At 41.5% G+C, this 115,343-nt stretch carries 109 protein-coding genes, 11 tRNA genes and 1 pseudogene (2 of these 121 only partly in view); 75 read left to right on the forward strand and 46 right to left on the reverse strand.

Annotation, left to right across the window (positions count from 1 at the left end):
- From ACZ48S_RS04730 to ACZ48S_RS04740, 3 genes are all read left to right on the forward strand, one after another.
- Positions 1-689: the 3' portion of a hypothetical protein gene (locus ACZ48S_RS04730; protein ID WP_464211444.1), read on the forward strand. The gene continues 31 nt to the left of window position 1, outside the view; 689 of the gene's 720 nt are visible here — the last part of the coding sequence; its start codon lies beyond the left edge, outside the window; it ends in the stop codon at positions 687-689.
- Positions 690-720: 31 nt separating this feature from the next.
- A complete protein-coding gene (locus tag ACZ48S_RS04735) occupies positions 721-1,368 on the forward strand; it encodes a thymidylate synthase (RefSeq protein WP_464211445.1) in 648 nt (215 codons plus the stop codon).
- Between the two features lie 51 nt (positions 1,369-1,419).
- Positions 1,420-1,495: transfer RNA gene (locus ACZ48S_RS04740), tRNA-Lys, on the forward strand.
- Between the two features lie 81 nt (positions 1,496-1,576).
- Here the strand turns inward: ACZ48S_RS04740 and ACZ48S_RS04745 are convergent.
- Complete coding sequence (locus ACZ48S_RS04745; protein ID WP_464211447.1) at positions 1,577-3,310, reverse strand: YgiQ family radical SAM protein; 1,734 nt, start codon at positions 3,308-3,310, stop codon at positions 1,577-1,579.
- Between the two features lie 138 nt (positions 3,311-3,448).
- Here ACZ48S_RS04745 and ACZ48S_RS04750 point away from each other — a divergent pair, with 138 nt between their 5' ends.
- A complete protein-coding gene (locus ACZ48S_RS04750; RefSeq protein WP_464211448.1) occupies positions 3,449-3,637 on the forward strand; it encodes an FmdB family zinc ribbon protein in 189 nt (62 codons plus the stop codon).
- 96 nt (positions 3,638-3,733) lie between these two features.
- Here ACZ48S_RS04750 and ACZ48S_RS04755 read toward each other — a convergent pair whose 3' ends face one another.
- Positions 3,734-4,969 carry a SufB/SufD family protein gene (locus tag ACZ48S_RS04755; protein WP_464214560.1) on the reverse strand — a complete coding sequence of 412 codons (1,236 nt, stop codon included), beginning with the start codon at positions 4,967-4,969 and terminating at the stop codon, positions 3,734-3,736.
- A complete protein-coding gene (locus tag ACZ48S_RS04760) occupies positions 4,957-5,715 on the reverse strand; it encodes an ATP-binding cassette domain-containing protein (protein WP_464211450.1) in 759 nt (252 codons plus the stop codon). The genes ACZ48S_RS04755 and ACZ48S_RS04760 overlap by 13 nt, the downstream gene beginning before the upstream one ends.
- Positions 5,716-5,872: 157 nt before the next feature.
- On the opposite strand from ACZ48S_RS04760, the gene aspS reads away from it, so the two are divergent.
- Genes aspS through ACZ48S_RS04775 form a run of 3 tightly spaced genes read left to right on the forward strand, consistent with a single transcriptional unit; the run spans position 5,873 to position 9,711 of the window.
- Positions 5,873-7,666, forward strand: a complete 1,794-nt coding sequence (aspS, locus tag ACZ48S_RS04765) for an aspartate--tRNA ligase (protein WP_464211452.1) — start codon at positions 5,873-5,875, stop codon at positions 7,664-7,666.
- A 37-nt stretch (positions 7,667-7,703) separates the two neighbouring features.
- Complete coding sequence (gene tig / locus ACZ48S_RS04770) at positions 7,704-9,101, forward strand: trigger factor (protein ID WP_464211454.1); 1,398 nt, start codon at positions 7,704-7,706, stop codon at positions 9,099-9,101.
- Complete coding sequence (locus ACZ48S_RS04775; RefSeq protein ID WP_464211455.1) at positions 9,094-9,711, forward strand: ATP-dependent Clp protease proteolytic subunit; 618 nt, start codon at positions 9,094-9,096, stop codon at positions 9,709-9,711. Before tig ends, ACZ48S_RS04775 begins: the two co-directional genes overlap by 8 nt.
- Here the strand turns inward: ACZ48S_RS04775 and ACZ48S_RS04780 are convergent.
- Genes ACZ48S_RS04780 through dprA form a run of 7 tightly spaced genes read right to left on the reverse strand, consistent with a single transcriptional unit; the run spans position 9,701 to position 17,476 of the window.
- Positions 9,701-10,693, reverse strand: coding sequence for a carbohydrate kinase family protein (locus ACZ48S_RS04780; RefSeq protein WP_464211456.1), 993 nt, complete (start codon positions 10,691-10,693; stop codon positions 9,701-9,703). The genes ACZ48S_RS04775 and ACZ48S_RS04780 overlap by 11 nt on opposite strands.
- A gap of 5 nt (positions 10,694-10,698) precedes the next feature.
- On the reverse strand, positions 10,699-11,514 hold the full coding sequence (gene purN, locus ACZ48S_RS04785; protein WP_464211458.1) for a phosphoribosylglycinamide formyltransferase: 816 nt from the start codon (positions 11,512-11,514) through the stop codon (positions 10,699-10,701).
- A complete protein-coding gene (locus ACZ48S_RS04790) occupies positions 11,515-12,177 on the reverse strand; it encodes a PHP-associated domain-containing protein (protein WP_464211460.1) in 663 nt (220 codons plus the stop codon).
- Positions 12,178-12,188: 11 nt separating this feature from the next.
- Entirely contained in the window at positions 12,189-13,271 is a 1,083-nt protein-coding gene (locus ACZ48S_RS04795; RefSeq protein ID WP_464211462.1) for a M24 family metallopeptidase, read from the reverse strand.
- Positions 13,272-13,274: 3 nt separating this feature from the next.
- Positions 13,275-14,246 (reverse strand): tyrosine recombinase XerC, encoded by a 972-nt coding sequence (locus ACZ48S_RS04800; protein WP_464211463.1) that lies wholly within the window; start codon positions 14,244-14,246, stop codon positions 13,275-13,277.
- Positions 14,224-16,356: a type I DNA topoisomerase gene (gene topA / locus ACZ48S_RS04805; RefSeq protein ID WP_464211465.1), complete on the reverse strand. Its 2,133-nt coding sequence runs from the start codon at positions 16,354-16,356 to the stop codon at positions 14,224-14,226. The genes ACZ48S_RS04800 and topA overlap by 23 nt, the downstream gene beginning before the upstream one ends.
- A 1-nt stretch (position 16,357) precedes the next feature.
- The gene (gene dprA / locus ACZ48S_RS04810) at positions 16,358-17,476 is read right to left on the reverse strand and encodes a DNA-processing protein DprA (protein WP_464211467.1); all 1,119 of its coding nucleotides are present in this window, start codon (positions 17,474-17,476) and stop codon (positions 16,358-16,360) included.
- A gap of 109 nt (positions 17,477-17,585) precedes the next feature.
- On the opposite strand from dprA, the gene lysA reads away from it, so the two are divergent.
- From lysA to ACZ48S_RS04825, 3 genes are read left to right on the forward strand one after another with little or no spacing between them, the layout of a single operon-like run.
- Complete coding sequence (gene lysA, locus ACZ48S_RS04815) at positions 17,586-18,893, forward strand: diaminopimelate decarboxylase (RefSeq protein WP_464211469.1); 1,308 nt, start codon at positions 17,586-17,588, stop codon at positions 18,891-18,893.
- Positions 18,893-19,936: a DNA polymerase III subunit gene (locus ACZ48S_RS04820; RefSeq protein WP_464211471.1), complete on the forward strand. Its 1,044-nt coding sequence runs from the start codon at positions 18,893-18,895 to the stop codon at positions 19,934-19,936. The genes lysA and ACZ48S_RS04820 overlap by 1 nt, the downstream gene beginning before the upstream one ends.
- A complete protein-coding gene (locus tag ACZ48S_RS04825; RefSeq protein ID WP_464211473.1) occupies positions 19,929-20,783 on the forward strand; it encodes a PSP1 domain-containing protein in 855 nt (284 codons plus the stop codon). The genes ACZ48S_RS04820 and ACZ48S_RS04825 overlap by 8 nt, the downstream gene beginning before the upstream one ends.
- A gap of 66 nt (positions 20,784-20,849) precedes the next feature.
- On the opposite strand, the gene ACZ48S_RS04830 is transcribed toward ACZ48S_RS04825, so the two are convergent.
- The 10 genes from ACZ48S_RS04830 to ACZ48S_RS04875 form a co-directional block, all read right to left on the reverse strand.
- A complete protein-coding gene (locus ACZ48S_RS04830; RefSeq protein ID WP_464214532.1) occupies positions 20,850-21,803 on the reverse strand; it encodes an IS110 family RNA-guided transposase in 954 nt (317 codons plus the stop codon).
- Positions 21,804-21,971: 168 nt separating this feature from the next.
- A complete protein-coding gene (locus tag ACZ48S_RS04835) occupies positions 21,972-22,469 on the reverse strand; it encodes an HNH endonuclease (protein WP_464211475.1) in 498 nt (165 codons plus the stop codon).
- Between the two features lie 80 nt (positions 22,470-22,549).
- Positions 22,550-23,956, reverse strand: coding sequence for an ATP-binding protein (locus tag ACZ48S_RS04840; RefSeq protein WP_464211477.1), 1,407 nt, complete (start codon positions 23,954-23,956; stop codon positions 22,550-22,552).
- Entirely contained in the window at positions 23,874-24,536 is a 663-nt protein-coding gene (locus ACZ48S_RS04845; RefSeq protein ID WP_464211478.1) for a DnaD domain-containing protein, read from the reverse strand. The genes ACZ48S_RS04840 and ACZ48S_RS04845 overlap by 83 nt, the downstream gene beginning before the upstream one ends.
- 5 nt (positions 24,537-24,541) lie before the next feature.
- Entirely contained in the window at positions 24,542-25,906 is a 1,365-nt protein-coding gene (gene dnaB / locus ACZ48S_RS04850) for a replicative DNA helicase (protein WP_464211480.1), read from the reverse strand.
- A 6-nt stretch (positions 25,907-25,912) separates the two neighbouring features.
- The gene (gene rplI, locus ACZ48S_RS04855; RefSeq protein ID WP_464211482.1) at positions 25,913-26,443 is read right to left on the reverse strand and encodes a 50S ribosomal protein L9; all 531 of its coding nucleotides are present in this window, start codon (positions 26,441-26,443) and stop codon (positions 25,913-25,915) included.
- The gene (gene trxB / locus ACZ48S_RS04860; RefSeq protein WP_464211483.1) at positions 26,379-27,320 is read right to left on the reverse strand and encodes a thioredoxin-disulfide reductase; all 942 of its coding nucleotides are present in this window, start codon (positions 27,318-27,320) and stop codon (positions 26,379-26,381) included. The genes rplI and trxB overlap by 65 nt, the downstream gene beginning before the upstream one ends.
- On the reverse strand, positions 27,298-28,323 hold the full coding sequence (gene plsX, locus ACZ48S_RS04865) for a phosphate acyltransferase PlsX (RefSeq protein WP_464211485.1): 1,026 nt from the start codon (positions 28,321-28,323) through the stop codon (positions 27,298-27,300). The genes trxB and plsX overlap by 23 nt, the downstream gene beginning before the upstream one ends.
- A gap of 51 nt (positions 28,324-28,374) precedes the next feature.
- Positions 28,375-29,172, reverse strand: a complete 798-nt coding sequence (locus ACZ48S_RS04870) for an acyl-CoA dehydratase activase (protein ID WP_464211487.1) — start codon at positions 29,170-29,172, stop codon at positions 28,375-28,377.
- A 17-nt stretch (positions 29,173-29,189) separates the two neighbouring features.
- On the reverse strand, positions 29,190-30,368 hold the full coding sequence (locus tag ACZ48S_RS04875) for a M20 family metallopeptidase (RefSeq protein WP_464211489.1): 1,179 nt from the start codon (positions 30,366-30,368) through the stop codon (positions 29,190-29,192).
- A 143-nt stretch (positions 30,369-30,511) separates the two neighbouring features.
- On the opposite strand from ACZ48S_RS04875, the gene ACZ48S_RS04880 reads away from it, so the two are divergent.
- The 7 genes from ACZ48S_RS04880 to ACZ48S_RS04910 all read left to right on the forward strand — a co-directional run bounded on the left by ACZ48S_RS04880 (position 30,512) and on the right by ACZ48S_RS04910 (position 36,146).
- A complete protein-coding gene (locus tag ACZ48S_RS04880; protein ID WP_464214562.1) occupies positions 30,512-31,723 on the forward strand; it encodes a homocysteine biosynthesis protein in 1,212 nt (403 codons plus the stop codon).
- 6 nt (positions 31,724-31,729) lie between these two features.
- Complete coding sequence (locus tag ACZ48S_RS04885; protein ID WP_464211491.1) at positions 31,730-32,140, forward strand: NIL domain-containing protein; 411 nt, start codon at positions 31,730-31,732, stop codon at positions 32,138-32,140.
- A gap of 9 nt (positions 32,141-32,149) precedes the next feature.
- Complete coding sequence (locus tag ACZ48S_RS04890) at positions 32,150-32,875, forward strand: UPF0280 family protein (protein ID WP_464211493.1); 726 nt, start codon at positions 32,150-32,152, stop codon at positions 32,873-32,875.
- A 144-nt stretch (positions 32,876-33,019) separates the two neighbouring features.
- Positions 33,020-33,235 carry a MerR family transcriptional regulator gene (locus ACZ48S_RS04895; protein WP_464211495.1) on the forward strand — a complete coding sequence of 72 codons (216 nt, stop codon included), beginning with the start codon at positions 33,020-33,022 and terminating at the stop codon, positions 33,233-33,235.
- A gap of 30 nt (positions 33,236-33,265) precedes the next feature.
- The gene (locus tag ACZ48S_RS04900; RefSeq protein WP_464211497.1) at positions 33,266-34,348 is read left to right on the forward strand and encodes a type IV pilus twitching motility protein PilT; all 1,083 of its coding nucleotides are present in this window, start codon (positions 33,266-33,268) and stop codon (positions 34,346-34,348) included.
- 92 nt (positions 34,349-34,440) lie between these two features.
- A complete protein-coding gene (locus ACZ48S_RS04905; protein WP_464211499.1) occupies positions 34,441-34,938 on the forward strand; it encodes a MogA/MoaB family molybdenum cofactor biosynthesis protein in 498 nt (165 codons plus the stop codon).
- Positions 34,938-36,146, forward strand: coding sequence for a molybdopterin molybdotransferase MoeA (locus tag ACZ48S_RS04910; RefSeq protein ID WP_464211501.1), 1,209 nt, complete (start codon positions 34,938-34,940; stop codon positions 36,144-36,146). The genes ACZ48S_RS04905 and ACZ48S_RS04910 overlap by 1 nt, the downstream gene beginning before the upstream one ends.
- 36 nt (positions 36,147-36,182) lie before the next feature.
- Here the strand turns inward: ACZ48S_RS04910 and ACZ48S_RS04915 are convergent, their stop codons facing one another.
- The 3 genes from ACZ48S_RS04915 to moaA are packed head-to-tail and all read right to left on the reverse strand — an operon-like array spanning position 36,183 to position 38,077.
- Positions 36,183-36,617, reverse strand: coding sequence for an MOSC domain-containing protein (locus tag ACZ48S_RS04915; protein ID WP_464211503.1), 435 nt, complete (start codon positions 36,615-36,617; stop codon positions 36,183-36,185).
- Positions 36,610-37,089 carry a cyclic pyranopterin monophosphate synthase MoaC gene (gene moaC / locus ACZ48S_RS04920; protein WP_464211504.1) on the reverse strand — a complete coding sequence of 160 codons (480 nt, stop codon included), beginning with the start codon at positions 37,087-37,089 and terminating at the stop codon, positions 36,610-36,612. Before moaC ends, ACZ48S_RS04915 begins: the two co-directional genes overlap by 8 nt.
- Positions 37,090-37,093: 4 nt before the next feature.
- A complete protein-coding gene (gene moaA, locus ACZ48S_RS04925; RefSeq protein ID WP_464211506.1) occupies positions 37,094-38,077 on the reverse strand; it encodes a GTP 3',8-cyclase MoaA in 984 nt (327 codons plus the stop codon).
- 305 nt (positions 38,078-38,382) lie between these two features.
- Here moaA and ACZ48S_RS04930 point away from each other — a divergent pair, with 305 nt between their 5' ends.
- The gene (locus ACZ48S_RS04930) at positions 38,383-39,522 is read left to right on the forward strand and encodes a type II glyceraldehyde-3-phosphate dehydrogenase (RefSeq protein WP_464211508.1); all 1,140 of its coding nucleotides are present in this window, start codon (positions 38,383-38,385) and stop codon (positions 39,520-39,522) included.
- A 45-nt stretch (positions 39,523-39,567) separates the two neighbouring features.
- Here the strand turns inward: ACZ48S_RS04930 and ACZ48S_RS04935 are convergent.
- Positions 39,568-39,644 (reverse strand) — tRNA-Pro (locus tag ACZ48S_RS04935).
- Between the two features lie 108 nt (positions 39,645-39,752).
- On the opposite strand from ACZ48S_RS04935, the gene def reads away from it, so the two are divergent.
- Both def and ACZ48S_RS04945 read left to right on the forward strand, forming a co-directional pair.
- On the forward strand, positions 39,753-40,241 hold the full coding sequence (def, locus tag ACZ48S_RS04940; RefSeq protein WP_464211510.1) for a peptide deformylase: 489 nt from the start codon (positions 39,753-39,755) through the stop codon (positions 40,239-40,241).
- Between the two features lie 38 nt (positions 40,242-40,279).
- Positions 40,280-40,924 carry an HAD-IB family phosphatase gene (locus tag ACZ48S_RS04945; RefSeq protein ID WP_464211512.1) on the forward strand — a complete coding sequence of 215 codons (645 nt, stop codon included), beginning with the start codon at positions 40,280-40,282 and terminating at the stop codon, positions 40,922-40,924.
- Here the strand turns inward: ACZ48S_RS04945 and ACZ48S_RS04950 are convergent.
- Positions 40,917-41,579: a YggS family pyridoxal phosphate-dependent enzyme gene (locus ACZ48S_RS04950; RefSeq protein ID WP_464211514.1), complete on the reverse strand. Its 663-nt coding sequence runs from the start codon at positions 41,577-41,579 to the stop codon at positions 40,917-40,919. The two genes, ACZ48S_RS04945 and ACZ48S_RS04950, sit on opposite strands and share 8 nt — an antisense overlap.
- Positions 41,580-41,592: 13 nt before the next feature.
- Positions 41,593-41,964: a zinc-ribbon domain-containing protein gene (locus tag ACZ48S_RS04955; protein ID WP_464211516.1), complete on the reverse strand. Its 372-nt coding sequence runs from the start codon at positions 41,962-41,964 to the stop codon at positions 41,593-41,595.
- 79 nt (positions 41,965-42,043) lie between these two features.
- Here ACZ48S_RS04955 and ACZ48S_RS04960 point away from each other — a divergent pair.
- From ACZ48S_RS04960 to rplT, 9 genes are all read left to right on the forward strand, one after another.
- Positions 42,044-42,128 (forward strand) — tRNA-Leu (locus ACZ48S_RS04960).
- 106 nt (positions 42,129-42,234) lie between these two features.
- Complete coding sequence (locus ACZ48S_RS04965; protein ID WP_464211518.1) at positions 42,235-43,179, forward strand: 4Fe-4S double cluster binding domain-containing protein; 945 nt, start codon at positions 42,235-42,237, stop codon at positions 43,177-43,179.
- Positions 43,157-43,837: a Crp/Fnr family transcriptional regulator gene (locus ACZ48S_RS04970; RefSeq protein WP_464211520.1), complete on the forward strand. Its 681-nt coding sequence runs from the start codon at positions 43,157-43,159 to the stop codon at positions 43,835-43,837. The genes ACZ48S_RS04965 and ACZ48S_RS04970 overlap by 23 nt, the downstream gene beginning before the upstream one ends.
- Positions 43,838-44,167: 330 nt before the next feature.
- Positions 44,168-44,872, forward strand: coding sequence for an ATP-binding protein (locus tag ACZ48S_RS04975; RefSeq protein WP_464211521.1), 705 nt, complete (start codon positions 44,168-44,170; stop codon positions 44,870-44,872).
- 240 nt (positions 44,873-45,112) lie between these two features.
- Complete coding sequence (locus ACZ48S_RS04980; RefSeq protein ID WP_464211523.1) at positions 45,113-46,354, forward strand: hypothetical protein; 1,242 nt, start codon at positions 45,113-45,115, stop codon at positions 46,352-46,354.
- Positions 46,355-46,458: 104 nt separating this feature from the next.
- Positions 46,459-48,225, forward strand: a complete 1,767-nt coding sequence (thrS, locus tag ACZ48S_RS04985; protein WP_464211525.1) for a threonine--tRNA ligase — start codon at positions 46,459-46,461, stop codon at positions 48,223-48,225.
- A gap of 97 nt (positions 48,226-48,322) precedes the next feature.
- A complete protein-coding gene (gene infC / locus ACZ48S_RS04990) occupies positions 48,323-48,871 on the forward strand; it encodes a translation initiation factor IF-3 (protein ID WP_464214564.1) in 549 nt (182 codons plus the stop codon).
- Positions 48,849-49,052, forward strand: coding sequence for a 50S ribosomal protein L35 (rpmI, locus tag ACZ48S_RS04995; protein WP_464211527.1), 204 nt, complete (start codon positions 48,849-48,851; stop codon positions 49,050-49,052). Before infC ends, rpmI begins: the two co-directional genes overlap by 23 nt.
- A 17-nt stretch (positions 49,053-49,069) precedes the next feature.
- Positions 49,070-49,417, forward strand: coding sequence for a 50S ribosomal protein L20 (gene rplT / locus ACZ48S_RS05000; protein ID WP_464211529.1), 348 nt, complete (start codon positions 49,070-49,072; stop codon positions 49,415-49,417).
- 180 nt (positions 49,418-49,597) lie between these two features.
- Here rplT and ACZ48S_RS05005 read toward each other — a convergent pair.
- The 3 genes from ACZ48S_RS05005 to ACZ48S_RS05015 all read right to left on the reverse strand — a co-directional run bounded on the left by ACZ48S_RS05005 (position 49,598) and on the right by ACZ48S_RS05015 (position 51,651).
- A tRNA-Arg gene (locus ACZ48S_RS05005) sits at positions 49,598-49,670 on the reverse strand.
- A 34-nt stretch (positions 49,671-49,704) separates the two neighbouring features.
- On the reverse strand, positions 49,705-50,871 hold the full coding sequence (locus ACZ48S_RS05010; RefSeq protein WP_464211531.1) for a tyrosine-type recombinase/integrase: 1,167 nt from the start codon (positions 50,869-50,871) through the stop codon (positions 49,705-49,707).
- Between the two features lie 33 nt (positions 50,872-50,904).
- Positions 50,905-51,651 carry a hypothetical protein gene (locus ACZ48S_RS05015; protein ID WP_464211533.1) on the reverse strand — a complete coding sequence of 249 codons (747 nt, stop codon included), beginning with the start codon at positions 51,649-51,651 and terminating at the stop codon, positions 50,905-50,907.
- A 401-nt stretch (positions 51,652-52,052) separates the two neighbouring features.
- On the opposite strand from ACZ48S_RS05015, the gene ACZ48S_RS05020 reads away from it, so the two are divergent.
- From ACZ48S_RS05020 to ACZ48S_RS05050, 7 genes and pseudogenes are all read left to right on the forward strand, one after another.
- Entirely contained in the window at positions 52,053-52,235 is a 183-nt protein-coding gene (locus tag ACZ48S_RS05020; protein WP_464211535.1) for a helix-turn-helix domain-containing protein, read from the forward strand.
- Positions 52,232-53,500 carry an AAA family ATPase gene (locus tag ACZ48S_RS05025; RefSeq protein WP_464211537.1) on the forward strand — a complete coding sequence of 423 codons (1,269 nt, stop codon included), beginning with the start codon at positions 52,232-52,234 and terminating at the stop codon, positions 53,498-53,500. Before ACZ48S_RS05020 ends, ACZ48S_RS05025 begins: the two co-directional genes overlap by 4 nt.
- Before the next feature lie 164 nt (positions 53,501-53,664).
- Positions 53,665-54,075, forward strand: a complete 411-nt coding sequence (locus ACZ48S_RS05030) for a hypothetical protein (RefSeq protein WP_464211539.1) — start codon at positions 53,665-53,667, stop codon at positions 54,073-54,075.
- A 54-nt stretch (positions 54,076-54,129) separates the two neighbouring features.
- Positions 54,130-54,402 carry a hypothetical protein gene (locus ACZ48S_RS05035; protein ID WP_464211540.1) on the forward strand — a complete coding sequence of 91 codons (273 nt, stop codon included), beginning with the start codon at positions 54,130-54,132 and terminating at the stop codon, positions 54,400-54,402.
- 178 nt (positions 54,403-54,580) lie between these two features.
- A pseudogene (locus ACZ48S_RS05040) lies at positions 54,581-55,705 on the forward strand (phage major capsid protein); the annotation flags it as partial.
- A gap of 56 nt (positions 55,706-55,761) precedes the next feature.
- Entirely contained in the window at positions 55,762-57,132 is a 1,371-nt protein-coding gene (locus ACZ48S_RS05045) for a phage tail tape measure protein (protein WP_464211542.1), read from the forward strand.
- A 16-nt stretch (positions 57,133-57,148) separates the two neighbouring features.
- The gene (locus ACZ48S_RS05050) at positions 57,149-57,394 is read left to right on the forward strand and encodes a hypothetical protein (RefSeq protein ID WP_464211544.1); all 246 of its coding nucleotides are present in this window, start codon (positions 57,149-57,151) and stop codon (positions 57,392-57,394) included.
- 68 nt (positions 57,395-57,462) lie between these two features.
- Here ACZ48S_RS05050 and ACZ48S_RS05055 read toward each other — a convergent pair whose 3' ends face one another.
- Both ACZ48S_RS05055 and ACZ48S_RS05060 read right to left on the reverse strand, forming a co-directional pair.
- Complete coding sequence (locus ACZ48S_RS05055) at positions 57,463-57,678, reverse strand: hypothetical protein (protein WP_464211546.1); 216 nt, start codon at positions 57,676-57,678, stop codon at positions 57,463-57,465.
- Between the two features lie 245 nt (positions 57,679-57,923).
- The gene (locus ACZ48S_RS05060; protein ID WP_464211547.1) at positions 57,924-58,463 is read right to left on the reverse strand and encodes a COG2426 family protein; all 540 of its coding nucleotides are present in this window, start codon (positions 58,461-58,463) and stop codon (positions 57,924-57,926) included.
- A gap of 121 nt (positions 58,464-58,584) precedes the next feature.
- On the opposite strand from ACZ48S_RS05060, the gene dxs reads away from it, so the two are divergent.
- The 7 genes from dxs to ACZ48S_RS05095 are packed head-to-tail and all read left to right on the forward strand — an operon-like array spanning position 58,585 to position 66,761.
- On the forward strand, positions 58,585-60,504 hold the full coding sequence (dxs, locus tag ACZ48S_RS05065) for a 1-deoxy-D-xylulose-5-phosphate synthase (RefSeq protein ID WP_464211548.1): 1,920 nt from the start codon (positions 58,585-58,587) through the stop codon (positions 60,502-60,504).
- Positions 60,505-60,537: 33 nt separating this feature from the next.
- Entirely contained in the window at positions 60,538-61,749 is a 1,212-nt protein-coding gene (locus ACZ48S_RS05070) for a phosphoglycerate kinase (RefSeq protein WP_464211549.1), read from the forward strand.
- Entirely contained in the window at positions 61,749-62,954 is a 1,206-nt protein-coding gene (locus ACZ48S_RS05075; RefSeq protein WP_464214566.1) for a 2,3-bisphosphoglycerate-independent phosphoglycerate mutase, read from the forward strand. Before ACZ48S_RS05070 ends, ACZ48S_RS05075 begins: the two co-directional genes overlap by 1 nt.
- Before the next feature lie 5 nt (positions 62,955-62,959).
- Entirely contained in the window at positions 62,960-63,718 is a 759-nt protein-coding gene (gene tpiA / locus ACZ48S_RS05080) for a triose-phosphate isomerase (protein WP_464211550.1), read from the forward strand.
- A gap of 31 nt (positions 63,719-63,749) precedes the next feature.
- On the forward strand, positions 63,750-64,691 hold the full coding sequence (miaA, locus tag ACZ48S_RS05085) for a tRNA (adenosine(37)-N6)-dimethylallyltransferase MiaA (protein ID WP_464211551.1): 942 nt from the start codon (positions 63,750-63,752) through the stop codon (positions 64,689-64,691).
- Positions 64,678-65,529, forward strand: a complete 852-nt coding sequence (gene dapF, locus ACZ48S_RS05090) for a diaminopimelate epimerase (protein ID WP_464211552.1) — start codon at positions 64,678-64,680, stop codon at positions 65,527-65,529. The genes miaA and dapF overlap by 14 nt, the downstream gene beginning before the upstream one ends.
- A gap of 47 nt (positions 65,530-65,576) precedes the next feature.
- Positions 65,577-66,761, forward strand: coding sequence for an LL-diaminopimelate aminotransferase (locus ACZ48S_RS05095; RefSeq protein ID WP_464211553.1), 1,185 nt, complete (start codon positions 65,577-65,579; stop codon positions 66,759-66,761).
- A gap of 110 nt (positions 66,762-66,871) precedes the next feature.
- Here ACZ48S_RS05095 and hflX read toward each other — a convergent pair whose 3' ends face one another.
- Entirely contained in the window at positions 66,872-67,975 is a 1,104-nt protein-coding gene (gene hflX, locus ACZ48S_RS05100; RefSeq protein ID WP_464211554.1) for a GTPase HflX, read from the reverse strand.
- A gap of 191 nt (positions 67,976-68,166) precedes the next feature.
- On the opposite strand from hflX, the gene mfd reads away from it, so the two are divergent.
- Positions 68,167-71,628 carry a transcription-repair coupling factor gene (mfd, locus tag ACZ48S_RS05105; RefSeq protein ID WP_464211555.1) on the forward strand — a complete coding sequence of 1,154 codons (3,462 nt, stop codon included), beginning with the start codon at positions 68,167-68,169 and terminating at the stop codon, positions 71,626-71,628.
- 47 nt (positions 71,629-71,675) lie between these two features.
- Here the strand turns inward: mfd and ACZ48S_RS05110 are convergent.
- Both ACZ48S_RS05110 and ACZ48S_RS05115 read right to left on the reverse strand, forming a co-directional pair.
- A tRNA-Ile gene (locus tag ACZ48S_RS05110) sits at positions 71,676-71,750 on the reverse strand.
- Positions 71,751-71,760: 10 nt separating this feature from the next.
- On the reverse strand, positions 71,761-72,429 hold the full coding sequence (locus ACZ48S_RS05115) for an FmdB family zinc ribbon protein (RefSeq protein WP_464211556.1): 669 nt from the start codon (positions 72,427-72,429) through the stop codon (positions 71,761-71,763).
- A gap of 155 nt (positions 72,430-72,584) precedes the next feature.
- Here ACZ48S_RS05115 and lysS point away from each other — a divergent pair, with 155 nt between their 5' ends.
- A complete protein-coding gene (lysS, locus tag ACZ48S_RS05120) occupies positions 72,585-74,069 on the forward strand; it encodes a lysine--tRNA ligase (RefSeq protein ID WP_464211557.1) in 1,485 nt (494 codons plus the stop codon).
- 6 nt (positions 74,070-74,075) lie between these two features.
- Entirely contained in the window at positions 74,076-75,314 is a 1,239-nt protein-coding gene (gene serS, locus ACZ48S_RS05125; RefSeq protein WP_464211558.1) for a serine--tRNA ligase, read from the forward strand.
- A 26-nt stretch (positions 75,315-75,340) separates the two neighbouring features.
- Here serS and ACZ48S_RS05130 read toward each other — a convergent pair.
- Positions 75,341-75,416 (reverse strand) — tRNA-Gly (locus tag ACZ48S_RS05130).
- 43 nt (positions 75,417-75,459) lie between these two features.
- Positions 75,460-75,717 (reverse strand): Sec-independent protein translocase subunit TatA/TatB, encoded by a 258-nt coding sequence (locus tag ACZ48S_RS05135; RefSeq protein WP_464211559.1) that lies wholly within the window; start codon positions 75,715-75,717, stop codon positions 75,460-75,462.
- 268 nt (positions 75,718-75,985) lie between these two features.
- Here ACZ48S_RS05135 and ACZ48S_RS05140 point away from each other — a divergent pair, with 268 nt between their 5' ends.
- Positions 75,986-76,912, forward strand: coding sequence for a DMT family transporter (locus ACZ48S_RS05140; RefSeq protein WP_464211560.1), 927 nt, complete (start codon positions 75,986-75,988; stop codon positions 76,910-76,912).
- A 39-nt stretch (positions 76,913-76,951) separates the two neighbouring features.
- Here ACZ48S_RS05140 and ACZ48S_RS05145 read toward each other — a convergent pair whose 3' ends face one another.
- The gene (locus ACZ48S_RS05145) at positions 76,952-77,611 is read right to left on the reverse strand and encodes a cyclase family protein (protein WP_464211561.1); all 660 of its coding nucleotides are present in this window, start codon (positions 77,609-77,611) and stop codon (positions 76,952-76,954) included.
- Positions 77,612-77,744: 133 nt separating this feature from the next.
- Here ACZ48S_RS05145 and ACZ48S_RS05150 point away from each other — a divergent pair, with 133 nt between their 5' ends.
- Genes ACZ48S_RS05150 through ACZ48S_RS05165 form a run of 4 tightly spaced genes read left to right on the forward strand, consistent with a single transcriptional unit; the run spans position 77,745 to position 80,398 of the window.
- The gene (locus ACZ48S_RS05150; protein ID WP_464211562.1) at positions 77,745-78,815 is read left to right on the forward strand and encodes a sensor histidine kinase; all 1,071 of its coding nucleotides are present in this window, start codon (positions 77,745-77,747) and stop codon (positions 78,813-78,815) included.
- A complete protein-coding gene (locus tag ACZ48S_RS05155; protein ID WP_464211563.1) occupies positions 78,812-79,501 on the forward strand; it encodes a response regulator transcription factor in 690 nt (229 codons plus the stop codon). The genes ACZ48S_RS05150 and ACZ48S_RS05155 overlap by 4 nt, the downstream gene beginning before the upstream one ends.
- A gap of 47 nt (positions 79,502-79,548) precedes the next feature.
- A complete protein-coding gene (locus ACZ48S_RS05160; RefSeq protein ID WP_464211564.1) occupies positions 79,549-79,794 on the forward strand; it encodes a hypothetical protein in 246 nt (81 codons plus the stop codon).
- Positions 79,795-79,825: 31 nt separating this feature from the next.
- Positions 79,826-80,398, forward strand: a complete 573-nt coding sequence (locus ACZ48S_RS05165) for a DUF6812 domain-containing protein (RefSeq protein ID WP_464211565.1) — start codon at positions 79,826-79,828, stop codon at positions 80,396-80,398.
- Positions 80,399-80,450: 52 nt separating this feature from the next.
- Here ACZ48S_RS05165 and ACZ48S_RS05170 read toward each other — a convergent pair whose 3' ends face one another.
- The 3 genes from ACZ48S_RS05170 to thiC are packed head-to-tail and all read right to left on the reverse strand — an operon-like array spanning position 80,451 to position 83,714.
- Positions 80,451-81,254, reverse strand: a complete 804-nt coding sequence (locus ACZ48S_RS05170; protein WP_464211566.1) for a GreA/GreB family elongation factor — start codon at positions 81,252-81,254, stop codon at positions 80,451-80,453.
- 49 nt (positions 81,255-81,303) lie between these two features.
- A complete protein-coding gene (locus tag ACZ48S_RS05175; protein ID WP_464211567.1) occupies positions 81,304-82,389 on the reverse strand; it encodes a site-2 protease family protein in 1,086 nt (361 codons plus the stop codon).
- 26 nt (positions 82,390-82,415) lie between these two features.
- Positions 82,416-83,714 carry a phosphomethylpyrimidine synthase ThiC gene (gene thiC / locus ACZ48S_RS05180; protein ID WP_464211568.1) on the reverse strand — a complete coding sequence of 433 codons (1,299 nt, stop codon included), beginning with the start codon at positions 83,712-83,714 and terminating at the stop codon, positions 82,416-82,418.
- 183 nt (positions 83,715-83,897) lie between these two features.
- Between thiC and rsmG the strand changes: the two genes are divergently transcribed.
- From rsmG to ACZ48S_RS05230, 10 genes are all read left to right on the forward strand, one after another.
- Entirely contained in the window at positions 83,898-84,620 is a 723-nt protein-coding gene (gene rsmG, locus ACZ48S_RS05185; protein ID WP_464211569.1) for a 16S rRNA (guanine(527)-N(7))-methyltransferase RsmG, read from the forward strand.
- Between the two features lie 65 nt (positions 84,621-84,685).
- Positions 84,686-86,215 carry a R3H domain-containing nucleic acid-binding protein gene (locus tag ACZ48S_RS05190; protein ID WP_464211570.1) on the forward strand — a complete coding sequence of 510 codons (1,530 nt, stop codon included), beginning with the start codon at positions 84,686-84,688 and terminating at the stop codon, positions 86,213-86,215.
- A gap of 1 nt (position 86,216) precedes the next feature.
- Complete coding sequence (gene tmk / locus ACZ48S_RS05195; protein ID WP_464211571.1) at positions 86,217-86,840, forward strand: dTMP kinase; 624 nt, start codon at positions 86,217-86,219, stop codon at positions 86,838-86,840.
- A gap of 22 nt (positions 86,841-86,862) precedes the next feature.
- Entirely contained in the window at positions 86,863-91,248 is a 4,386-nt protein-coding gene (locus ACZ48S_RS05200; RefSeq protein WP_464211572.1) for an FG-GAP-like repeat-containing protein, read from the forward strand.
- Positions 91,249-91,300: 52 nt separating this feature from the next.
- Positions 91,301-91,373 (forward strand) — tRNA-Lys (locus ACZ48S_RS05205).
- A 34-nt stretch (positions 91,374-91,407) separates the two neighbouring features.
- Complete coding sequence (locus ACZ48S_RS05210) at positions 91,408-92,196, forward strand: DUF7839 domain-containing protein (protein ID WP_464211573.1); 789 nt, start codon at positions 91,408-91,410, stop codon at positions 92,194-92,196.
- A gap of 83 nt (positions 92,197-92,279) precedes the next feature.
- Positions 92,280-92,355, forward strand: a tRNA-Phe gene (locus ACZ48S_RS05215).
- A 32-nt stretch (positions 92,356-92,387) separates the two neighbouring features.
- Positions 92,388-92,475, forward strand: a tRNA-Leu gene (locus ACZ48S_RS05220).
- A gap of 23 nt (positions 92,476-92,498) precedes the next feature.
- Positions 92,499-92,572: transfer RNA gene (locus ACZ48S_RS05225), tRNA-Gln, on the forward strand.
- A gap of 29 nt (positions 92,573-92,601) precedes the next feature.
- Positions 92,602-92,676, forward strand: a tRNA-Asn gene (locus ACZ48S_RS05230).
- Between the two features lie 320 nt (positions 92,677-92,996).
- On the opposite strand, the gene ACZ48S_RS05235 is transcribed toward ACZ48S_RS05230, so the two are convergent.
- Positions 92,997-93,584, reverse strand: coding sequence for a phosphatase PAP2 family protein (locus ACZ48S_RS05235; protein ID WP_464211574.1), 588 nt, complete (start codon positions 93,582-93,584; stop codon positions 92,997-92,999).
- A gap of 278 nt (positions 93,585-93,862) precedes the next feature.
- On the opposite strand from ACZ48S_RS05235, the gene ACZ48S_RS05240 reads away from it, so the two are divergent.
- From ACZ48S_RS05240 to trxA, 14 genes are all read left to right on the forward strand, one after another.
- Complete coding sequence (locus tag ACZ48S_RS05240) at positions 93,863-95,620, forward strand: formate--tetrahydrofolate ligase (protein WP_464211575.1); 1,758 nt, start codon at positions 93,863-93,865, stop codon at positions 95,618-95,620.
- Positions 95,621-95,631: 11 nt separating this feature from the next.
- The gene (locus tag ACZ48S_RS05245; RefSeq protein WP_464211576.1) at positions 95,632-97,536 is read left to right on the forward strand and encodes an ASKHA domain-containing protein; all 1,905 of its coding nucleotides are present in this window, start codon (positions 95,632-95,634) and stop codon (positions 97,534-97,536) included.
- The gene (locus ACZ48S_RS05250; protein WP_464211577.1) at positions 97,533-98,318 is read left to right on the forward strand and encodes an ATP-binding protein; all 786 of its coding nucleotides are present in this window, start codon (positions 97,533-97,535) and stop codon (positions 98,316-98,318) included. The genes ACZ48S_RS05245 and ACZ48S_RS05250 overlap by 4 nt, the downstream gene beginning before the upstream one ends.
- Complete coding sequence (locus ACZ48S_RS05255) at positions 98,308-99,216, forward strand: bifunctional 5,10-methylenetetrahydrofolate dehydrogenase/5,10-methenyltetrahydrofolate cyclohydrolase (protein WP_464211578.1); 909 nt, start codon at positions 98,308-98,310, stop codon at positions 99,214-99,216. The genes ACZ48S_RS05250 and ACZ48S_RS05255 overlap by 11 nt, the downstream gene beginning before the upstream one ends.
- Before the next feature lie 25 nt (positions 99,217-99,241).
- Complete coding sequence (locus ACZ48S_RS05260) at positions 99,242-100,183, forward strand: acetyl-CoA decarbonylase/synthase complex subunit delta (RefSeq protein ID WP_464211579.1); 942 nt, start codon at positions 99,242-99,244, stop codon at positions 100,181-100,183.
- 41 nt (positions 100,184-100,224) lie between these two features.
- Entirely contained in the window at positions 100,225-102,426 is a 2,202-nt protein-coding gene (gene acsB / locus ACZ48S_RS05265) for an acetyl-CoA decarbonylase/synthase complex subunit alpha/beta (protein WP_464211580.1), read from the forward strand.
- 16 nt (positions 102,427-102,442) lie between these two features.
- Positions 102,443-103,801, forward strand: a complete 1,359-nt coding sequence (acsC, locus tag ACZ48S_RS05270) for an acetyl-CoA decarbonylase/synthase complex subunit gamma (RefSeq protein WP_464211581.1) — start codon at positions 102,443-102,445, stop codon at positions 103,799-103,801.
- Positions 103,801-104,685: a dihydropteroate synthase gene (locus ACZ48S_RS05275; RefSeq protein ID WP_464211582.1), complete on the forward strand. Its 885-nt coding sequence runs from the start codon at positions 103,801-103,803 to the stop codon at positions 104,683-104,685. Before acsC ends, ACZ48S_RS05275 begins: the two co-directional genes overlap by 1 nt.
- Positions 104,670-105,314, forward strand: a complete 645-nt coding sequence (locus tag ACZ48S_RS05280) for a DUF3786 domain-containing protein (RefSeq protein ID WP_464211583.1) — start codon at positions 104,670-104,672, stop codon at positions 105,312-105,314. The genes ACZ48S_RS05275 and ACZ48S_RS05280 overlap by 16 nt, the downstream gene beginning before the upstream one ends.
- Positions 105,281-105,829 carry a LuxR C-terminal-related transcriptional regulator gene (locus ACZ48S_RS05285; RefSeq protein WP_464211584.1) on the forward strand — a complete coding sequence of 183 codons (549 nt, stop codon included), beginning with the start codon at positions 105,281-105,283 and terminating at the stop codon, positions 105,827-105,829. Before ACZ48S_RS05280 ends, ACZ48S_RS05285 begins: the two co-directional genes overlap by 34 nt.
- Positions 105,802-106,989: a sensor histidine kinase gene (locus ACZ48S_RS05290; RefSeq protein WP_464211585.1), complete on the forward strand. Its 1,188-nt coding sequence runs from the start codon at positions 105,802-105,804 to the stop codon at positions 106,987-106,989. Before ACZ48S_RS05285 ends, ACZ48S_RS05290 begins: the two co-directional genes overlap by 28 nt.
- A gap of 86 nt (positions 106,990-107,075) precedes the next feature.
- Positions 107,076-108,227: a (Fe-S)-binding protein gene (locus tag ACZ48S_RS05295; protein ID WP_464211586.1), complete on the forward strand. Its 1,152-nt coding sequence runs from the start codon at positions 107,076-107,078 to the stop codon at positions 108,225-108,227.
- A gap of 13 nt (positions 108,228-108,240) precedes the next feature.
- Positions 108,241-111,597 (forward strand): FAD-dependent oxidoreductase, encoded by a 3,357-nt coding sequence (locus tag ACZ48S_RS05300; RefSeq protein ID WP_464211587.1) that lies wholly within the window; start codon positions 108,241-108,243, stop codon positions 111,595-111,597.
- 90 nt (positions 111,598-111,687) lie between these two features.
- Positions 111,688-112,005: a thioredoxin gene (gene trxA / locus ACZ48S_RS05305; RefSeq protein ID WP_464211588.1), complete on the forward strand. Its 318-nt coding sequence runs from the start codon at positions 111,688-111,690 to the stop codon at positions 112,003-112,005.
- A gap of 32 nt (positions 112,006-112,037) precedes the next feature.
- Here the strand turns inward: trxA and cobU are convergent, their stop codons facing one another.
- The 5 genes in view from cobU to trpD are tightly spaced (at most 44 nt apart) and all read right to left on the reverse strand, a layout consistent with a single transcriptional unit that may run on beyond the window.
- Complete coding sequence (gene cobU / locus ACZ48S_RS05310; RefSeq protein ID WP_464211589.1) at positions 112,038-112,619, reverse strand: bifunctional adenosylcobinamide kinase/adenosylcobinamide-phosphate guanylyltransferase; 582 nt, start codon at positions 112,617-112,619, stop codon at positions 112,038-112,040.
- An 8-nt stretch (positions 112,620-112,627) separates the two neighbouring features.
- Positions 112,628-113,242, reverse strand: a complete 615-nt coding sequence (locus ACZ48S_RS05315; protein WP_464211590.1) for a histidine phosphatase family protein — start codon at positions 113,240-113,242, stop codon at positions 112,628-112,630.
- Positions 113,243-113,253: 11 nt separating this feature from the next.
- Positions 113,254-114,021 carry an adenosylcobinamide-GDP ribazoletransferase gene (gene cobS / locus ACZ48S_RS05320; RefSeq protein WP_464211591.1) on the reverse strand — a complete coding sequence of 256 codons (768 nt, stop codon included), beginning with the start codon at positions 114,019-114,021 and terminating at the stop codon, positions 113,254-113,256.
- Positions 114,022-114,065: 44 nt separating this feature from the next.
- Positions 114,066-115,124 (reverse strand): nicotinate-nucleotide--dimethylbenzimidazole phosphoribosyltransferase, encoded by a 1,059-nt coding sequence (gene cobT / locus ACZ48S_RS05325; RefSeq protein ID WP_464211592.1) that lies wholly within the window; start codon positions 115,122-115,124, stop codon positions 114,066-114,068.
- Between the two features lie 28 nt (positions 115,125-115,152).
- Positions 115,153-115,343: the end of an anthranilate phosphoribosyltransferase gene (gene trpD / locus ACZ48S_RS05330; protein WP_464211593.1), read on the reverse strand. 913 nt of this gene lie beyond the right edge of the window; 191 of the gene's 1,104 nt are visible here — the last part of the coding sequence; the start codon falls outside the window, past its right edge — the gene reads right to left on this strand; its stop codon occupies positions 115,153-115,155.

The following is a 115,343-nucleotide window of genomic DNA, read 5'->3' on the forward strand; positions in this document are numbered from 1 at the left end:
AGCAGGCTATTAGTCACACTCAAGTTATCAGACCGCCCGAACAGTTGCTTGCAACATTCGGGCAGACAAGTATTCACTACTACATTCTGACCGAGCCAATTTACACTGCAATTGAAGATGGGAGCTCTTCTCCTGAAACGGTTCTCCGTCAAGGTATAGTAGTGGCTGAACAACCCAAATTAGTCACCCCATTTTATTTGCAGCGTTTGGAAGGTTTTGGTGATCAAGCTCAGGAATATTTCAACATGATTGCTGAAAGTATAGGACCAAATGCACCTGGCTTGCTTTACTCTTATAAAAATGAACCTGGCGACTTAAGTATTCTCAGTGGAAATCTACCTGAAGTTGCCGAGAGAATAAACTCTGATATTATTAAACGTGATGAAAAAAAGGCGGCAATTATCCGTGGTCTGGATGATATATGGGACGTATCGCTGTTTAAATTCATTTATGATCTGACTGAGAGTTCCATCAGGCAGAACATACTAGAACTACACCAAAAAGGTTATCTGTCTATAGATAAAAGAGGAATTACTGTTGAAACACGCGTGCGTATCGAACGATTGTTCGGACAACTGAGAAATGGAGAAATAGATCCCATTATTCTAAAATCAGAATTAGATCGTTGGGATATTTTTAACGAGTATCAAGATCGATTTTTTTCAACTATCCGTGATAAGCGAGTCTGAAAATACATAGTAGCAATAATCTGGAGTTGCAATGAAAATTTCAAGCCTAGTGGCTCGTGACCTGTCGGAATCATGGTTCGTATGTCTTCGTGAAGTACTTAAAAATGGTTATGAATATACTATTGAAAGGGGCAGTTATGCGGGCCAGCAACGCCGGGAACTTGATATGCTCACTATCCAGATAACAAACCCGGGTAACCGGCCAATTATACCTGATGTCCCTCCAGGTGTTCCGCCCCCAACTACTATGGGTTATTTGGATCATTATTTGCCATATCTGATGACTGCGCAGCGGGCAGAAGGAGAGCAATATACTTATGGTCAGTATTTGGAGAGCCAGATATCCGAAGTAATCCGTATGTATAAAGAAGAAGGTTTTAATACAAATCAGGCTTTCATGACTGTTGGAAATCCAGAGTCAATATTTTTGAGTGACCCTCCGTGCTTAAGAGGTATTGATACCCGTGTGAGGTATGGCAAACTGCATTTCATCGTTTATTTTCGATCTTGGGACCTCTGGGCAGGATTCCCATCTAATCTTGCTGCATTGCAACTCCTGAAAGAATATATGGCTTGCGAAATCGGAGTGGATGACGGAGAGATTATAGCAGTCAGTAAAGGTATTCATCTTTATGATTATTCGTGGGAAATTGCGGAAACCGCTTGTGGCTTATCATAATCTGCTTGCCGTATTATACTGATTTTGTTATGCTTAACACCTGTGTTTCCTGGGCCGCTAGCTCAACTGGCAGAGCAGCTGACTCTTAATCAGCTGGTTAGAGGTTCGAGTCCTCTGCGGCTCACCATTAGTTGTTTGATGCATTAGAATTCATTAGTTCATATTAAGCAAATATTTGAATATGGGGATATTTTCATTTTGACCAGTACTAAGCTTGATGTAGCCGGATCTTGGGTTTTTGGCATTGATGCAGAAGTATCTCTTTTTGAGCTTGTTTCTTTTTAAGGATTTTTTCTACATAAAGTTTTCTTCCAGTGAAGGGGTCAATTTCCGTGTGATACATAACACTGGACCAAGTAGATGGTGCAGGCAAAAATATTTGGATTTGTTCCGGATTAGTTTTCAGGTTTTGAGATACAAACTGTTTTAGTTTCTGCATATCATTTTGAGTGCAGCTTGGATGAGCAGCGATGAAATAGTATGTCAAAAATTGTTTTTTGCCGATTTTCGCACTTAAATAATCAAAGGTTTTTTTGAAACGTACCAAACTACTAATTTCAGGTTTGCCCATCAATTTCAATATTTTATTTTCACTGTGTTCCGGTGCAACTTTTAATTGGCCGGATATATGATGTTGTATTATATCTTTCAGATATGATTTACCGTGTTGACCGTCAGCTTCGATTAAATCATAGCGAATCCCGGAAGCTATAAAAATTTTCTTGATCCCTTTCAATTTCCGTAGTTTTTTAAGCAGATCTATTTGCCTAGAGTGGTCTGGATCTAATTTCGGGCAGACTTTCGGTGTAAGACAATGTTTATTTTTACAAGGACCATATTTAGCCATGCTTTTACAGTCAAAACCATACATATTTGCCGTCGGACCACCGAGGTCGCGGATATATCCGGTGAAATCTTTGTATTTCGTTAAGACTTTAGCCTCTTCAATAATTGAAGCTTCACTGCGCCAGTGTACAATACGTCCCTCATGTAAAGAGATGGCGCAAAAATTGCATTCGCCATAACACCCTCGATGAGAAACAATAGAAAACTTTATTGTTTCTAGGGCTTTTACCTTCCCAAATTTTTCATAATACGGGTGTTGGGCTCTTTCAAAATATAAAGAGTACACTTTATCTAACTCCGGTGTTGTAAGAAGTAAGGACGGTGGATTATGTACCAAATCCCGATCACCATGTCTCTGATAAAGTCCAACAGCGTCCATCGGATTATTATTTAAATAAAATTTGTGAAACATTTCTATGAAATTGTTACTATTACTGGACACTGCATCGAAAGATGGTAGTTTAATATAACCTTTCTCGATATGATCAAAATCATTTTTCCCGGCAACATAGCATAAACCACGTATGGATCGAGGATCACTACTTTTAGAAATCCTGGCAGCCAGTTCAATAATTGCTTTTTCGCCCATACCATAAACAAGATAGTCTGCTTTTGCGTCGATTAGTATTGAGCCTCGTATTCGATCATCCCAATAATCATAATGGGCAATTCTACGCAAGCTAGCCTCGAGTCCTCCGAGCACGATTGGGACAGTACTCTTAAAATATTTCCTGATAAGGTTGCTGTACACAATGGCGGCTCTATCGGGACGACGGTCATTTATGCCCCCCGGAGTATAATCATCCTTTCGGCGCTTTCTTTTTAAAGAAGTGTAATTGGCAACCATTGAATCGATGCACCCACCGCTTATACCCCAAAAAAGCGATGGCTCACCCAACCGTGTAATATCTGAATCAGTATTTATATCTGGCTGGGCGATAATACCGACTTTGTATCCTTCGGCAGCCAAGAACTTGCCAATCAACGAAATACCGATGAAAGGACTGTCAATGTAAGAATCACCAGTGACAAGGATGATGTCCAGCTTGTCCCAGTTTCGCTTTTTCATGTCTAATGGTGTAGTGACTAAAAACATTTTTAAAAGATTTTATAAATAGTTAAATTATGCTACTACTATTACTTTTTACGCGACTGTAAAAAATATGTGATATTTATCACCGCTTATTAGAAAAGGAGGATGTAACATTAACTATAACACAAATAAGGAGAAAATATGCCTATTTATGAGTATCAGTGTGAAGAATGCAAAAACAATTTTGAAATGTTACGACATTTCTTAGATAACGAAGAAATAAAGTGCCCTGAATGCAAATCAGGTAAAGTACAAAGAATTTTATCAAAATTTAGTTGTGGTAACAGCAGTTTTGGAGCGAGTGGATGTAATTCAAGCATATCCGCGTGAGGCTAATTTTTATGAACCAGTTCGGTTCTTAGAACATTAAAGCCCCCCTTTAGGTCAACAAAGGGGGGCTTTTAATATATTATGTACCAAGCTATATTAGAGTGCCTCGTTTTCTGATGCTTGAATTGCTTTTTGGAGCTCGATATTGAGGGTAGAAGGTAAGCCCTCAATATCAACTTTGAGAAAGCCGCGGATTATCGCGGCAGTTGCTTCATCTCTGGTGAGACCTCGCGCCATTAGATACTCAACTTCCTCCTCTGCTATTTTACCAACCGCGGCTTCGTGTGATAAATCCACATTGGGTACGGTAGCCTTTAGCTCCGGAATTGCATGAATACTTCCATTGTCTTTCAATATCAACCCTCGGCATTCAAGATGACCTTTGATATCCACGGAATTGCCTTCCATATAGCCGCGTGAAATTATTTCACCTCCGGAGGTAATAGCCCTGGCTATCATCTCTGTTTTAGCGCCAGGAGCGTTAAGAAAAGCCCTAGATCCTAAATCCATGTGTGATCCTGGGGAAGCCACCATTATAGAATTAAACCGAACGGTGGCATTTTTACCCACGCATTTAGCTACCGGCGAGGACTGTATAGAATGCACCGGTTTCATAATTACATAATTGGATAGAAATAATCCGTCCTCCTCAACAATCGCTCCGGTACGAGGTCTTACCTCTGTTTCGTTCGACCAATTATGTATCATACTAAAGGTTATCTTAGCCCCCTTTTTGATATAAAACTCAGAAACACCCAAGTGAAGACCCATTTCCTGTCGATGAGCTACCGAACAACCGGTAATAATATGGAGTTCTGACCCTTCTTCCGCAATGATAATATTATGCACGTCTTGTACAGCTTGACCATGCTGAAGATATAAACACGCTTGAACGGGATATTCAGTTTTCACTCCAGGAAGCGCTCTTATAAAGTAACCGTCAGCATTATTCAATTCGACATGAGCTGTGTATTTGTCGGCATCAACCTCTACTGCTTTCCAGAAGTAATCATCAACCCAATCATATTTTTCTCGAGCCTTACTAACACTTGTTACCTCAATACCTTCCTGAACAGTACTAAAATGGATCGGTGTGTTGTCTACTTGGACAAATGTTCCGGTTCGTTGGGAAAGGTCATCAAGTATGATACCGGACTCCAACATTCGGTTTTTATCTCTTTCATCAATTTTTTCCAAGTCGTTAAGGTAATGGTGTTTTTGTTTGTCTGGTTTCTGTAATTTTTCCAAGTCAATATCAGACCCGGAGGCCGCTTTTTTGTCAATTGCGGCTCGTGCTCGCTCTTTATCTCCCGAATTATTCATCTTTTGCATATTTGACATGAAGCGCAGTCTCCATAACCTTTAACTTTTACCGTTTCTAATATTTCATGAGGGTCACCCTCACATATAATATTCCCTTCGAACATTACATATCCAGTACGTGCATTGACGTAATTGAGAATATGACCAGTATGGGAAATAATCAAGCCACTTCGCGTGCGATTGCGCATGGGATGGGTTTTTTCTAAAAGAGCATTTATAAGTTCACCGATAAGAGCAATATTTTCTAAATCCACACCAGATTCAGGTTCATCTAACAGAACTAAATCCGGGCTCTGCGCTAAAAGTTGCAACAATTCAGACCTCTTTGTTTCACCACCGGAGAATCCATGATTGATATCTCTGTCGAGAAAACTGGTCATATTTGCCTTCTCGGCTAAATTAGCTAAGGTATCCTCGTGCTCACGATTGGCAAAACAGGCAGTAACCATGTCTTTCGTTTTTACACCCCGGACTATCGGAGGCCTCTGAAAAGACAATCCGATTCCTGCTCGTGCACGTTCGTCGAGTGAGAAATGGGTGACATCTTTGCCAGCAAAAATTATGCTTCCGGCAGTAATTTTATACTTTGGAAAACCCATCAATGTCATTAATAGGGTGGTCTTACCGCTACCATTTGGACCATATATTACGTGGGTTTCTCCCGGACGAATAGTCAAATCAATTCCATGAAGAATTTCTCTATTATCTACTTCTACCTTAAGACCACGAATTTCTAATAGATTACCATCCTCCATCAACAGCACCTCAAATGAATTATTTCAGTGAACTATTATCCGTTACCAGAGATAATCGGTCAAATGAAAACATTCTATCACGTTTAGTTTGAACTCAAATAGACCTTCGGATATAATCAAGTTTTACATTATTAAAACTCTGAATCGAGGCAATATCTTGATTAAGGATCACCAGTGCGGTGAAATCAGTGAAAAACATATAGGAAAAACAATCACCGTAGCAGGATGGGTACATCGCCGGCGTGACCATGGCGGTCTAATTTTCATTGATTTAAGAGACTGTTCAGGCATTGTTCAAACAGTATTTAATCCACAAGATGGAACTGAAGTTCATAAAATAGCTGAAAATCTTAGGAATGAATTTGTCATAAAATTAACCGGCACGGTTGCTCAGAGACCTTTTGGTACCGAGAACAGCAGTATGCCCACAGGTAAAGTAGAGGTTAACGTCGAGTCTGTTCAAATACTAAATGAATCAAAAACTCCACCATTCTACATAAATGAAGATCTAGATATTGATGAAACTCTGAGATTGAAATACCGTTATTTGGATATTAGACGTACACGCATGAAGGATAACCTAATTTTAAGGCATAAAGTTATTCGGTTTATGCGGCGTTATTTGGATGCGAGAGGTTTCATTGAAATAGAAACCCCTATCTTGCTAAAAAGTACACCTGAAGGTGCTCGTGATTACTTGGTTCCAAGTAGATTATATCCTGGAAAGTTTTATTCATTAGCTCAATCACCTCAGCAAATGAAGCAATTATTGATGGTTGCCGGTATCGAAAAATACTATCAAATTGCTAAATGTTTTCGTGATGAGGATTTGAGAGCTGACCGTCAACCGGAGTTTACTCAGCTAGACATTGAAATGAGTTTTATAAATGAAGAAGATATGATGGAGCTTCTGGAGGGTCTGTTTACCTCTTTGATTGAATCTGTTACCCCTGATAAAAAGCTGGTGAAACCCTTTCCGCGTTTTAGTTATGATGAAATCACAGAGCGATTCGGCAGTGATAAACCGGATTTGCGTTACAGCATGGAATTAGCTGATTTAACCGATATTGCCGCTGATACCGCTTTCGGTGTGTTTTCTAATACCGTTAAGAATGGGGGGGTAATTAAAGCTATATCTGCTCCGGGCTGCGGAAATTATTCAAAGAAACACATTGAAGGGATTATTGATAGAGCTAAACAACTGGGCGCAGCTGGGTTAGTGCCGGTCTCGCTTGGTACAGAAGCGGGGGGGATATCAGAAATACAAATGGAAAATGTACGGTCGATCGCCGCTAAATATTTAACAATTGAACAGGTTAAATCAATGGCCGAGCGCTGTGGCGCTACGCGTGGTGACCTCTTACTGTGTGTTGCCGGTAAACGCGAAAAGGTAAACTATGTTCTTGGAAATTTACGTTCTGAATTAGGTAGTCAATTAAAGCTTGCCGACGAAAATGAATTACTGTTTGCATTTGTTAAGGACTTTCCGCTGTTTACTTGGGATAATGAAGAAGAACGTTGGCAATCGACTCACCATCCTTTTACCGCGCCTCAAGAACAGGATATGTCTTTACTTGATACCGAACCAGGTAAAGTTCACGGCAGGCACTACGATCTTATTTTAAACGGCTATGAAATTGCCGGAGGTAGCATACGTATTCATCAGCCGCAATTGCAGCGGCGAATTTTTCAATTATTGGGTCATTCTGAAGAAAAATTACAAGCCTTGTTTGGACAACTGCTGAATGCTTTTGAATATGGAGCTCCACCTCATGGGGGTGTAGCTCCTGGAATTGATCGAGTAGTAGCTATTCTAGCTGGAGAACCTACTATTAGGGAAGTAATAGCATTTCCAAAAAATCAAGCCGGGATGGATCCCATGTTTGGGTCTCCTTCAGAAGTAACTGATGAGCAGTTGGACCAAGTACATATTTCTTTGAAAATACAATAATAGTTTATAATAACACTAATAATTAGTAGGGGTATTGATGAGAGTTACAGAAAAAACGATAGAGAATTGTCAGGCCATTTTAACTATCGAGCTTGATAGTGAAGATATGAAACTTGCGTTGGAAAACGCTTACCGCAAGTTGGTGAAGAGGACTGAAGTTCCGGGATTTCGCAAAGGAAAAACACCGCGGCCGATTCTCGAGCGCTATTTAGGGAAGGACCGTATTATTGAAGAGTCTTTTGATGAAGTTCTTCCGAAAGCCTGTTCTGAAGCCATTAAAGAACAGGATATAAAAGCTTTTGGAACTCCCGGTGTTGAAGTTTTGCAGAATGACCCTGTGATTTTTAAAGCTAAAGTGCCATTACCACCTAATATTGAACTTGGTGCTTATAAAGATATTCGCCTTGTCCCTGAGCCGGTTGAGGTCAAAGAAGATGTATTGGATGGCATGATAAAACAATTAAAGCATGAAAAAGCTACTTGGGAACCCGTTGATCGGCCTGTTGTAAACGGAGACCTAGTAGTGATGAATCTGCAAAGCAGCATCGACGATGTACCGTTTATTAATCAAGAATCCGCTCAGTTCGGCATAAATGTTGAGTCAGGGTATCCAGCACCTGGTTTCTCGGCTGAAATAATAGGGTTAAATATTGATGATGAGAAAGAGTTTATTCTCAAATATCCTGATGATTTTGCTAAGGCAGAATTGGCTGGTAAAGAACCAAAATTCAAAATTAAAATAACCGAAATCAAAGAAGAAAAGTTACCCGCGGAAGACGATGACTTTGCAAAATCTCTTGGCGTAGGTATTGAAACTTTCTCGGAGCTGAAAGACCGTATGGCTGAGAATTATCGCCAACAACTCGAAAAACGGGCCGAAGAAAAATATGAGTCACAACTTATAGACGAGTTGGTTGGAATAAGTAAAGCTGAGTTTCCATCGAATCTGGTTGATATGGAATATGAAAGGTTGGTTAATCAGCAGTTAGACCAGTGGCAACAGCAAGTTGGATCTGAAGCAGAGTACCAGGAATTACTTGGTCGTATGGACCCTCAAGCTTTAGCAGACAAACTTAGGCCTGCTGCTGAAGAAAGGGTGCGTAAATCTTTGATTCTGGGAAAACTTTCAACTGAGGAAGAATTGGAAATCTACGAGGATGATATTGAGAAGGAGTTAGATCTAATAATTCAATCATTTCCTGAAGAACATCGTGAGGAACAAAAGGCACGGTTTAAAAACCAGGAAGCCAGAGAGGATTTAAGTCAAGTGCTGCTGACACGTAAAACCTTACAGCGTCTTAAAGACATAGCGCAAGGAAAATATGCTGATGATCTTCAGCTGGAAAAAGCAAGCCAAAAAAAGGATGATATTTTACCCAATAGTATTGAAAACCATGAATTAGACAACAAAAAGGAGGATAGTAATAATGGCTGAGAATAATTCGAACATGATACCTATGGTTATTGAGAGCAATGCGCGTGGTGAGCGGGCTTTTGATATTTATTCCTTGTTGTTAAAGGAACGTATAGTATTTCTCGGCACTGAGATAAACGACCAAGTAGCCAATACAATAATCGCCCAATTATTGTTTTTGGATAGGGAAGACCCGGATAAGGATATAAGTCTTTATATCCACTCGCCAGGGGGGGTGATTTCTGCAGGATTGGCTATATATGACACTATTCAGTTGATTCGACCGGCGGTTTCCACTATTTGTGTTGGTATGGCTGCCAGTATGGCCACTGTGTTATTATGTGCCGGAACTACCGGAAAAAGGTTCGCTTTACCCAACGCTACCATTCACATGCATCAAGCTATAGGAGGAGCACGAGGTCAGGCATCAGATATCGAGATTGCTGCCCGTGAAATAATGCGGATGCAAGATATCATACGAAATATTTTGTCCAAGCACACCGGCCAACCAATTGACAAGATTATTCACGACAGCGATCGAGATTATTACTTGAATCCTGTTCAAGCGAAAGAATATGGTTTGGTAGATGACATCCTGAAAAAACCTGAAGAACAAGTATCTAGAGCCTAAGTTCTTCCTGGTAAATCTGAAAATACCTAGCCATAAGTTCACAGGCGCCAGGAATTGCATTCCTGGCGCCTTTTTTTTTGAAACAAAATTGTGCCATTATATCACCGAGGAAGCCACATCTGTCGATCGTAAAATTATTTAAGTATCCCAATAAAAACCCCGCGGCAAAGGCATCCTGAACACCGGTGTTTTCAACAATATTTGGCCATTTGCGAACCGCTGATTCAATCAGACACTCATATTCATGATTACGAATATACGCGGTCATTGCGGCTGCTATTCCTTTTTTGTTAATTTTTTTACAAGCTTCGCCGCAAAAAAGGAAAACAACAACTGTTTTCGATCCTAATTTACGAAGGATATCGATTGATTCTTTATATTTTTTACCGGTCAACCGTTCAATAGCATATTTACTCAGGAATATAATTTCAGCCTGTCGTATTAGTGATTCATAATGTTCAATCCCAAACATCGATTCTTGATCGCTGATAAATAAGCTTAATTTATAATGGCAGTTTGAGCATTCTATATACCTACTGATCACACTCAATTGTGATTTATTAATAATACCGCTGACGTATATTATTGACGCTGCCATAAGTTTAACTAAAATATGATCGTATATTTTCCATTTTGTACCAGCATCACGACACGTGAAATATACTGGATTAGTGTTTGGTTTCCTAAAAATCAGGTTAAAATCAGAGCTCGCTTTATCAATATGTTGTATATGAGATATATCGATCCCAGACGCTTTGAGTTGAGCGGTCATATCAAGCCCAACCTTATCATTGCCCGTAACCCCGATTAAACCGCATTTTATTCCAAGTTTATTCAAAGCAACAATAGTATTTACGGCTGACCCACTCGGAAATACGGCAGAAGAACTTATCCGAGATTTGTTGTCTCGCGATAAATCTTCGGCAAAAAAGATTTTATCTGTATATATTGCACCCAAACCGACCACATCTAATGAAGGCATCAAAATCAACCTTTAACCAGTCGATCAATTTCCTCACTTAAATCATAACCTTTAATAACATTCCCTTTTTGGTCCAAAATTTGATTGTTCGATATTTTTAACCGATTTTCACCAAAAGCCTTTAATGTATGAATAATAAGCGGCAACTCACGTATCACCCCTTGATTTCTGATATGTTTGAACAATGAATTTTGTTCGCCTTCCAAATTTATAATATTAGAAATGTCTCTATTTTCAATATTTTCCCAAAGGTCGGAAGAAGTATGGTCATTACAAGAAAAACGACAATAACTTACCACCGGCCCTCTATCAAGTTCCGGGGTGACCAGATGGGTCATCACCCCGGAATTATCGGATCTCTCTTCAATCAATTTCCATATAACATCTCGCCAAGTACCAGTTGGTCCATCCGGTGCTGCCGGATGAAGATTAATCATTTTAAAATAAGAACACATCACTTCACTCACTATAAGCATATATCCGGCAAGAACACATAAATCCGGTTTTGGATAATTCGAGAGCATCCGTATTACTTCACGATCATATTGTTTTCGCCATTCAGGCATAAAACCATTATCTAACGGCTGTGAACCTTTTTTTTCTTTATATCGCCGATATGAATAACTTATAACAGGTATATCGTAAGAATTGGCCAATTCTAAGAATTTATCGGTCTCAATCGCTTCACCAGGTTCCCTGCTAAGAAAAATAAATTCAATCTTGGCTTGAATTTCACCGCTTTGAATACTTTCATGGACAGCGGTAAGAAGATTACGTGACCCTGGGCCTTTGGCTGATGAAAACCACCCGATACTATACATTTAATGCCCCATTATTTTGTTTTTAAATTTACGCGCTGTACTTCCCAAATGTATAAGTGGACTTTGGTGTTTGCCATAAATTAAACTCGAGAGAAGTGACTCTATAAACTCGACCTTGTTGTCAAAATAATCCATCTTAAGAAAGACCCTGCCGATTTCATCGGCACTATGTGCGTCACTCCCGGCGCTTGCGGGGATAGCATACTGTTTGGCAAATTTTTTCGCCTTTTCACCGCTTGATGCAAAAACATACCGTGCGTTCTGCACTTCAATCAAATCTATCTGTCCTTTTTCGGCAAGCTGGTGAATAATGCTGATATCTAATGCAGATCCCCGAACAGGATCAAAGGGATGAGGTATACATACCAAACCTTCTTGTTTTTTTATTTCATCAAGCGTTTCATCCACCGAACCACCCGAGGGAATTGTTTTATTTAAAAACATCCCCATGATTTCTCCGTGGTGCGTAAGAATTTCCTGGGCAATTATCACATTAACAGGAGGGTCGGTTTTTATATATTCAAGAGCTCCCTCAATAGTACCGTGGTCGGAGATAGCAATGACGTCGATCGCATTGCTTATGCAGTGCTCGGTTAGTTCCTCAAAGGTTGTGGAAGCATCCATTGAAAAGAACGTGTGAATATGGAGATCAGCTTTTATCAAATTTCAGCCTCTTATTTTTGAAAGTGGGTTAATAGTTGGATTCTACCATAATCCAATAAAACATCATCCTCAATCCTAATGCCGCCCCATCCATGTATATAAATACCAGGTTCAACTGTAAATACCATGCCATTCCTGAGCCGGTCTTTTGAGTGACCGCTGATGTTGGGTGATTCGTGCACTTCCAAGCCTAAACCATGTCCCAAACCGTGACCAAACTCTGATGTAAAACCTTTTTCAACTAAGTATTTACGGGCAAATCGATCTGCGTCTGAAGCGAGTGTATCATTAGTAATATTTTTTATGGCTAAATTTTGTGCGTTCAACACCATATCATATAATTGCTTAAATCGAACATCCTCTTCCCCGAGCCACAAAGTGCGAGTTATATCTGCACAATAACCATTAAGTTTTGCCCCCATATCAATTACTATTGGTTCTTCCGATTGAATCTTACGATCGCTTGGTTGAGCATGTGGTTGAGATGATGATGGGCCGGCGACTGCAATAACCGGGAAAGCCAATTCCCCACCAGATTCTTTAATATATTTTTCAATTTCCCAGGCTATTTGATTTTCACTTATTCCCGGTTTTAAATAATTATTCCTTACATGTGATAACGCGCTTTCGGTTAATTCTATGGCTTTCTTGATTAAGATGATTTCTTCTTTACCCTTAATCTCACGTAATGTTTCTACAATGTTTTTGTGAGGGATAATCTTTGCGAGATGACTTGCAGATTTAAGACTGGTTTGCCATTTATCAAGACAACCAACTGTTATATATTCTGATTCTACACCTAGACGTGTTATACGCAATTCGTCTAATAATTTTGGTAACCAGGCATCAAATGGGCCTTCTGTACAGATTACTTCAATTTCATTTTCCGTTGTTTGAGATTCAGCTTGTTCATGGTAACGAAAATCGACAACTAATTTGGCTTTATTAGGAGTGATGATAAAGTAGGCTACCGATCCTTTGAATCCTGAAAGATAAAATAGGTTTTCTGGCTTAGAAACAAGAAGTCCGTCTATATTGTAATTCTTGAAACACTGCCTCATGCGGCATATTCTGTCATACTGATTAGTCACCATGAATCACTCTTCTTTCGCTAAGGGATGAGACGTTCGATATATTTTTTTTGCTTGCGAACGGCTTACGTGAGTATATATTTGCGTTGTTGATAAACTTGAGTGCCCCAAAAGTTCTTGAACTACCCTTAAATCTGCGCCTCCATCGAGCATATGAGTAGCAAAGCTGTGTCGCAATAGGTGGGGATGCACTTCCTGCCTGATTCCGGCTAGCTTGGCATACCTTAAAACTGTTTTCTGAACCCAACGTACTGTCAATGCCCCTCCTTGATAATTCAATAAAAGCGCTGAGTTTGGTTTACTTTTATTAACTAACTTGGGCCTCCCATTTTTTAAGTAAGCTTTTAAAGCCTTAATCGCTGGTATGCCAATAATCACTATTCGTTCTTTTTTCCCTTTGCCAATAACCCTTAATTCACGGCTGTAAAGATCCACTTGACTCTCTTTAATACTGACTAATTCACTTATACGTAAACCAGCTGCATATATCAATTCCATAATCGCACGGTCCCGTAATCCCTGTGGAGTATTAAGATCGGGTACTTCGAGCAATTGCCCTATTTCATCAATCGTCAAGAACGAAGGGAGGCGTTTATCTAATTTAAGCGAAAAAGAAGATAGCCTGCCACCATGTTTACGGACTACAGGTATTGGACTTTCAGTAATTAATTCTTCGCGTAACAAATAACGATACAATGACCGAATAGCAGACAATTTTCGAGCAATACTGTTTTTGGCTATTCTTTTTTCAAGTAGCCATGCTAAATAATTTCGAATTACGTATTTGTCTACGGAATCCGGAAACAATATGTGTTGTGAGTCCAAAAATTGAAAAAATCCTTTGGGCTCCCCCTTTTTTAAGTTACCGACCAAGTCGTTGACATAATTACGTACAGTTCGGGGAGAAAGATTTAATTCCGTTTCAAGATAGTGAAGAAAAGATTCGAAATATCGTTCAAACAGATGTGTTGTTGACATCGTGATCCAACTTGGCCTTATAATCACAATTTTTATTGGTACATTTCTTTTGCCCGCTCCGATATTCTGTTACCAAACCCCCACATTGTGGGCATGAGTCAGGGAGTGGACGTGAATTAATGGCAAACTTGTGCTTAGGGAAAGCAGCGCAACCATAGAATATTTTACCTTTCTTATTGTAGCGCCCAATAAGCTCAGCTTGTTCAGGGCAACCAGGGCACATAACGCCGGTTTTAATGCGAAATGATTGGCGGAAATTACATTGAGGGCATTCCATGTATTTTCCATAACGTCCTGTTTTTATAACAAGTTTATCCTTAGAACATTCAGGGCAGACTTCGTTCGATATTTCTGGAGGTAAAGATATTTTTTCCAGTTCCTCTTCTGCAATTTTGAGATCTTTCTCAAATGTAAAATAAAATTTACGAACGACATTTACCCAATCTATTCCTTTGGCAGCAATCTCGTCTAATTTAGTTTCCATATCAGCACTGAATCCCGTGTCAATAATATCCGGGAACTGCTGTACCAAGAGTTCACTTACGGTTATACCAAGTTCAGTGGGTTTGAAAATTCCTTTTTGCTTTGATACATATTCTCTCGTTTGGACAATGGACAATATTGGAGCATAGGTACTGGGGCGTCCTATACCGTATTGTTCGAGTATTTTAATCAAAGTTGCCTCCGTAAATCTGGAGGGCGGTTGAGTGAAATGTTGTTCGTCTTCCAGTTTTATTAATTCCAGTTTTTCTGTCTCAGATAACTGGGGCAGTGGATTAGACTGGATTTTTACTTCTTCATCTTGGCCTTCTGTATATATACTGGTAAAACCAAGGAACTTATTAATAGAACTTTGAGCTCTGAATAAATAGTCTGTCCGTGAAGGAGTTCTTTTGGCCTCAATGTCAACATTTGTCAAGTTAAAAACTGCCGCGGCCATTTGGCTGGCTGCCATGCGTTGCCATATTAATTGGTAAACCTTGAATTGACTGGGCGTTAAAAATTTTTGTAATGATTTAGGTTCTCGATTAATGCTAGTGGGGCGTATTGCTTCATGAGCTTCTTGAGCGCCTTTAACTTTTTTAGAAAACACCCTGGCTTTTTTTGGTAAAAATTCAGGACCATAATGTTCGGATATAAAATTTCGTGTTTCTAAAATGGCCGATTGTGCCACATTAATAGAGTCTGTACGCATATAGGTTATAAGACCAACGTTGCCATCGCTTCCAATTGAGATTCCTTCATACAATTGCTGCGCTAGTGCCATAGTTTGTTTAGCTGAAAACTTATGTTTTCGCCAGGCTTCCTGTTGTAAGGTACTGGTAATGAATGGTGGTGATGGCTGACGAAGAGAATCTTTTACCTGCACTTTTATAACGTTGTAATCAGCATTTTTAAGATCGGTTTTTATATCCGCAACAGTATCCGCATTGGGGATGTGGATATTTTTTTTATTGTCTTTTCCGATCAATAATGCTTTAAAACTTTTACTTTCTGAAGTGGATGATTTTTGCAACGAAGCTTCAATCGACCAATACTCTACCGGATTAAAGCCTAAGATTTCTTTTTCCCGGTCGACAATAATTTTTAAAGCTACGGATTGCACTCGGCCAGCTGAAAGGCCGCGTCGTACTTTTTGCCAAAGCAATGGAGATAATTTATAACCAACAAGTCGGTCAAGTATCCTTCTGGTTTGCTGTGCATTTATTAAGTTAGTGTTTAATTCGCGGGGTGATTCAAAAGCCCGTGAGATAGCCTCTTCTGTAATTTCATGAAAAACCACCCGGCTGTATCGTGCCTGAACCGTTTTTGTTGCTTCTTTTATGTGCCATGCTATAGATTCACCTTCTCGATCTGGATCAGTAGCGAGGATGACATCGGGAGTTTTTTTGACCGCTTCTTTTAATTCTTTGATTACAGAGCTTTTATCTCTTAAATTAACATATTTAGGGGAAAAACTATTTTCTGTATCTACGCCGAGTCTGCTTTTTGGTAAATCCCTGATATGCCCCATTGACGCTCTTAGTATATAGTCAGTTCCTAAGAAACGAGCTAAAGTTTTCGCTTTTGCCGGTGATTCTACTATAACCAGTTTTTTGGATCTTACCATTTCATTTTGCTACCTTAAAATTATTAACCGTTCGAGTTAAAGCATAACTCATGTTTCCGTACTGCCTTACTAGTCCCTTCAATTCCATCATAGTTAAAGTGCTGGAAACCGTTCCCGCTGGCAAACCGGTTGTTCGACATATTTCGTCTATGTGAGTAGGTTGGATGGTTAAACATTGGAACAGTTCATTTTCATTGTTGTTTTCTGGCAACCAATTATGGATTTCTTGTTGTTCAGCTATGCTTTCCAAATTCAATTCTTCATAAATATCATGGGGTTGCTGCACTAATTTAGCCCCCTGTTTTATAAGCAGATTAGTTCCCATACTTTGAGATGAAAGAATACTTCCAGGTACAGCAAATACCTCACGGTTATTCTCCAATGCGTAACCTGCAGTAATTAAAGCACCACTTCTTTTTCCAGCCTCTGTTACTAGAGTACCTAAAGTGATCCCCGACAAAATGCGATTACGTCTAGGGAAATTCTCCGCCCGTGGACGGGTATCGATAGGATACTCACTTATCAATGCTCCATTTTCTGTAATCTGTGCCGCAAGGTTCGCATTCTCAGCAGGATATATAACATTGATGCCGCTGCCTAATACTGCAAAAGTTTTCCCCCCGTTTTTTAAAGAAATCGAGTGTGAAATAGTGTCAATACCACGAGCTAATCCACTAAAAATAGCTATTTGGTTCCTGGAGAGCTCGGAGACCAATTCTTCGGTAATTTGCCGACCATATATAGTAGGTTTCCTAGTACCGACAACTGCTAATGACATAGCATCAGTTGTTTGAAAGGATCCTTTGACGTAAAGCACAGGAGGATAATCGTATATTTCTTTTAATCTGAACGGATAATTTTTATCATGGTAGGTAAAAACTTGTACTCCGCCCTTTTCAGCTTTTTCTAGTTCGTGTTCAGGATAAATATGTCGTCGCCAATGCAGTATTGATTGAACTGTAGCTGTATCAATACCAGTTTGCATATACTCCCGCTCTGGGGCTTTCCAAGCGGTTACTATATTGTCAAAATAGTTTTCTATTAGTGACAAACGGGCACGTCCGATTCCAGGAATCATGGTAAAAGCAATATAATAAGCTTTGGATAAAGAATCGCTCAAAGTGCGGCCATTCTAACACAGTAGTTTTGATTGAACAATCAAATATGCGAACGAAAACCAACTACTATTAATCTTTGACTAGGTGATTACAGCTTGCTATGATGAAAATATGAAAGCTTTATCTAATATTTTCCCAATCAATTCGGACATATCTGTTGAGGGGCACTTGGTGATTGACGGATGCGACGTTGTTGACTTAATGTCTGAATACGGTTCCCCACTTTATATATGTTCTGAAAAAGATTTAAGAAGCCGCTGCGGTGAATTTATTTCTGCTTTCCGACAAGATGATATTAACACGAAGGTAATCTATGCTGGTAAATCCTGGCTCAATAAAGCAATTTTGAAAATAATACACCAAGAAGGGTTAGGGTTGGATACAGTATCAAGTGGGGAAATAGAAATTGCTCTTGCTGCAGGATTTCCTATGGAGGAAGTATATTTCCATGGCAATAACAAGTCAGATAGTGAATTGTTACTGGCTCTAGAGAGTGGTGTTGCTAGGATAGTAGTTGATAATAAAGACGAATTGAATCGTTTGAAATTATTAGCTGCTAGAGAAAAATTGTGTCCTAATGTTCTTTTACGCATAAAACCGGGGATTGACCCTCATACGCATGCCAAAATTTCCACTGGTAACATAGACTCTAAATTTGGCTTTAGCATTAACGAAGCTTCCTCAATTATACCAAGCATATTGTCCGACAAAAACTTAAAACTAAGGGGTTTTCACTACCATATTGGATCTCAGATATTTGATATCCAACCATTCCTAGATGCCGCGACAACAACTATTACATTTATGGCGGATATAAAATCTCGCTACGGTTTTATTACCGAAGAATTAGATATTGGAGGTGGTTACTCTGTCAAATACCTTTCTAGCGATAATCCTCCAGATATTACAGAATACGCTAAATCAATAACCAATCATATTATTCAAAAATGTGCAGAACATAAATTAGATTTGCCAAAATTAGCCATTGAGCCTGGAAGGGCACTGGTGGCTCGGTCGACTGTGGCTTTATACACTGTCGGTGTAATAAAAGAAATTCCCGATATACGAACCTATATATGTGTAGATGGTGGCATGGCTGACAATATCCGGCCAACTCTCTATGAAGCCAAATATGAGCCATATTTAGCCAATAAGATGCATGACCAAGCGGAACACCTTTATACCGTTGCTGGCCGCTATTGTGAATCTGGTGATATTTTAGCCAGTGATGTCAAGCTACCCCTAATCACCACAGGTGATATTTTGGTTATTCCTGTCTGTGGCGCTTATTGCTTGCCTTTGGCATCAAATTATAACGCGTCAGTACGACCAGCAGTAGTAATGATAAATGATGGAAATCATCGGCTTATCAGAAGGCGGGAAACAATCAAAGATTTATTGAGATGTGATATGGACTAATGAATGAATTTTGGGGGATCATCGGGCAGGATAACAACATAAATACAATAAGTAGCATGATCAAAAATCGGCAGTTACCTCATGCGATATTGTTGGTAGGGCCTAGTAACTGCGGGAAGTATTCCTTAGGAATAAAAATTGCTCAGTCTTTGAATTGTCCTGTATCTTCTATGGGCTCACCATGTGGTACTTGTTATCAGTGCAAACGTATTTCCAGTTTGGGATATCCTGATCTAAACATTGTCAAATTAATCTCTACAGCAGAAGGGGATAAATCACGTGCTGAATTATCAATTGAGCAAATTAGGGAAATTCAACGATTAACCGTATTACCGCCATATGAAGGTAGGTATCGAGTTATTATCATTGAAAACGCGGATAAAATGTCAAATGCTGCCGCCAACGCTTTATTGAAAACACTCGAAGAACCTGTAGGTAATACAGTGTTTATATTAACCTCAACCACCGAAGACACTGTTTCAGAAACTGTACGCTCTCGATGCCGTTTATTTAAAATTAATCCTGTTTCACAAAAAGTAATACTCCGGTATTTGATGGAACAATTGGAAATACAGGAAGGAAAAGGTGTCTTATTATCACGCATATGTGAAGGGAGAGTAGGTTGGGCGATAACGGCTGCATATCAAGATGAATTAATGGAAACAAGAGCAAGTAATTGTAGAACGTTTTTTGAAATATTCAGCTCTGATTTTTGTTCTCGTTTTGAGTTAACCGGTGAGTTGATAAACCAATATACGCAACGGCGAAAAGACATTGATAATATCCTTATACAATGGCTCAGTTTATCAAGAGATATTGTATTACACCAACTTGATTTACGGGAATTGATAATAAATATTGATTATTCAGGAAATACCTTAAAATTGGCACAATTGTCTACGATAGAAGAAACAACACAATTGATTGCGGATATCATTGAAACGCAAAATAAATTACAATGTAATGGCAATCCTCGTTTAACTCTTGAGGTACTTATGATAAATATACCCTTATTGACTGAAAGTGTTGGCATAAATGGTTAAAATAGTTGATGTTCGTTTTAAAAAAGCCGGTAAAATATATAGTTTCGACACATCTGGATACGAAATTTCGCCAGGAAAATTGGTGGTTGTAGAAACTTCACGTGGAATTGAGTTGGGGACAGTATTATATGAACCTCGTGAGCTTAGTGATGAACAGATAGAAAGCCCCTTAAAACCTGTTATTCGCATAGCTACAGAAGCTGATATACAAAGCAAGCAAAATATTCGCCGTATGGAATCTGAAGCTCTTTCTATTTGTCGTGAATGTGCCAAACAACTCGCGCTACCAATGAAATGTCTCAGAGCTGAATACAACCTGGATCATACCCATATTACTGTTTATTTTAGTGCCGAAGGAAGGATTGATTTCCGGGAATTGGTAAGAGAACTGGGCAGAACACTAAAAGTGCGAGTGGAATTGAGACAAATAGGTCCACGTGATGAAACAAAGCTCCTTGGCGGATTCGGACGTTGCGGGCGTGAGTTTTGCTGCGCTAATTATTTAATAGAATTCGACCCCGTTTCGATAAAAATGGCAAAGGAACAAAATCTTCCTTTAAATCCTTTGAAAATTTCAGGAGTATGTGGAAGATTGTTATGCTGTTTAAACCATGAATATGAAACTTATAAGAAGTTAAACGCCGAGATGGCTGAATGTAAAGCCTGCCCTCAACAGGGCACAAATTGTGAGGCTAAGCCTTCGATTAAACGCCCTGTTACTAAAGAAGACGTGAAGATTGACATCCCTCCGGTCACCGAAGATGATGACAAACAGACATTATTATCGAAAACTAATGAAAAGAACACTAAGGAAAAAAGGCCACGCCGGAGAAACAGGCGGCGATGATGCACTTTTATCTGTGTTTAGATTCAGGGGGAAGATATTTTTTCCATTTAGCAACTGTAATGAAAACTAAGGACAAGAAACCAGCGGATGAATAATTTGGACGTTCCAAATAGTCCTGTTTTTCAGCATGGCGTTCAGTATGCAGAGCAATTTACGCATACAGGCTACCATAGCCACCTTGCGCCGTTTGCCCGAGTCCACCAGACGCTGATAGAATTCCTTGAGCAAAGGATTCCAGCGAACAGCCGAAAAGGCTGCCATGTAAACAGCGGCACGCACGCTGCTCCGGCCTCCCCAGACAGACCGTTTGCCTCGCATTTGCCCGCTGTCACGATTGAATGGAGCCAAACCGCACAATGCCGCAATCTGCTTCCGATTCAGAGTACCCAATTCAGGCAGGTCCGAAAGCAATGTAAGCGCCAGATTACGGCCGACCCCTGGTACGCTTTGCATGATATCACTTTTCTCTTTCCACTCAGGATTGGTTTCTATCATACTACCCGATTCTTTATTGAGATCATCCAGCTCCTGTTCCAGCCAGCTTATATGCTGCGTAATCCGTTCTTTTACATTATGGTTTGCTTGACCCAGTCGGTTCTTTTCCGCTGTCAACATAGCTACCACCTGCCTGCGCCGGGACATGATTGCCGCCAGTCTTTGGGCCTCCTCATCCGGCAAGACACGAGGTGCCGGCTTAATGGTGGCGGCGAAGCGGGCGATAACTCTGGCATCCAGGACGTCCGTCTTGGCCAGCAGACCGGTAGAACGGGCGAAGTCCCTGATATGGCGGGGATTGACCACCGCAACAGCATAGCCGCGGGCATCCAACTCATAAGCAGCTGCGACTTCATAGCTGCCGGTGGACTCCATGACAATCAGGCTGGGAGAAACCTTGCGCATCAGATTAACCAGCTTTTTGATGCCATTTTCATCGTTAGTAAAGGTCCAGTGTTCCTTGCTCTGGTGTACCGCTACATCGACAGAGGCTTTAGAGATATCAATGCCGACAAAACTTTCCATATCCATGCATCTCCTTTTTCCCTTATCCCATCCTTGCAGATGCGGGCTTGTTTAACCCTTGCAACTGTCCGGGCTTTCCGGGATTATTCGGGAGACGACCTTGCTAAATGACGGTGTTGGGGCACCTAGAAATTACCGATCTGTCTCCCATCACCAGATATTTTACTACTAGTTAAAGATACAAGAAATTGCGATATCATAATACTTGAAAAAGATTAACATAACAGGTTTTCCAACATGACGTCTAGGTAAAGTCAATAATTTCATATGAGCCTGGGCAGGAGTGCGTCCGGCTTTTTTTCTATTACACTCTACGCAAGCCGTTATGAGGTTGTCCCAAGAATAGCCTCCGCCTTGAAATCTGGGAATAACATGGTCAATAGTGAGTGAAACTGTTTTCTCGCCACAATACTGGCAGGTATTGTTATCCCTAAGGAAGATACTTGCACGGCTCAAGCGAAACACTGGCATATGATATTTAATTTGGTGCTGCAATATGATAACCGAAGGAATTTGTAATGCTAGATACCCGGATCGGGCCATACCTAAACCATTCTCCAGCGTTTCTGCCTTTCCTTGGACCAATAACACGACAGCTCTTTTTACCCGACATATGTTAATAGGCTCATGGTTTTGATTTAGCACCAATACCGGATGATTGAGCATATATGCCTTATCTCCCTTACCATTATTAACTGTATGATACTAGATAATACGGCATAACCTATCTATTTTTATTTAAAAGTTTACTTTTTCCCATAGTTATTACGAGAAGATTTGCTTTTGTTGTTGGTAGAATGTTTGGCGTCACCACGATAATCTGGTGCTATAATATTAAATACCAAACTAAATTTATGGTCGATGAAGCGCGAGCTTATTGCCGGATCAATTTCCTCGAGAGAGGCTCTAGATGTTATAACTGTTGGCAACTGTGCGTTATATCTGTAACTAATTACCTGATATAACTTCTCCTGGGCCCAAGATGTTGTTGCATGCTCGCCAAAATCATCAAGTACTAAAAACTGTGTTGTTTTTACCCTGTCGAAAACCTCATCGTATGTCACTTTACTATCTGGAGAAAATGTAGATCTAAGATGGTCTAAAAACTCCGGTACGACCACAAAATACGCCGGTTTCCCCTCTTTATAACGATGATTTACTATTGATGATGCAAGATGGGTTTTTCCGCAACCAGTATCTCCCTGTAAAATGAGCCATCCTTCAGGTGATAAGGCAAAATCGTACGCTACCTTGTAAGCACGGGATAGATTTTCCCGCTCCTCAATTGGAAGATTTATTCGATCATGGTCAAAATTATCGAAATTCATTCCCATTTGGAGTTGGAGACTTGTTGGCCAACTTAGATCGGTATTCTCCCGGTCGCGTAACCGGAGTATCTTTGAATCGGAAAAACCAATAATTCGGTGTTTAAGGCGATCATCAAGATTATTCATTGAAATCGCCAATATCAAAACAGTGGGCAATTGCTGGTGTCTTCGATATGTGAGCAACTGGTCTAATTTTTCCCTGGTCCAATTGGTATCAGACTGAATTCCTATATCATCCAAAACAAGTACTGGGCATTTTTTTATTTGTTCAAAAGCATCTGGGTGGGATGATTCAGCATCATTGAGAAATCGGCCTCGAAACTCATCCATTAAATCCGGGGCAGACCTGTATAATACCACGCGGCCGGCTTCGACGAGTTTATTAGTAACAGCAGCTGCGATATGAGTCTTGCCTGTTCCTGAAGGGCCAGTAATAATCAAAAACCCTTCCGGTTTTTGACTAAATGCATAAGCCACCGATAATACTTCTTTATAACTATTTATTAAATCTTGATTGTGTAATCCTTCTTTTGGTATTAATGTATCAAAAGATATACCTCTAAGAGTACCTAAACCGGAATAATTTAACAGTTTCTTTAGCTTTTCGTCAGCAATTGTGTCAGTGCATCGACAAATAACAATACGCGTATAATCTATTTTTCCGGAAGATGTCTTGGGATAGACAAATTTAGCTCCGTGACATAGGGGGCAATTACTAAACGATCCCAACGGGCTCTTATCCTCATCTTTGGACAAAGCGCCCATATCTGCCTTTGACATATCTGTCGTGTTTTTTTTCATTATGTCGTTGATATGTTCCATCATCCTTGCCTTGTGCGACCCAATTATCTAATATCTTGTTTATATAACGCCAATTACGTTTATTATACTTTGCGGCCTCAGTAATAGCTTCTTTAATCCACTCCTCAGGATAAGTACTAAGCGCTAATTTCAATTCTTCAGCAATAATCGGTGTGATTAAACCAATATTGTTCTCATAAATACTGAAAATATCAGGGGGTTGTTTGGTTAATGGTAAATCTTTTTTTGGTTCAGTCTGCTGAGAAAGCTTTTTGTCATTAAGGTATTGTTGATTAGCCATTGTATTCAATAAATATAAATGGTCATGTTGTTCTGATTGTACTTTTAACAAAGTCTCATGTTCAGTAGCCTTATTAAGTGCTGAGGCAAGCTCCATTTCAGAAATCCAATTAGAACTCTCATATGCGAGTTCAGTTAACGTAGCATAACGATTTTCCCCTTTTTTTTCGGAGATTATCTTGAAAAACAATATAATAACTTTAAGTTCATCTAGATCATCTATTTTAGGTAATATTTTAGAAATAAACGGTTTTGGAATAGCAGTGTATTCGAAATTATCCTGAAAACCCTTAAATGTATCCATTACAATTATGTTATCTCTGTTACGGTTTGAAGGTTTTCGAATTTAGTTAACGCATGCCGGAATCTGACCTTAACTGTCCCAATCGGGCCATTCCGGTGTTTTGCAATAATAATATCGGCTATCTCTCTAGGAAATTCTTCGTCCGGATGCTGGATTGCCCATTCTTCCTCAGTCTTATAATAGACTTCTTCCCGATAGATAAATATTACAATATCAGCATCCTGTTCAATTGAACCACTTTCTCTTAAATCAGAAAGTTGTGGGTGATGACTGGGGCGTCCTTCTACAGCTCGAGATAACTGAGAAAGTGCTATTATTGGAACATTAAGCTCACGGGCGATGCCTTTTAGAGAACGGGAGATATAACTAATTTCTTGAACTCTGTTATCACCACGGTTATTGTTTGAATCACCCTGTAACAATTGCAGATAATCAACAATAACGAGATCAAGTTTGTGTTCAAAATCGAGTCGACGTACTTTTGCTCTTAATTCAGATATCCTTAGCTGTGGACTATCATCAATATAAATCGGAGCCTCAGAAAGACTACCTATAGCATGCATTATTTTGTTTTCTTCTTCCGGGGTAGCTGAACCTGGTTGGAAATATCTTATATTGATTCCGGCTTCTGCAGAGAGCAAGCGCTGCACTAAAGATTCTGAAGACATTTCCAAGCTAAATACTGCCGTACAGGCATGGTGATCCACCGCAGCATTTCGGGCAATATTCAAACCAAATGAAGTTTTACCCATACTGGGTCTACCGGCTACGATGACCAGATCACCTCTTTTCAATCCCCCAATATAATCATTAAGTCCATAGAAACCAGTAGGTACACTTTCTAACTGATTACGAGCAGGAGGTGGTTCAAGATATTTGTCAAGAACATTTTTAATATGGGTAAAATCGAGAGTTGTGCGTTCATTTCTTAAATTGAAAAGCAGGGCCTCTGAACGGGAAATTATGGCATTTGGGTCAGGGTCAGCAGTATAACCTAAATCAGAAATTTGAGTACCCGCATTGATAAGCAACCGTGATACAGACAAATTATAGACAATACGTGCATAATGTTCCGCATCAAGAGATGTCGGCACTACGCTGATAAGATGAGTTAGATACGCTGCTCCCCCAATTTTTTCTAAGCGCTGCTGCCTTTCCAGTTCCTGTGCAACAGTAATTTGATTGATAGCCGAACCGCGCTGAAACAAACCAAGTGCAGCTTCATATACATATTTGCCAGCTTCTGAATAAAAATCCTGCGGTTTGAGAAACGTTGCCAGTTCATAGATTGTTTTCCCATCAATAAGTAGGGAGCCGTTTACCGCCTCTTCAGCAGCGATATCATTTGGTGGCAATCGTTTTTCGGCCAAATCCGTCTATTTCTCCTTCGAGATCACTTTTATTCTAATTTTGGGTATGAGCGCAGCTGAAAGTTTTACAGGTACAGTAAATTCCCCAAGTTGTTTTATAGGTTCGTCTAATTCGATTTTGCGTTTATCAAGTAAATAGCCGGTTTCTTTATGCACCGCTGCTGCTATATCGGCAGAGGTAACAGACCCGAACAATTTATCACCCGTACCACATTTTCCCTGCACTTCAACAACAATATCATTAAGCATTTCTGCAGTAGACTCTAATTCTGCAGCAATTTTTGCTTGTTTTTTTTGTTCGGCATCTATTTTAGACCTAGTCAAAGCGGTGGCTTTATTAGTTGCTGCTGCTGCGAGCCCGGATTTGAGTAAGTAATTACGCGCGTATCCGTCTGGAACCTCTTTTATTTGTCCTTTTTTGCCGATATTAGAAATATCCTTTAGAAGAATTACTTTCATAACTTTAAAAATCTTATTCCTTGATACTTTGATTTTTGGACAGATAGTCTTGAGCATAAGTGGCAGCAGTTGCTCCATCACCAGCAGCAGTTACCACTTGCCTGGCTGAATTCTCCCTCACATCTCCCGCTGCGTATATGCCTGGAACATTGGTTTCCATCTTTTCGTTGGTTATAACTGCACCATATTTATTAAGATTTACTACACCTTTAAGATAATCAGTATTAGGGATTAATCCAACGGCAATAAAAACACCACCGACAGCTAAATCCGATTCTTTCCCATCTTTGACATTTTTAATTATTATTTTATTAACCGAATTTTCACCCATGATAGCGGTTACATCAGTGTTCCAAATAAAGTCTATTTTACTATCAGCTTTTGCCTTATCTTGTAATACTTGAGTGGCTCTAAGTTTATCCCGACGGTGGATAACATAAATTTTACTGGCAAAATGAGTCAAGTGAATTGCTTCGTTAAGTGCACCATTACCGCCTCCGATAACTGCCACAATTTTTTCACGAAAAAATGGCCCATCACAAGTAGCGCAAAAAGATACACCTCGTCCAACCAGCTCTTTTTCCCCGGGTATTCCAAGTTTGCGTCGTTCCGAGCCGCCGGCAATAATAAGAGCACTTCCGGCGAATTCCCCCAGAGGAGTGATAACTATTTTCTCAGAATCCTTGACTTTAATCCCGGTAACACCGGTTTGGATGTGCTCAACTCCGAATTTAACGGTCTGTTCATGCATTTTTTGAGTTAAATCATATCCATTTATGGGTTCTGAAATTCCAGGATAATTTTCAATTTCCCAGGCTTCAGCCATCCTCCCTCCAACTCCACTGCCTTCGATTATCGCAGTTTTTAGTTTAGCGCGAGCGGTATAAAGCCCTGCTGTCAAACCTGCAGGACCGCCACCGATTATTAAGATATCAAACCTTGATTTTATCGGCATTAACTTTAACCTCCTCAGCAATTAACTCCGGTATACGTTGTTCCACAGTACGCTTGGCTGTGAGAATAGCGTTTTTAATTGCTTTAGCCCTCGAACGTCCATGTGATACAACAACCGTTCCCTTTACACCCAGCAAGCAAGCACCACCATATTCTCTGAAATCCATTCCTTTGGCCATGTGCCCGATACCTACATCGGCTAACAGCGCTCTTCCTCTTAAGTGTGATGCTGAGGAAACTGCTTGTCCGACTTGTCGTAATTTAATTATAGAATCACCTAATCCTTCAAATGCTTTAATTAGAATATTTCCTGTATAGCCATCAACCACAATTACATCAGCGGTATCTTTTACAAGGTCATGCCCTTCTATATTGCCAATAAACTGGATATTCGGCATTTTTTTTAACAGTTGATGTGTCTCAACAACTAGCTTGTTACCCTTAGTTTCTTCACTTCCATTGCTCATCAATCCGATCCTTGGTGATTCGATACCCATGACATATTTTGCATAGATATTACCGAGTCGAGCAAATTCAGCGAGATGTAGCGGTCGGCAGTCAGAATTTGCGCCGGCATCAAGCAATAAGGATGGTGAATGGGGTACAAGTTTAATAATACTGCCCAAAGCAGGCCTTTCAATCCCGTCAATTTTTCCTAGGAGTAAATATGCGGCACATAATACAGCTCCTGTTGAACCGGCTGAAACAAAAGCATCTGCTTTCCCTTCTTTTACCATCATCGTCCCGATTGCTATTGAGGACTTGGGTTTATTCTTTAAAGCTTCGACGGGATGTTCATGAAAATCAATACTCTGTGGAGCATTTACTATTGACAGGTTAAGTTTTTTTCTGTGTTTACCTGCCTGGACATGCAGGACTGGTCGCTTGCCGACTAATATGATCTCTACGCCCTTGTCTTTTAATTCTTGTGCCGCTTTTATCGCACCTTTTACAATTTCATAAGGGGCGTAATCACCCCCGGAAGCGTCAACAGCGATTCGCATAATTCACCTTTCTTCTCTTAATATGAGTTTTGTTTAAATAATGGTTGTTAGCTATATATTATGCTCCAAATTGTACTTTAGTAGCAAGGCAGCTCCCAGAGCTCCTGTATATTCCGGGTTGTCAGCAAGTGTCAATTTGAAATTGAGAACAGATTCAAATGCTTTGACTATAGCCACATTTCTTGCCACACCCCCCTGAAAAATTACTGGCGGATTAATATTTTTGGCGCGCCCTGTATCTCTCAAATAATTTTGCACTAAAGTAAAACACATTCCATAAATAATATCTTTAAGCTTTTCGCCCGATTGCTGGGCACTAATCATATCTGTTTCAGCAAAAACGGTACATCTGCCTTCAATTCTCGTCGGTGACTCGCTGTTGATCGCCATGGCGGCAAAAGAGTCGATGGTGATACCCAACCTATTTGCCTGATGAGACAAAAACGCACCGGTTCCTGCAGCACACACTGTGTTCATTGAGAAATCTCTCACCATCCCATTTTCGAGAATAATTAGTTTGGAATCCTGACCTCCAATCTCGATTACAGTCTTTGCATCCGGATGGTAATGCAATGCTGCTATGGCCTGGCAAGTGATTTCGTTTTTTACAATCTTCGCTCCAAGCTTTTTACCTACTATTTCGCGTGCGCTTCCAGTAACTGCGAGAACCTTATCGAAATTATAGCTTCGTTTTGAAAAACCTGAAATTTCACTTAGTACTTCGCATGCTGCTTTCACAGGGTTGCCTTGGGTGGATTCACAAACTAGAAATTCAATATTGTTATCGCTATTTATTAAAACGGCTTTGGTATTAACAGAGCCCACATCAAGGCCTATAAAAAAATCCATAAAATTTTCTCTTCGGACTATTGGCTTTTAAAATCTTGTTTAACTCTTTGAATTAAATCCGGTGTTGATAATAAATCAGCTGCCGTCATCACGAGTGCTTTAGCAGCGTCTAACATGCTATTCAACCCTTTTTCCGAAGCCGCTGAACAGGCAAACTCTTTGGTATGACCGATAACATCTTTAGGTGCTATCTGAATAAATCCATGGAGACTTGGGACTCGTTGACTCACATTTCCCATATCCGTGCTGCCGAATGATTGTTCGGTATCCTCAAAAACTATTTGCCTACCCAGATTTTTCATGTTATTTAAAAAAAGGTTTCCCAACGTAGTATTATTTTTTAATGGTTCGTATGCGATAGGGTCCCATCTATATTTTAATTTTGCTCCGGTAGCTAATTCACCGGATCGAAAACAATCTAAAACTCGTTCTTTCAATTCATTCAGGTAATCAAGGTCAGAAGCTCGTATTAAAAAATTGCCGGAAGAATACCCCGGCACTATATTAGCTGCTTTCCCACCTTCAACTATGATGCCGTGAATGCGTGCTGTGCTTTCAATATGCTGTCTCAATGTAGAAATTGCCGTATAGGCAATAACCATTGCGTCCAATGCATTCCTTCCTTTTTGGGGCTCCGCGGCTGCATGCGCTTCCTTGCCGAAATATTCCACATAAAGAGTGATGCATGCGAGAGACTTTGTTGTTGCAGTATCAACCCCGGATTTTGGATGCACCATCATTGCAACATCAAGTTCATCAAAGATGCCCCTTTCGGTCATTATGATTTTTCCGCCAAAGAGTTCCTCCGCGGGTGTTCCAATAAATAGTATCTGTCCCCCATATTTGTCAATTAGAGACTTCGCAGCAACCGCGGCGCCTGCACTTGCTGTCGCTATTAGGTTGTGACCACAAGCGTGTCCCAAGTCGGGGAGTGCGTCATATTCACCAATAAACGCTATTATTGGTTTATCTTTTCCGTAACTGGCTTGGAATGCGGACTTCAGCCCTGCGATGTTTTTAACAATTGTAAAACCGTTATTTTGCATATATTTTGACAACCATTTAACTGCCTGAGTTTCTTCAAACCCGAGTTCTGGTGTCGAATGTATTCTAAGAGACAATTGCTTCAAGGCATCAGCGTTGCGCTTGATATTATTCTGCAAGTCAGTTTTTAGTAAATCTAAAGCATTATTCATAGGTTAATTATAGCTGAATGTAATACGAGGGGCTAATTAGACCAAATATAAAATATGTATTAGTGAATGCGCATTTTCCTTTACGCTTCTATCTTACCATGTTATATTTATACGCTAATCCCCTTCGGCAACAAGAGGTAATGATGACTAAGACTATTGAAGAAATAAACGATAAAATCCGCCGGAATAAGGCAGTAGTCTTTACAGCTGAAGAAATAATTAATGTTGTGAAAGAAAAAGGGGTTAAACAAACACTGCGTGAAGTAGACGTGGTCACAACTGGAACCTTTGGCCCGATGTGTTCATCTGGTGCTTATTTCAACATTGGACATACAAAGCCACGTATTAAATTAGGTGGCGGAAGTATAACATTCAATGATGTAACGGCTTATGGTGGTTTTGCGGCTGCAGATGTTATGCTTGGAGCCAATGCCTTGGCAGATGCCGACCCGAGAAATCATTTTCACCCTGGTGAATTCAATTATGGTGGAGGGCATGTAATCGAGGATTTAGTAGCCGGAAAGGATATTAAATTATGTGTCCATGCTTATGGTACTGATTGCTATCCCCGAAAAAAGTTGGAAACTTGGATCAATTTAAGGGATATTAACCAAGCTGTCCTATTTAATATGCGGAATTCTTATCAAAATTATAACGTAGCTGTTAATCTTTCCAACCAAACTATTTATACCTATATGGGAACGTTAAAACCCAATATGGGTAATGTTAATTATTGCAGTGCCGGCCAACTCTCCCCCTTATTAAATGACCCTTTATATAAGACCATTGGGATTGGCACAAAAATCTTTCTAGGGGGTGCTAACGGCTATATAGCTTGGCCAGGAACACAATTCAACCCTACAGTACCCCGAGGAGTTAATGATGTTCCAAAGCGGGGGGCTGGCACATTGGCTGTTATAGGTGATTTAAAAGAAATGAACGCTCGATACCTGATGGGCACCAGTATGCTGGGTTATGGAGTGACATTATCAGTTGGAATCGGTATTCCAATCCCGATTCTAAACGAAGACGTTTTGAGATATGTAATGGTAGATGATAGTCAAATTTACGCTGCGGTAATTGATTACTCAACCGCATATCCTAACAACAACCCGGATGTTGTTGCTGAAGTTAATTACAGGGAATTACGCTCAGGGAAAGTTCTAATCAATAACCGAAGTATTCCAACAGCATCACTTTCCAGTTATCCCAGAGCCAGAGAAATAGCTCATGTTTTAAAATCACGCATAGAATGTGGCAGCTTTGAGATAACTGAAGCAGTTGCGCCTCTTTGGAATAAAGATAGTTACCTTAAGCCAGGAAATCTAAACGAACGTCCAATCAAAGCCGAGTAAATTATTATGGCTATAACAAGTAAGAAAATTTCAATAAGATTCCCACGGCATTTAGTAAGCCAACCCGTAGTTTATCATTTAATCAAAGATTTTAACTTAGAATTAAATATTTTAAGAGCTGAAATCAGCAGTGAATTAGGCCATATGGTATTAGAATTAACTGGAAACCGCATCAACTTTGATAAAGGTATTGATTATATGCTAAAAACAGGTCTAATAATCGATACTCTATGCCATGAAGTTACCCGGAATGAGGAACGTTGTACCGATTGTGGAGCGTGTGTTGCTATTTGTCCGGCATCAGCTTTTTCAGTAAACCCGGATAGTTATGAAATAGAGTTTGATGAAAGCAAATGCCTAGTGTGCGGTACTTGTATTCAAGCATGTCCATCACGTTCAATGGAATTACACTTCTGAGGATTTGAAGTGTACCAAGTTCGTACGTATCGCCAAAAAGCGAAAAGCCCTGACCTTATATCATTTAGCATAAGTCTTAATGAAACTAATCTGTTTATCAGCGCCAGCAAAGCCTTGAAGAGGAAAACCAAGCGCTTAGCAGTCAAATATCGAAGAATTATTGAAGACTATATTCTAATCCACCCAGAGTTCCTAACATCGCTCAAGCCAGTTGAGGTCAGGAGCGATGCCCCTTTAATAATAAAAAATATGGCTGAAGCCGGATTCGCTGCGGGAGTTGGCCCTATGGCCTCAGTAGCCGGTGCTATCGCGGAATTTATCGGCAAAGACCTGTCAGACTTCGCTTCAGACCTGATTATTGAAAATGGTGGAGATATATACATTCAAAGTTCTTGCGACCGTATTGTTGGCATACATGCAGGTGACTCGCCTTTTAGCGGCAGAATCGGTATCGAAATTAGGTCTTCATATACCCCTTGCGGTTTTTGCACTTCGTCTGGCACCGTTGGGCACTCATTATCATTTGGTAAGGCGGACGCTGTTACTATTGTTGCTCTTTCTGTTGCAAAAGCAGATGCGATTGCCACTGCTTGCGCGAACATGGTCTATACCGAAGACGATATAGGCCGTGCCATAAAGTTTGCTTCCGGTTTTATAGATGTTAGGGGGGGAGTAATTATTGTGGGGGGTAAAATTGGGGTATTTGGGGATGTTAAACTAACAAAAATTGATTGAATAATTCATATTTACCTCAAACTGGGACTCGTTGTAATTAAAAAATAGTACTTTAGTAATCTGCACAGTACTAAATACCTATTTACCAATTTCTATATTATGCTGTAAAGTATATCCGAATATAGCCGTGTAAGGTTTAATAGTATGACGTTAGTATTACAGGGTATTAAATATTACCGTACCGCCGAAGTTTGTGAAATAGCGGGAATAAGCCGTACAACTCTTTTCAGGTGGCTGAAGAACGATTTACTACCGGAGAACGTTGCTCGCGATCGACGGGGTTGGAGATTATTTACCGAAACTGATGTAGAATTGTTGAAAGCTGAAGCAAACCGGATAGATGACTCGGCAAGTAGTTAACATAATAATCCTAAGATTTCAGGGGATAATATGTCACAGATTGATGAATGGCTCAGGATACTGGTAGAGCAGGGAGGATCAGACCTACACCTTAGGGTCCCTAGCTCCCCGGTAATACGGGTTGATGGTGAATTGGTCATTTTGGAACAGTATCCCAGCATAAAAACAGCTGATCTTGAGCTTATTCTTGATGAAATCGCTAAGCCCGAGCAAAAAGAAACATTCTTACGTGAAAAAGAATTGGATTTCGCTTATGGTATTGCGGGTCTTGCCCGTTTTCGAGTTAGTGTTATGCGACAAAGAGGCTCTTTGTCTATGGCTTTCCGACAAGTTCCGTTCCAAGTATTGTCTATGGAGAAATTAGGAGTACCTCTGATATGCAAGAACCTCATAATGAAACCAAGGGGTATGATTTTAGTGTGTGGGCCCACCGGGTCAGGTAAGTCAACAACTATGGCAGCTATGGTTGATTATCTTAATCAAAATGTTGCCCGTAACGTAATTACTATTGAAGATCCTATCGAATATTTACATTCGAACAAAAAATGTTTGATTGCCCAGCGTGATTTAGGCGACGATACAAAAGCCTTTGCTGTTGCCTTGAAACACGCTTTAAGACATGATCCGGATGTTATTGTTGTCGGGGAAATGCGAGATTTAGAAACAATTTCTACAGCGATTTCTGCAGCTGAAACCGGCCATCTTGTGGTGGGAACATTACACACCACAGATGCAGCGCAAACAGTTGATCGTGTAATAGATATTTTTCCGCCGTCCCAGCAACAGCAAGTACGTTTACAATTTAGCCAAGTACTTGAAGCGGTGTTGGTTCAGACTTTGGTACCCAAACTGAATTCTAAAGGAAGGGTGCCGGCTTTCGAGGTAATGACAGCCAACTCAGCTGTGAGAAACCTTATTAGAGAGCAAAAAACCCACGAACTCACAAACGTAATTCAGCTCTCAGGCAAAGACGGAATGATGACACTCGACCAATCTCTTGCTGATTTAATGCGGAAAAACTTAATATCAAAAGAAGATGCGCTACTCAAAAGCAGTCATCCTGACAAACTACAAAAATTGTTACAATACCAAGCAACTGCGGGTTTTAGGTAGAATTTTTTATTTCATTTGTGTTTTCGTTGATCTTCTGAGTATTATGATAACGATTGGCTTTTTAGCTATTATCATTTTATAATGGCTTTATAATGGGGCATATAGATCATAAATCTCAAGCGCCTACTTCTGTAAAATTTGCCATTGTTACAGTTTCAGATTCCAGGACAGAAGATACTGATGAATCCGGACGCTACTTGTGTACCTGTTTACAAGAACATGGCCACAAATTGGGTTTTTACCGTCTTTTAAAAAATGAAAAAGCTACCGTTACTCAGACCCTCCAAAATTTAGACAATGATCTACAAATTGTAATTTTTACCGGAGGTACCGGTTTGTCCCATCGGGATATCACGGTTGAAACAATTACACCAATGATGGACAAACTGATACCGGGGTTCGGAGAATTATTCCGTTTATTGACTTGGGAGGAAATTGGCACTCCATCCATTATGAGTCGTGCTGTCGGAGGTACGTTAAAAGGCAAAATCATACTGTGCTTACCAGGATCTCTCAATGCTGTTAAATTAGCCGCTGATAGAATAATTCTACCTGAAATCGGTCATATGGTTCGTGAGGCTGCAAGATAATGAAGCCATTCGGCCAGTTATTGGATTTTGATGCAGCTTTATCAATAGTATTAGAAAATACTATTGGGATATACATGACCGAAATGGTTTCGGTCGATGAAGCATTTGGCCGGGTGCTTGCTGAAGATGTGAAAGCAGTTTTGTCCGTACCCCCGTTTAAGCGTGCTGCTATGGATGGTTATGCCGTTATTGCTGAGGATACTTTTGGTGCCGGGCGCCGCTATGCTAAAAATTTATCTCTGGTCGGACAAATATATGCTGGTGACGCTTCAAATCTGACCATAAAAAAAGGCCAGGCTATTCAAATTGCCACCGGTGCGCGCCTTCCGTTAGGTGCAGATGCTGTGGTTATGGTTGAAGAAACAGAAGAACTGGATAAAAAGGTAGCTATCTTTAAGGCAGTTTATCCTGGAGCGAATATCAGTCGAATCGGAGAGGATATAGAAAAAGGCGAAAATATACTCCGGTCCGGGACACATCTTGATGCCGGGAAAATTGGGGTATTGGCTTCACAAGGATTTGAGTATATTCGTGTATATCTTAAACCCAACGTAGCGGTGGTGCCCACGGGGCAAGAAATTGCTACCGTAGGTCATACATTAAATCCAGGACAAATTTACGATATTAATTCCCATACTATTGCCAGCGTTGTAAAGCAAAGTGGAGGAATTCCACTGAAAATGCCAATAGCCGAGGATAAGCCTGAAAAGCTTCGAATGGCTATTGAACAGTCACTCAGTAATGATATGATAGTTATTTCAGGTGGCTCCTCGGTTGGCGAACGGGATCTTATGGTTGAGATATTGGAAGATATGGGACAGGTGTTATTCCATGGCATTCAGATTAAACCAGGTAAACCAACTTTATTCGCAGTAGTTAGTGGCAAGCCAGTATTAGGGCTTCCAGGTCATCCGACCTCTTGCCTCATCAATTCCTATCTTTTATTAACACCAGCCGTAAAAAAAATGGCTCGTTTAATATTCAACAACAGGCAGTCCATAGAAGCAGTGCTTTCTCAAAGTGTGCCCGGTAGTATAGGTCGGAGGCAGTTTTTGCCAGTAAAACTTAATAATGGACAAGCTACCCCATTATTCAAGGAATCCGGAGCTATTACCGCCACAGCTGACGCTGACGGATTTATGGATATTGCTCAGAATATAGATATCATTGAAAAAAACGAAAAGGTTAGGGTATTTCTGTTTAACTGATAGTTTTTTTATCATCTCTTTTGGTTGCTGCGGCTGCTAAACAATTTCCAGTTCATCACCGCTAGCAACGTCGCCACCTTTTAAAACACGAGCAAAAACACCTTCCAAGGGCATAACACACATACCCACCTGTTGGTATATCTGGCAATGCTGATGACATTCCTTTCCAATTTGGGTAATCTCAAGCTCTACGCCACGTTTTGTTTTCAATTTTGTCCCTATCGGCAAACTCATAAGTTCAATGCCTTCGGTGGTTAAATTTTCTGCGAAATCACCGGGGCAGAGTGTTAAACCTTTGCCACGCATTTTTTCAATACTGGAGTTGTCCAACAAACTTACCTGTCGATGCCAATCCTTTTTTGCATGAGCATCGCCCTGCAGTCCGCGATTAGTTTTTAATATACCGAAACCGATATCCTTTTTTTTGGTGCCTTTTTTTGCACTAAGGCAAACCGCGATTATTTTAGCCATTGACCTGCCTCCGGTATTGACCGTTTTTTCCACCTTCTTTTGATTCAAGAAATATATCCTTAATGACCATTCCTTTATCCACTGCCTTACACATATCGTAAATCGTTAATGCGGCTACTGAAACTGCGGTCAAAGCTTCCATCTCCACTCCCGTTTGGCCATTGCACTTAACTGCGGCTGAAATCTTTATTTCATACGTACCAATAAATTCGAAATCAACACTTATTCCACTTAAGTGTAGTGGATGACATAATGGTATCAATTCAGGAGCTTTTTTCGCAGCCATGATCCCGGCAATACGGGCTGTTGCCAAAACATCGCCTTTGGCAACCTCGTTATTTTTTACCAGTTTAATCGTATCAGCTTTCATATTAACCCGCGCCGCGGCAACAGCTCTACGGTGCGTATTTTGTTTGTTCGTTACATCCACCATCCTTGATTGCCCCTGGTCATCCACATGCGATAAATTCATAAGCTCATCCTCCGATCTGACGCATTTGCCGACCGCTTATCGGCTCCTTTTCCAAATTATGGTGTTCGGGTTTGGCCATAATCGCCTGATGAAATATCTGTTTGATTTCTTCAATATTGCCATTATTTCGCAGTACTGCTTTGATATCCATTTCTTGATTATCAAGCAAACAAGGTCGTAATTTGCCATCTGCTGTTAGTCTTAATCTGTTGCATTGCCCACAAAAACGATGACTAACTGGTCGGATAAAACCGACCGTGCCGGGGCCGGAACCGAAACTGAAATAATTAGCCGGTCCTGAACCGTTAACGCAGCAAGGCCAGAGCTTACCTACATCAAATTCAATATTTTCTTTTATTTCGGCCACTGTAATCACCTCATCTCCGGAAGCTCGTTTAAAAGGCATATATTCAATAAATCGTATATGCCATCCCTCATTTTTTGCTTTTAAGGCAAAAGCCCTGATTTCATCATCATTAATCCCAGGCATAACAACCACGTTAATTTTTACCGGAGAAAACCCTATTTTGTGGGCCTCATCAATCCCCTCTAATACAATAGCGAGCTTTTCACCTCCAGTGATACGAGTAAATCTTTCGGATATAAGAGTATCTAAACTAATATTGATGCGTTTCAAACCTGCCTGCTTCAGGTCATTTGCTTGGTCTTTAAGTAAAATGGCGTTGGTAGTTAATGATATATCGTCAATTCCCGGTATGACCGTTAATAAACCGACCAAATTAGCCAATTGGGGACGCATAAGTGGTTCGCCTCCGGTCAGTCGTATATGTCTCACACCTAGCTGAGCAGCTGAATAGGCGATCTTCGCTATTTCTTCATAAGATAAGATTTCGTCATGATTAAGACACAAGTTTTCGTTATAAGAGCAATACAGGCAATTCAAATTGCATTTATCAGTAACGGAAATGCGCAAATAGTTAATGCGCCGGTTAAAGGTATCAAAGGTGTCTATCGAACAATTAGCCACGACCGATGAAGGTTACCTCGGAACGACACTTAAGCATATTTTTGTGGAACCTTTCTCTTTACTAGTAGTCAGTTGAACTGCTCTTAGTAATTTCTTATCAACAATTATTGTAGCACTTGGTACTAGTACCGACAAATAAGGAGTAAACAGTGGACATCAAATGGAAAACCATTCAAATAACCGTTTTTCATGTTGTTACTTACTATATTTTTATGATAAGTTAACCATGCTTGGTTTTCAAAAAAGTCCTAGTCCTACTTTGGCCAATAGAGATTGTCATTAAAATGTTTTATTGTGGGGATACTATGAGTAAAATTAGAGTCGGCGTTAATGGTTATGGAGTTATTGGGAAACGAGTGGCTGATGCAGTATCTCTCCAAGATGATATGGAAATTGTAGGAGTAACTGCAGTCAATGCTGATTATCGTATCCGAGTAGCTGCTGAAAAAGGTTACCCCATCTTTGCTGCCGTTCCGAATAAACTTGCCATGTTTCGTGAAGCCAATATTCCGGCTGAGGGTAATTTAGAAGATCTGTTAAAAAAAGTGGATGTCATCGTTGACTGTACGCCTAAAGGCATGGGTTCACAGTTGATAGAAGTATATGAGAAGGCCGGCGTTAAAGCGATTTTTCAAGGTGCGGAACGCCATGAACTGACAGGTTTGTCCTTCGTTGCGCAAGTTAATTATTCTGAAGCCATAAATAAGCAATTTGCAAGGGTAGTATCGTGCAATACTACTGCTCTTTGTCGAATAATGAATGCTTTCAACCGTCGTAACTGGGTTAAACGTGCCAGAGTTGTTTTATTACGTCGTGGTACAGATCCGTGGGAAAGTCATCGTGATGGCATAATCAATACTATAATCCCTGAGACAAAAGTTCCCAGTCATCAGGGGCCTGATGCCCGAACGGTTATTAAGGGGTTAGATATAACTACTATGGCCGGGGCTGGCCCCTTCAATTTAAGCCACATGCATTACGCAATGGTCGAAACCAACAGGCAAGTATCCTTGAAAGAACTTCGGCACGCGTTGTGGGAGGAGCCACGCCTTGCTTTCGTTAGATATGGTGATGGCTTAGTTGCTATGAATTCAGTTATAGAACTCATGCGAGATATGAATCGACCAAGAAACGATATGTGGGAGGTTGGAATATGGGAAGACGCTCTAGCCGCTGACGAAAGGGAGCTTTATCTTGTTTTTCAAGTACATAATGAAGCTATAACAATTCCCGAAAATATCGACGCGATCCGAGCTTTAACCGGAATCGAAATTGATGGTAGCAAGTCTATCAGTAAAACCAACAGGGCAATGGGGATAGTAAAGAGTTTTCTTCCTAAAACTATTCCTGAAGCTGAAACTCACGCGGCAATTGGTGAAGACCTTAAAACGGAAAGGGCAGACTTTTTAGATGAAGGTTACAAGGGAGCAGAGGAGCCCTTTTAAAGATTATTGTGAACCAGCAACAACGATAAACATTTCTATATAAGCTGGTCGGGGTGGACGGATTTGAACCGTCGACCACCTGAACCCCATTCAGGTGCGCTACCAGGCTGCGCTACACCCCGCATTAGGCTTACAGATGTTAGCATAGAAAATTTTTAATCGCAAACTGTTTGTTGTTATATAAAGCTTAAGTTATAATATTAACATAAAATTATCCGGACAGTTTAGGTATGTCATTAAGAACTATTCGTACTCATCCAGATCCAGCATTGCGCCAAAAAGCCAAGCGGGTAACTTTGATCGATAAGGGTGTACAATCCCTCATTGCCGATATGATTGAAACCATGAAATATCATAACGGATGTGGCCTGGCTGCACCCCAAATTGGTGTGCCTTTGCGTTGTATTGTATTAGGTATGCCGGAAGAAGCTCCATTTGCTATAATAAATCCTGAGGTAGTCAAACGTATCGGTCAACACGAAGTTGAAGAAGGATGCTTGAGTGTACCTTCGCTATACGGTGAAGTTAAGCGGTCAATCAGTGTTATTGTTAAGGGAATCGACCTGAGTGGTCGTCCAATTAGGATTAAAGGCAAGGATCTCCTCGGACAAGCATTAGAACATGAAATTGATCATCTGAATGGCGTATTGTTTATTGACCGTATAGAATCTCCTGAAAAGCTTCATAAACAACTCCCAAACGAAACCAACACGGCATAGATTTCGCATAGATTGCATCAGAAAAGGATTCAATTTAATTGGGTAAAGAGTATTTATTACAATGTGATTTTGATGGAACTATAACCGAAGTTGATATAAGTTTCTTGATACTCGAGAGATATGCTGAAGGTGACTGGCAATCAATATTAAAGGAATACCAGAACGGCATAATTTCTGTAGGTGATTTCAATAATCGTGCCTTCTCCTTAGTAAAGAAGGATCGGGAAACTTTAGACACTCTCGTTCAAAAAAAAGGGGTTCTTCGCCCCGGGTTTGAGGAATTGGTAAAGCACTGCCAATTACATAACATAAAGTTAACAATAGTTTCCAACGGTTTGGATTTTTATATCAAAAGCTTGTTAGATCATAATGGGTTTGGCGATATCAATATTATTGCTGCTCGCACGCTATTCACTTCCCATGGTATTGACGCGCGATATTACAATCATCACGGCGAAGAGATATTATCTCAATTTAAAGAATCTTACACCAGGCAATTTATTGAGCAGGGTTACGAGGTATATTATGCTGGTAATGGCCCTTCTGATATACCCGCTTCAAAACTAGCTAAACATACTTTCGCTACCGAGTCCTTGCTGGACTACTATAAAAATAATGGTCTTCCGCATACTCCATTTAAAGACCTAAATGATATTGTCACCAAGTTAGAAAAGGCTAATTAACTTTTCTATCAAATATAGCTTTCCCCAGTCGGATCATATTAGCTCCTTCCTCAATTGCTATATTGTATGAATCACTCATACCCATTGATAGATAACATATATCAGCGTTAATAGATTCAAGTTTCTTTAGACCGTCAAAAAGCCTTTTGGCTTCCGTAAAATAAGGCCGCAGACTTGAACTTATCAATCGGGGGCCCATAGTCATCAACCCTTGTAAATTTACGTTGCTTAAGTCTTTCAGTGATTCGACAAAACTAGCTAGCTCTTCAGGCATCACGCCGTTTTTCTGTGGTTCCCGTCCTATATTTACCTCTATCAATATTGGCATGATCTTCTCTTGCAATTTGGCTTGATAGTTTAAAGCAGTTGCTAAACTTAAGGAGTCTACCGTTTCTATTAAGTGAAATATTTCAACTGCCTTCTTAACTTTATTTGATTGCAAATGTCCGATAAGATGACATTGACCAACGTCGCCAATTTTGGTCTTGGTGGATAAAGCTTCTTGAACATAGTTATGGCCTATTGTGGTAATCCCGGCATCAATCGCAGCGACAATTTCTTCGGGTTTACGATTTTTAACCGCGGCAATTACGCTCACCTCAGCAGGTATTTCGGCTAAAATACTTGAAACATTCTTATAAATATGGCTATACATTTAGTTAAGCATTCTATATTGATTTACCACAATTAGGACAAAACCGCATTCCTCGAGTAATCGGCTGGGAACATGATTGACACAATAACATTAAACCGTTCTGATTACCTGCTATATCACGTATCACATTCTTTAGCTGTTTTTCTGTCATTAATCGTTTTGCGATTTCTTGTTTAAGTTCATCAGCAATCTCAAAACTTTCTCCGCAATCTCGACATGTCATATATTGCTTTACTCTATATTGCACTGTTGGTATGAAATAAACTGTTAACTTCTGCCGGCGCTGGGTGACATTAAATATCCTGTCGCTCTTACAATTCCGGCATTGGGTTACAATATAACCCAAGTGTTCCCCATAATTTTTATTGCCAAAAAGCAAAACCATATATTGAGTATGTAGAGGCTGGTTATATTTGTCAACCGATGACTGCTTTCAGACCTTGTGTTAAAATAAGCATTATCGTGGGGGAGTGCCGGAATTGGTAGACGGGCATGACTTAGGATCATGTGCCGCAAGGCGTCGGGGTTCGAGTCCCCGCTTCCCCACCATCACTAGAGTTAAATAATCCAATAGATAGTATTCATTCACCAAGGCAAATTGAAACATCCACCTTTCACCAATCCATGAATAAAAAAATAGGGAAAAATAATATAGATGCCTAGTTCAGCTGCTTGCGTAACTAAGGAACTGAGAACCTTAGGCTATAGAGCATGTATTACCTCAATAGACAAGTTGGATAAATTAGAGGCTGAATATACCACTTATACCTCACAAGCCGCTTGGAATGATTCCTCACATTTGCGACAGCATCTCTTTCAATTTTCTGCTCCATCTCAATTGCCCAACCCTGAATCAATTATCATTGTAGCGGTGCCTCTTCTACCAGTTAAAATGAAATTTATGTATCAAAATAAAGACTATATATTTGATGCACCAACCGTATTAAACAGCCTTGAAAATTCCAGGAAAATCATTGATATCATTGAAAATTGTAATATATCCCCAAATTGCTCGGTAGTAGAGGCTAAATTGCCAACAAAGATGCTGGCAAGCCATTGTGGCTTATTGGAAAATGGATTGAATAATATGGGATACATATCGGGTATGGGCAGTTTTTTTCAACTTACATCATTTTTTTCAGATATTCTGCCAAATCAAGATACTTGGGAGAATCATAAGTTAAGCAAAGCATGTCTTAATTGCTCGAAATGCATTGGGAATTGTCCTACGGGCTGCATCACGCCTGAAAAATTCGAAGTGTTACGTTGCTTATCCTTATTGAGCAAGGAACCTTACGACTTTCCCGACTGGATAAAAAGCCAATGGCACAACTCAATCATCGGTTGCCAGATTTGCCAATTGGTTTGCCCTATGAACCGTTCGGTAATCAAAGATGCCGTAATCCAGGTTGTTTTTAACGAAAAAGAAACATCCGCGATCCTTGATGGCGTACATTATTCTAAACTGGACTTGAGTACTAAAGTCAAATTACTACGATTTCATCTTGATGCATACTATCAAATTTTACCGCGGAATTTATCCCTGCTATTACAGAATAAACTTGGAGAAACGTTGAATGTCAACAACACATATAAGTGATTTGTTAAAACAAACCTATCTGTTCAGGTCATCGTACGCAGAAGAACTTGAAGAGATTGTGAGTAAGAGCCATACACATAAATATCAGAACGGAGAATATTTATTCTGGGAAGGGGGCTCTCCAGAACATTTTTATATTCTACTAAAAGGCCGGGCTAAAATTATCAAACACGGTTCACTCGGCAGAGAAACGGTTGTGGCTTTCTTCGGGCCTTGCGATATCTTCGGGGAAGTGGCCGTTTTGGAAAACAAACCTTACCCCGCTTCATGCCAGGCAGTTGAAGAAACTGAAGTATTATCAATTAACCGACAGTTTTTTGTTGAATTTCTAAAACGCCACCCAAGAATAGCACTGGCCATGATTGGAATATTAAGCACACGACTTAGAGAAGCACAGAGTCGGCTGCACGATCTTTCCGGAGAGAGGGTTGAACAAAGGCTTGCCAGGACACTAGAGCGCTTATCAAGTAAAATTGGAGATGAATTACCATTTACTCGTCAAGACTTGGCTGCTATGTCAGGTACAACGATGGAAACTACCGTCAGATTTCTCAGCCGCCTCAAGGAACGTAAAATTATAACGTCACACCGTGGATTGGTTATAATTAAAGATAGACAAAAACTAACATTGTTGGCAGATGGCCCCCCTCAAATGTAGATTTTAATAATTATTTATTGATTCATATCATATTCTTATTAGAACTTTTCAGATAAAGTATCTCCACATTATTAGTGAGGTTATATGTATGGAGTATAGATGTCCCGGACGCAATTTCCGCCAACTAAAAGTGGAATTGTATCTTTGTCCAAAATGCCATGGGGAGGTTGAAATATTCTCGGATGAATCGAGAGTTCGATGCCAACGATGTGGAGAAATTATAAAAAGAGCTCATCAACCTTCATGCGTGGAATGGTGCGCATCTGCCAGACAATGCTTGGGAATCAGAAGTCAAAAAACCGATATAAAGGAATAGGAGTATCTATTATAATGCCAATACGTAATATTGTTCGTTTCGACCAAGAAAAATGTGATGGATGTGGTCAATGCGTACCCGCATGCGCCGAGAATGCCATACAAATTATTAACGGTAAGGCTTGTTTAGTGAGTGAAGTTCTTTGTGACGGCATAGGGGCTTGCCTGGGAAATTGCCCAAGGGGAGCAATAAATATTGAACAAAGGGAAGCTCCGGAATTTGACGAAGCACAAGTTTTAAAGAAAGTTGTCAAGACAACAGAAAATATCAATTCATGTCCATTCACAAATCCTGAGGTTCTGGATGACCAAAAAAATTCTAATACCGATTATGATAAAGCCGATGTGAATTCGAATTTAAGGAACTGGCCGGTGCAATTAATGTTGGTGTCAGAAAATGCTCCATTCTTAAAAAATGCTGATATTGTGCTGTCTGCAGATTGTGTTCCTTTCACATATCCGAATTTCCACCGGGACTTTATTTCTAACAAGATTGTTTTAATAGCATGTCCAAAACTTGATGATTACCAATGTTATCTTGGGAAATTAACAACAATGTTTGAACAAACCCGTCCATCAAGTATAACCGTGCTACGCATGGAAGTGCCTTGTTGTGGAGGACTCACCAAGCTAGTTGAAAAAGCCGCAGACGCAGCTGCAATCATGATTCCCATATATGAAAGTACTATCAGTATAAAAGGTGAAATCTTAAACAAATAATACTACAAGATAACATAAAGGCACTTTGCGGCGAGGATAACCCTAATTTTTCAAAATAACCATTGACGTGACATCACCCCTCGACTAAACTAGTAGGAGTTTATGGTACTATCGTTATAAGTAACTGAAACCTTTTGTGTTTTTGGAACAAGATTAACCGTCATTTTGGTTAATGGGTCGGTATTCAGCGTTTATGAGCGGGAAAAATTCCGCTTGTATATACAAAACAAGGAGGTACCTATGGATACCGAACCTAATATTTTGGTCAAGCCATTACCTCAGATATTGGATGAAATGGACGCCAATATCAGGGCTGCTGCTGAAGCCGCAAAAAAAGCCGATGAGGCCGCGAAAAGCGCTGGTACGTCAGCAGATGCAGCCACAAAGGCTTCTTTAGTAGCTGAACAAAGAGCCGAGGAAGCCCGTAAAGCTGGCGAAGACGCGGCGGATTCTGCAACAAGAGCAGCTGCCCACGCAGCAGCTGAAGCGAAAAAAGCCGCTGAGGAAGCCGCTCATAAAGCTGAAGTGGCAGATACCACATCCACGGAGGCTTCCCATAAAGCAGAGGAAGCCAGTAAAATTGCTGACGAAGCTTCCGCGCGAGCCGAAGAGGCTGCCCATCGAGCCGAAGAAGTCGCCAGATCCGCTAAATACGCTGCCGAGGAAGCTTCAGCTAAAGCTGAAGAGGTAGCAATCGCCGCGCGCGAAGCTTCAATGTCACTTGCTAAAACCGCGGAGGAAAATGCCCTAAAATTGCAGGAAATGGCAATAGCTGCGAGCGAAGCTCTATCAGATGCCATTGAAAAGGCAAAGGAATCTTCAAAAACAGCTGCCGATGCGGCCTCAAAGGCTGCGACAGCTGCCGAAAACGCTCAGAATAATTCGAACAGTGAAACAGCAAGGCAAGCTGATGAATCTGGAAGACGAGCAAAACTTGCTGCCAACCAAGCATATCACCTGGCTGAAGAACTCTCACGAAAAGTTGAAACAGCCGAAAGAATCGGTGCCGATGCCATCGAAGCTGCGAATAAAGTCCCGGAGGACATATCTACTAAAGTCTATGAGGCCGGAAAAGCGGCTTCATCTTCAGCTGTTGATGGCCAGCAAACTGCTGAAGAGACCATTAAATCAGCAAAATTGGCTGATAAATCTGGGGATGATGCCATTCATGCGGCTTTGGGAGTGTTGCAAGACATGATCAAGCGAGCAGAGAGTGCAGGGGAATCAGCTCGGCTTGCCGCCGCGGATGTTTCAAAAGCAGCCCAAGCTCATGCTGACCAAGCAGCCAAAAGAGCACAAGAAGTTGCTGAAGCCGCCACTTTGGCTGCTAAAGAAGCTCTAAGCAAAGCTGAGGAAGCTTTATTCAAGGCCGTGGTCAAGAGACTCACTTCTGGTCAATGGATCACCTTACTTGTGGTCATTAATCTTGGTATCGTGATGGCAGCGGTCATGATTGCAGCAGCACTTGGAGCCTTAATATAGGCGATATTGCAGCCTTTCAAATAGAAGGGTTATAATTAACCTATCGTGGAGCCTCTCAATGGTATAGTGAGAGGCTCCATTATTCCAAAAGGTAATATTTACGCATGATTAATGATATCAAAGATGATCTACCCGCGGATATTCAAAAGCTTGATGCTTTACGTCATTCTACGGCTCATGTATTGGCTCAGGCAGTCACTGAGTTGTTTCCGGATGTGAAACTCGGCATGGGGCCTTCTATTGATAATGGGTTTTATTATGATTTTGACTTATCCCGCACATTAACACCAGATGACCTTAATGCTATAGAAGCTAAAATGTCCGAACTAGTAAGAAAAAACCAACCATTTATTAAAGAAACAATAAACCGAAAGACAGCTATTGAGCTTTTTGCCAATCAACCATATAAACTCGAACTTTTACATGAAATTCCCGAAAACGAAAATATCACAATTTATAAAAATGGGGAGTTTGTTGACTTGTGTAGCGGCCCTCATGTTTCCCACACTGCCCGCATTAAGGCTTTTAAATTATTGTCAATTGCCGGAGCTTACTGGCGCGGCAATAAAAATAATCCAATGTTGCAACGTATTTATGGGACAGCTTTCTTAAAACGTGTAGACCTTGATAAATATTTGGAAAAGCTTTCTGAAGCTGAAAACAGAGACCATCGACGCATTAATAAACAGCTAAATCTGTTTATTACGCCTGAGGAAGTCGGTGGGGGCTTGGTAATCTATGGGCCGAAGGCCGGACGTATCCGCACAACTGTAGAGGAATTTTGGAGGCGCATGCACTATGAAAATGGCTACGAAATTCTATACACGCCTCATATTGGCCGTTCGACTTTATGGCAGACATCCGGACACCTGCAAAATTATAAAGACATCATGTATTCATCCATGGATATTGACGGGCAGGACTACTATGTTAAGCCGATGAATTGTCCATTTCATATCATGTTTTATAATTCTCAAAATCATTCATACAGAGATTTACCATTGCGCTGGGCTGAACTGGGGACCGTTTATCGATATGAACGGAGTGGAGTATTACATGGACTGCTCCGGGTCCGAGGGTTTACTCAAGATGATGCTCATATAATATGCGCACCTGACCAAGTAGAGAAAGAAATTAAAGATGTCCTTCAGTTCTCCTTTAATATATGGCATACATTTGGCTTTAAAAACTTGAAACTTTTTTTGGCTACTCGTCCGGAAAAAGCCATTGGTACCGACGAGCAGTGGCAGCGAGCTTCCGACGCTTTACGCAAAGTGATGGATGCACAACAGTTAGAATACACCATTGATAATGGTGGCGGTGCCTTCTACGGACCTAAAATTGATATTAAAGTATGCGATGCACTGGGACGAGAATGGCAGATGACTACGATACAGTTTGATTTTAACCTGCCAGAATTATTTGATATGACTTATGTCGGTAAGGATGGACAAGAGCATCGTCCTTTCATGGTACATCGAGCTTTACTTGGTTCTTGGGAGCGGTTTTTCGGCCTTCTAATTGAACACTATGCAGGGGCATTCCCTGTATGGCTTCACCCCATTCAACTAGCAGTATTACCAATTGCTGACCGACATTTGGAGTATTCACAAAGAATTGCAGACGACTTTAAATTTTCCGGAATTCGTGTGATGCTTGACGAACGGTCAGAAACAATAAATCAAAAAATACGGCAAGCACAACTCGAAAAGATACCATATATACTCATTGTAGGGGACAAAGAGGTGGCAGATGATACTGTCTCAGTAAGGTTGCGTACTGGTCAACAGAAATCAGGAGTTAACCCCCAAGATCTAAAAATTATTATTAAAGATGTAATCGATCAAAAGCGAAATGATTTAATCGTCTGAGTTTGAATTTAATATAGTAATTATGTTATATTTGGAACTTGAATAATATAGTAATAATATTCTTGGAGGTATCTCACACATAGTTAAAGAACTCCGAATTAATGACAAAATTTTGGGCCGTGAGGTCAGGGTGGTTGGAGAAAAAGGTGAGCAATTGGGTGTTATGACCGTAGCACAGGCAAAAGAAGTTGCTCGCCGAAGCAACTTGGATTTAGTTGAAGTCGCGCCCACTTCCGCACCGCCGGTATGCCGTCTTATGGATTACGGTAAATACCGTTACGAGCAGACCAAAAAAGAACGGGAAGCAAAGAAAGGTCAAAAATTATCCTTATTAAAAGAGGTCAGGCTACGCCCTAAGATTGGAACACACGATTATGATGCTAAAGTCCGCAGTATTCGTAAACAACTAGAGGGCGGAGATAAAGTCAAAGTGACAATAATGTTTAGGGGTCGGGAGATAACCCACTCAGAACTAGGGATTAAGATTTTAAAACGAGCAGCCGAAGAATTATCTGATATTGCTAATGTTGAAGGACAACCAACGCTACTCGGTTCAAGAATACATTTAATGCTGGTACCGAAACCGGCCACTAAAGCAAAAGCAAAGGAAGGTCAATCTGATAATGCCGAAGATAAAAACTCATAAGGGAGCTAAAAACCGGTTCAAATTTACAGGTAATGGCAAAATGATGCGGGTTAAAGGCCCAAAGAGCCACCTGCGTCGCAAAAAATCATCTCGCACCAAGTCTTTGTTCGATGAAATGATTCCCGTGTCGAAAGTGGACATAAAACGACTCAGTCGCTTGGTACCTTACGGCGTAGATTAGAAAAAGGAAGTAAAAAAATGGCACGTATAAAAGGTGGGGTCGCCACCAAAAAAAGGCATAAATCTGTACTTGAATTAACTAAAGGGCATCGCGGCCAAAGAAATCACAATTTTAGAAGAGCTAAAGAGAGTATGACCCATGCTTTAGCTTATGCTCATGCCCACCGCCGTGACCGAAAAGGTGATTTTAGGCGTTTGTGGATTGCCAGAATTAACGCAGCTGCCCGCATAAATGGAATGACTTACAGCCAGTTCATGGCCGGCTTAACCAGATCTGGCATTACACTTAACCGAAAAGTCTTGGCTGATATAGCTATCACACAACCTGATACTTTTTCCGAATTGGTTAAAAGCTCTTCTAAGTGAAATTTAGTAAATGAGTTAAAAAAACCCTGAATACAAACGTTCAGGGTTTTTTGTTATATAATGAACACAACCCAAAGATATACAGCGAGGAAAGTGAAATGAGACTAGGTCCGACAGAACTAATAATAATTGTAGTTATTGTTATCGTGTTGTTTTTTATTTTCAAAAAACGTAGTTAAACGTCCCAGGAGGGATTCGAACCCGCGACCCGCTGCTTAGAAGGCAGCCGCTCTATCCACTGAGCTACTGGGACATGAAGCTAAAAACCCGCTATTTTGTTGTTAAAACTACACTCTTGCCGTTAATTTGACGTTAATTTTTTCTGCCAGACCATTTTGCCCGATAGGGATTACCTCGTCAAGTAAAGCCATAGCATCAGCTTGCATACCCTCGATTATATGAGAGTAAGTATCCATTGTAAAGGCTACTGAGCTATGTCCCAGGGCTTCACTTATTACTTTGGGCTTTGCGCCTTTCAGCAGCATAAGGCTGGCGAATGTATGCCGCAGATCGTGAAATCTGACGTTATACAGCCCGGCCTTTTTTACTAACCTGTTGAAGTTATGGCTCAAGACGCTAGGGTCAACCGGCTTGCCTTCTGTGCTGGCAAACACCAGCTCATCAAGACTTAAGTCCTTTCCAAGACCTTCATACAAGAGCTTTCTTTCCAGCTGATACTCTCTCAGAAAGCAAGCCAGCTTTGGAGTCATAGAAACCCGCCTTCGGCTGTGCTGCGTCTTGGGTTCAATGAACTGACAGACTCCCCGGCGCTTGTATAAAGCCCGGTTGACTGATAGGCAAAGATAATCAAGGTCAATATCCCGCCAGCGCAGCCCTAAGAGTTCCGCTTGCCGCAGCCCGGTTGAAACCGCCGTGTAGATGATAGGGTAGAACTGATTACCCTGGGCATATTCCAGCAGCACTTCCAGTTCACCCGGTGTCAGTGTCCGCATTGGTTTCTTTATCGGCTTGGGCGGGTCCACCATTTCGCAAGGATTCCGGCCAAGATAGCCTTGCCTTACTGCATACTTGAAAGACTGTTTGAGTAACCGGTGGTGGTAGTGAACCGAACGGCCGGACAAATTAGCGCAGGCTTTGCCGTAGTATTCTTGAATTGCCTGTGGAGTTAAGGCCTTCAGCTGAACCCTTCCCAGTGCTGGTATGAGATGGCCGTGGCATATACCGTTTATGGTTTCGTGCGTCCGATGGCTGCAATTGGTTTTGACGTATCCGTCAAGCCATCGTTGAAGGTGGTCTGCCACTGTGACCTTACTGGGTGGCGTATAGCCGCCTTTATCCAGGCTGGAAAGCAACTCAGTCAGTCTGCGCTGTGCGTCGCCCTTTCGGCCTCTGATGGTCTCAAAGTGACGTTTCCGGCTGCCGTCTGATTCTGTGCCGGTATAGACTTGGATTTGCCAGCTATCTTTCCCCCGGGCCCTTATGGAACCTCTCATCTGTATCACCCCCTTTCTTTATTGAATTACCGCTTATTGCTCTTTCTCACCCCCTTTCATTTGATTGTTAATACTATCATCTTTGTCTAATTGCTTTTCCCTCTCCTCGAGAGCCTGATCTTCCGGTGACAAATTTCTGTGAATGTTTTTATCAAAGCACTCCCAATCAGGTTTAAGATTAAATCTAGGTTCGGATAGGCGGTCCTTAGGGACGACACCAGTAGCATTAGGACCGGGATTATTAGGGTCATGAGGGAATCCTCTATAAGTCATAAGAAGTTCGTAATCATCCCTCCATAACCATTCAAAGTCCGTTATATTGTTAAACTCAACTCCGGCTAGTTGCATGGCCTGCTCTTCGTTAGCATATTTTATGGCCCTCTTCGTTATTGCATCTAAGTTCAAGTGTTTTCCCTTCTTAAGGTTTGAAAACCTTGCCACCCATTTCGCCTGTCTGACCGTTAAAGTATGCCCTTCCTGTCTGAGCATAAACCAGGCACCCATGACACTATTTAGAGCTCCCGACTCAATCTCGTAGTGTGATAATGAGTAAACAGTCCAGGGTTTATCTCTTGGGTCTAGCGGCTCATTTTCGTATTTATGGCGTATAGATGGTAAAAGTTTTTGAACGGCACTTAACCCCGGATAGTTGGGGACCGGGGATTTTAACCGCTTAACAACCTCCCGCTGGATTTGTTTGGCATTCCAATCGCGGTGCTCCTTCCATACATTTGCAATTAGAGTTTTTTCTTTGTCTCCGAGTGGTGGATTTTTTGCCATTTGTTTCTCCTATATCCGCTTATACATATTTGCCTATTCGTGATATCTACTTAAAGGGTCTTGCAGTGGATATCCATAAATTAGATAATTAAGCATAGATATTTAATACGATTCTTTTATCTTATCTTAATATCGTATTATATCACATTAAAACGATAAGTCAATAGTTTTTTTGGAGGACCAGATGGCCTTCCACCAGGAGGAAAGAAATATGAGCGGAGGAAGACGAAGCCAAAGAGTTAAACGGGCTTTTGAAAGAAACCGGCTAAAGTCGGAACCCGAACCCAAAGAGCCAACACGCAGCTCTTTCCCGACACCGGAAGAGCTGCAAGAGTTTCACTCAGAGGCTGAACTTAAACAACTTTGCTTCCGAGAGCACGATTTTTTACCAGGGGGTTAATATGGCAGAGAGAATGACAGTCAATGCAGAAGAAGCCTTCCAGAAGCTGGGTATCTCCAGGAATTGCGGCTACGACTTAATCCGGCGGAATGAGTTTCCGCTTCCCATTATCAAAGCCGGAAAAAGGCTATTGATACCCAAAAAAGCATTGGATGAACTGCTAGGGGCAGGGGCCAGCTCATGAGTTTACCACGGATTCTTGAAGCAATAAACGGTCTGGATTTCGACTGGCAAAAAGAGAAGGTCTGCATCGAGGTGCGGCGGCTAAAGTTCCATAGTGACGAACTCAAAGGCGAAATCACTGTGGCATCAACGGCACCAGGCCTAAAAGCTGGCCATTTACACCAATCGTCTTTTAATTTCAGCTCAGACACCACTCGAACCCGTCTTGCCACCAAGTTAGATAAGAAAACTAAAGGTGAGTTTGACTGGGATACTATGCTTGAGCAGGCCTGCTTCTATACCCTGAACCGTCAACGCCGTGGAGAGTCAGCGGTTGAAATCAACACATCAGAAGCCGAAATAGAGCCGCCACGCTACCTGCTCAGGCCGTTTCTAATCCAAAATTACCCGACTATATTCTTCGGCGATCCATCCAGCGGCAAGTCACTGGTAAGCCAGCTTGTCGCGGGAACTGTGACGCTACCGTGGCATCTTAACCCAATGGGCTGGGACGAACCGGCGCAACCGCTTAAAGTCCTTTACCTTGACTGGGAAACCGACCGCAACACGGTAACATGGACCACCAAGTGTATTGAGCAGGGCATGGAAACCGGCCCGCTACTCTTCTACTATCGCCGCTGCCAGCGACCGCTTGCCGACGACATCGAGCAGATCGTTGAATGGTGCGTCGAAACCGGTGCCGACATTGTTATCATCGACTCCCTGGGCATGGCCGTCGGTGGGGATCTGAACGCTACCGAACCCGCCCTTAACTTTTGGAACGCTTGGCGCAAGCTCAAAACCACGTCCCTTATCCTTGCCCACACCAAAAAGGATAACGGCGACAACAATCAGAAACGCACCGTCTATGGCAACCAGTACTACACAGCCGAGGCCCGGTGCGTCTGGGAAGTCAAGAAGGTCCAGGACGCTGGTGACGACTCCATCGACCTTGCCCTCTACAACCGCAAGCCACCACCGTTTGCCAAAATCCACGAGGCCATGGGCTTACACATTGACTTCGAGGACATCGACGATAACGGCATCGCCCATGCTCTCAAGGCCACTAATCAGAAGCCGGAGAACGTCAGTGGGTTTATGAAGGACATGGGTACTCAAGCCCAGGTGCTGGATTTACTACGTGAAGGAGCTCTGAATAATAAAGATATTGCAGCGGCACTTGATATTAGTGAGGCTAACACAAGGATGACAACCAAACGCCTCAAAGACAAAAACAAAATCATGAAGTTAAACGACGGCAGATGGGGGCTTTCTTATAGTGGTTAATCAAAATTGTTGTAACAGCGTAACAGGGTACCCCTTAAAAGGGGGGTACCTGTTACGTTACGCTAAAAGTAACCGTTACGTAACACCCGTAACACCTGTTACGCCTTTAATCGTAAATCATCATTACCAAGACCGTATTAGTTGGGGTAATTGGAACTAATTTTATGGATATTGAAGAAAATATTACTACTGACACTCAATGCTCCTTTATTAAGGGAAATGGCGAACGGTGCGCAGCTGCGAAGATGCGTGACTCTGACCACTGTTACTTCCATAGTTCACAAGTAGTGGTTGAAAGAGCTGAGGCCCGGCGCCGGGGTGGACTGAGCCGCCATGGTCAAAAGGGAGAAACCGGCTCTTATAGCATCAAGTCACCGGCTGACGTCCTGGTCATTATTGAAGATGCCATCAATGACGCTTGCGCTTTACCGAATACCCAGGGCAGGGCCAAGAGCATTGGTTATCTTTGCCAGATTATCTTGAAAGGCTTTGAGGTGACTGAACTGGAGAACCGGATCACGGCAATTGAGGGAAAGATTAACGGCAGAAATAACGGCAGCCACTCCCAGCAATAAGGGAATTTACGAATAAAGACAGCTATCTATTAGTTATATGAAAGGTGGAAAACGATGAATCAGACAACTTTAGAATCCAAACTATGGAAGCAGATTGACGAAATACTTAGTCTCAATGAAGATGCCCGGTGGAAAGAATACAGTGAAGCCCTTGACCAGCAGGACTGGAAGAAAGCGCATCTTTTATTGAATCAAATCACCACTGAGTTATTCAAAAGCAACGTATCGTTCATTAAAGATATGAGGGAATTATTGCAGCTCTTTACTCAAGATGTAAAAAAAAACAATGATAAATTAGCGGTAATACGTGGGTTAATTACATCCTAACCCGCTGTATTATAGGTTCCATTGGGTTCCTCCATAAGTGTGGGAAAAGGGGAGCCGGTTAATCCACTCCCCAATTCCTACGCTGTGCACTCGAAAGAGCCGCACTTAATAAAAGTGGAGTCGTGCAAACACTCAACTTCTTTAATGGAACCAAAGAAAAAAAGAAAGAAAGGAAACTAAACAAATGGACGTATTAAACAAAGTCGAAGAAGTATGTTCCCAAATCCTCGAAGGGGAGAAGAAGCGCAACGCAAGACTGGATCAACTGGAGTTTAAGTTCAACAAGCAAAACGCTGTCCTTAGCCCGGCAGGCATGATGGCAATGCCCAATGAGAGCTTCACAGAAAGTGACCGGGCATTGTTCAAGTATATCCGTAAGGGGTTACCTTCCCTGTATGCGGACGAACAAAAAGCCCTGGTTGAAGATTCTACCGGGCAGTATCTAGTATCACCAGCTCTTGAAACTGAGATTCAGCGCTCCCTTGAAGACCTGGTTGTCATTCGTCAGTTGGCTTCAACGAAGTCAATTGATAAAGACCGGATTAAGGTCCGTGACATCACTGAAGCCTCTGTTGACTGGGGCAAACTGGAAACCGGTACTGAGATCAATGAGTCTGATTTGACTCCTGGTGCTCCCGAATACAAGTACGTTGAAGACCTCTACGGGCTTGTTAAAATCGGTGAAGATATCCTGGACGATTCGGACTTTGACTTGGTGCGGATACTTTCCGATTCATTCTCCCGGGCGATTGCTGAGAAGGAGAACTTGGCCTTCTTGAAAGGTACTGGTCACGACAATGACCAGCCGGACGGTATCACGGTTGATACTACGCTGCTGGCAAACGCCAAAACCACCGCCGCGGCCGGTGCTGTCACCGTCGAAGACTTCATGCAGTGTATTTATGGGGTGCCTGCAAAATACCGGAAGGGTAGTTCATGGGTTGTGAACTCGACCACGGAATTTGAGCTGCGCAAGCTCCGTTCTGGTGGCTCTACTTCCAATGATGGGCCTTTCCTGTGGCAGCCGTCCGTTGCTGCTGGCCTTCCCAATACGTTCTTGGGCTATCCGATTTATACCCAGGACGATATGGATGACCTGAGCGACACTGAAGGCGTTATTGCCATCTTCGGTAACTTCAAATACGGTTATCGAATCTTGGACCGCAAAGGCGTTTCAATTCAGCGGCTTAATGAGCTGTATGCTGAGGCGGGGCTGGTCGGTTTCAAGGTTCATGCCCGTGTTGGTGGCTACCTGATACGGCCGTCCAATGAAGCCCTGGTGCTGCTCAAAGAGCACTCCTAAACAGTAGAAGGGGAGGGGCCTTTGTGCTCCTCCCCTTTGTTAATTGAGGTGTTATAATGGCTGAATTATCAATTCTTCTTAAAATGGAAGACCAAGCGACCAAGCAGCTTAAGGGCTTCAAGGGTGAAATAAGCAAACTTGGCCCCACTCTTAAAACTGTCGGCATTGGTTTGGCCGCGGCTGGTACTGCTGCTATTGGTTTTGGCGCGGCTTCGGTCAAGTCTTTTGCTGATACTGGTGACGCTGTTCAAAAGATGGCGCAAAGGACAGGTTTTGCCACTGAGGCATTATCAGAGCTGAACTATATAGCTGAGTTATCCGGGGCGACCTCGCAGGACTTGGAAGCCGCTATCAGGCGCATTTCTCGTGTTTCTGATATGGCCGGTCAGGGCGTGGAGAATAACTACACCCGCAGGCTTGAGCAGCTGGGGCTTAGCGTTGAAGAGTTTATCGCTTTGCCGCAGGAAGAGAAGTTTAATTCTATCCTTCACGAGTTGGCTGGGGTTGATGATGCCGCCCAGAGAACAGCCATAGCTTTTGACCTGTTCGGAGATGCCGGTACGAAACTATTGCCTATGGTTGAAAGCGGCTCTGAGGCTATCGCTGAAATGAGACAAGAGGCTCATGATCTGGGCATTGTGTTTGACCAGGAAGCCGCTAATTCAGCAGCCAGTTTCAATGACGCTTTGACCAGGGTGCAAGCGGCCATGAAAGGGGTCATGAATGAGATTGCACAAGCCCTCATGCCAGCACTTGAACCGCTTGCAGATGCGTTTCTTGACCTGATTAAGTCACTGCCGTTAAAGGAAATCAGCCAGCTGATAAAGGACCTTTTACCGCCTTTAGTGGAGCTGTTTGTTGAAATACTGGACGCAATACCGCTCGAAACTGTCATCAAGTTTGTTAAATTGGCTTTAACGCCTTTATTGAACGTGGTGAAGAACTTACTCCCGGTGCTTGAGCCTCTATTCAATATCCTCGAAAAGATATTGATTGTCTTAACACCTGTAATTGAGTTCATTGGTGACCTGATAGGTAAGATTTCAGAGCTGGCCGGTGGTGCTCTTGGAACGGTATTCGGTGGTATCTCTAACGTCTTGGGCGGGATAGGTGACTTCTTTGGTATAGGTGACGGTGATAAGAAGCGCATGGCTGAAGCCAGTCAAAGCATATCAAGTGCGGAGTTGGCCGGGTATCAATCTCAGTTCGATATGTATAAGGCACAATACGAAGCAGGGAAGCTCTCAGACGCCCAATGGGGCAACGTGGTTGGTCAATTTGCGCCTGTTCTTGGTGGCAGCGGCTCAAACACTAACGTCACCGTCAACGTTTCCGGCTCAATTCAGACAGAACGCGACATCGTTGACTCCATCCATCAAGGCCTCTTGCAAAAACAAGGAAGAAGCTTTAATCTAGGGTTAGCTTGATACAAGGAGGTGCGTAATGAGTTTTGAAAATCGTCTTAAACAACTTGAATCAAGATATGGCGGGTCTTTACCTAGCAGTATTCCTGAAGTGAGCACTGACGACGGAATAAGGAAGATGGGGTTTGATCCCGACGAATTGAGGGCAAAAGCAAAGGCTAATAATCAGCCAAGGGCTGAAGTACTGGCTAATGAGCTTGGTATGACCTTCATGGAGTACAAGGAAGCTCTTAAGGCTAGAGTCCGGGAAACTGGCTTTCTGTAAGCCAAATCTAGGGACGCAAAAAGGGGGGCAAGGGTATTTGTATTCACCACTTGCCCCCCTTTGTTTGTCTAAGCAGTTACAAGGGAAGAGGCCAGCCAGCCTTCTTCAAAACCGATAACTTCTAGAGCTAAGTTTGTATCGGTTAAGCCAGGAACGGCCGCTATTTTCTTGGCGCAGTACTCTCTTACTGCCTTTTGCAGCTCTTCATTATTCTCATCCGCACTGCCCAGGTCTGCCAAGAACTCTTCAATTGCTTCCGGGGTGTTAACCATAAGTTTCTCCATTAGTTTCCTCCTGTTATTTTTGACGTTAATTTGCCGTTAAACTGTTTGGTATAGGCTTGGACTAATGGGGCTTTTAGCTTTGAGAAGAGGTTTTGAGGGTAACACCAAAATATACCGTTTCAAACGTAAAAGTATGCTTTGGTATTACTGGCTCGGAATTAGAAGGCAGCCGCTCTATCCACTGAGCTACTGGGACATGATTTTATACTAACACTGGCTTTATATAAGGGTCAAGAAAATATCGTTTAAGCTCTTATAGACTTAAAAAGCAGCAAGGCTGAAAATACCAGGACAATAATCAACACCCCATACCATCCCATAAGTGAAAGAGCAGTCACAATTATACCGGCTGTAATTATTCCCAAAGCTATATATATTAACGATTGCCAGATAGGGAGACCAAGTAGTACCGCTGCAATGGATCCTGTCCAAGCGCCGGTTATGGGCAAAGGGATGGCAACAAAAATGGTCAAACCAATCCGTTTATATCTTTCAATTACTCCGGTACGCTTTTTAGTATGATTGAAGATCCAGAAAATGAACTTTTGGAAAACAGCAATGCGGCTTAGTATACTGGTTACCCAGTTCAGGAAAAGCAGAATAAATGGTATAGGTAATAAATTCCCTAATATCGCCAAGAATAATGCTGTCAGCCAGGAGAACTCAAAAACACTAATTGCAATCGGGATCGCGCCACGCAACTCTAAAATTGGCATTGCAGCAATAATAATGACCACCAATGCTGGAGGGAATCCTAGATCAGTAAAATATTGCTGTATTTCCATGTTGTGCTTGGGAGTCTATCAGAGCTTCATACAACCGTCAACACGAGTGGTTTAGCTTGACAGCGCTATTGTCCGCTGTTAGTATAATCGCTAGTCCATACCGATTTTTAAAGGCGGTTTGTTGTCAAATATACTGGATACGATTAATTCCCCAAACGACTTAAAGCATCTCGACGATGAAGAACTGAACCGTCTGGCTTGTGAACTTCGGGAAGAGATGATCACCCGAGTAACAGCCAATGGAGGCCATTTGGCATCCAGTTTAGGTGTCGTCGAACTTACTATCGCACTACATAAAGTATTTAACTGCCCAGAAGATAAGATTATCTGGGACGTCGGCCATCAAAGTTATGCGCATAAACTGCTAACGGGACGCAGGGAACAATTCGCTACTCTAAGAAAATATGATGGCATGTCTGGGTTTACTTGCCGTGATGAGAGTCCATACGATGCATTTACTACCGGGCATGCCTCTACATCCATTTCTGCCGCGTTAGGGATGGCTATAGCCAGAGAGATTAATAAAAACGAGAATCATGTTATAGCTGTTATCGGCGATGGTGCAATTACTGGAGGAATGGCTCTTGAAGCCCTTAACCATGCTGGACATCTCGGTAAGCGTTTAATTGTTATTTTAAATGATAATGGCATGTCCATATCACCGACAGTAGGGGCAGTATCACGTATTTTCAATAAGGTAAGGTTTGACCATCGTTATTATCGTGTAAGTGAAAAAAGCCGCAGTATACTTAAAAAAAGTAGGTTAGGCAGCCGTTTATGGGAATTTGGTCAACGCATCAAGGGTAGTTTTAAACGTATGGTTATGCCAACTATACTATGGGAAGAATTCGGTTTTGCCTATATAGGACCTATTGATGGGCATAATATTACAGATGTAATTTCCGCTTTGGAACAAACCAAAAATTATTCGCATAAACCCACATTGATTCATGTCATTACTACTAAAGGAAAAGGCTATGCTCCTGCCGAAATCGATGCTGTTCATTTTCACGGAATATCTCCAAAGAAAAGCCCAACAATTGATAACAAAAATGAAGCCGAGATACTTAATTACAGCCAGGTGTTCGCTAAAACGGTAGAAAAAATAGCTAGCAATAACCCTAAGTTGGTGGTTATTACAGCTGCCATGCCTGATGGATACAGTTTGGTTAATATGCAAAAGGCAAAGCCCAACCAAGTTTATGATGTCGGCATTTGCGAACAGCACGCAGTTACCTTTGCTGCTGGGCTCGCTTCTGAGGGAATGGTTCCAATTGTAGCGGTGTATTCCACCTTTCTTCAGCGAGCGTTTGATCAAATAATTCATGATGTGGCATTGCCAAATCTACCTGTAATTTTCGCATTGGACCGAGGGGGAATTGTTGGGGAAGATGGAAAGACCCACCAGGGTATTTTCGATATTTCATATCTTTCTCTTATTCCCAACCTTGTCATTGCAGCTCCGGCTGATGAAAACGAACTACAGCATTTACTTTATACAGCTACTGTCTGCAACCTTCCAATGGCGATCAGATACCCCCGTGGAGCAGGTATCGGAGTAAAATTAGATAGCGAACTGCGGATACTTCCGATAGGTAAAGCTGAAGTTATAAGATACGGAGAAAGAGCAGTCCTATTAGCCATTGGGGTTAGTGTTAATATGGCAGTGTCCGCCGCAGAAAAACTGGAAAAAGAAGGCTATCCTGTAACCGTAGTTAATGTAAGATATATTAACCCTCTAGATAAAGAATTGTTGCTACAACTGACAGAAGAATCTACTAATTTTATGGTTATTGAAGAAAACGTAATACAAGGAGGGGTAGGTAGTAAAATCGCACTTTTCCTTGAACATGAAGGCTTAAACGATATACGGTTAAAATGTCTTGGTATACCTGATGAATTTGTAAAACACGGAACCCAGGATCAGTTACGGAAAGATTACCACTTGGATAGTGAGGGTATTTATCAAGAAACCTTATCCTTTATTTTAGACAAGAATGACTCAATATCCGAAAACACTTTACCGACTCAAATTATTTAATTTCATTGAAATTGTTAATTTCAAGGAGACCAAATGAAACCCCTGACTATACGTGATATCGATGCTAGCAACAAACGTGTTTTAGTTAGAGTTGATTTTAATGTACCTTTGAATTCCAAAGGGGAAATTACCGATGACAGCCGTATCAAGGCTGCAATTCCGACCATAGAATATTTGCTTGAGCAAAGATCTAAAGTAATATTAATGTCTCATATGGGGCGTCCTGATACAAAAAGAAACGATTCACTCAGTCTAAAGATTGTTGCTGATAGATTATCTCAATTGATGAGGCACCCGGTAAAGTTTATTAACGAATGCATTGGATCCTCAGTAGAAAAAGCAGTAAAAACAATGAAAAGTGGTGACATTGTTCTGCTTGAAAATTTACGATTTCATCCAGAGGAAGAAGGTAATGATCCTGCATTTGCTGAGCGTTTATCTAGTTTGGGCGAAATTTATGTTGATGACGCTTTTGGGACTGCTCACAGACGTCATGCCTCAATAGTAGGGGTAACGAAAAAATTACCAGCTGTGGCTGGATTGTTACTGGAAAAAGAAATTGATTCTTTAGGACACATATTAGAAAACCCTTCTAGACCATTTTGCGTGCTTTTTGGTGGTGCCAAAATTAGTGATAAAGTTAAACTCCTTGAAAATATTATAAATAAAGTCGATACAATTCTGGTTGGCGGCGGCATGGCAGCCACTTTTTTAAAAGCCGATAATTATGAAGTAGGACATTCGATTATTGATGAAAATCTTGAATCTGCTATTAAGATTATTGCCAAAGCAAAAAAATATGGTATAAGACTAATATTGCCAAGAGATGTCATTGTAGCGAATGGTTTATCACTTGAATCAGAGGGTACCTGTGTTCCGATTGAACAAATTTCCATAACAGATCGAATTGTTGATATAGGTCTTCTAACGATTAGTTTGTTCACCAAAGAGCTAGAACGTTGTCGAACAGTGTTTTGGAACGGACCAATGGGAATATATGAAATACCCCAGTTCGCCCAAGGCACCAAATCAATGGCAGAGGTGATCGGGCGTCTGCATGCTACTACCATTATTGGAGGTGGTTCCACAGCTGAAATTGTTTCAGAGCTTAACATGGCCCATAAAATGAGCTTTGTTTCTACAGGTGGGGGATCATCAATGCTGTTTCTTTCAGGGGAAAAACTACCTGGAGTAGAAGTTCTCTTAAAAAAGACTAATATTTCAGACAGGAGTGTTACCCAGTGATTGGACAAATTTCATTAATGCGCGAACTATCAATAAAAACTGATAGTAAGATCATAATGCTTGTATTAGACGGGCTAGGAGGGCTCGAAGACTCCAGTACTGGTAAAACCGAACTAGAAATATCTTCCACCCCAAATTTGGATTTTTTATCATCCAAAAGTATTTGTGGTCTTTTGGACCCAGTGGCTCCTGGGATTACTCCCGGAAGCGCTCCAGGCCATTTGGGATTATTCGGTTACAATCCACTTGAATATCAAATCGGACGCGGTATACTTGAGGCTTTAGGAATTAATTTCCACCTCAAAGAAGGTGATATAGCCGCCAGGGGTAATCTATGTACATTAGATAGTGAGGGAATAATAACCGACCGCCGTGCCAACCGCATTTCAACCGAAAAAAGCCTCGAATTAGCGAGTATTTTGGATGGAATGGAAATTGAGGGAACAAAAATAATCATCAGGGTAGTCAAAGATCATCGATTGATAGCCGTTTTTCGTGGTGCGGAACTTTCGGACGAAATTACAGATTCTGATCCTCAAAAAAACGGTTTAAAACCAGTCGGAGTGCAAGCTCATGCAAAGCAAGCAGAAAAAACGGCGAATATTGTTAATGAGTTTAGTAAAAAAGCGCAACGAGTATTAGCAGATAAATACCCAGCTAACGGATTGGTATTACGAGGCTTTTCCAGGAAACCGAATTTTCCTGTTTTTGATGAGATCTACAAACTCAACGCATGTGCTATAGCCAGTTATCCGATGTATCGCGGACTTGCTAATGTGGTAGGAATGGACACTATCCAAACGGGAACCACCTTCTCCGAACAAATAGACACACTGCAGGAATCTATCAAAGACTATGACTATTTTTTTGTTCACTATAAAGACACAGACGCAGCCGGAGAAGATGGCAATTTTCAACAAAAGGTCCAAGCCTTGGAAGATTTGGACAGGTTTCTCCCCAGAATAATATCTATGCAACCGGATGTATTAGTTATAACAGGGGACCATTCTACACCAGCCACACTAGGTGGTCACAGTTGGCACCCCGTTCCTGTGATGCTTCTTTCAAAACATTGCCGGTCAGATAATGTAAATAAATTTACTGAAAAAGAATTTCTTAATGGTGGATTAGGCAGAATATCAGCAGCACAACTTATGCCAATCATTATGGCTAATGCCATGAAATTGAAAAAATACGGGGCTTAATAACCATGGATCATCGCAGAAAAGTAATAGCGGGCAATTGGAAGATGAATACAACATTGGATGAAGCTGTTGAACTCATCAATGAAATGCGTTATGAAATTGAAGAAATCGTAAATGTCGAAACAATTATCTGCCCTCCATTTATTTCCTTATATAAACTAAAAGAATTGATTTGCGATACTCATATCAAACTTGGCGCACAGAATGTATATTTTGAAGAGCAGGGAGCATTCACCGGAGAAATATCCCCACTGATGCTTTCCGAATTATGCCAATATGTATTAATAGGACATTCGGAAAGACGCCAATATTTCCAAGAATCAGATAAAACGATCAATTATAAAATCAAAGCTGCTTTGAGGCATGGAATAAAACCAATAATTTGTATCGGGGAAAACTTATCACAAAAAGAAGCCGGAGCCACACGCAATATAATTCATACTCAATTGACACAAGACCTCGCTGAAATTGATGCACCTAATGTACTAATAGCGTATGAACCGATTTGGGCGATTGGGTCCGGCAAAGCTGCCGACGCAAAAAACGTAAATAGCCTTATGTCCGAAATACGCCACTTACTGGCTGAAATTTACAACCAAGAAACTGCGAATCAAATACCTCTCTTATATGGAGGTAGTGTAAATGCCAGCAATATTAGTGCATTTTTGCAACAGTCGGAAATAGACGGTGCGTTAGTAGGGGGGGCGAGTCTGAAACCAACGCAATTCGTGGAAATAATAAGACAAGCCTCATTAATTAGTTGAAAGCTACTCCTTTTTCAGTAAAAGTAATAATGTGAATAAACCTTTAGTTACAATAGTTGGGCCAACGGGTATTGGCAAGAGCAAACTAGCAAATGAATTAGCGCAAATAACCCGAGGGGAAATAGTTAACGCTGATAGTCGCCAAGTATACCAATATTTAGATATTGGAACAGCCAAACCATCAGCTATAGATTTTAAAAATACCCCTCATCATTTGTTCGACATAATATTACCTAACCAGATTTTTAATATCGCTGAATACCAACAGTGTGCATATAAAAAAATAGATGAAATTCAATCACGTTCAGGTATTCCGTACTTAGTAGGGGGCACGGGACAATATGTGTGGTCAGTTCTCGAAGGCTGGTGCATACCAAGAATAGCCCCTGACTGGGATTTGCGAAAAAAGCTAGAAGTACATATTGAGACATATGGAAAAGAGTCTCTGTTTCAACAGTTACAAAACATTGATGCTTCAGCTGCCCGAGAAATTCACCCAAACAATACCAGGAGAATCATTCGAGCCCTTGAAATTCGAATAAATTCCGGGCAAAAATTAATTCCGAACAAAAAGATACCCCCGACATATAATATTTTAGTCCTTGGATTGACTACCGATAGACAAACTCTTTATAACCAAGTTGACTCTCGTATTGATAAAATGTTAGAAAAAGGTTTTATTGAAGAGGTAAAATCTATCCTAGATAAAGGTTTCCCAAAAAATGCCCCAGCGTTTAAGAGCGTTGGATATGAGGAAGCACTCAATTATATAGAAGGCAAAATGAATCTGACTGATATGATTAACAAGATAAAAACCAGGACACACAAATTGATAAGACAACAATACAATTGGTTCAGATTAAATAATCCAAATATACACTGGTTGGATTTAAAAGAAGACTATATTTTCCATGCAGCACAGTTAATAAACTCGTTCATTGAAAGCGATGAGATAGAAAATGGATTTTACTAAAGTTCAGAGCATCGGTAACGATTTTATCCTTATTGAAGCAACCAATGAGGAGATTAACTGGGCCGATCTCGCTAACAAAATGTGTCAGAGGCATTACGGCGTCGGCGCAGATGGCCTTTTGCTACTGTTGTCTTCAAATAAAGCTGATTTTCGTATGCGAATATTTAACAGTGACGGTTCCGAGGCTGAGACCTGTGGTAATGGTCTGAGGTGCCTTGCAAACTATGTTTACTCTCGAAGTTTATCAAATTCTCTAAATTTTACTATCGAAACGATTGCGGGCATACATGAAGTTGTCATTCAAATTAATAACGGGGTTACTAAAATACGTATTGGTATGGGGGTACCTGAATTTAGTGCAACACAAATACCATTATCAATAGAGCCTGATATAAAATATTTAAAATGTGGAATGATAGCCAATTACCCATTGGCTATTGAAGATACTACTCTGGACCTTTCCTTTGTTTCAATGGGCAATCCACATTCGGTCTGTTTCGTTGAGAATAATGTGGAAGAATTTCATCTAACTGAATATGGACCTCTTGTAGAAAAAAATCATCTATTCCCACAACAAACCAATTTTGAAATTGCACAAATTATTGATAAGACTAATTTGGAAATGCGTGTATGGGAAAGAGGCGTAGGGGAAACACTCGCGTGCGGTAGTGGTGCCTGCGCTGTGACAGTTGCCAGCTGGATTCTAGGCTATACAACCAGCACTGTTAACATAAAACTTCCCGGTGGAGAATTAACTGCTGAATGGAATGGTCCAGGAGAAGATATCTACCTAACTGGTAAAGCAGAGATATTATTTTTCGGAAATTGGCCTAATTAATATTTAATATACAAAAATAGTTAACCGTACGAAAGGGTTTATCTTTAATGAACATCGCAGATAGAATCGTAAATTTACCACCTTATCTCTTCGTCACCATTAGTAAAAAAATAGCGGAAAAAAAGGCCCGTGGAGAAGAAATAATCAGTTTTGGAATAGGTGATCCAGATTTACCTACTCCGTCAAATATCGTTGATAAACTATGTGCGGAGGCAGCTGTAGCTGGTAATCACCGTTATCCTGAATCTGAGGGGTTACCAGAATTGCGGAAGGCAATAGCTAACTGGTATCTAGAACGTTTTGGTGTTGACTTAGACCCTGAGACCGAGGTATTACCATTAATTGGTTCCAAAGAAGGTATTGGGCATATGGCTTGGTGTCTGCTTAATCCTGGTGAGATCGCATTAGTGCCGGACCCTTCTTATCCAGTGTATTCTATCAGCACAGCTCTAGCAGATGCACAACCATATATGATGCCATTAACTGCTGGGAATTCTTTTTTGCCGGATTTAAATATTATTCCCCAAGATGTGCTAAAAAAAGCGAAGGTAATGTGGTTAAACTATCCCAATAATCCCACCGGAGCCATAGCAGATTCTGAATTTTTCAACAGGGTGGTTTCGTTCGCGAAAAAAAATGACATTGCTGTGTGTCATGATGGGCCTTACACTGAAATCACATTTGATGGATATACAGCACCAAGTTTTTTGCAGTCTACAAGCGCCAAGGATATAGGGGTTGAATTCCATTCACTTTCTAAAAGCTACAATATGACAGGCTGGCGTATTGGAATGGTAGTTGGCAACGCAATAATGATAGACGCTTTAAAAAGATTAAAATCAAATCTCGATTCCGGGATTCCCCAAGCAATCCAATGGGCAGCTATCGAAGCATTAAACAATTCCCAGGAGGATATCTCTAAAAATAATGCCATATATAAGCGAAGGCGTGATTTAATTGTGGAAACCCTTCATGATATGGGCTTGGAAGCCGATGTCCCAAAAGCAGCCCTTTATATCTGGGCAAAGGTCCCCGCTGGTTATACGTCAGCCTCATTCGCTACGGAATTACTGGATCAAGTTGGTGTTGTTGTTACTCCGGGTAATGGCTATGGGGAATACGGAGAAGGATATATCAGATTATCCTTAACCGTACCGGATGCTAACCTAATTAAAGGACTATCTAAACTTTCTAACTGGCGAGGAATTACCGGCAGAAGTAAAAAAAGATAAGCCAAAATAGCGACAATGTTTATGTAAACTTATTATTAAATATCAGTAACACTATACATAACATATATAGTGCGAACCTCCTTTGCTTCCTAGTGTTTACATAATACATATTAATTTAGTATTTGACTTATTTTTTTTCTCAATTCCCGCAAACCCCAACGACAAGTTGTCGATGTTAGTACCGAATCTGCAGGTGGATATTCCCCCAAACCTACCAAATACTGTAAAACTTCACTTTCTTTCCATTCAATTGATATCCCAGGTAGAAGGTCTACTTTATTATAAACAGTTATTCTAGGCTTATTTGAAAGCTTAAGATCTTCCAATAAATTCTCCACCATACGAAATTGTTCAGTAGCTTTAGGAGATGTGACGTCTATAACATGAACGAGTATTGTCGCTTCGGATAATTCCTCAAGTGTAGCATGAAAGGCACTAACAATAGTTGGTGGAAGTTTTCTAATAAAGCCAACTGTATCAGTAACTAAAACCGATTTCCCGTCATCAAGCCTCATGCGGCGCGTAACAGGATCTAGAGTTGCAAATAGTTTATCTTCAACCAATACATCAGACTTGGTTAAAGCTTTTAGTAAGCTGCTCTTTCCACTGTTGGTGTACCCAACCAAGGCAATAATGGGTATTTGCTCCCTGCGTCGTCGGTCTCTATATAAATCACGTTGTTTAGAAACATCTGACAGTTTTTCTCTACAAGTGATTATCCTTTTTTGTAGCAGTCGCCTGTCTGTTTCTATTTGAGATTCTCCAGGACCGCGAGTCCCTATCCCACCACCCAAACGTTCAAGATGACTCCATGCCCCGGCTAATCTCGGCAATAAATACTGGTTTTGGGCTAATTCAACCTGCAATTTTCCTTCCCGGGTTCGTGCGTGCTGAGCAAAAATACCCAATATAAGAGATACTCGGTCTATTACTTTTACACCAATTGAGTCTTCAAGGGTTTTTTGCTGTATTGGCGTCAATTCATCATCAACGACTAAAGAATTAAACCCTAAATGCTGTTTATTATTAATTAATTCCTGTATTTTCCCTTTACCAAGATAAGTGTTTTTTTGATAAAATGGCAACTTTTGGATCATCCTGCCGACCACAGTACCCCCGCTTGTCTCAACCAATTGCTCTAGTTCTATCAGCGAGTCTTCCGCGGTCCATTCATTATCTTTTCTATTTTTGGTTATATCAACGCCCAACAGCATTACCTTTTCAGGTTTTGGGCTAGCATCCAACAATGTTTTAATGTTAATTGCACTCCTTCATATATTAGTATACCTGAAGATTATACCATCTACGAGTTTTATGTAAAACTATGAGTTGGTCCCTGCCGGCTCACTGCTGTACAATTACAAGGTCAAATTAATCTGGGGATTTCTATTTTTTGAAGGAGATAATGAACTTTAACGGTTTATTTGAATTATTTTTTCAAGATCCTGATTATCGAGTTTTGGCAAAGGATCACGCAAGTAATTCAAAAAAGACCATAAATAAATTATCCGTCATTGAATCAGCAAGGCCCTTTTTAATATCCTCTCTCAATTACGAGTATAAAACACCCATTATAATCATTGTATCAAGTGCTGAAAAAGCTCGACATATGTACGAACAAATTCGAGTATGGACCGGCAAGGAAAAACCTGTTGAACTATTTCCTGAACCAGAATTGTTGCCATACCAAAGAGCCTTAATCGACAATAATACTGAATTAGATAGTGCCAGAATACTAACCAATATATTGAATGACCAATTGTCAAATAGACAGGTTATTGTCGCGTCCGTCAATTCAATTGTGAAAAAACTACCTGATCCCACCCTTTTTCTTCAAACACGGCTTTTTATAACAGAGGGTCTCAATAAATCCCCTTCCGATATAGCTGATAGCTTGGATAAGCTTGGTTACATATCAGATTATCTTGTAGATAAATCTGGTACATTTTCCCGACGCGGAGGGATTATTGATGTCTTTCCTATTACCGAAAAAGCCCCTGTACGAATCGAGTTTTTTGGAAATTCCATTGATAGCTTAAGATTTTTTGACACTGTCACCCAGCGTTCTTTCAAACACAGTGTTGAATCAATATGTATACATCCCGCTACATTGATACTTGAACCAAAAAATGTTCCCAATATAAATCTAGCTAATCTTAATGACGAATTTAATACAGAACTTGCTGAAGAACTGGATGGTCTAAAAAATGGTTTCCGACCTTGTATGCCCGATTACTGGGCTCCCTACTTCAACAATAATAGTATTATCGACTACCTCCCTAAAAATACACTAGTTTTAATGGATGAACCGGAGTCAATTGATCAAGCTGCTGAATTTCATCACATAGAAGCTGAAAGCTTTAGAAAAATTAAAATTGCGGCTGGTGAATTGCCGTCCAAATACCCTACCCCGTATCTAAACTGGAATATCCTAAAGATGAATTTACGGGAATTTCAGAAAATTGAGTTGTCTTCTTGGGGTTTAGATCGAGATCAAGTTAAGCAATTTCCGTTTACCACAACATCCAACTATACAGGCAGTTTACCAAAATTCATTGAAGATGTGGGAGATTTATCGAGTAAAGGAAACCGTGTATTGGTATTTTCATACCAATCAGACCGATTAGCAGAATTCTTACGCGAGAGGAACATCTCATTTTCGCGAGTCGATAATATTGAGACAATCCCTCTATCTGGTTCAATTACTCTTATCCACAGCTTAATATCAAATGGCTGGATATTTAAAAATACAACTTACTTATTCACTGACAAGGAATTATTTGGATTTTCCAAAAAACAAAGAAAACCAATTATACAAAGAAATTCTTCCAAACTATCGTTACCTGAATTAAGAAGCGGTGATTACGTTGTACATATTGACCATGGGATAGCACTATTTGTGGATGTAATTACCATGGAGGTTTCCAAGATTAAAAAGGAATATATTCTTCTTGAGTATTCTAAAGGAGACCGGTTGTATGTACCTACCGACCAAATTAGCCGAATCAGTCGTTATATCGGCGCAAACGATGATAACCCTAATTTAAATAATCTTGGTTCACGGGAATGGTCACTAGCCAAGGAAAACGCTAAAAAAGCTGCTGTAGAAACAGCTCAAGAGTTGATAGAGCTATATGCCACAAGACAAACTGTTCCAGGTTATGCATTTTCAACTGACACTCTATGGCAACAGGAACTTGAGGGATCATTTCCTTATGTAGAGACCCCGGACCAAGCTTTAGCTATTTCAGAAATAAAACATGATATGGAAAAAGCCCAGCCCATGGACCGATTGATATTAGGTGATGTTGGCTATGGTAAGACTGAAGTAGCTTTGCGTGCGGCTTTTAAGGCAGTAATGGACGGCAAACAGGTAGCGATTCTAGTACCCACAACTATTTTAGCACAACAACATTATTCGACCTTTAAAAAAAGATTAGCCGCATTCCCCATAGAAGTTGAGGTCATCTCCCGGTTTCGCAATCACAATGAACAGCAAAATATTTTAAAAGCTTTAAAAACCAACTCTATAGATATTATTATAGGTACGCATCGTTTAATCCAAAAAGACGTCAAATTTTTAAATCTCGGCTTGCTTATTATAGATGAGGAACAAAGATTTGGAGTGATGCACAAAGAACTCATCAAAAACATGAGTAAAAATATTGATGTTCTAACTCTATCAGCCACCCCTATTCCCAGGACATTGTATTTTTCACTCACAGGGGTAAGAGACATGAGCGTGATTTCTACCCCACCCGGCGAAAGGCTGCCAATCAAAACGTTTGTTACTGCATACAACGAACAACTCATACGTGAAGCCATATTGCGTGAATTTGAACGCGATGGACAAGTATATTTTGTCCATAACCAGGTTAGAAGTATTAAATCAATTGCTGAGAAACTGCAAAACCTAGTACAAGAAGCATCATTTATCGTAGCCCATGGCCAAATGCCTGAAGAAGAATTGGAAAATGCCATGGCTGACTTCACAGAAGGTAAAATAGTTGTTCTCGTTTGTACAACTATTATTGAAAGTGGACTTGATGTCCCCAATGCCAATACTCTAATTGTAAATGATGCAGACAGATTTGGCTTAACGCAATTATACCAACTTAGAGGTCGAGTGGGCCGTGGAGTCAATCTTGCTTATGCGTACTTTATTTACGAAAAGAGCAAGCAATTAACGCGTGATGCTGAACAGCGCCTGCGTACAATTTTTGAAGCGGGGGAACTTGGGGCAGGCTATGAAATTGCCATGAGGGACCTTGAAATTCGCGGAGCTGGCACTTTATTAGGAACCAAACAAAGCGGCCATATAACAGCAGTTGGTTTCAATCTTTATTCCAGTCTTTTGAGAGAAGCCGTATCAGATCTGAAATCCAGAAAGGGTTCCTATCAATCTGACCGTGATTACACAACAACAGGAGACCATATACCCATTATCGACTTGCCCCTATCAGCATTTGTCCCTGATACCTTCATAAGCAGTATAAACGCTCGCATTGATCTATACCGACGCCTAAACAACCTGCAGGAGAAGCAGGAACTCAACGATATGGAGTTGGAAATAAAAGATCGGTTTGGTATATTTCCTGTTGAAGTTAGCAATCTTTTATATATAATTAGGCTAAAGCTACTATGTAAATCAACAGAGATACATAGAATTATATTGCAGGAAAACCAAATAGTAATTAGCTTTAATAAAGAAAATAGAAGCATTGACATTAATGCGATATTGTCGGCTGACCGAACTGTGAGAGCTTCCAATAATAAAATCTGGATACCCTATACAGAATCTGATTTTACTTGGACAGATAAACTTGAAAAAATAATTTGGAAACTAGCGAAAAATGGGAGTAATTAGCGGAAGCATCTTTAAGACGCTTCCGCTATTCAATACAAACTTATTTATGGTGGGCTCGGCAGGTTTCGAACCTGCGACCAAGCGGTTATGAGCCGCCCGCTCTGCCACTGAGCTACGAGCCCAGTTGGCACGCTACAAGTACTGCTCGTTCTCAGGAATCCCTTCTTCTTCATCCAATCCAGTTTTCTTCTTCTTTTCGAAGCGGCTTCCTTTCTTCTCGCCACGAGGCTTGAATACGGGCGGATAATCAAATTCGGCTTTATCTTCTTCCCAAGCTTCAGTCAGAGGATTCCATTTCATCTTCTCTTTCTGTGCCTGTTCCTCGGCTTCTATCTTTTCCAATTCTTTAAGAGCTAAATAACGTTCCTTCTCCTTGGGATCAACACTTGTAGATTTTAAGGCCCATTTAGCGTAATCTTGTTCCGCGGTCTCTTTAGTTCTCTGTTCATCAGCCTCTTTTTCTTTTCTGGCCATTTCTTCTTTTGCCCATTCCACCCAGGCTTCGGGGCCTCTGCCACATGCCTCTTGTCGCTCTTGTCTCCAACGTGCGAGAGGGTCAGGGTCTTTAATTTTTTGTTCTTCCATTTTGCGCTCAGACAACCACATCTTTTCAGCTGCTTTGTCCTTAGCATGAAGATAATGGTCAGGAGGAGTGGCGGTTACATGTGAAAAGGCTGATATGATGCGGTCACACTCGACATTGCATTTTTCACATAGAGTTACTGCATCACATTCGCTGAAAGGTCTTCTTAATTCAAAAGTTTGACGGCACTGAGGACAAATATACTCATAGATAGGCATGGTGCTTACTCCCTCTGATACGAATAATACGATTAAATTGTAGCACTAATAGAACTTCTACGGCAAGCAGAACAATATCATAACTTTGCCATGAATAATCCTATAAACTATAATTGTGAGAATTCACAACGGACCCAAAACATTGAGAGAGTAATATGACTTCACGATTCGACCGAATTACCGATGACCGCTTAGAGAAATTAAACCGACTTAAAGAATTGGGGATAGATCCATACCCTCCCCGTTTCCAGCGGAGTCATACTAATAAACAAGCGGTTACTCTGCTAGAAAATGCCGAACAAAACAACGTTAAACCTCCAGAAGTTACATTAGGCGGTCGGATTATATCACGTCGTGGCATGGGTAAATTGAGTTTCTTGGACATCAGGGATGATGGTGGAAAAATCCAATTATTCTGCAGCAAAGCCAATCTTGTTGAATCCAGCAATAAAATTATAAATCTCTTAGACATTGGTGACATAATCGGAGCAAAGGGTACATTAATACGTACTCGGACCGGAGAAGCCTCTGTTAATGTGCAGACCTTAACTGTTTTAAATAAATCATTACAACCATTGCCCGAAAAATGGCATGGACTTCAAGATATTGAAAAACGTCATCGGCAAAGATATCTTGATTTAATATCTAATCCGGAATTAAAAGCTAATTTTCGGAAAAGGGCTCAGATAATAACAAATATCAGGCGATTTCTTGACTCAAAAGGATTTACTGAAGTAGAAACGCCTGTGCTTCAATCATTGGCTTGCGGGGCTGCTGCCCGACCGTTTATCACCCATCATAATTCACTGCAGCAAGATATGTATCTGCGTATAGCCCTCGAGCTTCATCTCAAGCGTCTTATTGTTGGTGGTTTCGATGGCGTATATGAAATAGGTCGCATATTCCGAAATGAAGGTATATCACATAAGCACAACCCAGAATTTACCATGCTTGAATGCTACCAAGCCTATGCTGACTACAACGACATGATGACTTTAGTTGAAACTATGATATCCCATATCGTTAAAGAACTCACCGGCACATATACTGTTGTCCGTAATAATGTGAAACTGGATTTTTCGCCACCATGGCCAAGGTTGGATTTGAAAACTATTCTGCTTGAAAAAACCGGCGTGGATTTTGTAAAACACCACAGTTCAGATTCACTGAAAAAACGAATCAAGGAACTTGGATTGGATGTTGATTTATCTAAAGACAAGGGCAAGATTATTGATGAATTATTATCACATTATGTAGAACCTTATCTTATTCAACCATGTTTTCTGATTGATTACCCGTTAGAAATGTCCCCCTTGGCAAAAACAAAACCGGAAGAACCCAAAATCGTTGAGCGCTTTGAAGCTTTCGTTGATTGCATGGAAATTGCAAATGCGTTTTCGGAACTTAATGATCCCATGGAACAGGAACGACGCTTCTCTAAACAATTAGAACAGAGCGGGCACGTTAAACAGAGCGATGATACTGAAACAATGGATGAAGATTTTATTACCGCCCTTGAATATGGTATGCCTCCGACGGGTGGTTTAGGGGTAGGCATAGACCGATTGGTTATGTTACTTACCGACAACAATTCCATAAGAGAAGTTATCCTCTTTCCGACACTTAAGGAAAAGGAGTAAATAATTATGATAGACCTAAAATTGCTTCGTGAAGAACCGGATAAGGTTAAAGAATACATGGCAAGCCGTCAATCATCCGCCCCGATTGAAGAGATACTGGAAAATGACATTTTACGGCGTTCAAAAACCCAGGAATTGGACGAACTAAGAAGACAAAGAAAAGAGTTGGCTAAACATCGTCCATCGGACCCGGAAAAAGGTCGCTCGATACGAGAAAAACTCAGCCTTCTAGAAGAAGAGCTACGCGAACTTGATAGTACCATTCTGAATTACCTGCTTCAAATACCTAATATCCCTCAAAATAGTACCCCATATGGTAAAAGTGAAGCTGATAACGTGATACTCAGGTATGAAGGACAGAAAAAAGATTTCAATTTCAAACCAAAGCCTCATTGGGATATTGGAGAAAATTTAAGAATAATTGATTTCGAACGAGGCGTTCAGCTTTCCGGTACTCGCTTTTACATTTTAAAAAATGATGGAGCCAGATTACAGAGAGCGTTGATTTCGTTTTTCTTAGATTTGCACACCCAAAGGCATGGATATAATGAAACTTACTTACCATTTCTAGTTAAAAAAGAAGCCCTTTACGGATCAGGTAATTTACCAAAATTTGCTGATAACCTTTATAGGGACGCGGTCGATGATCTATGGCTCGTACCTACCGCCGAAGTACCGCTAACCAATTTGCATCGCAACGAGATCATTGATGAGGAACAGCTTCCTCTCAAATACTGCGCCTCAACCGCATGTTTCCGCAGAGAAAAAATGAGTGCCGGAAAAGATACTAGAGGTATAAAACGAGGGCATCAATTTGACAAAGTTGAACTTTATAAATTTACTAGTCCGGAAAATTCCAATGATGAATTAGAAAAACTATTAAATGATGCTGAAACCGTAGCCCGAATATTGGACTTGCCATACCGAATAGTACAATTGTGTACGGCAGATATTGGTTTTGCATCAAGCAAGAGCTATGACATAGAAATTTGGGCTCCCGGGATTGAAGAGTGGCTCGAAGTTAGTTCGTGTTCTAATTGTTTAGATTTTCAGGCCAGAAGAGCCAATATTAAATACAGACGAAAAACCGACAGCAAAGTAGCTTACGTTCATACCTTGAATGGCTCCGGTTTGGCATTGCCACGAGTGATGATTGCTGTATTAGAGAACTACCAGCAATCGGATGGTTCAATCATTGTCCCTGCCGCATTGAGGCCATATATGCAAAAGGACATTATAAAATAATACAGCGCTAGCTAATTATCTAATATTGGAGCGGGTGACGAGACTCGAACTCGCGACAACCTGCTTGGGAAGCAGGCACTCTACCAACTGAGTTACACCCGCATTCGGGTTAAACCTTATATAATCGATAGCTATTGGGTGTTTTTTAGGTGTCATCCGATTCAGAATAGCCCCTTACTGGTTCAGCATCTCCCTCTGTTGAACTATTCTGTACTTCAGCTTTTGGACTATTATCCACTGCAGCAGTTGCAGTCTTCACTTCCTGAGTTATATCTTCCTGCGTTTTTCTAAATGACCTCAAGCCTTCACCAAGAGACTTTCCCAACTCAGGCAACTTACCAATGCCAAACACCAGCATTACTATTACTAAAATTATGATAAGTTCTGTTGGCCCTATTCTCATCTTACTCTTTTAACTCCTAGGAAACATCTAACGCATTATACCATATACTTGACCGCTGAATGGTTAATATTGCCTTATATTTTTAGTTATTTTAGCAAATTTACGTTCATATGTATATTAGACAACTATCTTTGTTCATTACCGGATTCATTTCAACCAATTACTCCTTTTATGAACGTCTGACTCTTATAAGAAATGACAACGATACCTGATTTATTGCAGCTTGAAGGTTTGCTATAATCAGGCCTATTCTCTTCAAAGGATATACATGTCAGTTCAAAATTGGCGTTCATCCCCTAATCTGGCTTCCATTGCCCTACTTGGCGTAGCTGCAATTTGGGGCTCAACTTTTGTTGTTGTCCAAGAAGCTGTCTCAAAAATGCCAGTAATGGATTTTCTATCTATACGTTTTTTAATAGCCACGATCGCCTTATTTCTTGTCCGGCCAAAATGCTTGCAAAGTTTAACAAAATTGGGGTTTTTTCGAGCTATTATTTTGGGACTGATCTTGGGACTAGCATATATAACACAAACTTTCGGTCTACAGCATACATCCGCGGCCATTTCCGGATTTATCACTGGATTATTCGTAGTTATAACTCCACTATTAACGGCAGCATTATTACGTCATCCAATTAACCGCAATATCTGGATTGCTGTAGTCTTAGCTACAATTGGATTAGCTTTACTTAGTTTAAGTAGTTGGTCAATCGGTAAAGGCGAATTTTTGACTTTATTATGTGCAATATTTTTTGCATTGCATATAATCGGCTTAGGTGAATGGTCTTCCAAGCACGAAGTATATAGTTTAGCAATAATACAAATAGGCTTCGTTGCAGTAATATCTTTTATCGCAGCTGTCCCTGACGGTATCGTTCTGCCACCCGATAACGCCACCTGGGGGGCTGTAATACTAACTGCCGTGTTCGCCACAGCAGCGGCTTTTTTCGTTCAAACATGGGCACAATCAATGATTTCACCTACGCGTACAGCAATAATAATAACCATGGAACCGGTTTTCGGAGGCATATTCGCTGTATTGATTGCGGGTGAATTAATCACTTTGCGACTTCTTCTGGGAGGGGCTTTGGTAATAGGAGCAATGTTGTTAACGGAATTAAAGCAAAAAATCCCCCCTGCCGCTTCACAAACCATCGTTATTGCATCTGAATCTAATTTGAAATGCGAGGACTAACACACTTTGATAAATATTCAACATCCCCAAGCAAGGGAACTAAATTGGTTTTAATAGTACTCGAGCCGGGGCGCCATCTCCATTGCGAATCTTAAGTGGTAAGCATATAAATTGATACATTCCTGGTTCAACCGATGACAAATCCAGGCCTTCAATTAACCATATACCCGACTGCAAAAATATTTTATGCACTTTGCCACCGTCTTTCTTGTACCCCCCTACTGAAAGATAATCTACACCAATAACTTTAATTCCGCATTCAATCAGATAACTAGCGGCTTCAGATGTTATAAATACAAACTCTTCACTGAAACTATCTTGCTGCCATAAGGATGAATTCAGTGTTTTAAAAAGTATTCTTTCTCCCTTTTGAATTTTATAGCTTTCAAGTTCTTCGGCTTTTATACTTTCTGCATCTTTAATTTGTATAACCCTGGCATTACCTAACAGAGTTTCTGGGTTGACATCGCTGATCGTTAATCCATTTCCGAAAAAATGAGAAGGGGCATCCACATGAGTACCAGTATGTGACCCTAACGTTAATTTAGAAATGGTATGACTATCACCTTTATCCAGATCCTGTGAACGTTCAATTTTAACTCCAGGATCACCAGGCCAATGAACCATATCGCTATATATAGCCACGGATACATCAATCCACCCTTCGCCGGAAAATTCAAGTGAAATTTCTTTATTCATGCCATCTCCTCCAATCTGTTACCGCTAATGATACATCACAAATGATAGTTAATATATATCAATGAGATTTACCGTGAATTCCTTTTATGAGTTATAATGAGTCGCGTATATTTGTAAAATAAATATTTACTCTATGAAAACTAAATTTTTAAATAACCGACGCTCACCTTGCTATTCTTTATTTTTTCTCATTATTCCTTCATTGGTCATTTTTATTAATCCAACAAAGATTGAAGCTCTATCCTTTAACATTAACAGTATTACTGCGTCCTATATTAGTGTAATACAAATGGGGCATGGTCATCACCTCCTATTTGGGAGTATTAATCTACCGGTACCATCAGACTGGTGGGTTAATATGTTGGCCGCGGGACTCGGGGTGATAATTGCCTATATCATTTATTATGTACGCTTGAGAGCAATAGCTCACCAAAGAAAAATTTTGGAAGTAGAAGTTTTTGAGCGCACAGCTGAACTCAAGCAACTTAACAAAGAGCTTGATTATGAGATTCAAAGAAGAGCAGAGTTTAATCGAGCATTAGTTCATGAGTTAAAAACACCCCTTACAGCGATCTTGGCTTCTACGGAACTATTTTTAGATGAACTAGCCGACGACCCAAGATTGGGCTTAGCCAAAAATATCTACCAGGCTGCTAGAAATCTGGACCACCGCACCGACGAATTATTAGATGTTACCCGTGGAGAAATTGGCTTATTAACCATACATCCACAATCTATTGATATCTGTCCGCTTTTACATAGCACCCTAGAAACATTGAGACCAACCGCATATCGAAAAAATATTTCGCTTACATTGGAGATCAAAGGTACCATTCCCAAGATTTTTGCCGACGAAGAACGTTTAGGTCAGGTATTGTACAACTATTTAGCAAATGCGATTAAGTACACGCCTGAAGGTGGCAATATAATATTAAAAACTTTTCAGAACAATGACATGCTATCTATTGAAGTGATTGATGATGGGCCTGGAATAAGCTGCGACGCTCAAAAGCGTCTTTTTGAGCCCTACTACCAAGTTCCCTGCAGTGGTGGGGAACGATTGGGTGGAATGGGTTTAGGTTTATCTCTTTCCAAGATGATAATCAATCTTCACAATGGCGAAGTGTGGGTTGACAGCCGATTAGGTCAAGGCTCCAAATTCGGTTTCTCTTTGCCTGTTATATCCAAGGAGGCTAATAAATGAAAGCATTGATGATAGAAGATGACCCCCAAATAGTTGACTCGGTCGGATGGGCCTTTCGAATGCGTTGGCCCGACATGGATTTTTTATCTACTGATTCTGGAATTCAGGGCATTAATCTTTCCAGTGAAGCGCAGCCAAATATAATAATTTTAGACTTGGGTTTACCAGATATTAGCGGTTTTGAAGTATTAAAGGGTATTAGAAAATTCACGGACATCCCAATAATTATACTCACCGCTCGTAAGGATGAATTCGATATTGTAAAAGGACTTGAAGCTGGAGCCGATGATTATCTGGTTAAGCCTTTCCGGCAAATGGAATTATTATCCCGCATCAAAGCTCTCCTGCGGCGTTCATCAACCACAAATACCGATACTATTCTCACGGCCGGATGGTTACGTTTGTCTCCAGCTACTGGCATACTCCATTATCACAAACAGGAAATACCATTAACACGAACAGAAGAAATAATAATGAATAGACTCATGAAAAATGCCAACAACGTAGTTACTTATACAGAACTGGCCGAAGCTCTCTGGAACGACTATTATCCGGAGAGCATAGCTGCTTTACGAGTATATATCCGCCAATTGCGTCACAAAGTTGAACAGGATGTTGATAACCCTAAACTAATATTGAATAAGCACGGTACAGGGTATATGTTAATAATGCCAGAAGTCGATTAAATTCTGGATTGTAGTTTGAATATCTCTTCATAAGGTTAATTGATAAAATGGCTTTTATCAGTCTAATAATAGGTTTTATATGTATCATTGCCCTCGTTGTTGCCTTTTTTCCTTTCCTTGGCTTTCTTCATTGGTTTATCGTTCCTATGGCAACAGTTGGTGTTATTTTAGGCCTTGTCAATCTCGTAAAAAAAAGGGGTAATTTTCTTTCAGCTAGCGGTATAATGTTGTGCACTATTGCATTGATTATAGGTATATTAAAAATTGCGGGTTTTCCTGACATGAACATTTAAACACCCTGCTATCACAGCACAGGAGGAACATATGCTCGACCAAAGCAATTCGGATTCAATAGCATCAGTTCATGGTCCACTGAAATTCGATTCTAGTAAATTCCGGCAAGTTGAGGTGTACATATATACCATGAATGGCATATTCATAGGCTCAACTCTCTGCCAGCACCAACAACGCCTGCTGGATGCATTGAATAAAGGTTTCTATTCACCAAAGCTGCAAACATTTACAGATTTCATGCCTGTATTTAATGTAGTTCTCAAAGATAATACTGAATCAAAACAACGCATGGATACAGTATACATTCGTAAAAGTAATATTCTCTTTGTTGGTGAAATCACCCCGGAACACTCTGCGGTTCAACCGAATGTCTATCCGGTACGCCGTAAAAAACCCCTTCAGGCGATTATAAATCTACCTCAGATCAGCTTAAGAGGGAATATGCACAGTGAGATGTGGGAGGAACTTCAAGAAGCACTTAACCGAAGTGACCAGTTCATACCAACTACTGATGTTAGTTTCAATCCACCTTTACTAGGAAACATTAAAAGCTTCCCTTTCGTTGCGGTGAACAAAGACCACATCGTATACGTTGGAAAATAATAACGCTAACCAAAATCATTAACAAGAAACTACTAAAGTTAGCCAATTATTATTAACTTATGGATTCAATACAATAACGCAATACCCTGTTGGGCGCCACCACTTCCACGGTTTCACCCATCTTTTTTCCAAGTAAGGCCTTACCGATTGGAGATACCAGTGATATACAGCCTTTTTTTATATTGACATCTCTTGGTATTACCAATTTGTATTCAGATATTTCCCCCGTATCAACTTCCTTAACGGTAATACTGCAACCAAGTACTACTCTGTTATTATTGATCTGCGCTGCATCATGAGAGATTTCTGCATGTTTTAACAACAATGTTAATTCATTAATTTTACCATCTAATTTTGCTTTTTCTTCCCGAGCAGCATGATAGGGAGCATTCTCTTTCAAATCTTTGTCGGCTGCAGCGCGTTTTATATCATCTATGACGATTATTCTTTTTTCTTTCAATCCGGATAGTTCTGTTTCCATTTCCTGTTTCTTCTCTGGTGTCAATACTAATTTTTCAATGTCATTAGGTCGAGTAACTTTGACTGGCTTCTTTTTCACTGTTGTCTTTTTAATTTTAAGGTGAACCGGTAATTCTTTATTAATCCAGCCTTTTTTTACGGCATGTTTCATAAATTCGCGGACAGCTTTTATTTTGTTTGCTCCATCTTCCGCCGATTGTTGTGCGCGAGAATATTCCTCAAGTTTGTAAGACGATAAATTTACAATACATTGTGTAGATCCATACCATCGTACAAAGTTCCTCACTGCAGAACTGTTTGTCTCCTGTTTAGATTTTGATAAACCAGCCAGATAATCAGCTGCAGCATCACCCAAATTTAATGTTTCTTTAGTCATAAACCCTCATTTCATTTTTAATACATAATCTCAAACTGTATTGATTTTATTAATTATTAACCAAGTCAATCAAATCGTCCAGAAGCACTATCCCGATAAATTCGTCTTTTAATGAGCGAACTGCCGTAAAATCCAGCCCTGATTCATTCATTTTTTGCACTGCCAATAGCAGATTATCATTTATATAAACTTGTGCATCCATGTCAATTTCTCTAGCCATATCCCCAATTTTAATTTCACCATGAACAGCGGTTGATTTTTCAACCCAAGCTATCAATAATTTATCCTTTTCATCCCCAACTAAAAAACATTTATGTCCCGGATATCGATTTAAGATTTCTGTAAGGCTAGTTGCCACAGAAACTCTGGGACAATTGTGCCTAATAACCTCTGATACTTCCCTCCCTTTCAACCAAATCTGTAATTCAAACTGGCTCAAGCTTTTTCGAGCTGTGCTTTCTAAATACCACCCCAGTATTAAAAGCCATACTCCAGCCATCCAATCGCCTTGCGCTATAATAAAGTATCCGCCTGAAGCTATAATAAAAAAACCTATTACGCGTCCATAAAATATTGCTCCACGAGTGGCTTTTTTGTAGTCCCTGCCTAAATTCCACCAAATACCCCGAAGTACCCTCCCTCCATCTAATGGAAAACCCGGCAATAAATTAAACAGAGCTACTATCAAATTAATTTGAGCAAGCCATAAAGCAACAGCAGCCCATGAAACAAATATGTTCAAGTAAAACGAATAAATAATCCAGCATATGCCAGCTAATAGCAAACTGGTAACTGGGCCAGCCAGTGCCATTTTTAATTCCGCACCTGGGAACTCAGGTTCTCTATCCATTTGAGCCGCGCCCCCAAATAGATAAAGAGTAATACTTCGTACCGGTATACCATTAGCTCGGCCTACGAGACTATGTGCTGTTTCGTGAAGCAAAATGGAAATAAAGAATAATAATGCAGTCACACCACCCATCAGCCAGTAGGTAACCAAACCTTTTCCAGGGACTGTTATTGGAAAAACCTGCCACGATAAAAAAACAGTAACAAGTAGAAAAATGAAAAACCAACTGAAATGAATTCGAAACTGTATCCCAAAAAGACGGATTAAATTATATCCACTATCCAATTAACCTGAATCCATTCGAAATGGAATTAACAACGTGTTGTCGATATTCCAAGATATTTTTCAGCTAATTCCATCGCGCAAAACTCACCACACATTGTGCAAGCCTTTCCCGAAGTATTTGCCGGCTGATGTCGCTGGATGCTAAGTTCAGGGTCAATGGATATTTCAGATTGTGATTGCCAATTGAGGCTCTTCCTCGCCGTAGCCATTTTCAAGTCCCAATCCATAGCTCCAGGTACCCCTTTTGCTATATCTGCCGCATGAGCCGCTATACGAGAGGCCATTACACCATCTTTCACATCTTGTACTCCCGGTAATTCCAAATGTTCAGCAGGAGTAACATAACACAAAAAATCAGCTCCATTCATAGCCGCTAAGGCTCCACCTATGGCAGATGTAATGTGATCATATCCAGGAGCCACGTCTGTCACCAATGGTCCAAGCACATAAAAAGGTGCGCCCTGACAAACAGATTTTTGCAATTCTACATTCGTTTTTATCTGGTGAATCGGTATATGCCCCGGACCCTCAACCATTACCTGGACATCAGCTTTACGGGCTCTATCAACCAATTCACCCAAAATTATTAATTCCTCAATTTGAGCCCGGTCAGTCGCGTCCGCAAGACAACCTGGCCGTAAACCATCTCCTAAACTCAAAGTAACATCATATTTAAAGCAGATTTCAAGCAAACGGTCATAGGTTTCATAAAGAGGGTTTTCTTTTTCGTGATGAATCATCCAGCCGGCTAAAAGAGCTCCACCTCGAGATACTATATCCGCAATTCTGCCCTGCTCTTTTAAACGGGAAAGAACACCTTGTGTTACCCCACAATGTACCGTTATAAAATCGACTCCATCAGCAGCATGCTGTTCTATTACTGTAAGTATCTCTTCCGCCGTTAATTCAACAATCGAACCTTTAGTCTTTCTGGCTTTTATCCCGGCTTCATAAATTGGGACAGAACCAAAAACAATTTTGCTCTTTCTCAACAATTCACGGCGGATCTCCGGTAAATCCCCCCCGGTCGACAAGTCCATCACTGAGTCAGCTCCCGCTTTTTGAGCAGCTGACAATTTATTTATTTCTACACTGACATCAGTGCAATCAGAGGATGTTCCAATATTTGCATTAACTTTGGTCCGTAATCCTTTGCCAATTCCGCACGGCTCCAAATTATGGTGATTTATATTGGCAGGAATTACAATTGATCCTTCAATAATACCGGCGATAATTTGTTCGACCGATACTTTTTCCATTTCTGCAACCGTCTGCACTTGGGGAGTAATGGTTCCCTTGCGGGCTTGATGGGTCTGTGTTGTCATAAATAACTCTTCAATGTTTTCCAGACCACCATCAGGCCTTCCGCCTTCCCTATGCTCGTATTGTGGAATTCAGGTGCCAGGGTTGACTTAATTTAAAGACTCTCAGCACTCTAATCCCTTGCGGTCTGGTACCTAAGCATAGCACACAGACTAAGTTATAAACAAAATGATATAATCTCAACAGTGAATACCAAACCGCTCGTATTGCGCCAATATACAACTGAATTAGGACTATCACTATCCGACTATCAGTTGAATTTATTCAATGTATATCTACAGCAACTCACGTATTGGAATACGCATTTTAATTTAACATCAGTTACTGATACAGACGAAATACAAACCAAGCATTTTTTGGACTCCTTAACATTGGTATTGAGTAATATTTCTTTTAAAGAACAAAATATGATAGATATAGGCAGTGGTGCCGGCTTCCCAGGATTAGCACTGAAGATAGCCATTCCATCTATTCATATGTCTCTGCTGGAAGCCACAGGTAAAAAGTCGAATTTCCTTAAACAACTGATTAAATTATTAGATATGGACAACACAATAGTCATAAATAAACGAGCTGAAGCTACGGCTCATGAATACAATCACCGTGAGAGCTACGATATTGCTGTTTCACGCGCTGTTGCTCCATTAAATACTTTATGTGAACTATGCCTTCCTTTTTGCCGTGTCGGAGGAACTTTTATCGCCATGAAGAAAGGTGAATTGAATGACGAGTTAAGCTTGAGCCAAACCGCTATTGATATTCTAGGGGGCAAACTAACGGCAGTTGTCCCGTTAAAAGTAGATATTTTAAACGATGACCGAAAATTAATCATAATTAACAAGATCAAGCCTACACCGGATATTTACCCCCGTCGCCCCGGCATCCCTGCAAAGAAACCAATTGTGTGAACAATTTGCCCAGGCCATAATATCAATTGTAGAATACGGCTGATATACACTTATGGAGACAATTGTTGCCTAATTTGATTACCGATGATCTGGGCGCTCTCCTGGATATCCTGCCCCCGGAGATCCGTCGCCCTCTTAATAAACAAACCGATCTCAATCAGCTATTAGAAGTTATTATGGACTTAGGACGTCCTCCGGAGGCCCGCTTTCCCAACAATGAGATGGTTTTGAGACCGGAAGAAGTAACTGAATCCGATATTGACTATGTAACTACCCGAATCAGTGATTTTGGTGGTGATAACCGCGCTGGAATTGAACGCACCTTACACCGTATCTCAGCTATCAAAAACCGCAAAAACAAAGTTATTGGTCTAACATTACGTGTCGGACGAGCGGTATTCGGCACTATAAAAATTATCGAAGACCTTATTCAATCGGGTAATAGCATTCTCATAATGGGCCGTCCAGGAGTCGGTAAAACCACTATGTTACGGGAAGTCGCCAGAGTTTTGTCTACCGATTTTAAAAAACGCGTTGTTATTGTTGATACTTCCAACGAGATTGCCGGGGATGGGGATATTCCGCACCCAGCTATAGGTCGTGCCAGACGCATGCAGGTCACCGCACCGGACATGCAGCACGCAGTTATGATAGAGGCTGTAGAGAATCACATGCCTGAAGCAATTATCATTGATGAAATAGGAACTGAGCTTGAAGCTCAAGCTGCTCGTACTATTGCTGAAAGAGGAGTTCAGCTTGTTGGCACCGCTCACGGTAACACATTAGCAAACCTGATGCAGAACCCTACTCTGGCCGATCTCATAGGAGGGATTCAAGCCGTAACCTTAGGTGATGAGGAGGCTAAACGCCGGGGTACCCAAAAAACTGTTCTTGAACGCAAAGCCCCACCCACATTTAATATTATCGTTGAAATACAAGAAAGAGCACAAGTGGCAATACATAGTGATGCCACTGAAGCGGTGGATGCCATTTTAAGAGGTAATCCTCCTGATACCGAAGTGCGTTCAATTGATGAAGATGGAAATATTAAAAAAACATTTCGAACTGCCCCTAGAGAAAGCAACGAGAGAACGTCTGGGCAGAATCTCCATGCCGTAAATGAATCTACCCAGATATATTTATTCGGTATCAATAGAGGTCGCCTTGAAAAGGCCGCTGAAGAAATGGGCGTTAAAATCTCAATAACAAATAAAATTGGGAGCGCGGATATTTTGCTTACATCGAAAAATTACTTCCGGCGCCGCCCTCAGCGGATACGGGAAGCGGAAGACCGCAATATACCTGTATATGTTCTTAAGAGTCACACCCCTATACAGTTCAAGCATTTTCTATCTTTACTTAATCGGCGCAATGGGAGTATTGATAGTCTAGAAGAATCAGTTGACACTGCTTTATCTGAAGCCAAAAAAGCTGTTGATGCAGTAAATAACGGAACACGCAAAGTTGCATTATCTCCGCAGACATCCTATATACGGAAAATCCAGCATCTAATTGCAGAACGTAATCAACTGACTTCCGCAAGTAGCGGAAAGGAACCAAAGAGAAAAGTCAACTATTATAAGGACCCTTCTTAATATGCCTCTGTTTATCACATTCGAAGGTTGCGAAGGTTCAGGCAAAACCACACAAGCCGCTATCCTTTTCGAGAGAATGCTTAATGCTGGCTACAAAGCCGTCTTGACACACGAGCCGGGCGGAACCGAGTTCGGTGAAGAGATTACCCGTATATTAAAGTGGGCTGAGCATGACCCAATTTGCCCATTGTCTGAACTATTATTATTCAACGCTTCCCGTGCGGAGTTGATTGCGAAAATTATCAAGCCTTCACTTGATAATAATCAGACAGTTATTTGTGACAGATACACTGACTCTACAATAGCCTACCAAAGTTTCGGGCGAGGTCTTTCGCTGTCCTCGGTGCAGGCTATCAATACCTTAGCCACCCAAGGATTAATTCCCGACATCACAGTTTTGCTGGATATGCCAATCCAAACTGGACAATATCGAAAACGAACACATAAAACCGACCGCTTTGAACAAGAAAATGAGTTTTTTCATCAAAGAGTGCGCGATGGCTATTTGCGTTTGTCGAAAGAGTCCCCTTCAAGATGGTTTGTGATTGATGCTGGTCAATCACAAGAACAGATCTCCAATATGATATGGAATCAATTGAAAAGCTATTTCGACCGTTTTACCTAACAAAATAATAAATATCTACCAAATGAAAGGTGCACAAGTGAAATACTTCATTATCCTGTTTCTTTTTTTGACATCCTTTTTATTTCAAGCAGACTCCGCGTTTGAATTCTCCAAAAATTTAGATACCGGTATCCATTCCAGCCATGAATTGTTAGGCTCAATCAATAAACAGAGATCAATTAATCAGGCATTAGCCAATTCTCTCATCCCTGCTGGTCCAGCAGTAAATTATAGGTATTTACATCAATCTACTGAAGGCGCCGTTTTTGCGGTTGATTCGGTAAATCCCGAACCTAACCAAAAATCTATCGCAATAGACTCCAGTATCATTATTAGCTTCAATGAATCTATCAATGAAAATACTGTTAATTCAAACACTTGCGCAATATTCGGTTCCTTTTCCGGGATAGTCTCGGGAACATTTTCAAAAACATCTGCCAATACAATTAGATTTACCCCCGACTCGAGCTTTTATCCGGGAGAAACAGTAAGCGTTATTCTAACAAAAAGAATAGAAAGTCAGGACAATAATGCTTTGGTTGACTCATTCAACTGGCAATTTATCACCGGCGGTGTTTCGGGGCCTGGTAATTTCCTTCAAGGGCAGTCAATAGGAGATACTAAAAGCAATGACTTGTCTCTCGGTGACCTTAACAAAGATGGCTTTATTGATGTATTTTTTGCGAATGAAGGTAAAAATGAAGTCTGGCTTAATGACGGAAATGGTAACTTTTCACTTCACTGGGTTTCCGATGATTCCAATGACAGCCGTGCTGTTGCCTTGGGGGACATCGACGGTGATGATGATCTTGATGCTTTCATAGCAAATGATGGAGAAAATTTCATCTGGCTAAATAATGGTAATGGTACTTTTATCGATTCCGGTCAGTCTATCACCAGCAGGGCCAGCAGAGATGTAGCGCTTGGCGATATTAACGGTGACGGACATTTAGATGCAATCGTAACCAACTTCGAAGATGCCAATATCATATCGTACAATGATGGAACTGGGAACTTTTCTATTGAACAGTCTTTTTCCAATACAAACAGTAAAAGCAATGGACACGCCATCGGAGACCTGAATAATGATGGACATCTCGATATCTTTATCGCGAACACCGGTAGTAATGAAATATGGACCAATGACGGCGACGGGACTTTGACACCATCCTGGACTTCAGAAGATTCAATGATTAGTTACAATGTCGAGTTGGTTGACTTAAACAATAATCAGTTTTTGGATGCTTTTGTGGCTAACGGAAATGCCAATAACGAAGTCTGGTTGAATAATGGCAACAACACTTTCGGGAAAAGTAGTCAAAATATTGGCGATAATACGTGGAGTACTGACATTGTCCTTAATGATTTTAACGGTAATGGTAATATTGATGCTTTTGTAGCTAACGGTATACTCGCTAACCCAAACAGTTTCTGGGCAAATGATGGCGATGCTACATTCGCGGATAGCAGTCAATCGCTGGGACAATCCAGCAGTTTAGGAGCAGCCGGAGCTGATCTTAACGGTGACGGCACAATTGACGTTATGACAGCAGAAGGCGGTGCCAACCAAATCTGGTTTAATGCCTCACCAGGTATAACGTTGATCTCCCCTGAATCAGGCGAAAACTGGTCTCTTGATTCGGAACAAACCATTCAATGGACCTCATTTAATGTCAATAGTGAGGTAGCGATAAGAGTATCTTATAATGGCGGGGCGGACTGGACAAACATAACCACCGGCACATCTAATGATGGAATGTTTACATGGACAGTCAACGGTTATCCCACTGAACAAGCCATGATTTCCGTATCCCCGACGGCAAACCCCGAATTGGGGAGCGTTTCGGATGCATTTCAAATATCCAGCCCCCCTCCTGCCGCTTATGATGATTATTATGACGTCAACCAAAATATGACATTAGAAATCCCTGCGACTTCCGGCCTATTACGCAATGATACCTACTATGATATAACCAACTTAAGTTTCCATATTATGGAAAGTCCAACCCAAGGCAGCCTTAACCTTAACGATGATGGTTCATTCACCTATACTCCAGTAGCTGGCTATAGCGGAGATGACTATTTCACGTACACTATTTCAGATGGGATAAACGTATCAAATATTGCCACAGTAACCATCACGATAATTTATATGAACACTCCTCCTGTTGCCCATGATGATAATTATACGGTAAATGCAAATGAATCCTTAGTGGTTAATCAGGAGGAAGGTGTTATTGCAAATGATACTGATATTGACAGCGATTTACTAACTCCAATACTGGCAGAAAATACTTCACATGGCGTTCTTGTCTTAAACAACGACGGTTCTTTCCATTACACACCCGATGCAGAGTATTCAGGCTATGATACCTTCACCTACAAATCTCATGACGGTACTGAATATTCTAATAAAGCCACGGTGCTGATCCATGTTGAGAATAAATCTCCGATTATCAAGATGCAGCCTGCAGATATCGACCTCATCTATGGTGAAGATGCTTCCTTTGAAATATCAGCGGAAAGCGATTCGGAAATATCAATTGAATGGCAATTCAGCGCTGATGGTGGAGTTACGTGGACAACTATTACAGGCGCTGATGATTACTTATTGTTAGTTGAAACTCCTAGTATTGAGCGCACCAAGCATCAATTCAGGGCTGAATGCTCAAATTCATATGGAACTGCCATCACATCTGCCGCCGAACTAACGGTAAACCCGAGACCAATAACGATAACCGCCAGTAACCAAACAAAGATTTACGGTGAAGATGACCCTCCCCTTGGCTATATCATCACCGAAGGAACGCTTGTTGGTAGCGACAATGTATCAGGATCTCTTATCAGAAATACCGGTGAGAATGTTGGAGCTTATACAATCAACCAGGGAACATTATCCCTGAACCACAATTATAGCATCACGTTTATTGAAGCCAATCTAGTAATTGAGCCAAGGGAAGCATCGGTTATCCCAGAAAATAAAAGTAAGTTTTTAAACGACCCTGACCCGGCGTTAACTGGAACTCTCAGCGGCTTTTTATCGAATGACCACATTGCCGTAAGCTATAGCCGCTCTCCCGGCGAAATTATTGGCAACTACGATATTTTCGCCGAACTAAGCCCTCCTGAAAAATTGCTCAACTACAACATCACTTACCACACAGGCACCTTTTCAATTGTAAAAGACCCCACTCCATCAATAACTGTTCTACCGGCAGACCAATCAATCATATACGGAGAAAACGCTCAATTTTCCGCGGTAGCATCGGGAAATCCCAGCCCAAGTATCCAATGGCAGCTGAGTACCGATGGGGGTAATAACTGGATGGTTATTAGTGGAGCGAAAAACACCTTACTAAATATTTCCAAACCGTCAGTTGATATGGATGGTTACCTCTACCGAGCTGTGTTCAATAATGATCATGGTTTAGTTAGTACCGAACCTGCAAAATTGACTGTAACTCGCAAAGTGGTAATACCAGTCGTCACGGTACAAGATAAAGTATACGATGGTTTTCTGCCGGCTACAATCATATCGAAGGAACTGCAGGGCCTTATTGATGGTGATAATGTTTATTTGATTTGCGGACAGGCAGTATTTAACACGAAATCAGTTGGAGATAATAAAACTGTCGAAATATATGATCTTGAACTATCCGGGCCCGACGCGCACAACTACATGCTTGAATCCACATCCACATTAACCCAAGCATCTATTCTTGCCCCAATTTTTGATAGTGATGACTTTGATCTACAAAAATTGACCGGCACCGGTATCTTGGGAAATTTGCCATACATTGATAACAGTGGAAATACACTGAGTACTGGAAAAGTGATTACCCACGACGGCCACCTAGAGATTATCATTGAAGCTGACACATCACTAATCAATAGTTCCGAGTTACCTATATCATCACTTTCAGTTGCCCCCATCCAAGAATTACCAGAGATTCCTGGGCAACAATTACTTCTCGCATATCAATTAGGCCCCCGAGGAAGTCATTTCAATCCCGGTATTAGTTTAGAATTCAATTATGAGGGAGTGGTGCTGCCAGACACTATTGATGATACTGATCTGTATATCGGATATTGGGATGGTACTAAATGGAATGAATTAAATTGCCAGGTTGATACTAACAACAAAACTGCAACTGTTTTGATAGAGCACTTTTCGATATTTGGATTGCTGGCTACTGTCCCACCACACCAAGATAGTGAAACCCCCCTACCTACATCTAATCCACCCCCCACCCCAACTGACAATAAGCCAACAACAAAACCTGATTCAGATGCCACAAACCCAGCACCAATTTCAGAACCGACCAATTCAGTGTTCAATTACTTTCTCGCAGCATTTTTCGGTGCTTTAGGGGTTGGAATTATCTTGTTACTAACCAGACCCCGATGAACTAGACAATTTGCGAAGACAAGCTCATTTTGTTAAACTCATCAGTGCGCATGGGCCGTTAGCTCAGTTGGTAGAGCACCTGACTTTTAATCAGGGTGTCACAGGTTCGAGACCTGTACGGCCTACATCTTTCTCCCTCCTGTATTTTGAAAGGCTACCATGTCTGATATATTACAAAATAAAAATTCCGCTACTAGATTTCAGATATTAGTTGAAATTGCTTCCAAAGGACCAGCAGTTGAGCAAAAAACAATAGCTACCCAGTTAGATATTACCCCGCAAGCCGTTTCTGAATATCTAAAACACCTTATTGCTGAAAAACTAGTAGATGCCGAAGGTCGTTCTCGTTATCGTTTGACTTCCGACGGTGTAAACTGGATATTAAAACAGCTCAGAGACCTCAATACTTATATTGATTTAGCGGAAAAAGCCGTCACTGATATATCTGTTAACGCAGCAATTTCATTAGATGATATCAAAGAAGGGCAAGAAGTTGGCCTTTTAATGATGGACGGTATTTTGGTAGCTGGCAACAGTATTATTGATGCTGGAGCTAAGGGAATTGCCGTAAACTCCGCTACAAACGGTGAGGACGTAGGGATTACCGGAATACACGGCATAGTCCCTTTGAATCAAGGATCTGTTTTTATCGCTGCTGTACACGGTATTAACAAAGATGGGTCGCGCAAAACAGACCTGGAACGTCTAGCCATATTGGTCAGGGGGCAAAAACATATAGCCGCTATAGGCATAGAGGCTTATGCATCACTACAGAAAATTAATATAACACCAAGATATTTCTATGCCGTGACTGAAACAGTAATTGAGTCATTCCGATATGGTCTCGAAATTATTGTTGTGGTTGTTACTGAGGAACTACCTGACTTAATCAAATCACTAAGCGAAGCTGGCATTGAACCTAATTTTATTGATCTTCGTTCCGATTAACTTCTATTCACTGTTGGCAGAATCATGTCATACAGCTTGACCGAAATATTTGGAACGGCTACAATATCATGCGTTGTCGTAGCGCCGAGGTAGCTCAGTCGGTAGAGCAGCGGACTGAAAATCCGCGTGTCCCCAGTTCAAGTCTGGGCCTCGGCACCAGTTTGTTCTTTAAAATAGTTCGGCTGAAATATGCCGGAGTGGCGGAATGGTAGACGCGGCAGTCTCAAAAACTGCTAGGGGGCGACTCCTGTGTCGGTTCGAGTCCGACCTCCGGCACCAAGCATCTGCCATTACCAGTTTTTTGCCGAGTTGTGTAGTGGTAGCACGAAGGACTTTGAATCCTTTTGCCCAGGTTCGAATCCTGGCTCGGCAGCCATAAAAATAAATTTTATTTATTACATACGTTCCCGAGTAGCTCAGTGGTAGAGCGGTCGGCTGTTAACCGATTGGTCGAAGGTTCGAATCCTTCCTCGGGAGCCATTTTAATACCTGCAGCTATTTCGTAAATTTCCTTTATCCATATTTTCTAATTATTTACGACCACTACTATTTGTCTATGTTTAATGATATACTTGGTGAATTATTGGTGATTCACTTTCGGGGAGGGTAAATGCCGTGTCTGATCAAACTTTGAGTATCATCTATTTTTCGATTTTCATTATTGTCTGCGCGGCATTAATATTTGGCATTGCCAAAGGGTTGATGAAACGTTCCAAAAAATGACTAATATAACGATTGACCCTTATATCATTATTATTTAGGGCTTGATTATCGTTTTTAGTTTAAGTCACCAATATCCGTTAAAGTACTCCGTAAAGAGTGAAAACTAAAATTACTATTCCTGCTGAAGCTAAAGCCCCGATGATGACTTGCCCCAAAGTATGCTGTGCTAGACGCACCCTAGCCCATCCCATTGCTGGAACAATGAGTAACGAAGGTACAGCCCACCATCCGTATATAATATGAAGAATAACCACCATTGCGGCAGCAGTTGAGGTGTGCACACTTATTTTCCACCATAGATTCACGGCTGCAAAAGTTACTACCGTAACCAAGCTGGAGACCAATAAAGCCAATATTTCTGTGGGAGCTTGAAAATAATTCAAACACAACATAGTGATAACAGTAAAAAATATTCCAATTACGTATATCCGATGTCGTTGATGACGTCGATTAGAAAAAAGTGTGTCCATACGTCCTGTACGAACCATTAAAATAGCTATAAGCAAAACGGGTAAAATATTTAGGGCAACAACTAACGTAAACCAGCCTAAGGCCGCCAAAGCATTAGGTGTAGTATTAATCGAAACAGCCGCTAACAGGATGAGTGATATCACCAAAGGGTTTAAGTAATCAGATATATTATTAGCTATTTGATTTTTATTCAATGTAATCACTCATATTAAGAATGGACAAGATCACAGTCATTTTATCAACTCTATCAGAAATCGCACCTTTCTTCCATTAAATTGAATACCGTAATCAGAAAAATTTATTGATCAAAAATCTTAACTAAAGTTTCAGTTGACGAAGATTATATTACTCAATATACTTGAATTAATCTTAAAATTAAAATACTGAGTCCGTACATCTATGTTTACACTCTATACTTGACTCCCAACAAATCTTACAAAAAAACCACTTAAAGGAATACGAATTGGTAAGAATGGACCCCAACCATTTCAAAGACTGGCAAATAGCTGAAGAAGCCGAGAAAACCATGAAGAGAGTGTGCCGGCTAGCTGGGGATTGGGGCATCCTTGATGATGAGTTGATTCCATATGGTCATTATCTGGGCAAACTGGATTATGCGGCTATTAACCGGCGGCTAAAGGGAAAGCCAAATGGTAAATATATTGACATCACTGCCATCACCCCAACACCACTTGGCGAGGGGAAAAGCACCACCACAATAGGGTTGGTACAGGGTTTAGCCAAGCGTGGAGTTAACGTTTCAGGGGCGATACGCCAACCATCAGGCGGACCTACTTTTAATATCAAAGGTAGCGCAGCCGGAGGTGGATTGTCTCAATGTGTTCCACTGGCGCCATTTTCCCTCGGACTGACAGGTGATATTGACAGTATTACCAACGCGCATAATCTGGCAATGGTAGCACTGACCGCTCGTATGCAGCATGAAGCCATCAACACGGATGAGTTTTTAGAAAAACGAAAATTAAAACGTCTCAATATAGACCCCCATAACATCAGCATGCGCTGGGTTATAGATTTTTGTGCGCAATCCTTGAGAGATATCATCATCGGTATTGGCGGAAAAAGTGACGGATATATGATGCGTAGCGGCTTTGCCATCACCGTCAGCTCGGAAATCATGGCTATCATGGCCGTATTTACCAGCCTTGCAGATCTTCGCGAACGTGTAAGTCGAATAGTAGTTGCTTATGATCGCCAGGGTAGTCCTATAACCACCAAAGATCTTGAGGTGGATGGTGCCATGACCGCCTGGTTGGTTAGAGCCTCAAATCCCAACCTGCTTCAGACCATTGAAGGGCAGCCGATTTTGGTACATGCCGGTCCCTTTGCCAATATTGCAGTTGGCCAATCATCCATCGTTGCCGATCAGATCGGCCTAAAGATGTCAGATTATCATGTAACAGAAAGCGGTTTTGGTGCTGATATCGGATTTGAGAAATTCTGGAATATCAAAAGCCGTATCAGCGGATTGAAACCGAATTGTGCGGTAATTGTAGCCACTGTGCGTGCCCTCAAGATGCATGGCGGCGGCCCCAAAGTAACACCTGGCAAATCACTGGACAGTGAATATACCGAGCCGAATCCGGAATTGGTCGAAAAGGGAACAGCAAACCTAACCGCTCATATTGAAACGGTAAAGAAAGCCGGTATGAATCCGGTAGTTTGCATCAACTATTTTAGTTCAGATTCTAACGATGAAATTATGTTGATCAAAAGAGCAGCAGAGAGCGCTGGTGCCCGTGTTGCGGTTTCCAGTCACTGGTTAGAAGGAGGTAATGGGGCACTGGAATTGGCGGATGCTGTAATTGACGCCTGTGAAGAAGAAAGCAGGTTCAGTCTTCTCTATGAAGACAGCCTGCCATTAAAAAGCCGGATCTCCAAGATTGCCCATGAGGTATATGGTGCTGAAGGTGTGACTTATACCTCGGAAGCACTAAGTAAAGCAGACAGGATTGAAGCAGATAACACTAAAGCCGGTTACGCCACCTGCATGGTTAAGACCCACCTTTCATTATCACATGACCCTTCACTTAAAGGCAGGCCTGAGGGTTGGGTATTACCGATTAAAGATATACTTGTATATGATGGCGCGGGTTTCATAGTTCCGGTTGCCGGAGATATCAAACTCATGCCTGGGACTTCATCTGATCCTGCTTTCAGAAGAATAGATGTAGATGTTGAAACTGGTAAGATTAAAGGCTTGTTCTAGAGAATCATATCATGACTGATAGAGTTACGATTTTATTCAAACCTAAAAACTTAAAGACAACTGCTGAAAAAGGGGCTAATCTATTAGAAACAGCCAGACTTGCCGGTATCAATATCACCGCTTCATGCGGTGGTGATGGAGTATGCGGTACCTGTAAGGTAATCATTGAAGAGGGTGATGTTGAGGAAATCGGTACTAACCGACTGAGCATCGACCAAAGAGAAAGTGGGTTCAAGTTGGCCTGTCAGTGTCAACTTTCAACCGACCTGGTAGTAAACATTCCTCCTTCCTCGCTGATGTCAGTAACTGATGGCCACCTTCAATCACTGATTACTAATGCCGAGATCAAATCAGCTAAAAATTGGCGGTTTGCCCCCCTTGTCTTTAAGCAATTATTAACAATACCGCCGCCTCAACTGGCTGACAATTCCAGTGATCTTAACCGACTGAAACAAGCACTTGAAAAAAACGGGGTTTCCAATATCCGATTCAGCCTGGATATCCTAAAAAATTTACCTTCAATTTTACGCGAGGGCAAATGGTCGACAACTCTGACCCTTTCAAAAGAACCAACAGGACTCCGGCTGGTCAACTTAGAACCCGGTGACACCAGAAAACAATGCTTCGGGTTGGTTTTCGACATTGGCACTACCGGTATACGCGGAGAGTTGTTGAATTTAAACGAAGGCCAGGTTTTAGCTCAGGCGGTCGAATATAATAGTCAAAGAAAATACGGCGATGACATTATCAGCCGCATCTCATACGCAGGTAAAACCAATGGGTTGGCAAATCTGAATCAAGCGGTAGTGGCCACCATCAATCAAATGATATCCAATATGGTCAGACAGGCCGGCATCGCCCAAACAGAATTATGCCAGATAGTTATTGCCGCTAATACCACCATGGTTCAACTTCTGCTGGGGATTGAACCTAGGTATTTGCGGCTGAATCCATATGTTCCTGCCGTATCAGTACTGCCCCCACTATCGGCTGGAGAGATAGGTTTGGCCGTTGGAGTTGATGTACCGGTGAATATTGCTCCATCCGTAGCCAGTTATCTGGGTGGTGATATTGTTGCCGGTGTTGTCGGAACCGGTATTTTTCAGCAAAATCAAACCGCGTTATATATAGATATAGGAACAAACGGTGAAATCGTACTGGGTAATTCCGAATGGATGATAGGGGCATCATGTTCCGCCGGCCCAGCTTTTGAAGGGGGTGGAATAACAAATGGCATGTTGGCTACCAGTGGCGCCATTGATTCCCTCCGCATTGAACCGTCAAATGGGCAACCGAGGTTTACTACGATTGGTGGTAACAAACCCAAAGGCATATGCGGCGCGGGAATAATCAGTGCGGCTGCCGGTCTGCTAATCGCCGGTATTATTGATCAAAAAGGACGATTGCAGCCTTCCCAATCAAGATATATCCGCGAAGGTGTTAATGGGTTGGAATTCCTAGTTGTTGGAGCGGAATACACTGAAACAGGCCAAGACATCATAATCACTGAAGCTGACCTGGATAACTTGGTACGCGCCAAAGCAGCAATGTACGCCGGATATCAAACACTGATACAGAGTGTAGATATGACTTTTGACCAGGTTGATGAAGTTATCTTAGCGGGGACATTCGGCAGCCATATTGATATTGAAGACGCGGTAACCATCGGTCTTCTGCCGGATATAGATAGAAATAAGTTTTTGTTTGTCGGCAATGGTTCATTACTTGGCGCCCGTTTGATTAGTTTCTCAACCGAGTTAGAAGAGGCAAGCATAAAAGTAGCCCGCATGCTGACTAATATGGAGTTTTCCGAAAATACATCATTTATGGATAATTATATGGCAGCTCTATTTTTACCTCATACTGAGACAAATCTTTTCCCCAGTTTTGTGAGAAAGGCATCTGATTCGCCGTGACAAGATCAATAGCCATGGCCGGCAAGGGCGGGACAGGTAAAACTACCATCGCCAGCCTGATTATCCGTTACCTGCTGAATCACCAAAGCGAACCAGTACTTGCGGTTGACGCTGACCCGGCAGCCAACCTGGGGTTTGGTTTGGGTATTAACGAAAATATCACAGTCGGTACGATTCTCGCTGAATTCAATAGAAACAAGATAACAATTCCGTCAGGTTTATCAAAAGAAGCGTTCCTCAACTTGAAATTAAATGAAGCAATCGCTGAAAGTCGCGGTATTGACCTTATTACCATGGGACGAGGAGAAGGTGCCGGATGCTACTGCTTCCCTAATAATGTTCTGAAAAATTTTATCAGCAAGCTTATGCCGAACTACAAATATCTGGTATTAGATAACGAGGCAGGGTTGGAACATCTTTCCCGTGGTATGACAGATAAAATTGACCATCTTATATTAGCTTCCAATCATTCGATAAAAGGAATACGGACGCTGGATACAATTCGTCATCTGATAGCTGAGTTGAACCTGAATATTAAACGAATATGGATTGTAATAAACGAAGCTCCGGAGAGTTTGGATCCGCTGGTCAGCGCTGAAATGACTAAACTTAATATGACTCCGGACTTCCTGATCCCCCAAGATAAATATGTTGTCGAATACGATTGGAAACAGTGTTCTTTATTGAATATGGCCGGCGATTCAAAAGCAGTGCAGGCTGTTGACAGCATGATGGATAAAATATCAAGTTTTCATACAAGTGAGGTTAGAGATGGCGGCTAGGGTTATCAGTGGTACGGATATAGCCCGACAAATCCGTGCGGAGTTAAATCAAGAGATACTGGAGTTAAAAACCAACCAAGGTTTAGTACCCTGCCTGGCAACCATTATTGTTGGAAATGACCCTGCTTCGCAAACTTATGTCGGAGCCAAAGTTAAAACCTGTCAAAACCTGGGTATTAAGTCCGCTAATTATCCGCTGCCAGATACAACATCGGAAACAGAATTATTATCTTTGATTGCTGATTTAAACAAAGACCCTGGTATTCACGGGATCTTAGTGCAGGTCCCGTTACCCGGTCACATTGATGAAAACAGGGTCATCATGGCCATCTCTCCCGAAAAGGACGTCGACGGCTTTCATCCGGTCAACGTAGGCCGAATGGTTATCGGGCAATCCTGTTTTCTACCCTGTACACCGCACGGCGTACAAACTCTCTTATCTAAGGAAGGGATCAGTATTGAAGGAACCGAAACAGTTATTGTCGGGCGTTCTAATATAGTCGGCAAGCCTTTAGCCAATATACTGATGCAAAAGGCTCCCGATGCTAATGCCACAGTAACTGTCTGTCATAGCGCTACTAAAGATATTTCTTCCCACACCCTCCGGGCTGATATTCTTATCGCTGCTATCGGCAAACCAAAATTCATCACCGCTGATATGGTTAAACCGGGAGCTGTAGTTATTGATGTTGGTACTAATGAAATTGGACGGACTAGTGAAGGCCGAAGAATCTTGTCCGGTGACGTTGATTTTGATAAGGTAAAAGAAATCGCCAGTGCTATCACTCCAGTACCTGGAGGAGTAGGCCCTATGACAATAGTCATGCTTATGAAAAATACGTTAAAAGCGGCTAAGATTGCTCACGGAATTGATTATCAGGGATATTTTCACACCTAATAAATGATACGGAACTGGAGGTAAAATGACCGTTGAAATACCTAAAATAAACTATAATGGCTCTATACGAACCATCAGTTTTAACAACAATGATAAGGCGGTAGATGTTGGCGGCCAAAACAGCTACCCTTTTTATACATTTGAAGGCAGCATGCCGAATATGCCTCGCATTGCCATGGAAGTCTATGACGAAGCACCGTTAGATTGGCCAAGCGATGCAATGGCACCTTTTACGGATGTTTTGAACGACCCCATTGCCTGGGCAAAAAAATGTATTGAACAATACGGAGCTGAAATGATATGTCTGCAGCTTCAAAGCACTGACCCGAACGGAACAAATAGAAGTGCGGAGGAAGTTGCCAAACTTGTACAAGCCTTGACCAGCGCTGTAGATGTACCTCTAATCGTTTGGGGAACCGCCAATCATGAAAAAGATACCGAAGTATTACGAGCAATAGCCGAGACAGTACAGGATAAACGGCTTGCGCTGGGACCGGTAGAAGAAGGAGATTACAAAAAGATCAGCGCCATGGCCATGGCTTATAACCATATAGTTATAGCCTCCAGCCCAATAGATATCAATTTGGCCAAGCAACTTAACATACTCATGTCCAATCTAGGGGTCAAGGAATCTGATTTAATAATGGACCCAACGGTTAGCGCTATCGGTTACGGAATTGAATACGCCTACTCGGTGATGGAACGCATCCGTATGGCGGCATTAACCCAGCAGGATGAGAAGTTGCAATTCCCTCTGATCTGTAACATTGCACGCGAAACATGGAAATCAAAGGAAGCCAAAATCGAGGAGGCTGATGACCCAGCGATGGGGGATGCGGAGAAACGAGGTATCACATTGGAAGCAATGAGTTCCACATTGTTGCTGATGGCGGGTGCTGACATTCTTATCATGCGTCATCCCGAAGCAATATCCATGGTTAAGGAGTTGATTTCAGAACTTATTTGACCATTCAGCCGAAATGAACATGAAAGAGAGAACACTGGATAATGTCTAGGGTAATCGCAGAAGGCGCTATTAGGGGAGCCCATCAATTGGTTGGGGAAGCCAATACTGCCTGGCAGCAAGCCATAAAAAAAAGAAACGGCAATGAACCGGTCGGTTTTCCTGATACCGCCTACTATCTGCCAGTAATCTATGGTGTCATGGGCCATAAGGTTGAAAAGCTGGATGATATAAAATCGGTTTTGACGCGTTGTACCGAAATTCTATCTCCTCAAATGACAGATAAACAGGCCTTAGAATCGTTAGCTCCGGTTTTTAACGCTGGAATCGCCGCTCTTTTTGCTTCTGAGATAATTGAAGCCATCCGCTACTTGGAAGATCCGGATTTTTATACAGGCAGGGAAAATCCATCATCGGAGAATCTTTGGCTGGGTGCAGCGGATGACATCATACTGCGAAAACGAGGGGTAGAATTTGTTGACGGCAGTGTCCCCGGTTTTGCTGCCGTTTTAGGTTCAGCACCTGATAAGGAGACAGCTAAACTAATTGCCGATGAATTACAGAAACGGAACCTATACGTCTTTATGAGTACAGGGTCAAATGGTCAGCATTTCTGCGAACAAATTCAACTATCTGGATTCCAATTAGGTTGGCCAACCAGATTAGTCCCCTTTGGTCCTGATGCCTCATCAACTATCTTCGCTATTGGTTTTGCTGTTCGAGTAGCACTATCATTTGGAAATATTTCCCCTGGTAATTCCACTGAGCTTTTTGCATACGCCAAAGACAGGATTCCGGCATTTGTAATGCCTTTAGGCCAGGTAACCGACACGCTGTTTGCCCTGGCAGCCGGTGCATTGAACTTCGGCTTTCCTATTATTGCCGATACTCCAATACCGGAACTGGCTGTTGGAGATCCGCCGGTTGAATTAATTGTCGGCAATGTGCCCTATGACAATATTGTAAATAGAGCTACTGAAGTCCGGGGTATTAAAACCATCATAACCGAAGTCCCTGTGCCAGTAGGATATGGTCCGGCATTTGAGGGGGAGAGGGTTCGTGGCGAAGATATATACCTTGAATGCGGCGGCGGTCGTACCCCTATGTTGGAATTGGTGTCATCCAAATCAGCTAATGAAGTAACTGATGGACAGATAATGGTAGTTGGTCCTGATATTGACGAATTACCTCCTGGTAGCAAGCTACCTTTGGCAATCGTAGTTGAAGTCAGCGGCCGTCAAATGCAAGAAGACTATGAACCCATCCTGGAACGACAGATTCACCATTTGGTTAACTATGCCCAGGGGGTAATGCATATTGGCCAACGTGATATTGCCTGGCTTCGTATCAGTAAAGACGCTGTATCGAAAGGCTTCAGACTGGAGCATATCGGTAGACTTATCCACGCCAAGCTGCATCAGGATTTCGGTCGGATATTTGAAAAACTCCAGGTTACACTATTCACTGAAGAAGCTAAAGTAATTAGTATTTCTGAGCAGTCAAAAGTCATCTATGCCGCTAGGGATTCCCGTATTGAAGGTATGACTGATGAAACAACAGATACTTTTTATTCATGCCTGCTGTGCCAGTCATTTGCCCCATCCCATGTTTGCATTATCAGTCCGGAACGTACTGGGCTATGCGGCTCATACAACTGGATGGACTGCAAGGCTTCATTTGAAATAAATCCCACCGGCCCTAATCAACCGGTACCAAAGGGCGCAACCATCGACGGCCGCTTAGGCCAATGGCAGGGTGTTAATGAATATGTCTTTAAAGCTTCCAGGGGTCATATTGACCATTACAATCTCTACAGTATCTTATCAGACCCGATGACAGCATGTGGCTGCATGGAATGTATCTCAGCGGTATTACCGCTTTGCAACGGCATCATGGCAGTAAACCGGGAACATACCGGCATGACTCCTTCAGGGATGAAGTTCACCACCCTGGCTGGTACTATCGGTGGCGGTGTTACAACACCGGGGTTTTTAGGACACTCTAAGTATAATATTACCCAACGAAAATTTTTATCCGCTGAAGGTGGAATCAAAAGACTGGTCTGGATACCTCGTTCGTTGAAAGAAGATATTGCCGACAGGTTTAACAAGCGAGCGATAGAAATTGGTATTCCTGACCTCCTAGACCGTATTGCGGACGAGAGCGTCGGTACTACCGAAGAAGAAATTATGGCTTTCCTGAATGCTAAAGAACATCCAGCCCTGAATATGGATTCGCTTATTTAAATCAAGGAGATAACTCATGGGTCTTTCCGGAATTGAAATTTTTAAATACCTACCTCGAACTAATTGCGGTAAATGCGGAGTGCCAACCTGTCTGGCTTTTGCCATGAGCCTGGCAGCGGGCAAAGCAGAACTTTCAGCCTGTCCTTTTGTCACTGATGAAGCCAAGGCCAAACTGGAAGAGGCCTCAACACCTCCCATTAGACCGATCAGCATCATGACAGGTAATCAACCACTTAAAATAGGCGGCGAAACAGTCATGTTCCGCCATGAAAAACGATTTGAAAACCCGCCAGGGTTGTCAGTTATTGTTAGCGACACGATGGATGATGAGGAAATTTCACGTCGCTTTAAAAGTCTGAAACTATATCGTTTTACTCGAGTCGGAGCCACCCTGAATCCAGAATTGCTTGCGCTTAAATATGAATCTGGAATAGCCTCAAAATATACTGACTTGGTTTCAAGAGCAATAAAAGAAACTGACGGCGGGCTTATTCTCATGTGCCAGGACAGTGCCGCAGTAAAAGCTGCTGTTGCCAAATGCGGAAAGAGAAAACCATTATTATATGCCGTCACCACTGAAAACATTGAGACACTGGCAGCTTTGGCTGTCAATTCAGAACTGCCGGTGGTAGCCCGCGGCAATAATCTAGATGAACTGGCGGAACTGACCAAAAAGCTTAACGAAGCTGGCATCAAAGATATTATACTGGACACTGGAAGCCGCAGTTTAAAACAATCTCTAACAGACCAGGTAGCATTACGACGCCTGGCTTTATCTAAAAAATATCGGCCACTAGGCTATCCCACAATTGTTTTCCCATCAGAGATGACTTCCAACCCGCTGAAAGAATCTCTTATTGCCGCGGCGTTAATGGCCAAATATGCCGGTATAATCGTCCTTTCCGATTTCAAAGGAGAAACACTTTTCCCACTCCTTGTAGCGAGGCTAAATCTCTACACAGACCCACAAAGGCCATTGGCGACTTCCGAAGGGGTATACGAAATTAACGGTCCGGATGAGAATTCACCGGTAGCCGTGACCTGTAACTTCTCTCTGACCTATTTCATAGTTTCAGGTGAAATAGAGAATACCAGGATGCCGGCACATCTGCTTATTAAAGACACGGAAGGATTGTCAGTCATGACCGCCTGGGCAGCCGGAAAATTCGGCGCTGATAATATTGCTAATTTCATCAAGAAAAGCGGTATAGCTGAACGTGTTAAACATCGGAAACTCATTATCCCGGGTTATATTGCCATGGAAAGCGGCGGGCTTGAAGAAGAATTACCTGAATGGGAAATTATGGTCGGTCCACGAGAAGCAGCACATCTACTTTCCTATTTGAAAACTAACTGGGAAAACAAGGATGACTAATGACCATACTTGTTGGCGAAAACATAAACATTATGTCACGGCACTTTGGGGTTGCGCTCAGAGAAAGACAAGCTGAACCAATTGAGAATTTGGCCAGGAATCTAACTGCTTCCGGGATTGACTACCTCGATCTCAATATCGGACCAGCTAGGAAAAGCGGTGCGGAACTCATGCAATGGTTGGTTTCTGCAATCCAAAAGATAACCAACCTGCCGCTTTCACTTGATACCACAAATACAGAAGCGATTGAAGCCGGATTAAAATTATGTCAGCAACAAACTCTGATAAATTCCGTATCTCTGCAACCAGAACGAATGGAACGGCTACTACCGATAGCGAAAGAATACAATGCTGAAATTATTGGTTTACTCTGGGGTCCCGAGGGAATGCCACGCGACTTGAATGAGCGCTGCATGTTAGCAGTGGACTTGGTATATAAAGCCAATCAAGCCGGTATTCCCAATGAGGACATTTGGATAGACCCTATCGTTACTCCGATTAGTGGAGATATCAACCAGCTGAATTCCTGCCTGGAATTTTTGGAGATGCTCCCGGAAATTGCGCCCGGATGCAAATCAATAGTTGGCTTGTCGAACGTTTCCAACGGTGCGCCCTCCGAATTGCGTGCCATACTGAACCGTACCTATTTCATGATGCTGTCTCGTTATGGTCTTTACGCAGCCATAGTGGATGCTTTTGACCATGAGTTGATCGATATTGCTCGTGGAAAACGGCCTGACCTAATTGCACTTGTACATAGAGCCATGGACGATGGAGATGAGACGAACTTCGGTTATTTGAACAAACAGGACCAGGATTATGTAAAAACTGTCAAGGTACTCACGGGGAAATCTTTGTATTCCGATTCATGGCTGATGATATGATGTCATCAGCCCATTTACCCGGTACAGCAATGCAAGGTTTCCAGAAAGCTTATAATGAAGCTGCACAGATAGCTTTTGAAACACTGCAAAAAGGTGATATTGATCAGATATGCCACAGGACAGGAGCAATTAAGGGCAGTCAAGCCACGTTAAGCATCAACTATCTGGGAAATGTTTATACTATTGATTTAGAAAAACGAACATTCATCAGTGATGTTAAGGATATTGAACTTGCCGATAAGCTGATCATACTTCATTATTTGATGGGTTCGGATAAGCATCAGTCACCATCAAGTATTATCACTTTTAAAGATTTACCAGAAGGAACTATCTACTTCCCTACTTTCCGTAAAAGAGTAATTAATCCGCTGTTAAAGGCTTTTGAAAATAAAACCGATAAATTTATCGAAGCTTGTTATCGTTTAAACGGTATACCGGCATCAAAGGGTGATGTTGCCTCATATTTTCAGGTTCTGCCCAGAATAGGCATGACTTTTGTAATGTGGAACGGTGATTCGGAATTGCCCGGCGAAGGAACCGTTTTATTTACTAAGGATATAATAAACTATCTGCCAATTGAGGATATTACCGTATTATGCCAGATACTTACACAAAAACTATCAGAATAGACATGCAATACGCTGCCATGCCTCGCATGAACGGAATTGAAGCTACTAAAGAAATCAAACAATTTCTACCAACCACCGCGGTTCTTATATTGACTGCGTATGACTCTGACCAGTATGTTATGGCATTAATTGAAGCTGGAGCTGCGGGTTACATGTTAAAAAATGTCCGCGGTAATCAATTACTTGATGCTATACGAGCTGTTCATTCAGGGGAGTCCATACTACAACCGTCAACCACCCGTAGAGTCATAGATCAACTGAATAAAACGAACAACTTCATTTCAAAAGAAGAGAGTTCACCATCACATTCACTTACAGAAAGAGAGATGGAAGTCTTAAAGTTGGCGGCAAAAGGAGTCAGCAACAAAGATATTGCAGAACAATTATATCTGAGTAGCCGTACTGTTCAGACACATCTGTCAAACATCTTCAAAAAAATTAATGTCGCTTCACGAACTGAAGCGATATTATACGGACTTAAACGAGGTTGGTTCTATATGGAGGAATTACCCTGAAAATACCGAAAATAAAACCAACCCTTTTTCTTAACACCCACGGATGGTGGCATGGTATTTTTAGGGTATTTGCGAATTTCCATCTGTGGCTTTTGATAATATTGCTCGTCATCGGATTCTTACTGCAATACCCCCAGTTTATCCCTTTCATAGATATTCTCGATCCCAATAGTTTTTTCTCATTAAGCCGTCATTCCTTTGGACGTCTTATCATGTTATTGCCGATAACATACGCTGCTTTGGTTTTTGGTATAAGGATTGGACTCTTTGTACTCTTAATATCAATAGCTATAATCTTACCAAATCTTTTCATTTTTGAGGAACCGGTCACACCCGATGATATTATCGAAATTATTGGGATTGTTATTATTGGACTGGTTGTAAATTTCTGGCTTGAAAGCTATGAAACTGATAAACGTTACCGACAGATGGCATATCTGAAATTGGAGAATACACAAAGAGAATTACAGAGGATGCAGCAAAACCTCAGATTTTATCTCAAGCAAATAACCATCGCCCAAGAGGAAGAAAGAAGGCGTATAGCTCAGGAGTTGCACGATGACACAGCTCAAGATCTTATTGCCATTTCACGTAAAATTGACGGTTATATGTCATTACATCCAACCCTGTCATCTTCAGACGAAGCCTATTTTGAGGATGTCCACCAACATATTAATCGAACTTTGAGCGGTGTACGACGTTTCAGTCAGGACCTGAGGCCTTCAGTTTTAGATGATCTTGGTTTAATTCCTGCCATCGAATGGCTTACACCTGAACTAGACAAGCACTTTAAATATAAAACCGAAATTAAAGTGATCGGCAGCCCAAAACGCTTCCCGGTTGAAACCGAGCTGGTTCTATTTCGAATTGTCCAGGAATCAATGAGAAATATTGGCAAACATGCTATAGCTAGTAAGGTATGGATTACTATTGACTTTTCACAAAACAATACTGTATTAACCATTAAGGATAATGGTCGAGGATTTCAGCCACCTGAACGCATAGGAGATCTCGCTGTCAGCGGTAAACTTGGCTTAACCGGTATGCAGGAAAGAGCCAGATTAATCGGTGCCAAACTTGATATAAATTCAATTCCTGGACAAGGCACCATCGTAACAGTTGCCTTGCTGTCTCCTGATACCTCCGAACATAATTATTAGAGATTCAATCTATTGCTGTTGCACATTAATATGTTATAATCCAAAATATTGAATGCTTGTTCAATATCAATCAGGAGGTCTGACTCATGTCCACGAAATCACCGTTCCCGGAAGTTGCCGAGCTAATTAGAGAAAATGGTGGTGAAGACATCAACGAGTGCTTTCAGTGTGGATCTTGTTCCGCATCTTGTCCTTGGCAGGATTATATAGCTTTTCTTCCGAGAAAGATGTTTCAGGAAGCCAAATTGGGTAATACTAACTTTGAATCTGATAATTATTGGCGCTGCGTAACATGTAACAAATGTGTCCAGCGTTGTCCCCGTGGAGTTTCGATCATAGACATTATGCAGGCATTCAGACGCACCATCATTGAAGTAGGAATTGCAGAAACCCCGTCAGCCTTGACTGCGATATCAAAGAATTTAAATTCTACCGGTAATCCATTGGGGGAAGCTTCAGAAAAACGCAATAATTGGGCCACCGATTTGAACATAAGCGAATTCACCAACGAAACTGAATTTTTATTTTCTCCCTGCTGCATAAGCTCCTATGACCCTTCCCATAGGAACAGTGTCACAGCGGCTATTTCTGTTATGAGCAAAGCTGGTGTAGATTTTGGCATATTGAATGACGTTAATTGCTGCGGAGAAAGCGTAAGGAAATACGGTGATGAATCACTTTTTCAGCAATTGGCTGGAAATAATATTAATCTATTCATCCGACAAAAAGTGAAACGCATTATAGTTAATTCTCCTCATTGCTACCACACTATGAAAAATGAATACCCGGCATTAAGCGGTCAATTTGAAATAGTTCATACTAGCCAATTGATTGAGAACTTGTTACTAAAAGGGCACCTCAAGTTATCCAATGAAATTTGGCGCCGGGTGACCTACCACGACCCCTGCTATTTGGGACGTCACAACAACATCTATGAAACTCCAAGAAACATAATAAAGGCTATACCCGGCATTGAATTGCTGGAAATGAATGCTTCTAAAGCAGACAGTCTATGTTGCGGCGGTGGTGGCGGGCGTATCTGGATGGAAACACCAAAGGAAGAACGTTTTAGCAATACACGATTGCAACAGGCACTAAACACCGGGGCTGACACTCTAATCACCAGCTGCCCCTATTGTCTGTCCAATTTTAAAGATAGTGCTTTGAATCAGGCTGTACCGGAAAGTTTTTCGATTCTCGACATCAATGAATTAGTCGCGCAATCTCTATTAGCCTAATTAGGATGCAACAATGACTGAAAAAATTCGAACAGGAGTTTACGTCTGCCACTGCGGGGTAAACATTGCCGGCATGATTGACGTGCTTTCAGTAGCCCAGTACGCTGCGGATCTGCCTAATGTAACCATAGCGCGAACTAATAAATATACTTGTTCCGATCCCGGTCAGGATATTATCAAAAATGATATTCGGGAACATAACCTGAATAGAGTTGTTATTGCCGCCTGCTCTCCGACAATGCATGAAAAAACATACCGAAAGGCACTTTTATCCGCCGGTCTCAATCCTTATTTATTGGAAATGGCTAACATTAGAGAACACTGCGCATGGGTTCATAACGACAAAAACATGTCAACTTCTAAAGCTAAGGATTTAGTAAGAACCGCTGTTAAAAGAGTTTCCATGCACCAGCCTTTAGAGTCCCAGGAAATCACTGTGAATCCAAATACATTGATAATCGGCGGTGGTATAGCTGGTATTACCGCTGCACTGGAAATTGCGGAAGCGGGACATCAGGTATTTTTGGTAGAAAAGAACCCCAGCATCGGCGGACATATGGCACAATTAGACAAAACATTTCCCACTCTCGACTGTGCTGCTTGTATTTCCACACCTAAAATGAGCCTGGTTGGGCAACACCCCAAAATTACTTTGTTGTCATATAGCGAAGTAACCGCATTGGAGGGCCACACCGGCAACTTCAAAGCTAATATTCGCCGCAAACCGCGTTATGTAAATGAAATTGACTGCAAAGGATGCGGTGACTGCGCATCTGTTTGCCCAGTAACTCTCTCATCAGAATTTGATTTAGGCCTGGCCACAAGAAAAGCGGCTTACCGGCCATTCCCCCAATCAGTACCCAATACCTACACCATCGACCGTCGTGGCTCTCCACCTTGTCGTGCCGCGTGCCCCGCGGGCGTTAATGCTCATGGATATACTACCTTAATCGCACAAAGTAAGTTTTCTGAAGCTATTGAAGTAGTTCGACGTACAATGCCGTTCGTTTCTGTTTGCGGCCGAGTCTGCACTCATCCCTGTGAGTCTGATTGCAGTCGTGCTCAACTTGATGAAGCGGTTTCCATCCGGGCATTAAAAAAATTTATTGCCGACTACGAAATTAGTCATGGACGAAAAACAGTTAAAAACGAAATCAACCGGACTGAAAAAATAGCAGTAATCGGTTCCGGGCCTGCTGGCTTGAGCTGTGCTTATGACTTGCTGAAGCTGGGGTATCCAGTTACTATTTTTGAAGCGGCGGAAAAAGCCGGCGGTATGCTCCGCTACGGGATACCATCTTACCGTCTGCCCGATGCTGCGCTAGATAATGACATTAGTTATATTCAAGAATTAGGTCTGCAAATCAAAACAAATTATCGAATTGAATCTATTGAGCGTCTCAAAAATGACGGTTTTAGTTCAATTTTTATGGCTGGCGGTGCTTGGCAAAGCCGAAAGCTCGGCATTACAGGTGAAACGGCTAACGGGGTTTATTATGCTCTGGACATTCTTAAGCAATCGAGAAACAAAGCTTCGATCTCACTCGGAAGAAAGGTGATTATAATCGGGGGCGGTAATGCTGCTATTGACTCAGCGAGAACCGCGGTTAGACTAGGTGCGACCGAAGTTAATATCGTTTATCGTCGGTCACGGGATGAAATCCCGGCCATTGCCGAGGAGATTGAAACGGCTGAATCAGAAGGAATTAGATTAACCTTGCTTGCTGCGCCAGTTGCCATCAAGGAGAAAAACAATCAAGTTATGGGGGTCCGCTGTATACAAATGGAATTGGGAGAGCCCGACATAAGCGGCCGACGCAAACCTTCAGCGATAAATAATAGTGAGTTTGAGATACCTGCTGACAGTATCATCATAGCCGTCGGGCAAACTTTTGAAGGACATGGTTGCTTTGATGATCTGGAATATAGAACTGATGGCATGATCCAAACCGACCCGCTGACTCTAGCCACTAATATTCCCGGGGTATTTGCCGGCGGTGATGCTGCAACCGGTCCGTCTACCGTAATCGAAGCCATTGCATCCGGTAAAGAAGGAGCTGTTTCTATTGACCGTTATCTAAACAAGCGAGATATGGTATCAAACCGCAAACCTGAACTTGATATCACTCACCCCGATCTTAGAGGAGTTCTGCCAAAACCGCGGACCAAAATTCTTCGCACCAATTCAGAGACCAAATCTTTCGACGAAATCGAATTGTGTCTTAATGAAGAGCAGGCAATTGCTGAAGCTTCCCGTTGCCTGAACTGTTCCGGCTGTTCCGACTGCCGCCAGTGTGTCACTGCTTGTGAGCCTGGTTGTATAGATTTTAATCAAAAGGCTGAAGATATTGTTATCGAGGCTGGTAATATTATTATTGCTACTGGTTATGAAATGTTTGATCCCTCTGCGATAACTCAATATGGTTATGGTAAATACGAGAATGTCATTACCAGTTTGGAATTTGAACGGCTGGCAAATGCTTCAGGTCCCACTAACGGAATGATACAACTTAAGGATGGTCGGAAGCCTGAAAGTGTGGCGTTCATTCATTGCGTCGGCAGCAGAGATAAAAACTATCATGAATATTGTTCACAAATCTGCTGTATGTACTCGTTAAAACAGGCTCATATTGTCAAAGAACGTTCCGGAGCACAGGTATATCAACTTTATATTGACTTGCGTTGTGCCGGTAAAGGATACGAGGAATTTTCCAACCGAGTTACCGATAAAGGGGTAAATCTTATACGGGGCAAGGTTGCCGAAATAACCGACCAAACCATCAACGACGAGCCGTCAGGTAAACTTATCGTTATAACTGAAGATACCCTGCAAGGAGAAATACTCCGTATTCCGGCAGATATGGTAGTACTGGCCGCAGCAGTAGAACCGCAGAACGATGCAGAATATAGCGGGCGACTTTTTAATACCCCTCACAGTGCTGATGGTTTTTTCTTGGAGAGGCACCCCAAACTTGACCCTGTGGCTACTATGAACGACGGTGTTTTTATTGCTGGCTGTGCCCAAGGCCCAAAAGATATACCTCAGACCGTCTCACAAGCCCAGGCAGCGGCATCAAAGGTTCTGGCGACCATCACCAAGGGTAGCATTTTGCTTGAGCCTTGTATATCTAAGGTTATTGAAGAGAATTGTGACGGCTGCGCTTATTGCGTTGAACCTTGTCCTTATAATGCAATCACTCTTATAGAATACGTTAATAAAGGTGAAGTCAAAAAAACGGTTGATTCCGACTCAATGAAATGCCGAGGTTGCGGTGTTTGCATGGCAACATGTCCTAAACAAGGTATCGTGGTGAATAATTTCACCACCAGTCAATTGCAGTCAATGGTAGATGAACTTGTTACCATCTAAAATTCAAGCTGAACGAGTACATTGGTTTGACCTTTATTCAATTTAGGGGTACCATTCTAGTGTAGATTATTAATAAAAGGGAGAGTATTTATGCCTCTGGAAATTACCGATGATACATTTGAAACGGAAGTGACTGAATCTAAATTGCCGGTTCTGGTAGATTTTTGGGCCCCATGGTGCGGCCCCTGTCGCATGGTGGCACCGGTGGTTGAAAAACTCGAAGAAAAACATAAGGAAAAATTCAAATTCTGCAAAATGAATGTGGATGAGAACCAAAAAACAGCTGGGAAATTCGGTGTCATGTCCATTCCCACTCTTATGTTTTTTAAGGACGGAAAAGCAGAGGAAACCGTAGTTGGAGCTGTTCCAGAAAGCGCTCTACAAGAAAAAATCGACAAACTTATCTAAGCAGAAACTATTAATTTAGCAAAGAGGCGGCTTTATGCCGCCTCTTTTGTATTACCACAATGTTTAACGCGTAAAGGAATTCCTGCCACCATCAAATATACTTCCGAACAGGCTGCAGCCAGCATCTGGTTCGCTCGGCCCAACACATCCCGATAAATCCTGGTTGATGAACCAATAGGGATTATACCTTCTCCGACTTCGTTAGTGACAATAATATATGTTGCGCTAGTTCTTCGCATTTCACTTTTTATTGTCTCTATTTCGGCTTTTACATCTTCTTCTACCAATTGTTCGCTGACCTGATCGCCGTTTATAACCATATGTTTACATAGAATATTGGTTACCAGTAATGTAATACAATCCAAGATTACAACATTATATCTGTAACCGGATTCTTGTATCGCTTTGCCTACATCACAGGGAGACTCAAGTGTGTGCCAATTAGACGGCCTGGATAGCTTATGCGCCTCAATACGCCGCTTCATCTCATCGTCCCCAGCTTCTGCTGTAGCAACAAATAATACTCTACTGCCTTCTTCACTGGCTAAAACTTCAGCATAGTTGCTTTTTCCACTGCGGGCACCGCCGATTAGTAATATTGATCTCTTGCTCATCACAACCTCTATTTTCTTAATAACCAATGGGACATGTCATTGAAACTTTCCAGCACTGCTCCTGAGGAATACAATTGCATTACGCTCACTGACCCACGAGTAATATTGAATTGCCAATGGTGCTTAACAGGAATGCCTAATAAATGACAAAGCATTATCCGAAATGGTCCGCCATGACCAACAAGCATAACAGCGTCATCGTCATTACTTCCTGATATTAAGCTGTCTAAAAACTGAATAGACCTTTCGGTTAAATCCCCAAAACTTTCACCTTCTGGAAAACACAAAGCTGAATCCCCGCAGCGCCATAGATCCGCTATCTTAGGGTACATAAGCGCGGCTTCTTCAAAAGTTTTTCTTTCAATAAGACCAAAGTTAACCTCATTAATATCTGAAGAAGTGATAACATTCAGACTGCGTTCAGCGGCAATTATTTCCGCTGTTTTTCGAGCTCTTCGCAGGGAACTGGTATATAGTTTATCTATTTTTTCTTCTATAAAACGCCGCCTCAGCGTCTCAGCTTGCTGATATCCAACTTCAGAAAGGTCAATATCAGTAATTCCATGACATCTGCCGGGTTCATCGCTGGCGGTTTCTCCGTGTCTTACCAATATCAGACGCAAATTTTACTCTCCTAAAACCAGTTATTGAAAGAGAATAGCACGACTAAAAGCAGGACAGCAAACTCATTAAATTCGTTTATTGTGCCGTAAGTATCACCGGTTAATCCCTGAAATTTCTCCTGGAAAAAATGCGAGACGATAATCGTAAACAGCCAAATGAGACCTAAAATTATAAATCCCTGCCAGCCGCCGATCAGCGTAGCAACAATTATTACCGAAAGACCGGCAATGAAAGGTGCGCCTTTCCCTGAACCTTCTTTAAGAGATTTCCCCATGCCCGTCTGGCGTGCATAAGGGTAATTAAAGACGGCATACACCATTGACCAACGACTAACAACCGGCATTAGAATCAAAGCGACGTAAATAATATTTTCAGGAACACTTATCAGCGCCGCATATTTCAGCAGTAAAATCAATACCGCCGCCACAACACCTATAGCCCCGACTCCGGGTTCTTTCATTATCTGTTTGCGCCGCTCGGGTGACCGATGCCCCCCAGCTAATCCGTCAAAGGTGTCTATAACTCCATCGAGGTGTATCCCGCCGGTCAATGCAACCATACAGACTAAAAGAAGGGCTTCCGCCATTAAATCCGGCAACAAAAGACTGAATAGCCAATACAGCCCGCACAGTACCACACCTATTATTAGTCCGATGAACGGATAATAAACCAACGAGCGAGCAAATTGTTGCTGACTTAAAGGTCGGTCCCAGTCCTCCTTTCCGAACGGTACTGGAACACTGGTTAAAAATCTCCACGCCGCAATAAAAGACATCATTGCATGCTTACCTTCTCTCCAATTCAATCAATTGAAACTTACATCTATGATGATTCGGAAACTCCCGCCTCACCGAAAGTTGCCATCTCCGCAAGTATTTTAACCGAAGTTTCCGCAATAAACATCCCTATCGCGGCTCCGGTTCCCTCTCCCAACCTCAGATCCAAGGTTACAATTGGCTTTAACCCCAGTTGCTCAGCCATAATAATATGGCCGGGTTCAACTGATAAGTGGCCCAAAAACATATAATCCTTTACTCGTGACGATAATCCGGCGGCAATTAACGCCGCAGCTCCTGAAATAAAGCCATCAATTACTACAGGAACGCCTCGCGCGGCGGCACCTAAAATAACACCGGTAATACCGCCGATCTCAAAGCCCCCTACTTTAGCTAATACTTCAAGAGCATTACCAGCGTCAGGATTATTGACGGATATGGATTGTTCGATAACCCGTATTTTATGCTCCAGCTGCTGATCCGAAAGTCCTGTACCACGGCCGGTAACTTTTACCACACTTTGACCTGTCATTACTGCACAAATAGCGGCTGAGGGGGTTGTATTACCAATCCCCATATCACCTGTTCCGACAATATCTAAACCTTTATCTATTTCATTATTAACCACTTCAATGCCTGACTCAATAGCCTGAACAGCCTGGGATTCAGTCATAGCTGGTCCTTGAGCCATATTAGCTGTACCCTTCGCAACCAACTTATTAATTATCGGAATATCAGCTGGCAAATCATCGGCAACACCCATATTAACAACTACAACTCTAGCCCCTATTTGTCGTGCAATAACATTAATGGCTGCCCCGCCGGCGACAAAATTCAGCACCATCTGGGGTGTCACTTCCTGGGGGTAATTTCCTACTTTCTCCGCGACCACCCCGTGATCTCCGGCCATAGTGATTATCGCCTTATGCTTAATTTGCGGTAGAATTCTACCTTGAATTCCGGCCAATTTTACTGAAATATCTTCCAGCTTTCCTAATGCTCCCTGGGGTTTTACCAACGAATCTTGCCGAGCCGCCGCACCTTTCATGGCTGATTCATCCAAGGACTTGATAGATGCCAGTGTTTGTTGTAACAGATTTCCCATTTCTAACTCCTTTATATTTTTAGCTCACTTAAATTAAGACTGTCAGTAATTCTTCCAATTTCCTCAGTCCTGCATCTGAATCTTCATTCTGTGCCAGGACCCATTCTTTAAGCTTTTCAACTGCTCTACCGGTTTTTATTAGATCTACGGCCATATGATAACCATCCCGCAGGTTTTTGACCTGCCCGGTAATATAGAATATTGGTGCGGCATTGACAC

Source organism: Dehalogenimonas sp. NIT-SK1 (genome assembly GCF_055384165.1).

Excerpts from the sequence above, each read along its gene's own strand:
- ACZ48S_RS04735 (WP_464211445.1), top strand. The coding sequence starts at position 721 with ATGAAAATTTCAAGCCTAGTGGCTCGTGACCTGTCGGAATCATGGTTC.
- ACZ48S_RS04745 (WP_464211447.1), bottom strand. The coding sequence starts at position 3,310 with ATGTTTTTAGTCACTACACCATTAGACATGAAAAAGCGAAACTGGGAC.
- ACZ48S_RS04750 (WP_464211448.1), top strand. The coding sequence starts at position 3,449 with ATGCCTATTTATGAGTATCAGTGTGAAGAATGCAAAAACAATTTTGAA.
- ACZ48S_RS04755 (WP_464214560.1), bottom strand. The coding sequence starts at position 4,969 with ATGCAAAAGATGAATAATTCGGGAGATAAAGAGCGAGCACGAGCCGCA.
- ACZ48S_RS04760 (WP_464211450.1), bottom strand. The coding sequence starts at position 5,715 with ATGGAGGATGGTAATCTATTAGAAATTCGTGGTCTTAAGGTAGAAGTA.
- tig (WP_464211454.1), top strand. The coding sequence starts at position 7,704 with ATGAGAGTTACAGAAAAAACGATAGAGAATTGTCAGGCCATTTTAACT.
- ACZ48S_RS04775 (WP_464211455.1), top strand. The coding sequence starts at position 9,094 with ATGGCTGAGAATAATTCGAACATGATACCTATGGTTATTGAGAGCAAT.
- ACZ48S_RS04780 (WP_464211456.1), bottom strand. The coding sequence starts at position 10,693 with ATGCCTTCATTAGATGTGGTCGGTTTGGGTGCAATATATACAGATAAA.
- purN (WP_464211458.1), bottom strand. The coding sequence starts at position 11,514 with ATGTATAGTATCGGGTGGTTTTCATCAGCCAAAGGCCCAGGGTCACGT.
- ACZ48S_RS04795 (WP_464211462.1), bottom strand. The coding sequence starts at position 13,271 with ATGGTGACTAATCAGTATGACAGAATATGCCGCATGAGGCAGTGTTTC.
- ACZ48S_RS04800 (WP_464211463.1), bottom strand. The coding sequence starts at position 14,246 with ATGTCAACAACACATCTGTTTGAACGATATTTCGAATCTTTTCTTCAC.
- topA (WP_464211465.1), bottom strand. The coding sequence starts at position 16,356 with ATGGTAAGATCCAAAAAACTGGTTATAGTAGAATCACCGGCAAAAGCG.
- lysA (WP_464211469.1), top strand. The coding sequence starts at position 17,586 with ATGAAAGCTTTATCTAATATTTTCCCAATCAATTCGGACATATCTGTT.
- ACZ48S_RS04820 (WP_464211471.1), top strand. The coding sequence starts at position 18,893 with ATGAATGAATTTTGGGGGATCATCGGGCAGGATAACAACATAAATACA.
- ACZ48S_RS04825 (WP_464211473.1), top strand. The coding sequence starts at position 19,929 with ATGGTTAAAATAGTTGATGTTCGTTTTAAAAAAGCCGGTAAAATATAT.
- ACZ48S_RS04830 (WP_464214532.1), bottom strand. The coding sequence starts at position 21,803 with ATGGAAAGTTTTGTCGGCATTGATATCTCTAAAGCCTCTGTCGATGTA.
- ACZ48S_RS04835 (WP_464211475.1), bottom strand. The coding sequence starts at position 22,469 with ATGCTCAATCATCCGGTATTGGTGCTAAATCAAAACCATGAGCCTATT.
- ACZ48S_RS04840 (WP_464211477.1), bottom strand. The coding sequence starts at position 23,956 with ATGATGGAACATATCAACGACATAATGAAAAAAAACACGACAGATATG.
- ACZ48S_RS04845 (WP_464211478.1), bottom strand. The coding sequence starts at position 24,536 with ATGGATACATTTAAGGGTTTTCAGGATAATTTCGAATACACTGCTATT.
- rplI (WP_464211482.1), bottom strand. The coding sequence starts at position 26,443 with ATGGAGCAACTGCTGCCACTTATGCTCAAGACTATCTGTCCAAAAATC.
- trxB (WP_464211483.1), bottom strand. The coding sequence starts at position 27,320 with ATGCCGATAAAATCAAGGTTTGATATCTTAATAATCGGTGGCGGTCCT.
- plsX (WP_464211485.1), bottom strand. The coding sequence starts at position 28,323 with ATGCGAATCGCTGTTGACGCTTCCGGGGGTGATTACGCCCCTTATGAA.
- ACZ48S_RS04870 (WP_464211487.1), bottom strand. The coding sequence starts at position 29,172 with ATGGATTTTTTTATAGGCCTTGATGTGGGCTCTGTTAATACCAAAGCC.
- ACZ48S_RS04875 (WP_464211489.1), bottom strand. The coding sequence starts at position 30,368 with ATGAATAATGCTTTAGATTTACTAAAAACTGACTTGCAGAATAATATC.
- ACZ48S_RS04880 (WP_464214562.1), top strand. The coding sequence starts at position 30,512 with ATGACTAAGACTATTGAAGAAATAAACGATAAAATCCGCCGGAATAAG.
- ACZ48S_RS04885 (WP_464211491.1), top strand. The coding sequence starts at position 31,730 with ATGGCTATAACAAGTAAGAAAATTTCAATAAGATTCCCACGGCATTTA.
- ACZ48S_RS04895 (WP_464211495.1), top strand. The coding sequence starts at position 33,020 with ATGACGTTAGTATTACAGGGTATTAAATATTACCGTACCGCCGAAGTT.
- ACZ48S_RS04900 (WP_464211497.1), top strand. The coding sequence starts at position 33,266 with ATGTCACAGATTGATGAATGGCTCAGGATACTGGTAGAGCAGGGAGGA.
- ACZ48S_RS04905 (WP_464211499.1), top strand. The coding sequence starts at position 34,441 with ATGGGGCATATAGATCATAAATCTCAAGCGCCTACTTCTGTAAAATTT.
- ACZ48S_RS04910 (WP_464211501.1), top strand. The coding sequence starts at position 34,938 with ATGAAGCCATTCGGCCAGTTATTGGATTTTGATGCAGCTTTATCAATA.
- ACZ48S_RS04915 (WP_464211503.1), bottom strand. The coding sequence starts at position 36,617 with ATGGCTAAAATAATCGCGGTTTGCCTTAGTGCAAAAAAAGGCACCAAA.
- moaC (WP_464211504.1), bottom strand. The coding sequence starts at position 37,089 with ATGAATTTATCGCATGTGGATGACCAGGGGCAATCAAGGATGGTGGAT.
- ACZ48S_RS04930 (WP_464211508.1), top strand. The coding sequence starts at position 38,383 with ATGAGTAAAATTAGAGTCGGCGTTAATGGTTATGGAGTTATTGGGAAA.
- def (WP_464211510.1), top strand. The coding sequence starts at position 39,753 with ATGTCATTAAGAACTATTCGTACTCATCCAGATCCAGCATTGCGCCAA.
- ACZ48S_RS04950 (WP_464211514.1), bottom strand. The coding sequence starts at position 41,579 with ATGTATAGCCATATTTATAAGAATGTTTCAAGTATTTTAGCCGAAATA.
- ACZ48S_RS04955 (WP_464211516.1), bottom strand. The coding sequence starts at position 41,964 with ATGGTTTTGCTTTTTGGCAATAAAAATTATGGGGAACACTTGGGTTAT.
- ACZ48S_RS04965 (WP_464211518.1), top strand. The coding sequence starts at position 42,235 with ATGCCTAGTTCAGCTGCTTGCGTAACTAAGGAACTGAGAACCTTAGGC.
- ACZ48S_RS04970 (WP_464211520.1), top strand. The coding sequence starts at position 43,157 with ATGTCAACAACACATATAAGTGATTTGTTAAAACAAACCTATCTGTTC.
- ACZ48S_RS04975 (WP_464211521.1), top strand. The coding sequence starts at position 44,168 with ATGCCAATACGTAATATTGTTCGTTTCGACCAAGAAAAATGTGATGGA.
- ACZ48S_RS04980 (WP_464211523.1), top strand. The coding sequence starts at position 45,113 with ATGGATACCGAACCTAATATTTTGGTCAAGCCATTACCTCAGATATTG.
- thrS (WP_464211525.1), top strand. The coding sequence starts at position 46,459 with ATGATTAATGATATCAAAGATGATCTACCCGCGGATATTCAAAAGCTT.
- rpmI (WP_464211527.1), top strand. The coding sequence starts at position 48,849 with ATGCCGAAGATAAAAACTCATAAGGGAGCTAAAAACCGGTTCAAATTT.
- rplT (WP_464211529.1), top strand. The coding sequence starts at position 49,070 with ATGGCACGTATAAAAGGTGGGGTCGCCACCAAAAAAAGGCATAAATCT.
- ACZ48S_RS05010 (WP_464211531.1), bottom strand. The coding sequence starts at position 50,871 with ATGAGAGGTTCCATAAGGGCCCGGGGGAAAGATAGCTGGCAAATCCAA.
- ACZ48S_RS05015 (WP_464211533.1), bottom strand. The coding sequence starts at position 51,651 with ATGGCAAAAAATCCACCACTCGGAGACAAAGAAAAAACTCTAATTGCA.
- ACZ48S_RS05020 (WP_464211535.1), top strand. The coding sequence starts at position 52,053 with ATGGCAGAGAGAATGACAGTCAATGCAGAAGAAGCCTTCCAGAAGCTG.
- ACZ48S_RS05025 (WP_464211537.1), top strand. The coding sequence starts at position 52,232 with ATGAGTTTACCACGGATTCTTGAAGCAATAAACGGTCTGGATTTCGAC.
- ACZ48S_RS05030 (WP_464211539.1), top strand. The coding sequence starts at position 53,665 with ATGGATATTGAAGAAAATATTACTACTGACACTCAATGCTCCTTTATT.
- ACZ48S_RS05035 (WP_464211540.1), top strand. The coding sequence starts at position 54,130 with ATGAATCAGACAACTTTAGAATCCAAACTATGGAAGCAGATTGACGAA.
- ACZ48S_RS05045 (WP_464211542.1), top strand. The coding sequence starts at position 55,762 with ATGGCTGAATTATCAATTCTTCTTAAAATGGAAGACCAAGCGACCAAG.
- ACZ48S_RS05050 (WP_464211544.1), top strand. The coding sequence starts at position 57,149 with ATGAGTTTTGAAAATCGTCTTAAACAACTTGAATCAAGATATGGCGGG.
- ACZ48S_RS05055 (WP_464211546.1), bottom strand. The coding sequence starts at position 57,678 with ATGGAGAAACTTATGGTTAACACCCCGGAAGCAATTGAAGAGTTCTTG.
- ACZ48S_RS05060 (WP_464211547.1), bottom strand. The coding sequence starts at position 58,463 with ATGGAAATACAGCAATATTTTACTGATCTAGGATTCCCTCCAGCATTG.
- ACZ48S_RS05070 (WP_464211549.1), top strand. The coding sequence starts at position 60,538 with ATGAAACCCCTGACTATACGTGATATCGATGCTAGCAACAAACGTGTT.
- tpiA (WP_464211550.1), top strand. The coding sequence starts at position 62,960 with ATGGATCATCGCAGAAAAGTAATAGCGGGCAATTGGAAGATGAATACA.
- dapF (WP_464211552.1), top strand. The coding sequence starts at position 64,678 with ATGGATTTTACTAAAGTTCAGAGCATCGGTAACGATTTTATCCTTATT.
- ACZ48S_RS05095 (WP_464211553.1), top strand. The coding sequence starts at position 65,577 with ATGAACATCGCAGATAGAATCGTAAATTTACCACCTTATCTCTTCGTC.
- hflX (WP_464211554.1), bottom strand. The coding sequence starts at position 67,975 with ATGCTGTTGGGCGTTGATATAACCAAAAATAGAAAAGATAATGAATGG.
- mfd (WP_464211555.1), top strand. The coding sequence starts at position 68,167 with ATGAACTTTAACGGTTTATTTGAATTATTTTTTCAAGATCCTGATTAT.
- ACZ48S_RS05115 (WP_464211556.1), bottom strand. The coding sequence starts at position 72,429 with ATGCCTATCTATGAGTATATTTGTCCTCAGTGCCGTCAAACTTTTGAA.
- lysS (WP_464211557.1), top strand. The coding sequence starts at position 72,585 with ATGACTTCACGATTCGACCGAATTACCGATGACCGCTTAGAGAAATTA.
- serS (WP_464211558.1), top strand. The coding sequence starts at position 74,076 with ATGATAGACCTAAAATTGCTTCGTGAAGAACCGGATAAGGTTAAAGAA.
- ACZ48S_RS05135 (WP_464211559.1), bottom strand. The coding sequence starts at position 75,717 with ATGAGAATAGGGCCAACAGAACTTATCATAATTTTAGTAATAGTAATG.
- ACZ48S_RS05140 (WP_464211560.1), top strand. The coding sequence starts at position 75,986 with ATGTCAGTTCAAAATTGGCGTTCATCCCCTAATCTGGCTTCCATTGCC.
- ACZ48S_RS05145 (WP_464211561.1), bottom strand. The coding sequence starts at position 77,611 with ATGAATAAAGAAATTTCACTTGAATTTTCCGGCGAAGGGTGGATTGAT.
- ACZ48S_RS05150 (WP_464211562.1), top strand. The coding sequence starts at position 77,745 with ATGAAAACTAAATTTTTAAATAACCGACGCTCACCTTGCTATTCTTTA.
- ACZ48S_RS05155 (WP_464211563.1), top strand. The coding sequence starts at position 78,812 with ATGAAAGCATTGATGATAGAAGATGACCCCCAAATAGTTGACTCGGTC.
- ACZ48S_RS05160 (WP_464211564.1), top strand. The coding sequence starts at position 79,549 with ATGGCTTTTATCAGTCTAATAATAGGTTTTATATGTATCATTGCCCTC.
- ACZ48S_RS05165 (WP_464211565.1), top strand. The coding sequence starts at position 79,826 with ATGCTCGACCAAAGCAATTCGGATTCAATAGCATCAGTTCATGGTCCA.
- ACZ48S_RS05170 (WP_464211566.1), bottom strand. The coding sequence starts at position 81,254 with ATGACTAAAGAAACATTAAATTTGGGTGATGCTGCAGCTGATTATCTG.
- thiC (WP_464211568.1), bottom strand. The coding sequence starts at position 83,714 with ATGACAACACAGACCCATCAAGCCCGCAAGGGAACCATTACTCCCCAA.
- tmk (WP_464211571.1), top strand. The coding sequence starts at position 86,217 with ATGCCTCTGTTTATCACATTCGAAGGTTGCGAAGGTTCAGGCAAAACC.
- ACZ48S_RS05200 (WP_464211572.1), top strand. The coding sequence starts at position 86,863 with ATGAAAGGTGCACAAGTGAAATACTTCATTATCCTGTTTCTTTTTTTG.
- ACZ48S_RS05210 (WP_464211573.1), top strand. The coding sequence starts at position 91,408 with ATGTCTGATATATTACAAAATAAAAATTCCGCTACTAGATTTCAGATA.
- ACZ48S_RS05240 (WP_464211575.1), top strand. The coding sequence starts at position 93,863 with ATGGACCCCAACCATTTCAAAGACTGGCAAATAGCTGAAGAAGCCGAG.
- ACZ48S_RS05245 (WP_464211576.1), top strand. The coding sequence starts at position 95,632 with ATGACTGATAGAGTTACGATTTTATTCAAACCTAAAAACTTAAAGACA.
- ACZ48S_RS05255 (WP_464211578.1), top strand. The coding sequence starts at position 98,308 with ATGGCGGCTAGGGTTATCAGTGGTACGGATATAGCCCGACAAATCCGT.
- ACZ48S_RS05260 (WP_464211579.1), top strand. The coding sequence starts at position 99,242 with ATGACCGTTGAAATACCTAAAATAAACTATAATGGCTCTATACGAACC.
- acsB (WP_464211580.1), top strand. The coding sequence starts at position 100,225 with ATGTCTAGGGTAATCGCAGAAGGCGCTATTAGGGGAGCCCATCAATTG.
- acsC (WP_464211581.1), top strand. The coding sequence starts at position 102,443 with ATGGGTCTTTCCGGAATTGAAATTTTTAAATACCTACCTCGAACTAAT.
- ACZ48S_RS05275 (WP_464211582.1), top strand. The coding sequence starts at position 103,801 with ATGACCATACTTGTTGGCGAAAACATAAACATTATGTCACGGCACTTT.
- ACZ48S_RS05280 (WP_464211583.1), top strand. The coding sequence starts at position 104,670 with ATGGCTGATGATATGATGTCATCAGCCCATTTACCCGGTACAGCAATG.
- ACZ48S_RS05285 (WP_464211584.1), top strand. The coding sequence starts at position 105,281 with ATGCCAGATACTTACACAAAAACTATCAGAATAGACATGCAATACGCT.
- ACZ48S_RS05295 (WP_464211586.1), top strand. The coding sequence starts at position 107,076 with ATGTCCACGAAATCACCGTTCCCGGAAGTTGCCGAGCTAATTAGAGAA.
- ACZ48S_RS05300 (WP_464211587.1), top strand. The coding sequence starts at position 108,241 with ATGACTGAAAAAATTCGAACAGGAGTTTACGTCTGCCACTGCGGGGTA.
- trxA (WP_464211588.1), top strand. The coding sequence starts at position 111,688 with ATGCCTCTGGAAATTACCGATGATACATTTGAAACGGAAGTGACTGAA.
- cobU (WP_464211589.1), bottom strand. The coding sequence starts at position 112,619 with ATGAGCAAGAGATCAATATTACTAATCGGCGGTGCCCGCAGTGGAAAA.
- cobS (WP_464211591.1), bottom strand. The coding sequence starts at position 114,021 with ATGATGTCTTTTATTGCGGCGTGGAGATTTTTAACCAGTGTTCCAGTA.
- cobT (WP_464211592.1), bottom strand. The coding sequence starts at position 115,124 with ATGGGAAATCTGTTACAACAAACACTGGCATCTATCAAGTCCTTGGAT.